Annotated in this window: 111 protein-coding genes and 1 pseudogene (2 of these 112 running past the window's edge); 66 read left to right on the top strand and 46 right to left on the bottom strand. The window is 63.4% G+C overall.

From position 1 onward, the window contains the following. Positions 1 to 229, top strand: the end of a protein-coding gene (gene pdxH / locus ACWGS8_RS16970; RefSeq protein ID WP_454582009.1) for a pyridoxamine 5'-phosphate oxidase. It extends 389 nt beyond the left edge of the window; only the last 229 of its 618 coding nucleotides appear in the window; its start codon lies off the left edge, out of view; it ends in the stop codon at positions 227 to 229. A 12-nt stretch (positions 230 to 241) separates the two neighbouring features. Here the strand turns inward: pdxH and ACWGS8_RS16965 are convergent, their stop codons facing one another. Continuing rightward, the gene (locus ACWGS8_RS16965; RefSeq protein ID WP_454582008.1) at positions 242 to 994 is read right to left on the bottom strand and encodes a crotonase/enoyl-CoA hydratase family protein; all 753 of its coding nucleotides are present in this window, start codon (positions 992 to 994) and stop codon (positions 242 to 244) included. Positions 995 to 1,025: 31 nt separating this feature from the next. After that, the gene (locus ACWGS8_RS16960) at positions 1,026 to 2,795 is read right to left on the bottom strand and encodes an acyl-CoA dehydrogenase family protein (RefSeq protein ID WP_454582007.1); all 1,770 of its coding nucleotides are present in this window, start codon (positions 2,793 to 2,795) and stop codon (positions 1,026 to 1,028) included. Between the two features lie 216 nt (positions 2,796 to 3,011). On the opposite strand from ACWGS8_RS16960, the gene ACWGS8_RS16955 reads away from it, so the two are divergent. Continuing rightward, a complete protein-coding gene (locus ACWGS8_RS16955; protein ID WP_454582006.1) occupies positions 3,012 to 3,248 on the top strand; it encodes a hypothetical protein in 237 nt (78 codons plus the stop codon). 132 nt (positions 3,249 to 3,380) lie between these two features. Further along, positions 3,381 to 4,493 carry a glycoside hydrolase family 25 protein gene (locus ACWGS8_RS16950; protein ID WP_454582207.1) on the top strand — a complete coding sequence of 371 codons (1,113 nt, stop codon included), beginning with the start codon at positions 3,381 to 3,383 and terminating at the stop codon, positions 4,491 to 4,493. 17 nt (positions 4,494 to 4,510) lie between these two features. On the opposite strand, the gene purD is transcribed toward ACWGS8_RS16950, so the two are convergent. Next, the gene (purD, locus tag ACWGS8_RS16945) at positions 4,511 to 5,788 is read right to left on the bottom strand and encodes a phosphoribosylamine--glycine ligase (RefSeq protein WP_454582005.1); all 1,278 of its coding nucleotides are present in this window, start codon (positions 5,786 to 5,788) and stop codon (positions 4,511 to 4,513) included. A 278-nt stretch (positions 5,789 to 6,066) separates the two neighbouring features. Beyond that, positions 6,067 to 6,888 carry a phytanoyl-CoA dioxygenase family protein gene (locus ACWGS8_RS16940; protein WP_454582004.1) on the bottom strand — a complete coding sequence of 274 codons (822 nt, stop codon included), beginning with the start codon at positions 6,886 to 6,888 and terminating at the stop codon, positions 6,067 to 6,069. Between the two features lie 91 nt (positions 6,889 to 6,979). Between ACWGS8_RS16940 and ACWGS8_RS16935 the strand changes: the two genes are divergently transcribed. Both ACWGS8_RS16935 and ubiA read left to right on the top strand, forming a co-directional pair. Further along, positions 6,980 to 7,891, top strand: a complete 912-nt coding sequence (locus tag ACWGS8_RS16935) for a LysR substrate-binding domain-containing protein (RefSeq protein WP_454582003.1) — start codon at positions 6,980 to 6,982, stop codon at positions 7,889 to 7,891. 68 nt (positions 7,892 to 7,959) lie between these two features. Continuing rightward, positions 7,960 to 8,943 carry a 4-hydroxybenzoate octaprenyltransferase gene (gene ubiA / locus ACWGS8_RS16930; protein WP_454582206.1) on the top strand — a complete coding sequence of 328 codons (984 nt, stop codon included), beginning with the start codon at positions 7,960 to 7,962 and terminating at the stop codon, positions 8,941 to 8,943. A gap of 108 nt (positions 8,944 to 9,051) precedes the next feature. On the opposite strand, the gene ACWGS8_RS16925 is transcribed toward ubiA, so the two are convergent. The 3 genes from ACWGS8_RS16925 to ACWGS8_RS16915 form a co-directional block, all read right to left on the bottom strand. Beyond that, positions 9,052 to 9,624, bottom strand: a complete 573-nt coding sequence (locus ACWGS8_RS16925; RefSeq protein ID WP_454582002.1) for a DUF6101 family protein — start codon at positions 9,622 to 9,624, stop codon at positions 9,052 to 9,054. A 184-nt stretch (positions 9,625 to 9,808) separates the two neighbouring features. Further along, on the bottom strand, positions 9,809 to 11,239 hold the full coding sequence (locus ACWGS8_RS16920) for an FAD-binding oxidoreductase (protein WP_454582001.1): 1,431 nt from the start codon (positions 11,237 to 11,239) through the stop codon (positions 9,809 to 9,811). Between the two features lie 9 nt (positions 11,240 to 11,248). Continuing rightward, on the bottom strand, positions 11,249 to 12,223 hold the full coding sequence (locus ACWGS8_RS16915) for an L-threonylcarbamoyladenylate synthase (protein ID WP_454582000.1): 975 nt from the start codon (positions 12,221 to 12,223) through the stop codon (positions 11,249 to 11,251). A 161-nt stretch (positions 12,224 to 12,384) separates the two neighbouring features. On the opposite strand from ACWGS8_RS16915, the gene ACWGS8_RS16910 reads away from it, so the two are divergent. Further along, positions 12,385 to 12,825, top strand: coding sequence for a hypothetical protein (locus ACWGS8_RS16910; protein WP_454581999.1), 441 nt, complete (start codon positions 12,385 to 12,387; stop codon positions 12,823 to 12,825). A gap of 177 nt (positions 12,826 to 13,002) precedes the next feature. After that, complete coding sequence (locus ACWGS8_RS16905; RefSeq protein WP_454581998.1) at positions 13,003 to 13,392, top strand: hypothetical protein; 390 nt, start codon at positions 13,003 to 13,005, stop codon at positions 13,390 to 13,392. A gap of 72 nt (positions 13,393 to 13,464) precedes the next feature. Here the strand turns inward: ACWGS8_RS16905 and ACWGS8_RS16900 are convergent, their stop codons facing one another. The 4 genes from ACWGS8_RS16900 to ACWGS8_RS16885 all read right to left on the bottom strand — a co-directional run bounded on the left by ACWGS8_RS16900 (position 13,465) and on the right by ACWGS8_RS16885 (position 17,668). After that, positions 13,465 to 13,803, bottom strand: a complete 339-nt coding sequence (locus ACWGS8_RS16900) for an ATPase (RefSeq protein ID WP_454581997.1) — start codon at positions 13,801 to 13,803, stop codon at positions 13,465 to 13,467. 110 nt (positions 13,804 to 13,913) lie between these two features. After that, on the bottom strand, positions 13,914 to 16,070 hold the full coding sequence (glyS, locus tag ACWGS8_RS16895; protein ID WP_454581996.1) for a glycine--tRNA ligase subunit beta: 2,157 nt from the start codon (positions 16,068 to 16,070) through the stop codon (positions 13,914 to 13,916). 74 nt (positions 16,071 to 16,144) lie between these two features. Next, complete coding sequence (locus ACWGS8_RS16890) at positions 16,145 to 16,669, bottom strand: endonuclease domain-containing protein (protein ID WP_454581995.1); 525 nt, start codon at positions 16,667 to 16,669, stop codon at positions 16,145 to 16,147. Between the two features lie 54 nt (positions 16,670 to 16,723). Beyond that, positions 16,724 to 17,668: a glycine--tRNA ligase subunit alpha gene (locus tag ACWGS8_RS16885; RefSeq protein WP_064989496.1), complete on the bottom strand. Its 945-nt coding sequence runs from the start codon at positions 17,666 to 17,668 to the stop codon at positions 16,724 to 16,726. Between the two features lie 265 nt (positions 17,669 to 17,933). On the opposite strand from ACWGS8_RS16885, the gene ACWGS8_RS16880 reads away from it, so the two are divergent. Then, positions 17,934 to 18,395 (top strand): N-acetyltransferase family protein, encoded by a 462-nt coding sequence (locus ACWGS8_RS16880; protein ID WP_454581994.1) that lies wholly within the window; start codon positions 17,934 to 17,936, stop codon positions 18,393 to 18,395. A 66-nt stretch (positions 18,396 to 18,461) separates the two neighbouring features. Here the strand turns inward: ACWGS8_RS16880 and ACWGS8_RS16875 are convergent, their stop codons facing one another. From ACWGS8_RS16875 to ACWGS8_RS16855, 5 genes are all read right to left on the bottom strand, one after another. After that, entirely contained in the window at positions 18,462 to 20,237 is a 1,776-nt protein-coding gene (locus ACWGS8_RS16875; RefSeq protein ID WP_454581993.1) for a tetratricopeptide repeat protein, read from the bottom strand. Between the two features lie 182 nt (positions 20,238 to 20,419). Continuing rightward, the gene (locus ACWGS8_RS16870) at positions 20,420 to 20,857 is read right to left on the bottom strand and encodes a DUF1284 domain-containing protein (protein WP_454581992.1); all 438 of its coding nucleotides are present in this window, start codon (positions 20,855 to 20,857) and stop codon (positions 20,420 to 20,422) included. Continuing rightward, a complete protein-coding gene (locus tag ACWGS8_RS16865) occupies positions 20,854 to 21,447 on the bottom strand; it encodes a biotin transporter BioY (protein WP_454581991.1) in 594 nt (197 codons plus the stop codon). Before ACWGS8_RS16865 ends, ACWGS8_RS16870 begins: the two co-directional genes overlap by 4 nt. Positions 21,448 to 21,636: 189 nt before the next feature. After that, entirely contained in the window at positions 21,637 to 22,305 is a 669-nt protein-coding gene (locus tag ACWGS8_RS16860) for a GntR family transcriptional regulator (RefSeq protein ID WP_454581990.1), read from the bottom strand. A 109-nt stretch (positions 22,306 to 22,414) separates the two neighbouring features. After that, on the bottom strand, positions 22,415 to 23,431 hold the full coding sequence (locus tag ACWGS8_RS16855; protein WP_019856937.1) for a polyprenyl synthetase family protein: 1,017 nt from the start codon (positions 23,429 to 23,431) through the stop codon (positions 22,415 to 22,417). A gap of 203 nt (positions 23,432 to 23,634) precedes the next feature. Here ACWGS8_RS16855 and ACWGS8_RS16850 point away from each other — a divergent pair, with 203 nt between their 5' ends. The 6 genes from ACWGS8_RS16850 to moaB all read left to right on the top strand — a co-directional run bounded on the left by ACWGS8_RS16850 (position 23,635) and on the right by moaB (position 27,386). Next, positions 23,635 to 23,859, top strand: a complete 225-nt coding sequence (locus ACWGS8_RS16850) for a putative signal transducing protein (RefSeq protein WP_140888033.1) — start codon at positions 23,635 to 23,637, stop codon at positions 23,857 to 23,859. Beyond that, positions 23,859 to 24,659, top strand: a complete 801-nt coding sequence (locus ACWGS8_RS16845; protein ID WP_454581989.1) for a tRNA1(Val) (adenine(37)-N6)-methyltransferase — start codon at positions 23,859 to 23,861, stop codon at positions 24,657 to 24,659. The genes ACWGS8_RS16850 and ACWGS8_RS16845 overlap by 1 nt, the downstream gene beginning before the upstream one ends. A gap of 79 nt (positions 24,660 to 24,738) precedes the next feature. After that, positions 24,739 to 25,599, top strand: a complete 861-nt coding sequence (locus tag ACWGS8_RS16840; protein WP_454581988.1) for a S49 family peptidase — start codon at positions 24,739 to 24,741, stop codon at positions 25,597 to 25,599. Positions 25,600 to 25,739: 140 nt separating this feature from the next. Continuing rightward, positions 25,740 to 25,925 (top strand): hypothetical protein, encoded by a 186-nt coding sequence (locus ACWGS8_RS16835; RefSeq protein ID WP_454581987.1) that lies wholly within the window; start codon positions 25,740 to 25,742, stop codon positions 25,923 to 25,925. Between the two features lie 26 nt (positions 25,926 to 25,951). Continuing rightward, on the top strand, positions 25,952 to 26,839 hold the full coding sequence (locus ACWGS8_RS16830; protein ID WP_454581986.1) for a 4-(cytidine 5'-diphospho)-2-C-methyl-D-erythritol kinase: 888 nt from the start codon (positions 25,952 to 25,954) through the stop codon (positions 26,837 to 26,839). A 1-nt stretch (position 26,840) separates the two neighbouring features. Further along, the gene (moaB, locus tag ACWGS8_RS16825; protein WP_032929345.1) at positions 26,841 to 27,386 is read left to right on the top strand and encodes a molybdenum cofactor biosynthesis protein B; all 546 of its coding nucleotides are present in this window, start codon (positions 26,841 to 26,843) and stop codon (positions 27,384 to 27,386) included. A 30-nt stretch (positions 27,387 to 27,416) separates the two neighbouring features. Here moaB and ACWGS8_RS16820 read toward each other — a convergent pair. Both ACWGS8_RS16820 and ACWGS8_RS16815 read right to left on the bottom strand, forming a co-directional pair. Beyond that, positions 27,417 to 28,392, bottom strand: a pseudogene (locus ACWGS8_RS16820) (hypothetical protein). Between the two features lie 145 nt (positions 28,393 to 28,537). Then, positions 28,538 to 29,062 carry a glycosyltransferase gene (locus ACWGS8_RS16815; RefSeq protein WP_454581985.1) on the bottom strand — a complete coding sequence of 175 codons (525 nt, stop codon included), beginning with the start codon at positions 29,060 to 29,062 and terminating at the stop codon, positions 28,538 to 28,540. A gap of 150 nt (positions 29,063 to 29,212) precedes the next feature. Here ACWGS8_RS16815 and ACWGS8_RS16810 point away from each other — a divergent pair, with 150 nt between their 5' ends. Further along, on the top strand, positions 29,213 to 30,367 hold the full coding sequence (locus ACWGS8_RS16810) for a PA0069 family radical SAM protein (RefSeq protein WP_454582205.1): 1,155 nt from the start codon (positions 29,213 to 29,215) through the stop codon (positions 30,365 to 30,367). Between the two features lie 153 nt (positions 30,368 to 30,520). Next, positions 30,521 to 31,216, top strand: coding sequence for a ribonuclease HII (locus tag ACWGS8_RS16805; RefSeq protein ID WP_454581984.1), 696 nt, complete (start codon positions 30,521 to 30,523; stop codon positions 31,214 to 31,216). A gap of 256 nt (positions 31,217 to 31,472) precedes the next feature. Here ACWGS8_RS16805 and ACWGS8_RS16800 read toward each other — a convergent pair whose 3' ends face one another. The 7 genes from ACWGS8_RS16800 to ACWGS8_RS16770 all read right to left on the bottom strand — a co-directional run bounded on the left by ACWGS8_RS16800 (position 31,473) and on the right by ACWGS8_RS16770 (position 37,037). Continuing rightward, positions 31,473 to 31,964 (bottom strand): F0F1 ATP synthase subunit B, encoded by a 492-nt coding sequence (locus ACWGS8_RS16800; protein ID WP_454581983.1) that lies wholly within the window; start codon positions 31,962 to 31,964, stop codon positions 31,473 to 31,475. A gap of 10 nt (positions 31,965 to 31,974) precedes the next feature. Further along, positions 31,975 to 32,556, bottom strand: coding sequence for a F0F1 ATP synthase subunit B (locus tag ACWGS8_RS16795; RefSeq protein WP_454581982.1), 582 nt, complete (start codon positions 32,554 to 32,556; stop codon positions 31,975 to 31,977). Between the two features lie 62 nt (positions 32,557 to 32,618). Next, entirely contained in the window at positions 32,619 to 32,843 is a 225-nt protein-coding gene (locus tag ACWGS8_RS16790) for a F0F1 ATP synthase subunit C (protein WP_010914827.1), read from the bottom strand. 64 nt (positions 32,844 to 32,907) lie between these two features. Beyond that, entirely contained in the window at positions 32,908 to 33,666 is a 759-nt protein-coding gene (locus ACWGS8_RS16785) for a F0F1 ATP synthase subunit A (protein WP_454581981.1), read from the bottom strand. 84 nt (positions 33,667 to 33,750) lie between these two features. After that, a complete protein-coding gene (locus ACWGS8_RS16780; RefSeq protein ID WP_454581980.1) occupies positions 33,751 to 34,158 on the bottom strand; it encodes an AtpZ/AtpI family protein in 408 nt (135 codons plus the stop codon). Between the two features lie 256 nt (positions 34,159 to 34,414). Further along, a complete protein-coding gene (locus ACWGS8_RS16775) occupies positions 34,415 to 35,599 on the bottom strand; it encodes a cell wall hydrolase (protein ID WP_454581979.1) in 1,185 nt (394 codons plus the stop codon). 145 nt (positions 35,600 to 35,744) lie between these two features. Then, positions 35,745 to 37,037 carry an MFS transporter gene (locus ACWGS8_RS16770; RefSeq protein WP_454581978.1) on the bottom strand — a complete coding sequence of 431 codons (1,293 nt, stop codon included), beginning with the start codon at positions 37,035 to 37,037 and terminating at the stop codon, positions 35,745 to 35,747. A gap of 120 nt (positions 37,038 to 37,157) precedes the next feature. On the opposite strand from ACWGS8_RS16770, the gene ACWGS8_RS16765 reads away from it, so the two are divergent. Further along, the gene (locus ACWGS8_RS16765) at positions 37,158 to 38,075 is read left to right on the top strand and encodes a LysR substrate-binding domain-containing protein (RefSeq protein ID WP_454581977.1); all 918 of its coding nucleotides are present in this window, start codon (positions 37,158 to 37,160) and stop codon (positions 38,073 to 38,075) included. Between the two features lie 18 nt (positions 38,076 to 38,093). Here ACWGS8_RS16765 and der read toward each other — a convergent pair whose 3' ends face one another. Next, positions 38,094 to 39,533 (bottom strand): ribosome biogenesis GTPase Der, encoded by a 1,440-nt coding sequence (gene der / locus ACWGS8_RS16760; protein ID WP_454581976.1) that lies wholly within the window; start codon positions 39,531 to 39,533, stop codon positions 38,094 to 38,096. 63 nt (positions 39,534 to 39,596) lie between these two features. Beyond that, complete coding sequence (locus ACWGS8_RS16755) at positions 39,597 to 40,262, bottom strand: tetratricopeptide repeat protein (protein ID WP_019856919.1); 666 nt, start codon at positions 40,260 to 40,262, stop codon at positions 39,597 to 39,599. Positions 40,263 to 40,520: 258 nt separating this feature from the next. Between ACWGS8_RS16755 and ACWGS8_RS16750 the strand changes: the two genes are divergently transcribed. Continuing rightward, positions 40,521 to 41,528, top strand: a complete 1,008-nt coding sequence (locus ACWGS8_RS16750; RefSeq protein WP_454581975.1) for a polysaccharide deacetylase family protein — start codon at positions 40,521 to 40,523, stop codon at positions 41,526 to 41,528. Positions 41,529 to 41,558: 30 nt separating this feature from the next. Here the strand turns inward: ACWGS8_RS16750 and sbmA are convergent, their stop codons facing one another. The 3 genes from sbmA to ACWGS8_RS16735 form a co-directional block, all read right to left on the bottom strand. Beyond that, on the bottom strand, positions 41,559 to 42,818 hold the full coding sequence (gene sbmA, locus ACWGS8_RS16745; RefSeq protein WP_454581974.1) for a peptide antibiotic transporter SbmA: 1,260 nt from the start codon (positions 42,816 to 42,818) through the stop codon (positions 41,559 to 41,561). Positions 42,819 to 42,931: 113 nt separating this feature from the next. Then, entirely contained in the window at positions 42,932 to 44,089 is a 1,158-nt protein-coding gene (locus ACWGS8_RS16740) for a YbfB/YjiJ family MFS transporter (protein ID WP_454581973.1), read from the bottom strand. A gap of 114 nt (positions 44,090 to 44,203) precedes the next feature. Beyond that, complete coding sequence (locus tag ACWGS8_RS16735; RefSeq protein WP_454581972.1) at positions 44,204 to 44,428, bottom strand: hypothetical protein; 225 nt, start codon at positions 44,426 to 44,428, stop codon at positions 44,204 to 44,206. Between the two features lie 97 nt (positions 44,429 to 44,525). Between ACWGS8_RS16735 and ACWGS8_RS16730 the strand changes: the two genes are divergently transcribed. From ACWGS8_RS16730 to ACWGS8_RS16720, 3 genes are all read left to right on the top strand, one after another. Then, positions 44,526 to 45,440 carry a LysR substrate-binding domain-containing protein gene (locus tag ACWGS8_RS16730; protein WP_454581971.1) on the top strand — a complete coding sequence of 305 codons (915 nt, stop codon included), beginning with the start codon at positions 44,526 to 44,528 and terminating at the stop codon, positions 45,438 to 45,440. A gap of 85 nt (positions 45,441 to 45,525) precedes the next feature. After that, positions 45,526 to 46,782, top strand: a complete 1,257-nt coding sequence (locus ACWGS8_RS16725; protein WP_454581970.1) for an aminopeptidase — start codon at positions 45,526 to 45,528, stop codon at positions 46,780 to 46,782. Positions 46,783 to 46,805: 23 nt separating this feature from the next. Further along, entirely contained in the window at positions 46,806 to 47,162 is a 357-nt protein-coding gene (locus tag ACWGS8_RS16720) for a DUF488 domain-containing protein (RefSeq protein ID WP_454581969.1), read from the top strand. Positions 47,163 to 47,263: 101 nt separating this feature from the next. Here ACWGS8_RS16720 and ACWGS8_RS16715 read toward each other — a convergent pair whose 3' ends face one another. After that, complete coding sequence (locus ACWGS8_RS16715; RefSeq protein WP_454581968.1) at positions 47,264 to 47,611, bottom strand: ArsC family reductase; 348 nt, start codon at positions 47,609 to 47,611, stop codon at positions 47,264 to 47,266. Positions 47,612 to 47,872: 261 nt separating this feature from the next. Next, a complete protein-coding gene (locus tag ACWGS8_RS16710) occupies positions 47,873 to 48,226 on the bottom strand; it encodes a SnoaL-like domain-containing protein (protein ID WP_454581967.1) in 354 nt (117 codons plus the stop codon). Positions 48,227 to 48,413: 187 nt separating this feature from the next. Between ACWGS8_RS16710 and ACWGS8_RS16705 the strand changes: the two genes are divergently transcribed. After that, positions 48,414 to 49,118: an SOS response-associated peptidase gene (locus tag ACWGS8_RS16705; protein WP_454581966.1), complete on the top strand. Its 705-nt coding sequence runs from the start codon at positions 48,414 to 48,416 to the stop codon at positions 49,116 to 49,118. Between the two features lie 15 nt (positions 49,119 to 49,133). Here ACWGS8_RS16705 and ACWGS8_RS16700 read toward each other — a convergent pair whose 3' ends face one another. The 7 genes from ACWGS8_RS16700 to ACWGS8_RS16670 all read right to left on the bottom strand — a co-directional run bounded on the left by ACWGS8_RS16700 (position 49,134) and on the right by ACWGS8_RS16670 (position 55,425). After that, positions 49,134 to 49,448: a hypothetical protein gene (locus ACWGS8_RS16700; protein WP_454581965.1), complete on the bottom strand. Its 315-nt coding sequence runs from the start codon at positions 49,446 to 49,448 to the stop codon at positions 49,134 to 49,136. Positions 49,449 to 49,573: 125 nt separating this feature from the next. Next, entirely contained in the window at positions 49,574 to 50,659 is a 1,086-nt protein-coding gene (locus tag ACWGS8_RS16695) for an ABC transporter ATP-binding protein (RefSeq protein ID WP_454581964.1), read from the bottom strand. Then, positions 50,649 to 51,257 (bottom strand): cupin domain-containing protein, encoded by a 609-nt coding sequence (locus ACWGS8_RS16690; RefSeq protein ID WP_454581963.1) that lies wholly within the window; start codon positions 51,255 to 51,257, stop codon positions 50,649 to 50,651. Before ACWGS8_RS16690 ends, ACWGS8_RS16695 begins: the two co-directional genes overlap by 11 nt. 268 nt (positions 51,258 to 51,525) lie before the next feature. Then, positions 51,526 to 52,593 (bottom strand): ABC transporter substrate-binding protein, encoded by a 1,068-nt coding sequence (locus ACWGS8_RS16685; RefSeq protein ID WP_454581962.1) that lies wholly within the window; start codon positions 52,591 to 52,593, stop codon positions 51,526 to 51,528. A gap of 25 nt (positions 52,594 to 52,618) precedes the next feature. Further along, the gene (locus ACWGS8_RS16680) at positions 52,619 to 53,440 is read right to left on the bottom strand and encodes an ABC transporter permease (protein ID WP_454581961.1); all 822 of its coding nucleotides are present in this window, start codon (positions 53,438 to 53,440) and stop codon (positions 52,619 to 52,621) included. Beyond that, positions 53,437 to 54,321: an ABC transporter permease gene (locus ACWGS8_RS16675; RefSeq protein ID WP_454581960.1), complete on the bottom strand. Its 885-nt coding sequence runs from the start codon at positions 54,319 to 54,321 to the stop codon at positions 53,437 to 53,439. Before ACWGS8_RS16675 ends, ACWGS8_RS16680 begins: the two co-directional genes overlap by 4 nt. A 198-nt stretch (positions 54,322 to 54,519) precedes the next feature. Beyond that, positions 54,520 to 55,425, bottom strand: a complete 906-nt coding sequence (locus ACWGS8_RS16670) for an SMP-30/gluconolactonase/LRE family protein (protein WP_454581959.1) — start codon at positions 55,423 to 55,425, stop codon at positions 54,520 to 54,522. A gap of 103 nt (positions 55,426 to 55,528) precedes the next feature. On the opposite strand from ACWGS8_RS16670, the gene ACWGS8_RS16665 reads away from it, so the two are divergent. From ACWGS8_RS16665 to ACWGS8_RS16610, 12 genes are all read left to right on the top strand, one after another. After that, positions 55,529 to 56,242, top strand: a complete 714-nt coding sequence (locus ACWGS8_RS16665; RefSeq protein WP_454581958.1) for a FadR/GntR family transcriptional regulator — start codon at positions 55,529 to 55,531, stop codon at positions 56,240 to 56,242. Beyond that, entirely contained in the window at positions 56,239 to 57,441 is a 1,203-nt protein-coding gene (locus ACWGS8_RS16660) for a mandelate racemase/muconate lactonizing enzyme family protein (RefSeq protein ID WP_454581957.1), read from the top strand. The genes ACWGS8_RS16665 and ACWGS8_RS16660 overlap by 4 nt, the downstream gene beginning before the upstream one ends. 25 nt (positions 57,442 to 57,466) lie before the next feature. Next, complete coding sequence (locus ACWGS8_RS16655) at positions 57,467 to 58,444, top strand: substrate-binding domain-containing protein (protein WP_454581956.1); 978 nt, start codon at positions 57,467 to 57,469, stop codon at positions 58,442 to 58,444. Positions 58,445 to 58,522: 78 nt separating this feature from the next. Beyond that, positions 58,523 to 59,500 (top strand): ABC transporter permease, encoded by a 978-nt coding sequence (locus ACWGS8_RS16650; RefSeq protein WP_454581955.1) that lies wholly within the window; start codon positions 58,523 to 58,525, stop codon positions 59,498 to 59,500. A gap of 3 nt (positions 59,501 to 59,503) precedes the next feature. After that, entirely contained in the window at positions 59,504 to 60,235 is a 732-nt protein-coding gene (locus ACWGS8_RS16645) for an ATP-binding cassette domain-containing protein (protein WP_454581954.1), read from the top strand. Positions 60,236 to 60,250: 15 nt separating this feature from the next. After that, entirely contained in the window at positions 60,251 to 61,006 is a 756-nt protein-coding gene (locus ACWGS8_RS16640) for an SDR family oxidoreductase (RefSeq protein ID WP_454581953.1), read from the top strand. Then, positions 60,993 to 61,847 (top strand): aldose 1-epimerase, encoded by an 855-nt coding sequence (locus tag ACWGS8_RS16635; protein ID WP_454581952.1) that lies wholly within the window; start codon positions 60,993 to 60,995, stop codon positions 61,845 to 61,847. Before ACWGS8_RS16640 ends, ACWGS8_RS16635 begins: the two co-directional genes overlap by 14 nt. Positions 61,848 to 62,002: 155 nt before the next feature. Next, entirely contained in the window at positions 62,003 to 63,160 is a 1,158-nt protein-coding gene (locus ACWGS8_RS16630; protein WP_454581951.1) for a fumarylacetoacetate hydrolase family protein, read from the top strand. Positions 63,161 to 63,547: 387 nt separating this feature from the next. After that, positions 63,548 to 64,483 (top strand): substrate-binding domain-containing protein, encoded by a 936-nt coding sequence (locus ACWGS8_RS16625; protein ID WP_454581950.1) that lies wholly within the window; start codon positions 63,548 to 63,550, stop codon positions 64,481 to 64,483. 118 nt (positions 64,484 to 64,601) lie between these two features. After that, complete coding sequence (locus ACWGS8_RS16620; RefSeq protein ID WP_454581949.1) at positions 64,602 to 65,588, top strand: ABC transporter permease; 987 nt, start codon at positions 64,602 to 64,604, stop codon at positions 65,586 to 65,588. Between the two features lie 3 nt (positions 65,589 to 65,591). Next, on the top strand, positions 65,592 to 66,383 hold the full coding sequence (locus tag ACWGS8_RS16615; protein ID WP_454581948.1) for an ATP-binding cassette domain-containing protein: 792 nt from the start codon (positions 65,592 to 65,594) through the stop codon (positions 66,381 to 66,383). Between the two features lie 137 nt (positions 66,384 to 66,520). Further along, positions 66,521 to 67,543: a LacI family DNA-binding transcriptional regulator gene (locus ACWGS8_RS16610; protein ID WP_454581947.1), complete on the top strand. Its 1,023-nt coding sequence runs from the start codon at positions 66,521 to 66,523 to the stop codon at positions 67,541 to 67,543. Between the two features lie 434 nt (positions 67,544 to 67,977). Here the strand turns inward: ACWGS8_RS16610 and ACWGS8_RS16605 are convergent, their stop codons facing one another. Further along, positions 67,978 to 68,568 carry a TetR/AcrR family transcriptional regulator gene (locus tag ACWGS8_RS16605; RefSeq protein WP_454581946.1) on the bottom strand — a complete coding sequence of 197 codons (591 nt, stop codon included), beginning with the start codon at positions 68,566 to 68,568 and terminating at the stop codon, positions 67,978 to 67,980. 244 nt (positions 68,569 to 68,812) lie between these two features. On the opposite strand from ACWGS8_RS16605, the gene ACWGS8_RS16600 reads away from it, so the two are divergent. The 10 genes from ACWGS8_RS16600 to ACWGS8_RS16555 all read left to right on the top strand — a co-directional run bounded on the left by ACWGS8_RS16600 (position 68,813) and on the right by ACWGS8_RS16555 (position 82,558). Further along, positions 68,813 to 69,064, top strand: coding sequence for a hypothetical protein (locus tag ACWGS8_RS16600; RefSeq protein WP_454581945.1), 252 nt, complete (start codon positions 68,813 to 68,815; stop codon positions 69,062 to 69,064). Beyond that, a complete protein-coding gene (locus tag ACWGS8_RS16595; protein WP_454581944.1) occupies positions 69,058 to 72,234 on the top strand; it encodes an efflux RND transporter permease subunit in 3,177 nt (1,058 codons plus the stop codon). The genes ACWGS8_RS16600 and ACWGS8_RS16595 overlap by 7 nt, the downstream gene beginning before the upstream one ends. A gap of 15 nt (positions 72,235 to 72,249) precedes the next feature. Continuing rightward, positions 72,250 to 73,404 (top strand): efflux RND transporter periplasmic adaptor subunit, encoded by a 1,155-nt coding sequence (locus tag ACWGS8_RS16590; RefSeq protein WP_454581943.1) that lies wholly within the window; start codon positions 72,250 to 72,252, stop codon positions 73,402 to 73,404. Positions 73,405 to 73,673: 269 nt separating this feature from the next. After that, on the top strand, positions 73,674 to 74,366 hold the full coding sequence (locus ACWGS8_RS16585) for a GntR family transcriptional regulator (protein ID WP_454581942.1): 693 nt from the start codon (positions 73,674 to 73,676) through the stop codon (positions 74,364 to 74,366). A gap of 36 nt (positions 74,367 to 74,402) precedes the next feature. Next, positions 74,403 to 75,506, top strand: a complete 1,104-nt coding sequence (locus ACWGS8_RS16580) for a mandelate racemase/muconate lactonizing enzyme family protein (protein ID WP_454581941.1) — start codon at positions 74,403 to 74,405, stop codon at positions 75,504 to 75,506. 1 nt (position 75,507) lies between these two features. Continuing rightward, complete coding sequence (locus ACWGS8_RS16575) at positions 75,508 to 76,692, top strand: mandelate racemase/muconate lactonizing enzyme family protein (protein ID WP_454581940.1); 1,185 nt, start codon at positions 75,508 to 75,510, stop codon at positions 76,690 to 76,692. A gap of 265 nt (positions 76,693 to 76,957) precedes the next feature. Next, positions 76,958 to 78,622 (top strand): ABC transporter substrate-binding protein, encoded by a 1,665-nt coding sequence (locus tag ACWGS8_RS16570; protein WP_454581939.1) that lies wholly within the window; start codon positions 76,958 to 76,960, stop codon positions 78,620 to 78,622. A gap of 72 nt (positions 78,623 to 78,694) precedes the next feature. After that, positions 78,695 to 79,648 carry an ABC transporter permease gene (locus ACWGS8_RS16565; protein ID WP_454582204.1) on the top strand — a complete coding sequence of 318 codons (954 nt, stop codon included), beginning with the start codon at positions 78,695 to 78,697 and terminating at the stop codon, positions 79,646 to 79,648. Continuing rightward, positions 79,645 to 80,523 (top strand): ABC transporter permease, encoded by an 879-nt coding sequence (locus ACWGS8_RS16560; protein WP_454581938.1) that lies wholly within the window; start codon positions 79,645 to 79,647, stop codon positions 80,521 to 80,523. The genes ACWGS8_RS16565 and ACWGS8_RS16560 overlap by 4 nt, the downstream gene beginning before the upstream one ends. Further along, positions 80,516 to 82,558: an ABC transporter ATP-binding protein gene (locus tag ACWGS8_RS16555; RefSeq protein WP_454581937.1), complete on the top strand. Its 2,043-nt coding sequence runs from the start codon at positions 80,516 to 80,518 to the stop codon at positions 82,556 to 82,558. The genes ACWGS8_RS16560 and ACWGS8_RS16555 overlap by 8 nt, the downstream gene beginning before the upstream one ends. Positions 82,559 to 82,576: 18 nt before the next feature. On the opposite strand, the gene ACWGS8_RS16550 is transcribed toward ACWGS8_RS16555, so the two are convergent. Then, entirely contained in the window at positions 82,577 to 83,479 is a 903-nt protein-coding gene (locus ACWGS8_RS16550; RefSeq protein WP_454581936.1) for a LysR family transcriptional regulator, read from the bottom strand. Between the two features lie 116 nt (positions 83,480 to 83,595). Between ACWGS8_RS16550 and ACWGS8_RS16545 the strand changes: the two genes are divergently transcribed. The 6 genes from ACWGS8_RS16545 to ACWGS8_RS16520 all read left to right on the top strand — a co-directional run bounded on the left by ACWGS8_RS16545 (position 83,596) and on the right by ACWGS8_RS16520 (position 91,677). Next, positions 83,596 to 85,251 (top strand): ABC transporter substrate-binding protein, encoded by a 1,656-nt coding sequence (locus tag ACWGS8_RS16545; RefSeq protein ID WP_454581935.1) that lies wholly within the window; start codon positions 83,596 to 83,598, stop codon positions 85,249 to 85,251. Positions 85,252 to 85,424: 173 nt separating this feature from the next. Then, entirely contained in the window at positions 85,425 to 86,294 is an 870-nt protein-coding gene (locus ACWGS8_RS16540; RefSeq protein WP_454581934.1) for a DUF427 domain-containing protein, read from the top strand. Positions 86,295 to 86,383: 89 nt separating this feature from the next. Continuing rightward, entirely contained in the window at positions 86,384 to 87,148 is a 765-nt protein-coding gene (locus ACWGS8_RS16535) for an SDR family oxidoreductase (RefSeq protein WP_454581933.1), read from the top strand. 421 nt (positions 87,149 to 87,569) lie between these two features. Continuing rightward, complete coding sequence (locus ACWGS8_RS16530; protein WP_454581932.1) at positions 87,570 to 88,544, top strand: ABC transporter substrate-binding protein; 975 nt, start codon at positions 87,570 to 87,572, stop codon at positions 88,542 to 88,544. Between the two features lie 77 nt (positions 88,545 to 88,621). Continuing rightward, the gene (locus ACWGS8_RS16525; protein WP_454581931.1) at positions 88,622 to 89,701 is read left to right on the top strand and encodes a quaternary amine ABC transporter ATP-binding protein; all 1,080 of its coding nucleotides are present in this window, start codon (positions 88,622 to 88,624) and stop codon (positions 89,699 to 89,701) included. Next, positions 89,698 to 91,677: an ABC transporter permease gene (locus ACWGS8_RS16520; RefSeq protein ID WP_454581930.1), complete on the top strand. Its 1,980-nt coding sequence runs from the start codon at positions 89,698 to 89,700 to the stop codon at positions 91,675 to 91,677. Before ACWGS8_RS16525 ends, ACWGS8_RS16520 begins: the two co-directional genes overlap by 4 nt. 18 nt (positions 91,678 to 91,695) lie before the next feature. On the opposite strand, the gene ACWGS8_RS16515 is transcribed toward ACWGS8_RS16520, so the two are convergent. Then, positions 91,696 to 93,054, bottom strand: a complete 1,359-nt coding sequence (locus ACWGS8_RS16515) for an NAD(P)-binding domain-containing protein (protein WP_454581929.1) — start codon at positions 93,052 to 93,054, stop codon at positions 91,696 to 91,698. A gap of 262 nt (positions 93,055 to 93,316) precedes the next feature. On the opposite strand from ACWGS8_RS16515, the gene ACWGS8_RS16510 reads away from it, so the two are divergent. Then, entirely contained in the window at positions 93,317 to 94,030 is a 714-nt protein-coding gene (locus ACWGS8_RS16510) for a helix-turn-helix domain-containing protein (RefSeq protein WP_064983208.1), read from the top strand. 51 nt (positions 94,031 to 94,081) lie between these two features. Here ACWGS8_RS16510 and ACWGS8_RS16505 read toward each other — a convergent pair whose 3' ends face one another. Genes ACWGS8_RS16505 through ACWGS8_RS16490 form a run of 4 tightly spaced genes read right to left on the bottom strand, consistent with a single transcriptional unit; the run spans position 94,082 to position 97,865 of the window. Next, complete coding sequence (locus ACWGS8_RS16505; RefSeq protein WP_454581928.1) at positions 94,082 to 95,122, bottom strand: heme-dependent oxidative N-demethylase family protein; 1,041 nt, start codon at positions 95,120 to 95,122, stop codon at positions 94,082 to 94,084. A 9-nt stretch (positions 95,123 to 95,131) separates the two neighbouring features. Beyond that, the gene (locus ACWGS8_RS16500; RefSeq protein ID WP_454581927.1) at positions 95,132 to 96,097 is read right to left on the bottom strand and encodes a PDR/VanB family oxidoreductase; all 966 of its coding nucleotides are present in this window, start codon (positions 96,095 to 96,097) and stop codon (positions 95,132 to 95,134) included. Next, positions 96,094 to 96,690 (bottom strand): dimethylamine monooxygenase subunit DmmA family protein, encoded by a 597-nt coding sequence (locus tag ACWGS8_RS16495; protein WP_454581926.1) that lies wholly within the window; start codon positions 96,688 to 96,690, stop codon positions 96,094 to 96,096. The genes ACWGS8_RS16500 and ACWGS8_RS16495 overlap by 4 nt, the downstream gene beginning before the upstream one ends. A gap of 41 nt (positions 96,691 to 96,731) precedes the next feature. Continuing rightward, entirely contained in the window at positions 96,732 to 97,865 is a 1,134-nt protein-coding gene (locus ACWGS8_RS16490; RefSeq protein WP_454581925.1) for an aminomethyltransferase family protein, read from the bottom strand. A gap of 286 nt (positions 97,866 to 98,151) precedes the next feature. Here ACWGS8_RS16490 and ACWGS8_RS16485 point away from each other — a divergent pair, with 286 nt between their 5' ends. The 15 genes from ACWGS8_RS16485 to ACWGS8_RS16415 all read left to right on the top strand — a co-directional run. Next, the gene (locus tag ACWGS8_RS16485; protein WP_032929298.1) at positions 98,152 to 98,439 is read left to right on the top strand and encodes a hypothetical protein; all 288 of its coding nucleotides are present in this window, start codon (positions 98,152 to 98,154) and stop codon (positions 98,437 to 98,439) included. 11 nt (positions 98,440 to 98,450) lie between these two features. Beyond that, entirely contained in the window at positions 98,451 to 98,828 is a 378-nt protein-coding gene (locus ACWGS8_RS16480) for a hypothetical protein (RefSeq protein WP_454581924.1), read from the top strand. Positions 98,829 to 98,860: 32 nt separating this feature from the next. Next, positions 98,861 to 99,022 (top strand): hypothetical protein, encoded by a 162-nt coding sequence (locus ACWGS8_RS16475; RefSeq protein WP_010914756.1) that lies wholly within the window; start codon positions 98,861 to 98,863, stop codon positions 99,020 to 99,022. Positions 99,023 to 99,034: 12 nt separating this feature from the next. Further along, positions 99,035 to 100,441 carry an APC family permease gene (locus ACWGS8_RS16470; protein WP_454581923.1) on the top strand — a complete coding sequence of 469 codons (1,407 nt, stop codon included), beginning with the start codon at positions 99,035 to 99,037 and terminating at the stop codon, positions 100,439 to 100,441. A gap of 45 nt (positions 100,442 to 100,486) precedes the next feature. Next, on the top strand, positions 100,487 to 101,176 hold the full coding sequence (locus ACWGS8_RS16465; protein WP_454581922.1) for a hypothetical protein: 690 nt from the start codon (positions 100,487 to 100,489) through the stop codon (positions 101,174 to 101,176). Next, positions 101,173 to 101,502 carry a hypothetical protein gene (locus ACWGS8_RS16460; protein WP_454581921.1) on the top strand — a complete coding sequence of 110 codons (330 nt, stop codon included), beginning with the start codon at positions 101,173 to 101,175 and terminating at the stop codon, positions 101,500 to 101,502. Before ACWGS8_RS16465 ends, ACWGS8_RS16460 begins: the two co-directional genes overlap by 4 nt. Before the next feature lie 85 nt (positions 101,503 to 101,587). Then, positions 101,588 to 102,484, top strand: a complete 897-nt coding sequence (locus ACWGS8_RS16455) for a class II glutamine amidotransferase (protein WP_454581920.1) — start codon at positions 101,588 to 101,590, stop codon at positions 102,482 to 102,484. Between the two features lie 4 nt (positions 102,485 to 102,488). Further along, entirely contained in the window at positions 102,489 to 103,220 is a 732-nt protein-coding gene (locus ACWGS8_RS16450) for a GltB/FmdC/FwdC-like GXGXG domain-containing protein (RefSeq protein ID WP_454581919.1), read from the top strand. Between the two features lie 6 nt (positions 103,221 to 103,226). Further along, positions 103,227 to 104,555, top strand: a complete 1,329-nt coding sequence (locus ACWGS8_RS16445) for an FMN-binding glutamate synthase family protein (protein WP_010914750.1) — start codon at positions 103,227 to 103,229, stop codon at positions 104,553 to 104,555. A 64-nt stretch (positions 104,556 to 104,619) separates the two neighbouring features. Next, a complete protein-coding gene (glnT, locus tag ACWGS8_RS16440; RefSeq protein WP_454581918.1) occupies positions 104,620 to 105,927 on the top strand; it encodes a type III glutamate--ammonia ligase in 1,308 nt (435 codons plus the stop codon). Positions 105,928 to 106,018: 91 nt separating this feature from the next. Next, positions 106,019 to 107,272 carry a sarcosine oxidase subunit beta family protein gene (locus ACWGS8_RS16435; RefSeq protein ID WP_454581917.1) on the top strand — a complete coding sequence of 418 codons (1,254 nt, stop codon included), beginning with the start codon at positions 106,019 to 106,021 and terminating at the stop codon, positions 107,270 to 107,272. A gap of 16 nt (positions 107,273 to 107,288) precedes the next feature. Continuing rightward, positions 107,289 to 107,564, top strand: a complete 276-nt coding sequence (locus ACWGS8_RS16430; protein ID WP_454581916.1) for a sarcosine oxidase subunit delta family protein — start codon at positions 107,289 to 107,291, stop codon at positions 107,562 to 107,564. Further along, entirely contained in the window at positions 107,564 to 110,545 is a 2,982-nt protein-coding gene (locus ACWGS8_RS16425) for a sarcosine oxidase subunit alpha (protein ID WP_454581915.1), read from the top strand. The genes ACWGS8_RS16430 and ACWGS8_RS16425 overlap by 1 nt, the downstream gene beginning before the upstream one ends. Beyond that, on the top strand, positions 110,538 to 111,161 hold the full coding sequence (locus ACWGS8_RS16420) for a sarcosine oxidase subunit gamma (protein WP_454581914.1): 624 nt from the start codon (positions 110,538 to 110,540) through the stop codon (positions 111,159 to 111,161). The genes ACWGS8_RS16425 and ACWGS8_RS16420 overlap by 8 nt, the downstream gene beginning before the upstream one ends. Before the next feature lie 301 nt (positions 111,162 to 111,462). Continuing rightward, on the top strand, positions 111,463 to 111,802 hold the 5' end (the start) of the coding sequence (locus ACWGS8_RS16415) for a DUF1989 domain-containing protein (RefSeq protein WP_454581913.1). It continues 2,030 nt past the right edge of the window; 340 of the gene's 2,370 nt are visible here — the first part of the coding sequence; it begins with the start codon at positions 111,463 to 111,465; its stop codon lies off the right edge, out of view.

Raw genomic sequence — 111,802 nt, 5'->3', positions numbered from 1 at the left:
GAAGCAGTCGCGGCCGCTGGAAAGCCGCTTCGCACTGGAGAAAGCTGTCGCCGAATACACGGCGCGCTACGCCATCGGCGAGATTCCGCGGCCGAAGCACTGGTCGGGTTTCCGCATCGTGCCGAACACGATCGAGTTTTGGCACGACCGTCCGTTCCGGCTGCATAACCGGGTGGTTTTTTCCCGCAACGCCAAAGGCGGCTGGGACAAGACGCGGCTTTATCCCTGAAAGGGCAAGGGCTCAGCTCTTCTTCCTGGTCATGAACGCGGTGAGCGCGGCGCGCGCCTCGTCCGACTTCAGCCGCTCGCGAAAATGCTGGCTTTCCTCGCCGATGCGGGCGACGAGGTCGTCGCGCGAGCCGCGCATGAGGTCGCGCGCAATCTTCAGCGCCTGCGGCGGCTTGGCGGCGATCTGGCCGGCGGCCGCAAGGACCGAGGCCTCCAGCGCGGCCTCCTCGACCACATCGTAGATCAGGCCGGCGGCCTTCGCGCGCTCGGCGGAAAAACCTTCGCCAAGGCCGAGCAGCGCGAAAGCGCCTTGCTGGCCCAGGATGCGGGGCGCCAGCAGACTGGAGCCGGCCTCGGGCACCAGGCCAAGATCGACGAAAGGCGTCCTGAAGACGGTGCGCGGCGTGGCGAAGGTCAGGTCGCAATGCAGGTTGATCGTCGTGCCGATGCCGACCGCGATGCCGTCGACGCCGGAGACGATGGGTTTTTCGACCCCAGCCAGCGCCATCAGGAAATCCCAGACTTCCGTGCCGCCGTCACCACCGGTGGCGACAACCATGAAATCGGCGAGGTCGTTGCCGGAGGAGAAGGCGCCGGGCACCCCGAGGAAGACATGGACGCGGATCGCCGGATCGGCGTCACCCTCGGCAAGCGCCGCCGACATCTTTGCATACATGGCGCGCGTCAGCGCGTTCTTCTTGTCCGGGCGGTTCATGCGGATGATCTGGATGGCGCCCTGGCGCTCGACGAGGATATGGTCTGTCACGGTCTTTTTCCCTGATGAGCGCTGTGAGAATTCAAGCTGATATCAGCGTCTTGCCGGCGGCAGCGAGGCTCTCCGCGCCGTCGATGACGCGTTCGTTCAAGGCGCGTGCCTCGCCGAGCAGGTTTTCGGCGAAGAAGCGGCACAGCGCGACGCGGCCCTGATCGGCGAGCGCACCGCGCGCCAGATAGGCGCCGCCGGCGGCAAGCGAGATCAGCTTGAGATACGGCGTCGCCCCTGCCAGCGCCTCTTCCATCCGGCCATCGGCCGACAGTTTCTGCAGGAAACGGGTCGCTTGCGTCAGGTCGCCAAGGGCAGCATCAACCGCATCGGCGGTGCGGCCGAAACCCTGCAGGTTCGAGGTCCGCACGGCATTGGCGACCGCGGCCAGTTCGCCGATGAAGCCATGCACATGTTCGCCGCCGTCGAGCGGCAGCTTGCGGGTGACCAGATCGATCGCCTGGATGCCGTTGGTGCCCTCGTAGATCGGCGCGATGCGCGCGTCGCGGTAGAAGGCCGCGGCACCCGTTTCCTCGATGAAGCCCATGCCGCCATGCACCTGCACGCCGAGCGAAGCGACCTCGACGCCGACATCGGTCGAAAACGCCTTGGCCAGCGGCGTGAGCAGGTTGGCGCGATCACGCCAATGCGCCGCCTGATCACCGTCCGAGACGCGCGCCATATCGATGGCGTGGGCGCAGGAATAGCTGATCGCCCGCGCCATTTGCGTCAGCGCCTTCATGGTCAGGAGATTGCGCTGCACGTCGGGGTGATGGACGATCGGCGCCATGCCGGCGCCGGCATAGTCCGCCGCCTTGCCCTGACGCCGCTCATTGGCATAGGCGATCGCTTTTTGGGTGGCGGCTTCCGCGACCGCGACACCCTGCATGCCGACGGCCAGGCGGGCATTGTTCATCATGGTGAACATGCAGGCGAGACCCTTGTTTTCCTCGCCGATCAGCCAGCCGATGGCGCCCGGCCCGGCGCCCTGGAAACCGTCGCCATAAATCATGGTGCAGGTCGGCGAAGCATGGATGCCGAGCTTGTGCTCGAGGCCGGAACAGAAGACGTCGTTGCGCGCGCCAAGTGAGCCATCGTCGTTGACGAAAAACTTCGGCACCAGGAACAACGAGATGCCGCGCGTGCCGGCGGGTGCATCCGGCAGCCGCGCCAGCACCAGATGGATGATGTTGTCGGTGAAATCGTGCTCGCCATAGGTGATGAAGATCTTCTGGCCGAAGATGCGGTAGGTGCCGTCGCCGGCGGGCTCGGCGCGGGAGCGCAAGGCGGCAAGATCGGAGCCTGCCTGCGGCTCGGTCAGGTTCATCGTGCCCATCCATTCGCCCGACACGAGCTTGGTGAGATACTTTGCCTTGAGCGCTTCGGAAGCGTGCTTGTCGAGCGCTTCGACCGCGCCCATGGTCAGCGTCGGGCCGATGCCGAAGGCCATGGCGGCCGAGTTCCACATTTCGAGCGCCGCGACGCCCAGCATGGTCGGCAGCGCCTGGCCGCCATAGTCTTCGGGCCCCGACAGCGCGTTCCAGCCGCCATCGATCCAGCGGCGATAAAGCTCCTTCCAGCCGGGCGGCATGGTGACGGCGGCATCCCTGAGCACCGCACCGTGTTGGTCGCCGATCGTGTAGAGCGGTGCCACCTCCTCGGTGGCGAAACGGCCGGCCTCGCCAAGGACGGCGTCGACGAGATCCTCGCCGAGATCGCCGAACTTACCGGCATCAAGGGCGGATTTCATGCCGGCAACATGCTTCAGTGTGAATGCGATATCCTCGACCGGTGCCCGATACATGCCGCTCGATCCTCCTGACGCATCGGCCTCGCCGACCCTAGAGCCGGTGCCGCCGCAAAACCATCCGCCCTTTGGGCGGTCTCCCTGTTTCTTTTTACGTAAACGTCAAACTTTGTCACGCGGATTTTGCAATCGCGCCGGCCTGTATTAAATTCGATGGACGCCGCATCGAGCCGACCCGGCGACCGACCAGAACCAGCCGACCGGAACCAGCCCATGCTCGCCAGACCCGACGCCTACCGCTGCATCGAATGCGGCTTGCCCTACCGTGCAACGGGGTTCTGGCATCATGGCGGCCAGTTGGGACATGGCGCCGCCTACTGGTCGGATCGCGGCCTATTGTGCTCGCCCCAATGTTCGCTCACCCATCACCGCAAGCGTGCCGCCGAAGGCACACTACGGCAAGAGCCCGCGCCAGACCCGTTTGAATTTCAGCCATTCAGCCGGCGCTAGCTTCGCCGGGCTCCAGCGTCGAGAAGCATTCCTTAACCATAGCGGTTCACCATCGGTGTTTGAACAACGGGGACCCCCTGTTTGAAAACGCCGGCGCATCTTCTTCGCCGCTCAGCGATCGCTCTTGCGGCGATGATGGCGCTGATACCGGCAGCAAAGGCTTCGGATTTCTCCGAGCCGTGGAAGAGTACCGACCGCGCTTTGGTCGTCGACGCCTACGAGTACAACTCCATCGACTGGGCGCAACTGGCCACCGACAAGCGCATCGCCGCCTTTATCAACAAGGCCTCCGACGGCATGCCGCCGCCCTATTTCTGTTTCGGCAGCGACACCGACGTCAAGCTTTGCAAGGCGTTGTGGAAACGCCATGCGGTGACGCGCGAACTGTTCCAGACGCGCCGCGTCGTGGCCAAGGCACTCGGCATGAAATGGGGCGCCTATCATCTCGCCCGCCCCGGCAACCCGGTCGAGCAGGCCAACAATTTCCTCGATTTCGCCGACCCGGCGCCGGACGATCTCATGGCGCTCGACATAGAGGGCATCGATCCCTCGCAATGGATGTCGCTCGACGATGCCGAGGAGTTCGTGCGCCAAGTGCATCGGCGCATCGGCCGTTTTCCGGTGCTCTACAGCAACGGCAAGACCGCGCAGTATATCGCCGACAACCGCTACAAATACCGGCTGCTGTCGCGGCTGCCACTTTGGTACGCGCGCTACAAGCCTGACATCGATGTGCATTTCCCGATGGGCAACTGGCAGGGCTACGCGCTCTGGCAATTCTCGGCTCAGGCCAATTGCGGCCGCTTCCGCTGCCCCTACAGGGTGGCCGGCACGCCCAATAATATCGACGTCAACGTCGTGCCGACGGACGCCGCCACGCTGCGCCAGCAATGGCCCTTTGGCGGGCTGATCGACGTGCCATCCGACTACCTTGCCAGCGTGCCGGTACCGCTCTCGCGCGAAGCAGCACTCGCCGGCAAGACCACCCTCATCTATGCGGATGTGGCAACGCCGCCGACCTTCGAGGAAATGGTCGCAGTGCTCGGTTCGCGCTGGTCCAAATTCCGCGACGGCTTCCGCATGCCCGTGGTGAAGACGGTGCCGCGACGGCCAGGCTTCGGCATCATCCAATATGTCGCCTGGAAGCGGGCCGGGCAACGTTCGCCCGAGCAGCTCGATGCCGCCTTTGCCGCGGCCGACCCGGTCAGCACCGGTTCGACCGAAATCGATCGCGGCCGGCCGTAAGCCGCCGCTCCGAAATCTCAGCTCGCCCGCTCGCGCGCCACAGCCTGCCAGCCGATGTCGCGGCGGCAGAATCCGTCTGGCCATTCGATCCGGTCGAGCGCGGCATAGGCTCGGCTTTGCGCCTCGCCAACCGTGGCGCCGGTGGCCGTGACATTGAGGACGCGGCCGCCATTGGCGACCAGCGCGCCGCCATTGATGGCGGTGCCGGCGTGGAAGATCTGGACGCCTTCGCCCGCCGCGTCCTCGACGCCGCGGATGACCGAGCCTTTTTCCGGTGTGCCGGGATAGCCCCGCGCCGCCATCACCACGGTGAGCGCCGCCTCGTCGCGCCAGCGTATGGAGGTGTGGGCCAGTTGACCGTCGACAGCGGCATTGAGCAGCACCAGCAGGTCGTCCTTAAGCCGCATCATCAGCACCTGGCATTCCGGGTCGCCGAAGCGGGTGTTGTATTCGATCAGCTTCGGCCCCTTGTTCGTGATCATCAGCCCGGCGAAGAGAATACCGGCGAAGGGCGCGCCAAGCTCGGCCATGCCGCGCATCGTCGGCTCGATGATCTCGCGCATGGTGCGCTCGACCATCTCAGGCGTCATCACCGGGGCCGGTGAATAGGCGCCCATGCCGCCGGTGTTGGGGCCGGTGTCGCCATCGCCGACACGCTTGTGGTCCTGCGCCGTGCCGAAGGGCAGCGCGGTCGTACCGTCGCAGAGGCAGAAGAAGCTCGCCTCCTCGCCAGTCATGAATTCCTCGACCACCACCTCCGCTCCGGCAGCGCCGAAGGATCCTTCAAAGCAGGCATCGAGGGCCGCCCGCGCCTCGTCCAGGGTCATGGCGACGGTGACACCCTTGCCGGCGGCGAGCCCATCGGCCTTGATGACGATCGGCGCGCCCGTTTTTTCGACATAGTCTTTGGCCGAAGCCAGATCGTTGAAACGGCCATAGGCGGCGGTAGGGATGTCGTATCGGGCGCAGAGGTCCTTGGTGAAACCCTTCGAACCCTCCAGCCGCGCGGCGGCCTTCGACGGCCCGAAGACGCGGATGCTTTCGGCGCGTAGGTCATCCGCAATGCCGGCGACCAGCGGCCCCTCCGGACCGACGACCACGAGGTCGATTTTCCTCTCACGGCAGAAGGCGGCTACGGTGGTGTGATCGGTGATATCCAGCTTCACCAGTTCAGCCTCAGCACCGATGCCCGGATTACCGGGGGCCGCGTAAAGCTTGGTCAGCAGCGGCGAAGCGGCGATCTTCCAGGCAAGCGCATGTTCGCGGCCGCCGGAGCCTAGAAGAAGAACGTTCATGGCCACCTCTTGATGCCGAAATTCTACTCTGGCGGCCATCTGATGGTGTTTTCTGCGCTTCCGTTGCTCACGGACCAGATGTCCGCTGCGCTACGGTTCTCGCAACCACCACCATATGACTCGCCAGAGCGAATTTCGAAACAGTCTCTTGGAGCACCCGCTATTGCTCTCCGGGCGACGGGTCAAGGCATCAGGGTGTTTTGATCGAAATTGCGCACGGGAACGTTATCCCAGCCGAAAATCGGCATCGGCCATCGCCGCCGATTTTCTGGCCCGATTTAGGCGGGAAAGACCACCGGGAACCAGTCCTCGCGCAATTTCTGGCCGGGCTGCATGCCATGGCCGTGATAGGGCGGCGAGGTGCGGCCCGGCCGCTCGACATAATGGGCATCGTCGCCGACCCAGCGCAGCGATAGCGCCCGGCGCCGTGCCGCTGTCAAATTGCCGCGCGCGCCATGCGCTGTGCGGAAGTCGAACAGGATGGCGTCACCAGGCTCCATCTCCCATTCGAGCACCTTCATCGACAGGTCCTTGTCGGGATCCGGCATCGGCAGATAGTCGCCCTCGCCGGCATAAAAATTGCTGTCGTCGAGCCAGCGCACGGGCAGGATCATCTTGTCCCATTTGTGCGAGCCGGCGATCAGGCGCAGCGTTGCCTCCTTCACCGGGTCGATGGGGATCCAGAAGCTGACCGTCTGCCGGCCATCGACGAAGTAATAGGGGATGTCCTGATGCCAGGGCGTCGGCTTCTGCGTGCCGGGCTCCTTGACCAGAACGTGATCGTGGAAGAACTGCGCGGTGCGCGACTGCATCACCGCCGCCGCCAGTTCGGCGGCCGGCGATTTCCGTACCACCTCGACGAATTCGGGAATGCGCTCCCAGTTGCAGTAATCGTCGAAGAAACTGCCTCGACCATTGGCGATGTCGGACGCGGTGGCGCTGCGGTTCTGCATGTTGCGCTCGATGCCGGCGGCAATCGTATCGACCCAACCCTTGAAGGCGCCGCGGATGCAGACCGCGCCGTCACGCTGGTAGTCGGCAATCGTCTCCGCATCGATCAGGTTGGCGTCGATGGCGCGGGCTGCAGTCTGGGGAGCCATGGTTGTCCTCCTTTCAGGATCGAGACGACTATCGCAATCCGCATTCATTCAGTAAAATAATAACTTCTCATCTGACACATAGAACAACCCTATGAGCCTAACCTTCACGCAGTTGCGTTATCTGGTTGCTGTCGCCCGCCATACCAGCGTCACCGGTGCGGCCAGGGCACTGAACATTTCCCAGCCCTCGATTTCGGTGGCGATCGACGCGGTCGAAAGGGATTTCGGCCAGAAACTGTTCGTGCGCCAGCGCGGCAGCGGCGTTTCGCTGACCTCCTTCGGCCGTGTCGTCGTGGCCAAGGCAAAACAGGTTCTTGCCGAGACGGACGAACTGATGAGCCTGGGTTCGGGCAATTCAGCCGTCGGCGGCGAGCTGGTGCTTGGATGTTTCGAGGATCTGGCGCCCTATTTCGCGCCGGGTCTGATCCGCGCCTTTTCCGAACGCCATCAAGACGTCGCGGTGATTGTTCGCGACGAGACGTTCGAAACGCTTGGGCGGCGTCTGGCGAACGCCGCCATCGATCTCGGCCTCAGCTATGATCTCGGCCTGCCCACCCACTTCGCCCGCATCCTGCTGCATGAGCTGCGGCCGCATGCGTTGCTGCCGGCAGGCCATGCACTGGCGGACCACGCCGAGGTCAGCCTGGCGGATCTGGCCGCCTATCCGCTGATCACGACGGACCAGCCGCACAGCTGGCAGCACCTGCTCGACCTGTTCCGCGGCCGTGGTCTGTCGCCGGTGGCCGACAGGGCGACAAGCTCCTTCGAACTTCAGCGCAGCATGGTGGCGAACGGTTTCGGCGTCGCCGTAAGCTACACCCGCCCGCAAGGGGATCGCAGCTATGACGGCCTGCCCCTGATTTGCAAGCCGCTGTCGGATCCGCTGCCGATGCAGCGCATCATCCTCACCTATGACACGCATCAGCGCGTGTCGAATGCGGCACTCGCATTCGTCGAGACGGCGAAAGCCTGGTTTTCCACGCGCGACATCTTCGCCTCGTGACGGGCTGACGGCCGCTGCTCATCCGCTTGCCGCTTGACGGTTTCCGCGGCTGCTGCCACTCCATGGACATGGAACCTATCCAGTCGAAAGCGGCCCAGGGCCGTGTTGCCGATGCGCCGAACGGCCATTGGGTCTATCGGGTACTGCCGCGCTCGGTTTGGCCCTATGCACAGCTTGCACGATGGGACAGGCCGATCGGCTGGCAATTGCTTTTGTGGCCGTGCTGGTGGTCGGCGGCGCTCGCGGCAAGCGCCTATCCGCGCCCCGGCGACCCGCTGCTGTCACTGCTGCCGGCACCATTGTATCTCGTGCTGTTCCTGGTCGGCGCCATCGCCATGCGCGGCGCCGGCTGCACCTATAACGACATCGTCGACGAAGGCATTGACAACCAGGTCGAGCGCACCCGCTCGCGGCCGCTGCCGTCAGGCCAGACCACGCGCCGGCGGGCCTGGCTGTTTCTCGTGCTGCAGGCCCTGGTCGGCCTTGTCGTGCTCCTGCAATTCAACAGCTTCGCCATTCTGCTCGGCATCTGCTCGCTGGTGATCGTCGCCATCTATCCATTCATGAAGCGGATAACCAACTGGCCGCAACTGTTTCTCGGCCTTGCCTTTTCCTGGGGCGCGCTGATGGGATGGGCGGTCGAGTTCGGCGATCTCGATGGCCCCGCCATCATGCTCTATATTGGCTCGATCCTGTGGGTGATCGGCTACGACACGATCTATGCGCACCAGGACAAGGAAGACGACGCCATTGTCGGCGTGCGCTCGACGGCGCGGCTATTCGGCGACAACACCAAGGCGTGGCTGGCCGGGCTTTACGGCGGCACGCTGATCTGCTTCGCCATCGCCTTCGCCTCGGCGCAGGCGCCGGTGGTGGCGCTCGCCGGATTGATCGCCGCCGGCGCCCATATGGCGCGGCAGATCGCGGTTCTGGATATCCACGATCCGGATCAATGTTTGCGGCTGTTCCGGTCGAACAACCAGGTCGGCTGGCTGATCTTCCTCGGCCTGATCGGCGGCGCATTGTGGGTGGCGCTGAAGCCGCTGGTGTAGCGGCTTTTCCACGCCCCGGCCCTTCGCAGGCTCCCAGCCCTTCGGGCGTTCGCTCCCCTTAAAAGGTCCACTGGACCTTTTTATTCCGCCCGAAGGCGGACCGGGTTCTCACCGTTCGAAGCTCGAAATGATTTCCTGGCCGTCGATGACCAGCCTGAGACCGAGGTTGCCGGCCCTGCGGCGGGCGAGGAAGCGCGGGCGACGTGTGTTGGAAACGCGGCCCTTGCGGCGATCCTGCGGCGGCAGCGTCTTGATGGCGGCGCCGAGTGATTCTTCCAGGGTGCGGGCGACACCGTCCGATTCGATCAACAGCATCGGCAGGCGGTAGGCATCGGCCCACGCGCGCCAGTCGGCTGCGACATCGTCGAGGTCATCGGCCACCAGCAGCGGCACCGACAGCATCGGATCATTGTGCAGGAGTTCCAGGGTCACCGTGACATTGCCTTCCGGATCCTCCATCGCGCGGGCGGCGACGCCGCGGAACGCATTGGCCGGCAGGGCGATGATCGCCGGCACGCCGCTCATCTCGAGCATGCGGCGGATCACGGCGCCACGGTGGTCGATAGTGAACGTCACGTCGCCATAGTCGTCGCGCGTGGCGTAGCTGACCATCTGGGGCAGTCGGAATGGGTCGAGGCGCATGTTGCGTCCCGCCCAGACTGGCTTCAGTCCGGTGTTCATAGAGTGCCTTCCTGTCTGTCTCCTGAGAGCCGGTGTCCGGTTCTCTCCGGGCCAGTTTTCCCGGCCTCGTTATGGGGAAACAGTAGCGCGGGCTCCTTACCGCCGCGCTTAAGAAAGTCGGTTAAATTTTGCTGATCTCAGGGATGGTTATCGGAATGCCACCGACCACAAGATGTTGAAAGGATCAGATAACCTTACCGGGATTCATGATGCCGGCCGGATCGAAGGCGGCTTTTATCAGGCGCATCAGATCGATGGCCATCGGCGGCGCCGTGGCGATCAGTTCGTCGCGCTTCAACTGGCCGATGCCATGCTCGGCCGAGATCGAACCATGGAAGGAGCGCACGACATCGTGCACGGCCTTGTTCATGGGATGGTAGAGGGCGAGAAACGCCTCATCGTCGCCATCGACGGGCCGCGAGATGTTGTAGTGAAGATTGCCATCGCCCATATGGCCGAAGCAGACCACGCGGGCGCCGGCACTGACCGACGCCACCGCGCCGGCGGCCTCTGCGATGAAGCGCGGGATCGATACGATCGGCACCGATATATCGTGCTTGATCGAGGCTCCCTCCGGCTTCTGGCATTCGGGCAGCGTCTCGCGGAAATTCCAGAAGGCGTCGCCCTGGGCAAGGCTTGCCGCGACCACCGCATCGCCAACGATGCCTTGCTCGAGACCATCCGCCAGCACCTCCTCGATCAGCGCCCGGCCATCGGCTTCCGAGCGGCCGGAAGAAACCTGCATCAAGACATACCAGGGCCAATCATCGGCCAGCGGCCGCACGACACCTTGACCATGCCTGAGCGTAAAATCGTAAGGTCTCTTGCCAATCAATTCGAAGGCCGTGAGCGAAGCGCCGGCGCGGTCCATCGCCAGGCTGAACAGCAACAGTGCCGATTCCGGCGACGACAGGCCGACGAATGCGACCTCACGCCCCTTCGGTTTCGGGAACAGCTTCAGCACGGCGGCGGTGATGATGCCGAGCGTGCCTTCGGCGCCGACGAACAGGTCCTTCAGATCGTAGCCAGTGTTGTCCTTCTTCAATTTGCGCAGATCGTCGAAGACCTCACCTGTCGGCAGCACCACTTCGACGCCGAGACAGAGTTCGCGTGCATTGCCATAGGCCAGCACGCCGGTGCCGCCGGCATTGGAAGAAAGATTGCCGCCGATCTGGCAGGAGCCTTGCGCGGCGAGCGACAGCGGGAACAGCCGGTCGGCGGCATCGGCGGCCTCCTGCAACGCCTGCAGGACGACGCCGGCCTCGACGGTTACCGTGTTGGACAGGACGTCGATCTCGCGGATGCGGTTCAGCCGCGACAGCGACAGGATGATCTCGCGGCCGGATTTGTCCGGCACCTGGGCGCCGACCAGCCCGGTGTTGCCGCTTTGCGGCACGATGGGCGTTCCCGTCTCGGTCGCCAGCCGCATGATGCGGCTGACCTCGTCAACGCTGCCCGGCCGCAGCACCAGCGACGTCGCGCCGTGCCAGAGCCCGCGCCGCTCGATGAGGTAAGGCGCGATGTCCTGCTCGTCGCGCAGCGCGTATTTGTCGCCGACGATCGCCGCGAAACGGTCGATGAGAGCTGGATCGAGTTTTTGCGAAATGTCGGTCATGCGGGAAAACTATGTTGCGGGCTGCAGATTGTCACGAGGGGCGGCGGCACGCGAGAGCCGGTCGTTGATGGCCTCGCCAAGACCATCAAAGGGAATCGTCTCCACCGCGATAGTGCGCGCGCCGCTGCGATCGAGTTCCTGCATATAGGCGAAAAGATTGCTTGCCGCTTCGCGCAGGTCACCGGACGCTGACAGGTTGAGAAAGGCCACTGCATGGCGCCAGCCTTCGGCTCGCTGATCACCGAAGGCAAGCAGCGCCTCGCCCTCGCCAACCGTTCCGGCATTGAGCCGCATGGCAGCACCTGGCGCATAATGCGAGGCGAGCATGCCTGGCGCCTCGACGCCTCCCCCTCCGCCGCGCAACAGCCCCATGCCGATGGCCGCCTCGATCTCCCCGGCGGCGATGCCGCCGGGCCGGAGCAGGCGCACTCCCGCCCCTTCGGCCTTGACGATGGTCGATTCCAGCCCGACCGGCGTCGCGCCTCCATCGACCACCAGCTTGATGCGCGCGCCGAGATCGGCGGCCACCGCCTGTGCCGTGGTCGCGCTGATCTTGCCGGACGAATTGGCGCTGGGCGCGGCAAGCGGCCGGCCGAGCTTTGCGATGAGGTCGCCGCCAAAGCCCCTCGGCATGCGCAAGGCGATCGTGTCGAGCCCGGCCGTGACCAACGGATGGATGCCGTTGCCAGGCCGCTGCGGCAGCACCAGCGTCAGCGGACCCGGCCAGAACGCCTGCGCGAGTTTCTTCGACAGCGGATCGAACACGGCGATGCGCTCGGCCATCGCCATGTCGGCGACATGGGCGATCAGCGGATTGAAGCGCGGCCGACCCTTGGCTTCGAAGATGCGCGCCACCCCGATGCCGTTGGTGGCGTCGCCGGCAAGCCCGTAGACGGTTTCCGTCGGGATGGCGACGACATCGCCGCCCTCAAGCAACGCCAGCGCCCGCTCCAACGCCTCGCCGACGGCAAGTATCTCAGCCACTCTCGTCACCTCGCAGATGCCGGCTGCGTAGTACGATGGCGGCTGTTGGGCAAGAGAGGGTCTTGGCGATTTATCAATCCCTAAAATGCTATGTTTGTGCGAAAGCCGGCATCAATTCCGGCCTGCTATTGAGCAGCTTCTGGGCAAGGGGAGCTATATCAGTGTCTGTGCGCGTATTGCTGGGAATAACTCTGGCCACACTGGCCGGTGGAGCTCAGGCCTCGTCGCTGGTCTTTCCCGACGCGCCTACCGCGACGCCCTCTATCCTGACCCTGAAGGCCGCCGATATCAAGGCAAGCGATGTGGTTTCCGTCGTCGCGCTGGGCGAGCCCGACGTCACCTATGAGAAGGTGGCGGCGATCCCCAACGCGCCCGAGGCACGGCACGGCTTCATGCCAAGCCCGATGATCATCCGCGGCGGCATCCTCGGCGGCGATTTCTCGACACCGGCGCAAGCCAAGGCACCTGTCGCGACCACCAGCGCTGCTCCCGCTCCGGCCCAGGCGACCGCGTCGGCGGCTCCGGCGTCGGGCACGCAGAAGAAGCCGGCCGCACCGGCAGCCGCATCCAAGCCCGTTCCCGGGGTCGGCAAGGTCAAGTAGGGGCCACGAATTGCTGGACTGGCCAGCTCGTTGACAGCTTGACGGCGCCCTGCGCACCATTGCCGCGCGAGGTCGTGCCGGCATATCTTGCCGCTCGAAGCCGCCGCCTGAATTAGGTCGAGCGATTCAGGAAAAGGCGGCTCTGGCAGCCGGGTTTTGTTTCAAAGGGGGTTGATCATGAGACTATCCAAGACCGTTACCGTGGCCGGGCTTCTGCTGGCATCGCTGCTGGGCGCCAGTGCAGCGCAAGCCGATGACATGCTGGGATCCTATGTCGCGCGCATTTCCGATCGCGATCATCAGGCGAGCGACGGTTATGCGCTGGACAGCGCCGCGCAGATGGTGCGGCAGGACCGCGCCAACTGGCACAAATTCCATCGCCGCGACAGTGACGATGAGGGTGATGCCTGGTTCAGGACCAACGACCAGCGCGCCGATCTGCAGCGCATGCTGGAGCGTCCCGGCGCAATGAGTTCGTCGACCAAGCGCGCCATCGTCAATGGCGAACCGCTGATCCAGGTCGACGTCTACGAGGACAGCGTGCGCGTCAGCATCCTGTCGAACTGACAAGCACCCGGGAACAAAAAAGGGCGGCGCCGATGCGCCGCCCCTTCTTCTCGACAGAGCCGGATTGAAGTCTCAGGCCGCTTCTTCCTTATCGTCGTCGTCCTCTTCGGACTCGCCGTCTTCGGATTCTTCTTCGTCTTCGGTGTCATCGCCTTCCGCCTTCACGGCGTCTTCTTCGTCCTCGTCTTCGTCGTCATCGCCCGAGAGCGTGGCGACTTCAGCGCCGTCTTCGTCAGACACTTCGCCGTCTTCGTCGTCACCTTCTTCTTCCTCGCCATCCTCGTCGTCAGCGTGATCGTCAGCGTCGACCGTGGCAGCAGCGGCATGATCGAGGGCGGTTTGGGAAGCGGATTCAAGCGCCTCGGCGGCCGAGGTTTCTTCAGACACTTCGATGTCGTGATCGGAATTCATGGAAGCCTCCGTTGGGTTGGGGAACATGTCCCTTTTGCCACGGAGAGATTATCGTCATATGACTGTAAGCCGGCTCGAACGGCCGGCTCGCGGATATTTTTCTCAGGCGGTCAACCACCGATTTTCGCGAAGTCCGCAACCTGACCAGTGGCCGCACGGATGCGAGCGAGCAGCGCCAGACGATTGGCGCGTACGGCCAGGTCTTCATCATTCACGAGAACACCTTCAAAGAATGAATCAACGGGTTCGCGCAACGCGCTAAGCGCCAGCATGGCAGCGGAAAAGTCTTCGTTTTGAATCGCTTCGCCGGCTTGCTTCTCGGCCTGATTCACCGCCGCAAACAGCAATTTCTCGGCATTCTCCTTGAACAGAGCCGGCTCAACGGTCTGGGCGACCGCCGTTTTCTTCTTCTCCTCGGCGGCCAGGATGTTGGCCGCGCGCTTGGTGCCGGCGAGCAGGTTCTTGCCGTCCTCGTTGTCGAGGAAGGAGCCGAGTGCCTCGACGCGGCGGACGATCTGCAGGAGATCGTCGGACTGCGGCGTGATGACGGCGTCGATGAGATCGTGGCGTGCGCCCTGGTCGCGGAGGTAGACCTTGAGGCGGTCGTGGAAGAAGGCGAGCAGGTCTCGTATCTGGTCCGCACCACTGCCCGCGTAACGCGCGCCGGCGCTCGCGAAGATGGAAGACAGCCGCAATTGAATTCGGTCTTCAACCAGGATTCTCACCACGCCCAACGCGGCACGGCGCAGAGCATACGGATCCTTCGACCCCGTCGGCTTTTCATCGATCGCCCAGAAGCCGACCAGCGTGTCGAGCTTGTCGGCAAGCGCGACGGCGACCGACACCGGATCGCTCGGCACATAGTCGGACGGGCCTTGCGGCTTGTAGTGTTCCTCTATGGCCGCGGCCACGGACGGGTGCTCGCCCTGGAGCAAAGCGTATTTGCGACCCATGGCGCCCTGCAATTCTGGGAACTCGCCGACGACTTCCGTGGTGAGATCGGCCTTGGCGAGAACCGCCGCGCGAGCGGCGGGCGCCGGGGCAGCACCGACAGTCGGCGCCAGTTCCTCGGCGAGCCGCCTGATCCGCTCCACCCGTTCGCCTTGCGTGCCGAGCTTGGCATGGAAGGTGACGCCGAGATGGTCGAGGCGAGCCATGCGCTGGTCGAGCGGCTTCTTCAGATCGAGCCCGAACTTTTTCGCCGATGCTTCGAGCTGGCCGAGGTCAGGCAGATCGCCCTGGTCGGTCGTCCAGAAATAGAGCGCGTCGGAGAGGCGGGCGCGCACCACCTTGCCGTTGCCGTGCGCGATCTCCTTGCCGCTGTCCCTGGCCTCGATGTTGGCGGTGAGGATGAAGCGGTCGGACAGCGCCTCGCCTTCACCTTGCGGTCGGGTGACAAAGCACTTCTGGTTGGCGCGGATGGTCAGCCGGATCACCTCGGCCGGAATGGCGAGGAAATCGTGCTCGAACTCGCCCATCAGCACGACAGGCCATTCGACGAGACCGGATACTTCCTCCAACAGCCCTTCATCCTCGACCAGGTCGAGCCCATTGGCGAAGGCAAGGTTGCGGGCGTCGGCAAGGATAATCTCCTTGCGCCGGTCGGCGTCGAGCACGACCTTTGCCGCTTCCAGCTTGCTCACATAATCGTCGAAGCGGCGCACGGTGATCTCGCCCGGCGCCAGGAAGCGGTGACCGTAGGTGATGTTGCCGGAGCGGATTCCGTCGATCTCGAAATCGACCACGACAGGCTCCTCGGTTTCCGGGCCGAAGGTACAAAGGATCGATTGCAGCGGCCGCACCCAGCGCAGCGACCCTGGCTTGGCCGAGGCCGGTCCCCAGCGCATCGATTTCGGCCAGGGGAAATTGCGGATAATGCCTGGCACCAATTCGGCGATGATCTCTTCGGCCACCCTCCCCGGCTTCGAAATGTGGGCGACATAGAAGTCGCCCTTCTTCGGATCGGAATGGACATGCGCCTCGGCGACCGAGGACAGCCCTGCCTTGCGCAGGAACCCCTGGACAGCCTGCTCAGGCGCCGTCGTCGACGGCCCCTTGATCTCTTCACGAATGTCCTTCGAGCGCGCCGTCAGGCCCCTGATGTCGAGCGTCAGGCGCCGCGGCGTCCAGTATTCGCGCGCCGCCTCATAGGTCAGCCCCGCCTCGACCAGACCGTCCGTCAGCAGCTTCCGCAGATCACCGGCCGCCTTGCGCTGCATGCGGGCGGGGATTTCCTCGGAGCGAAGTTCTAGAAGCAGGTCAGGCATGTTAGCTCCTCACCCTCCCCTTGATGGGGAGGGTCGGCGCATTAGCGCCGGGGTGGGGTGGCGGCGTCTCGGTCTCAAGCGCCTTCGGCGTCTCGCGGGCCATGGTGGGATTTTCGTTCTTCCACCGCCGCATAAATCGTATCGAGCACGGAATCCAGTTCGTTTTTGATTTCATGGTTCCAGAAGCGGATGACGCGATAACCCGGGCTTTCAAACCATTTTGTTCGACGCTCGTCATGGCGCTGCTGGTCATCGAAGCTGTGATGGGCACCGTCCACCTCGATGATCAACTTCAGCCGATGTGAGATGAAATCGGGGACATAGCAACTCGGCTGGCCGCTGTCACCCTTTCCAGAAATTTTGGCTGCCCTGTCGGGACGCGGCACCCCAGTCCGTCCTTGGATCAAAGATTTCCATGAACCGAACGCAGCGCTGAAGCGACCCACGCTCAGGCAGGAAACTATTGGCTGAACGACTATGAAAACGGCATCCAGACTTCTGCAGATCCTCGCGCTCAGCGCCTGCTTCACCGCGCAGGTCCATGGCGCCTTCTCGATGCCAGGTGTGAGGCAGGCGTTAAGGACGATCGACGGTGCCATCGGTCAGAACATGCCGCCGATTAGCGCTTCCGCCGCCCCATCGAAAGCAACCTGCTAGGCCGCCAAACCACCCGCCTGCGTCTTCAAAAACGCCTCGCCGCAGGCCTTCGCCAGATTGCGCACCCGCAGGATGTAGCTCTGCCGCTCGGTGACCGAGATCACGCCGCGCGCATCGAGCAGGTTGAAGACGTGGCTTGCCTTGATGCACTGGTCGTAGGCCGGGAAGACCATCTTGTGCATCGGCAGATTGTCGTTCGACGCCGGCGCTCCGGCCTCGAGCAGCGCCTTGCATTCGGCCTCGGCGTCTTCGAAATGCCTGAGCAGCATCGCCGTGTTGGCGTATTCGAAATTGTGGCGCGAATATTCCTGCTCGGCCTGCAGGAAGACGTCGCCATAGGTCACCTTGTCCGCGCCCTCGCGACCGTTGAAGTTGAGGTCATAGACATTGTCGACGCCCTGCACATACATGGCCAGCCGCTCCAGCCCGTAGGTCAGTTCGCCCGCCACCGGCGCGCATTCGATGCCGCAGACCTGCTGGAAATAGGTGAACTGCGAGACTTCCATGCCGTCGCACCAGCATTCCCAGCCAAGTCCCCAGGCGCCCAGCGTCGGGCTTTCCCAGTCGTCCTCGACAAAGCGGATGTCGTGCAGTAACGGATCGACGCCGATCGCCGCCAGCGAACCGAGATAGAGTTCCTGCAGGTTCGGCGGGTTCGGCTTCAGGATCACCTGGTACTGGTAGTAGTGCTGCAGCCGGTTCGGGTTCTCGCCATAGCGGCCATCCTTGGGGCGGCGCGAGGGCTGGACATAGGCTGCGTTCCAGCGCCGGGGACCGAGCGCGCGCAGCGTCGTTGCCGGATGAAACGTGCCGGCGCCGACCTCCATGTCGTAGGGCTGCAGGATGACGCAACCATAGGCCGCCCAGTAATTGTGCAAGGTCAAGATCAGCCCCTGGAACGAGCGGCTGGGGTGCATGTGGGCAGGGATTTCAATCGTCACGGGTGGCCTCGACATCAAAGGCTAGAGCCTGTCCTCGAGCACGATCTTTTCCGAAAACCGGTACCCACTTTTCGGGATCATGCTCTTGCCGGCCCGTCCTAGAGACACGGCGGCGAAGCGTCAAGCAAGGGGCGCGCCGGATGCGAGCCGCCATGAGTGCCTCACCCTGTTGAAGACTTTGCCGGAGACTGGCTCATTGCCGGCCTCGGGAACCTGGGGTTTGTTTCGTCCCCTACAGCCCACATCAACGACGACAGGTCCAGCCATGCCCAGTTCCATCATCGTCCGCCCGGTCACGCGGCAGGATTTCGGCCGGTGGCTGCCGCTGTGGGACGGCTACAACGCATTTTATGGCCGCTCCGGCGAGACGGCGCTGGCGAGTGAGATCACGGCGATGACATGGTCGCGTTTCTTCGATGCCTATGAACCGGTCCATGCGCTGGTGGCCGAAAGTGAGGGACAGCTCCTCGGCCTCGTGCACTATCTCTTTCACCGCAGCACGACGGCGATCGCCCCGAACTGTTATCTGCAGGATCTTTTCACCACGCAGGCTTCGCGTGGCAAAGGCATCGGCCGGGCGCTGATCGAAGGCGTCTATGAACGCGCCCAGGCCGCCGGCTTGGGCCGGGTGTACTGGCTGACGCACGAAACCAACCAAACCGCGATGAAGCTCTACGACAAGGTCGGCGAACGCTCGGGGTTCGTCGTCTACCGGAAGCTGTTTTGAGGGCCGCGCGCCTCCAAACGAAAACGGGGCTCCCAAGAAGCCCCGTTCCCATTCAAATAGCCGATCTCAGCCCTTCGGAGTGGGCACCGGCTCCGGCTTGACCTTGGGGGTCTCCTGCGCCGTGTTGGATTCGATCGGCGGCAGGCCCTTCATCAGCTTCTGCTGCAAGGTGGCCAGCACATCGGGATCAGGCTTCAGGTCGCGCGCCTGATTCCACTGGAAGGTGGCTTCCAGCTTGCGGCCGACACGCCAGTAGGCGTCACCGAGATGGTCGTTGAGAACCGGGTCCTCCGGCTTCAGCGACACGGCACGTTCCATCTCGCGTACCGCGTCATCGAAGCGGCCGAGGCGGAAATAGGCCCAACCCAGGGAGTCCACGATGTAACCGTCGCTCGGCCTGAGGTCGACGGCCTTCTGGATCATCGCCAGGCCTTCCTTCAGGTTGGTGTTCATGTCGACCCAGGAATAGCCGAGATAGTTCAGCACCTGCGGCTGGTCCGGCTGCAGTTCCAGCGCCTTGCGGAAATTCGGCTCGGCCTTCGGCCATTCCTTCAGCCGCTCATAGGCGATGCCGCGCTGATAGAAGATGTTCCAGTTGGCAGCGGTCGGCGTCTTCAGCGCCTCGACGGCTTTGTCGTATAGGTTGGCGGCCGAGCGGAAATCGTCCTTGGAGGAATAGACCCCGCCAAGCGCCAGATAGGCGCGCATGTCGTTGGGATGGGCGTCGACGAAAGCCTTCAGATGGGTGATCGCCTCGTCATGGCGGTCGAGATCGGCAAGGTTGAGGCCAAGCTGCAGGTCCGAAATCTCCTTCAGCGGCGAAGAATCGGGGATCCGCCGATAGAGGGCGATGGCGCCCTCGCCGTCCTTCAGCTGTTCGGCGACGGCGGCGAGTTGCACGAGACCCGCGTCGCTCTCAGGCCGCAGGGCGAGCGCATATTGCAGGTAAAGGCGAACGAACGGCTCGCCGCCGCCCCGGTTGAGCGCGGTGGCAAGGTCGAGCAGGATTTCGGAAGCACCGTCGGACGGACCGGAAACGAAGGGTGCGATCTTGTCGCCCTTGCTGATCCTGTCGCGCAAGGCGACGATTTCGAGCTTGCCCGGCGAAAATGCCTCGGCCTGGTCGAGAACCGACAGTGCCTTGGCCTTGTCGCCCTTGCGGGCCAGGAACGAGGCATAGGCCTGCGCGTTGCGCATCCAGGTCTCGGGAGCCGCACCGCCGGCGGCGGTATCCTGCATCGTCGCGGCGTAGATCGCCTCGGCCTTTTCGGGCATGTTGGAGGCGTCGGCGATCAGGGCGCGGTGGAAGGATTTGAACAGGCCGAACCAGTCCGGGCCCTGAAGCTTGTCGATCGAAGCCATTGCGTCGCCGGCTTGGCCAGCACCCTGTTCGGCCCAGCCGGACATGACGCCGGAGATCAGCCGGTCAAGGTCGGATTCCAGTGACAGCTTCAGCCAGTACTGTGCTTTGGCGAAATCCTTCTTGTGGAAAGAATCGACGGCCAGCGCTAGGCGCGAGAAGCGCTCGACATCGGGCACTTCCTTGAGCTTGTCGGCATAGACCAGGGATTCGTCGAAGCGGCCTTGCGCGATCAGCGACAGCATCAGGCTCTGCTGCAGGCCGGTGTCGCTCGGATCGAAGGCCAGGGCCTGCTTGTAGTAGGCGATGGCGCTGTCGAGGTCGTTGTCGCCTTCGGCGATCCGGGCTGCCAGATAGGCGCCCGAGAACGACGAGATCTTGACCGGTTCGGTGGATTGCTTGGCATAGGCCGGCAAAGCCGAAATTGCCATGCCCGTCACAATTGCCAGCCTTGTCAGCCAGCGCGCACGTCCTTGCTGCATCGTATCCCTTTCAGCCAGGCGCCATCTCCGCGTCAGCGGGATCGACGTAGACTCGATCTTTCCGGGCAAAGCATGGCCTTTTTGGGGTCGCTCTTCAATCCGCCTGAAATTCACAATCGGGTCAGCCGATTAACAAACCATGGCTGAAGGGGATTTTCGGCCGCGGAAAAGCCGGCGTCAAGTCAGTCTTGCACGATGGACCGCCGCACCTTCGTATCGCAAAAACCCTCGGCCGCAATCACGCCGCACAGTTCGTTCCATTCGCAGCCGTCGCAAGCCTTGCGCACGCCACCAACGGAGAACGCCTGTCGCATCCGGGCCAGGATTGCCGCATCGAGATCGAGGCGGGCGCCAGGTTGGATTGGCAGGGCCAGAAGATCCTCGACATCGTGTGCGGCAAGCAGGTCCCGTTCGACGACGCTCTCGTTGAGACAATGCGGCTCCAGCCCGTCGAGCAAAGGCGCGCAGACATCGTCAGGGCCGGAAACGAGGAGGATGTCCTCGCCCCGGCTCAGGCGCTCCGCGATCGCGTCATAATTGGCGGTGAAGGCGGGGCTGTATCCCTTGCCCACATAGGTGAGCAGGCAAAGGAGGTGGTGGGCGCGCAGCCTGATCGTCACGGATTGGCCGGCTTCGCCTTGCCGCCGCGAAGCGCCATCAGAGCCGCCGCACCAAGCGCCGACTTCAGCAAGCCGCCGACAATGAAGGGCAGGAAGCCGAAGGTGATGGCCTTCTCAGTGCCGATCATGACGGCAAGCCATGCCGTTCCAAGCACCAGGCAGGCAAGATTGCCGAGCAGCATGGCGGCGAAGGCAAGCACCACCCTGTTGCCGTTCCAGCCGCGTTCGGCCAGCCAGCCGACAAGGGCGCCGGTGATCGGGAACGCGAACAGATAGCCGCCGGTCGGCCCGACGAAATGCGCGACGCCGGCAGCGCCTCCAGCCAGCACCGGAAAGCCGGCAGCACCCTCGACCAGCCATGCCGCGATGGTGACCGCGCCAAGCCGCCAGCCATAGAGCGCGCCGATCAGCGTCACCGCGAAGGTCTGCATGGTCACGGGAACGGGGACCATCGGCACTTCGATGTAGGAAGACAGCGCCAGGAACAGCGTGCCGAGCACGACGGCTCCGACTTGCCAGGCCAGCGAGCGGTCTTGAAGCCGAAGCGGGCTGAAGGACGGCTTGCTGGAAGTGAATGCGATGTCTGTCATGAGGGTCCCTTCGGTCGATTTGAAATTATAGATAATTTTTGTTTTCGATCTATTATCGAATCCACATTTCTCGCGACATAGCAAGCCTTCCCACGACAGACACCGTCTGAACTGCGTCGCGACGCAGTTCAGATCACTGCTTTATGGATGTCGCCCCCATAATAGGGGGGCACTTCTGGGTGACAGGCATCAACCAACGATCGCGAAAGCCTCGCGCGTCGCGCCGGAGGCCGTCCGGACCGGCTTGCGGCCAATCCACTGGACATGCCGACCCAGCGTCGCCGCGGCCGATTCGGTGTTTCCTTGCCGCAGGGCGGTCAGGATCGCCCGATGGTCCTGGTCGGTGCGCGCCTCCCACTCCGACCGCCATGCCGCGAACAGGAAGCGGGCGCTGGCCGCATGCAGATCGTCGATGGTGGCGAGCAGGCGGGGCATGCCGCATGGCGCCAGGAGCAGCCGGTGGAAGGCGCGGTTGGCTTCCTCCCAGGACCGGACGTCGCGGGATTTGTCGCCGGCCTTGGTAGCTTCCTCGGCGAGATCGAGAATAGCTGACGTCAGATGCGGCGCAGCATGGCGCAGCGCCAACACTTCGAGGGCGGCCCGCATTTCGGCGACTTCCTTGACCTCGCCGAGATCAAAAGCCGCGACGCGCACGCCGCGGCGCGGCTCGCTGACGGCCAGGCCTTGCGCCTCCAAACGGCGGAAGGCCTCGCGCACCGGAACATGGCTGGTGTTGAATTCCTCGGCGACATGATCCTGCCGCAGCCGCGCCCCAGGCTCGATCGCGCCCGAGATGATGCGGTCCGCCAGCGCCTTGCTGATGCGCACCGCGATGGTGTCTTCCGTGCCCTTTGCCATGTTTTATAGATAATTTGCCGTGGGGCAGCTTGTCGAGACGGCGAGACCGTATTCGCCGACGTTCTCCCCAGCACAGAGCCAAGGGAAACTCCGGAGAAAACCGGCCTTTTCAGTTCACCCGGCTGATGCAGAAATCGATAACGTCGATCAGTGCCGATTTCTGCGGCGTTTCTTCCAGCGGCGCCAGCGCGTCGCGGGCGATCTCGCCGAAATGGCGGGCGCGGCCGATCGTGTCGGCGATGGCGCCGTGACGGGTCATCAGGCCGATCGCCTTTTCCAGGCCCGCATCGTCGACGACATTGTCCTCGATGGCGCGCTTCCAGAAGGTGCGCTCGGCCTTGGTGCCGCGCCGGTAGGCGAGGATGACCGGCAAGGTCACTTTGCCCTCGCGGAAATCGTCGCCGACGTTCTTGCCCAGATCCTTGCTGGTGCCGCCATAATCCAGCGCATCATCGATGAGCTGGAAGGCAAGCCCGAGATTCATGCCGTAGGAGCGTAGTGCGGCGCGATCATTGCGGGTCGCCTGGGCGATGACGGGGCCGACTTCGGCGGCAGCCGAAAACAGCGCGGCGGTCTTGGCCTTGATGACGGCGAAATGCTCGTCCTCGGTGGTTTCGAGGTTCTTGGCGGCGGCGAGCTGCATGACCTCGCCCTCGGCGATGATCGAGGCGGCGCTCGACAGGATGTCGAGCGCTTCGAGCGAGCCGACATCGACCATCATGCGGAAGGCCTGGCCGAGCAGGAAATCGCCAACCAGCACGCTCGCCTGGTTGCCCCAGATCATGCGGGCAGTTTTCTTACCGCGGCGCATGCCGCTTTCGTCGACGACGTCGTCGTGGAGAAGCGTCGCGGTGTGCATGAACTCGACCGAGGTGGCGAGCTTGACATGGCCCTCGCCGGCATAGCCGAACATCTGCGCGGCGGCGAGCGTCAGCATCGGCCTCAGTCGCTTGCCGCCTGACGAGATCAGGTGGTTGGCGACCTCCGGAATCATCTCGACGTCGGAGCCGGCCTTGGACAGGATCAATTCGTTGACGCGTCCCATATCGGCGGCCGTCAGATCGATCAGATCCTTGATGGAGGCGGGCTCCCGCTTCCCGTTTTCGATGTTGAGAACGACACCCACGACAACCACTCCCGTCTTGTTATAACGCGTGCGACGGCACCCTTAATCCCGATCCAGACTCTAGGGCGGCGGACACAGCCACGGCAAGTGGCGAATTGGCGCGGCGTCGGCGACAGCCTGTCAACAGGCATGGGAGGGAGTGAGGCTCTGCCACAGAATCCCCGCCCGTTTACATCAATGGCGCAAACTGCGAGTTTCATACGATGATAGAACTTGTCCGCACCAACGATGCCGTGATCATCTCCTTCGTCGAATCGCTGATGCGCGACGCCGGTATCGCCTGCTTTGTCGCCGATCAGAATATGAGCATTCTCGAAGGGTCGATCGGGCTTTTGCAGAAGCGCGTCATGGTCGATGCCGACCAGGCCGATGTCGCTCGTCGTATCCTCAGGGATGCCGGCATCGCCAACGAGATCCGCACAAAATAATGTCGGCCGCGCCAGCCGCCCTCGCCTCGGACACGCCGGCCCATACGGTCGATGCCTTCCATCGCGGCCGGTTCTGGCTGGTGCAGCCCAAGCATGGCGGCCATCGCGCCGGCATGGATGCCATGATGCTGGCGGCGTCGGTGCCGTCCGTCTTTGGCGGACGTCTCGCCGATTTCGGCGCCGGCGCCGGCGCTGCCGGCCTGGCGGTGCTGTCGCGCTGCCCGGCTGCCCAAGCAGTTCTGGTCGAACGCGCACCGGAAATGGCCGCCTTCGCATCGGCCACCCTTGCTCACCCCGGCAATGCCCATCTCAGCGATCGCGCATCCGTGCTCGTCGCCGACGTCACGGTTTCAGGCCAGGCCCGGGTAGCGGCAGGTCTGGCCGACAACGACTTCGACTACGTCATCATGAACCCGCCCTTCAACGCAGCCAGGGACCGCGCCACGCCGGACCGGCTGCGAAAGGAAGCCCATGTCATGAAGGACGGGCTGTTCGAAAGCTGGATCCGCAGTGCGGCGGCGGTGGTCAGGCCGCGCGGCGGGCTTGCCGTCATCGCGCGTCCCGAACAGCTGGGCGCCATTCTCGACGCGATGTCAGGCCGTTTCGGCGATGCCGAGATGCTCGCCGTGCACCCTCGCCCCGACGCAGCGGCGATCCGCATCATCGTGCGGGCAGCACTCGGCGCGCGCGGAAAGCTCGCCATCCGTCCACCTTTGATGCTTCACCCGCAATCGGGCAACGGCCCCGACGAGCGCAGCGAAATGATTGCCAACGGTCTCGCCTCGCTGTTTGGAGATTGAGCTATTCCTCGCCGCCACATTGCCGTTGGCCGGGAAATCCCTACATGCCTGCAACCCATCGACCGGAGACCACGCTCTCGTGAAACGCTTTTTCAACCGCCTGCTGCCGAAATCCTGGCGCTCCACCGTCGTCACCATTCCGGTCATCCGGCTGCACGGCACGATCATGGCCGGCGGGCAGTTCCGGCAGAATCTGTCGCTGGCCTCGACAGCCGGCCTCATCGAAAAGGCATTTTCCTTCGATGCACCGGCGGTTGCCATCTCGATCAATTCGCCCGGCGGCTCGCCGGTGCAGTCGCGGCTGATCTTCAGGCGCATCCGCGACCTGGCGGTTGAGAAGAACAAAGAGGTGCTGGTCTTCGTCGAGGATGTCGCGGCCTCGGGCGGCTACATGATCGCGGTCGCGGGCGACGAGATTTTTGCCGATCCCTCCTCCATCGTCGGCTCCATCGGCGTGGTCTCGGCCTCGTTCGGCTTTCCCGAACTGATGAAGAAGATCGGCGTCGAGCGCCGCGTCCACACCGCAGGCCAGAACAAGGCGGTGCTCGATCCGTTCAAGCCCGAGAAGAAGGAGGACATCGAGCGGCTGAAAGCGCTGCAGCTCGAGGTGCACGAAACCTTCATCGATCTGGTCAAGGAGCGGCGGGGCACGAAGCTGAAGGACAATCCGGATCTGTTCACTGGCCTGTTCTGGACCGGCAAGAGAGGTCTGGAGCTCGGCCTCGTCGATGCGCTCGGCGACATGCGTACCGTGCTGAAGACCCGGTTTGGCGCGAAGACCCAGCTCAGGCTGATCACCGCGCCGCGCGGTTTCCTCGGCCGTTTCGGCCTCTTCGGATCGAGCAAAGGCTTTTCAGCGCCCGATATCGCCGCCGCTGCCGCCAGCGGCGTCATCGATGCGGCGGAAGAGCGCGCATTGTGGGCTCGCTTCGGGCTTTGAAAACCGCGCAAAACCGTCTAGCATGAAGGCTTGAAGTCCTATGCATGCCGTTTTCCCAAAACCGGACACAGTTTTGGGCTCCATGCATGAACCGACCCGACCGGCCGCCTTCGCCGGCCCAGCGTGGTAGGAGTTGTGACATGCCGCAGATCATCTTCTTCGCCGTCATTGGCGTTGCCGCCTATTTCGGCTACCGCACTTTCATCCGGGAAGCGGAGCGCGTGACGGCCAAGGTGCGGCGCACCGAAAAGCAGGCGGCCAATGGCGCGATGGGAACGCTGGTCAAGGACCCGAAGACCGGCGAATACCGGCTGGCCAAGGACTGAGCATCATCCCCCATACGACTGACGCCGTGGACACCGAGATCGGTTCGCGCACCTGGCACGCGCACGCCAAGATCAATCTGGCGTTGCATGTCACCGGCAGGCGTGCTGACGGTTATCACCTGATCGAAAGCCTGGCGGTGTTCACGCGCTTTGGCGACAGGGTCGAGATCGCGCTCGCCGACAGCGACGATTTCACCGTGTCCGGCCGTTATGCTCCGGCGGTTCCGCTCGACGCCGGCAATCTCGTGCTGAAGGCGCGCGATGCCTTGCGGCGGGAGGCTGGTTCCGAGCGCACCCCCGCCGTCTCCATAAAACTGGAGAAGAACCTGCCGGTCGCCTCCGGCGTCGGCGGCGGATCGAGCGACGCGGCGGCCGTGCTGCGCGGACTGGCGCGGACATGGGCCCTGGACATGGACGACGCCGGGCTGGCGCGGATCGGCCTCTCGCTTGGCGCCGACGTGCCGATGTGCCTGGCGGCCAAGCCGCTGGTGGCGCGCGGCATTGGTGATGAGCTGTCGGTGGTGCCGGACTTTTCTGCGTTGGGACTGGTGCTGGTCAATCCGGGCACGCCGGTCTCGACGGCGGATGTCTTCGCGGCCCTGTCCCGCCGCGACAACGAGCCCCTGCCGCCGCTGCCGAACAGCATCGATTTCCACAGCCTGCGCAACTGGCTGGAGGTCACCCGCAATGATCTGGAGCCGGCAGCCCTTGCGCTGCAGCCCGCAATAGGCCGCGCGCTGTCATGGCTTGATAAGGCCGGATCGGGATTTTCACGCATGTCCGGATCGGGCGCGACCTGTTTCGGCCTGTTCGAGACCGGCAACGTCGCCAAGCGCGCGGCGGCCGAGATCCGCAGCCGCCAGCCGGACTGGTTCGTCGCGGCGACACGCAGCATGGCATCGGAGGCTGAGTGACATGGCTGGGATCAACGAGAGCCGTTCCTTCGTTCCGGTCCGTATCGCGGTGCTGACGGTTTCCGACACGCGCAGCCTTGCCGACGACAAATCCGGACAGACACTGGCCGACCGCATCACCGAGGCCGGCCACATCCTGGCCGCCCGCGATATCGTCACCGATGATCGCGACAAGATCCGCGATACTGTGCTGGCGTGGTCGCGCGACAAGGCCATCGATGTCGTCATCACCACCGGCGGCACCGGCTTCACCGGGCGCGACGTGACGCCGGAGGCGCTGGAGCCGATCTTCGAAAAGCGCATGGACGGCTTTTCGGAAGTGTTCCACCGCATTTCCTACGACAAGATCGGCACGTCGACAATCCAGAGCCGGGCGACCGGCGGCGTCGTCAACGCCACCTTCGTCTTCGTGCTGCCGGGCTCGCCCGGCGCCTGCAAGGACGCCTGGGACGGCATCCTCAAGGCGCAGCTCGACTACCGCCACATGCCCTGCAACTTCGTCGAGATCATGCCGCGCCTGGACGAGCATTTGCGGCGCGGGAAGTAACACGAAGACTGCGCTTCCAACAGTCCGCCTTCAGCGGATCACCGGTTCGCCATGAAAGCGCCGGCGCGAGGGGCGCGAAACGCCGAAGCCGACTTCCATCATCAGCCGCGGCGTGCGCGCCGGCACGGTGCCCATATGGAAGCCGAACGGATCCTCGACGAAGCCGAGGCCGGCTTCGCCCGTCAGCGTCACCGGGCTGTGCTCGCCATAGACGTCCAGCACCTCTTGGGCGGGATGGCCGACCAACAGGGTGAGCTGGTGCTTGATGGCGCGGCGCCTGTGGCTGCCCCTGACATAGACATGCGGACCGGTGTCGGCATCGACGGGCTTGAGGTAGAAGAAGAACTTCAGCATGCGCCAGTCGTCGAGGTCGAAGTGATACTTGCCGAGCGAGGCAAGGTTCTTGTCGGCGTCGGAGGCTTCGCCGGTCGGAAAGCTCCACCAGACGCGTGTCGTGATCAGTTTCGCCTGAGCGCCGAGATAGTGCGCGGCAATGTCGAGAAGCAGCGGATCGCGCTGTATGGCGAGTGCCGCCGGGCAGTCGAGGATGCGCTCGAAATAGTGCCCGCTGAGCAGTGAGCGGCCGAGGCGTTTTTCGGCTTGCGCATGGTCGCCCGGCATGAATTCGAGACGCCGGTCGAAATTGCCGAAGCAAGGCGTGCGCCCCGCGAAATCCGCGATCTCTTCATGGATCTCCGAAGGCAGGACGAGACCTGAAAACAGGCCGTCGGAACGCAGCGCATCGACCACCGCCGCCCGCGCGACACCGGAAAACATCGTATCCTCGACATTGTCGGCTGGATGGGCGCGCTTTGCACCCAGCCAATGCATCCGGCGCCCAGGCAGGGTGCGCGCCAGCATGAACATCGGCAACCAAGGCGGGGTTTTCACGCAGGTCCGTGAGATAGGTCGGAATGCGCACGGCGATGCGCCGCAGCAAGCTGCCGTTGCGCGCGATGGCCTCGAGACTAGCGGCTCCGGATTCGTCAGGCGTTGAAAGGGTCATCGGGTCCTCTTCCATGAGGGTGAGACCCGATGCCGCATCGGTGCCTACCACTCGCATGACCCAAACCCAATTCACCCACCTCGGGGAAGGCTAACCTCGCGTCAGATTTTGTGCAATGCACAATGGACTGAGCACATGCAAAAAATCACTTCGGCGCCCGATGCTGCTTGGGCGGCGCCACCCAGATCTCGGCGTCGAGCTTCTTTGTCGCGAGGCCACGCGCCAGCGCCTCGGCGCTGGCGGCGTTTTTCGACAGGGACGCCGCCTGGCGCTTGCTGATCACCAGCCCGTCGGCGAGCGCGCGGTTTCCCGAAAAGACCCGGGCCAGGAACGGCGTGCGGCTGCCGCGCGCGCGCGAAAACCGCGCGGCCATGGTTTGCCTCGCCGTGTGGGCGACGACAGCTTCGATCCAGCCCTCCACCAAACGCGCGCCGGGCTCCAGCAACAGCAGCCAATCACCCTTGGCCTGCCTGATCCCGGCGGCGATGCCGCCGCTCGCCACATAGTGGCAGCCGGCATGCTCGGCGACATGATGCGTCTGGTCGGTGGAGCCGGTGTCGCAGACGATGACGTCGCGCACCACGCCCTCCACCGCGCCGCCAATCAGCGAGCCGAGCGTGCGGGCGAGAGCCTCCTCGTCATTGCGGGTTTCGATGAGAACACTGAGCATATTTAGCCGAATAGCGGAAAGCCGCGAACAGCGCCAGTTTTTGCGGCGCAGCATAAAAAGTTCTTGCTTTGTTCTCTTTGGCTAAATAGGAATAATTTCATGAGCAGAGCGATTCGACACAACATGGACAGTCCCTGGGAGCGGGCCAAGATGGAACCGATCGTGCGCGCCGACATTGCAGCCTTCGGGGCAGGACGAGCCGAAATGGCCAATGCGATGATCGAGCAGAGTGGCATGCGTATCCGTCCGGACCGCAACCGCGGCCGGTCGGCGGGCATCAATCCGTCCGGCCGCTTCGAACCGGTGAGCCGGCACATCTTCGATGATGGCTGGAGTTCGCTGGAGGAGCTGCCGCCGTTCAAGACCGAGGTGCAGGTGGAAAAGCCGCGCACCATCATCACCCGCAACGAATCGCCCGACATCTCCTTCGACCGGTCGATCAACCCGTATCGCGGCTGCGAACATGGCTGTGTCTATTGCTTCGCACGGCCGACGCACGCTTTCATGGGCCTGTCGCCGGGGCTGGATTTCGAATCCAAGCTGTTCGCCAAGCCGGATGCGGCGCGGCTGCTCGACAAGGAACTGTCCAAGGACGGCTACCAGCCGCGCACGATCGCCATCGGCACCAACACCGATCCCTACCAGCCCATCGAGAAGCAGTACCGGATCATGCGCGAGATCCTTGAGGTGCTGGAAGCGCGCGGCCATCCGGTCGGCATCGTCACCAAGTCCGCCCTGGTGACGCGCGACATCGACATATTGTCGCGCATGGCCGAACGCGGACTGGCCAAGGTGGCGCTGTCGGTGACGACGATGGACCGCATGCTGGCCAGAACGATGGAGCCCCGCGCATCGACGCCGACCAAGCGGCTGGAAGCGATCCGACAGCTTTCGGATGCCGGCATTCCGACTTCGGTCATGGTGGCGCCGATCATCCCTGGCCTCACCGACCAGGAGATGGAGCGGATCCTCGATTCCGCCTACGCTGCCGGTGCGCGCGAGGCGGGTTACGTCGTGCTGCGCCTGCCGCTGGAGGTCAGCCCGATCTTCAAGGACTGGCTGCTGCGCCACTATCCGGACCGCTATCGCCACGTGATGTCGCTGATCCGCTCGATGCGTGACGGCAAGGACTATGATTCGGAATGGGGCAAGCGCATGAAGGGCGCCGGACCCTATGCCTGGCAGATCGGCCGCCGCTTCGAAATCACCGCCAAGCGGCTTGGCCTCAACACCGAACGGCGCACGTTGCGCACCGACCAGTTCGTCGCCGCCGGAAAAGACCAGGAACAGCTGAGGCTGCTCTAAGACTGCAATTCGCCGTGGCGGTTTGAGCTGCCACGGCGCACAAAATCCCGTCCGGCCTGCCCCGGCCTGCAGACGGTGCCCTCCCGGTCCGGCGCCCCACCCGACCCGGAGGGACTTGCGGAGAATCGGAGCCGATGCGAACCTCGCCGCAACATGGCTCGCGCGCGTTCCGATTCTCCGCTTCTCTTCGAAATCGTCGAGAAGCCCGATTTCTCCTTCGAGACGAAGGCGATGGCTGATGGGCTTTGGCCAGTCGCGGGGATGGACGAGGCTGGCCGCGGTCCTCTGGCCGGGCCGGTGGTCGCCGCGGCTGTGGTGCTCGATCCTGCCAACATCCCCGAAGGCCTCGACGATTCCAAACGGCTCAGCCATTTGCAGCGCGAAGCACTGTTCCTGCGCATCCTCGGCTCAGCGCAAGCGGTCTCGATGGCCTCGATCAGCGCAGAGGGCATCGACGGCAGCAATATCCTCAAGGCCAGTCTCGAGGCGATGCGCCGCGCTTTGGTCGGGCTGTCGGTTCGACCGAAGCTCGCGCTTGCCGACGGACGCGACGTGCCGCCTGGATTGCCCTGCGACGGCCGCGCGCTGATCAAGGGCGACCAGCGTTCGCAGTCGATCGCCGCCGCTTCCATCGTCGCCAAGGTGATGCGGGACCGCATGATGTGCGGCTGCGGCAGCCACCACGACCGCTACGGCTTCGAGGTTCACATGGGGTACGCCACGGCCCGCCACCGCACGGCGATCGAGACGCATGGCCCGGTGGCACGGCTGCATCGCGTGTCCTTCGCGCCGTTCAGGCTGGGCGGGGCCGAGGTGGTTGAAGAAGAGAGCTTGGTCGGGCTGGATTGAGATGCGCGAGCGATCTCCCCCCTTGAGGGGATGATGTCGCCGTAGGCGACAGTGGGGGTCGCTTCGACCGGGCGCGACGCCCCTTTGATGGACGAAAGATGAGGCCAGCGCTTCACGCCCGGCGACCCCCCTCTGGCCTGCCGGCCATCTTCCCCTCAAGGGGGGAGATACCGCTCCGCCGCTTTCGCTAATCTCCATCCCAACAAAAAAGCCGCCTGGTTGCCCGGGCGGCTTTCTGATTCCAAAGGCTGTCAGCTCAGTTCAGCTTGGCCTTCACATCCGCGAGCGACGCCTTGAACAGGTCTGCTCCGGCCTTGACGTCGACCTTGGCGGCGAGCAGCGCGCGGGCAGCCTCGACAGCGATGTCGACGGCGCTGGCGCGCACTTCGGCGACCGCGTCACGCTCGGCCTGGCCGATCTTCTGTTCGGCAAGCGCGGTGCGCCGGGCCACATAATCCTCGGTCTTCTTGTGCGCTTCGGTGGCGAGCATTTCGGCTTCGCGCTTGGCGGCAGCGACGATGTCGGCAGCCTCCTGCTCGGCTTCCTTGCGCTTCTTCTTGTACTGGCCGAGCAGTTGCTGGGCCTCGTCGCGCAGCTTGCGTGCCTCGTCGAGCTCGCTGCTGATCCTGGCGGCGCGGGCGTCAAGCGCCTTGGCGATCAGTCCAGGCACCTTGACGTAGATGGCGACGCCCAGGAAGATGATCAGGGCAATAGTGGCCCAAAGCGTTGCGAGAGATGTAGCGTCCATGATGCGCTCCTCACCGGGCCACGGATTTGACCGCGGCCGCGATCTCGGCCTTGCTGGCCTTGCCGCCGACCAGGGCCTCGACGATCGCCGAAGCGGTGTCCTCGGCGATGCTGCCGACTTCCTTCATGGCGTTGGCCTTGATGGAAGAAATGCGCGCCTCGGCTTCGCCAAGCTTCTCGTCGAGAGCGGACTCGATCTTCTTGCGTGCGGTCTCGGCTTCCGCCTTGGCCGCATCAGCGGCCTGCTGGCCGATCGAGCTGGCGTTCTTCTTGGCCTCCGCCAGTTCCTGCTCGTAAGCAGCAACGGCGGCGTCGGCCTCGCCCTTCAGCTTGCTCGCCTGATCGAGGTCCTGGCTGATGCGATCGTTGCGGACATCGATGATGCCACCGATGCGCGGCATCGCTACCTTCTTCAAGAAGAGGTAGAACAGCGCGAAGGTGATCGCCAGCCACAGAAGCTGCGACGGAAACGTCGCAGGATCGAATGGCGGGAACGTGCCGTGCGCTTCGGCAGGCACGCCTGTGCCGGAATGCGTGTCGCCTCCCGTCCCGATGGGCGCGGTCTCTTCCGCAAAGGCAGATGTCACGAACATCTCATTCCCCTGTCCATAAGGTAAGGTCGCACCATGCGCCCCCCTTCGTCAGCCTGTGTTTCTTACTTGAACACCAGGAGGAGCGCGATCAGGAGCGAGAAGATGCCCAGAGCTTCGGTCACGGCGAAGCCGAAAATCAGGCGGCCGAACTGGCCATCGGCAGCCGACGGATTGCGCAGCGCGCCCGAGAGATAGCTGCCGAAGATGTTGCCCAGGCCGATGCCCGCGCCACCCATGCCCAGGCAAGCGATGCCGGCGCCGATTGCAGCTGCTGCGTTTACTTCCATGTCAAACTCCTTGTGGTTCCGTTTGTCGTTGCAGATTGTAGTTGGCGTCATGCGCCGGTGGAATTTAGTGGCTGGGGTGTAGGGCGTCGTTGAGGTACATGCAGGTCAACACCGCAAAGACGTAGGCTTGCAGGAAGGCAACGAGCAGTTCCAGCGCTGTCAGCGCCACCGCCATGGCCAGCGGCAGGATCGATCCCGCGACGCCGACCGCGCCCAGCGCTGAGAGGCTGACCACGAAGCCAGAAAACACCTTCAGCGTGATGTGGCCGGCCAACATGTTGGCGAACAGACGAACCGAGAGGCTGATCGGGCGCGAGACGAAGGAAATCACCTCGATCGGAACGACAAGCACCATCATCACGAGAGGCACACCCTTCGGCACAAACAGCTTCAGGAAGCCAAGTCCATGCTTCATGAAACCGTAGACGATGACGGTGCCAATCACCAGAATGGCCAGACCGAAAGTGACGATGATGTGGCTGGTGACGGTGAAGAAGTAGGGAAACAGGCCGAGCAGATTGGCGACCAGCACGAACATGAACAGCGAGAACACAAGCGGGAAGAACTTCATGCCCTGCGTGCCGGCGGCGTCACGCAACATGTTTGCGACGAATTCGTAAGCCATCTCTGAGACCGACTGCAGCCGGCCGGGAACCAGGCTGCGGCTCGATGTCGTCAGGAACAGGAACGCGGCGGCGACCACGACGGTCGCGACCATGAACAGTGCCGAATTTGTGAAGGACAGGTCGTAGCCGCCGATGTTAATCGGAATCAGCTTGATGATATGGAACTGGTGGATCGGATCGACCTTGTCAGCTGCCACGTTCTAACCCCGTCAATGCCGCGTACGGCCAAATTACCATTGCCGCACGAGGGCGGCTATTTCCAAATGCCGCCTGAAGGGCGGTCATTTGCTGTCGTCACGGCCAGAGCGCGATTTATCGCCCTGTCCGAATTCTGCCACAACGCCTGCCGAACGCATGACATTGAGCACGCCGGCGCCAAAACCAAGCAGCAGGAAAACGATCAGGCCCCACGGCGATGTCCCCGCCATACGGTCGATGATCCAGCCGATGCCCGCGCCCACCACCACGCCAGCGATAAATTCACTGGAGAGTTTGACCGCCTGGCCATATCCGGCCGCACTGCCCGCTTTCGCGTCGTCTTTCCCCTCGAGCCGGTTCGGCAGCCTTGTCGCAAGCGATGCTTCAAGTTCACGCCGACGTCGCTCAAGATCGTCGTCGCGGATGCCGGTTTCATGCTGCTTGCCGCGGCCGGTTTCTCCGGTTCCGTCTGGCCTGCTTTTATCGGCCATCGCAACCCCCCTGCCCGGTCAGACCGTCACCGTCCGTCCGCTTCTAAAGTCGCCGGCAACATAGTTAGAGGGTTTGCGCCCGTCAAGCCACGGGCGGAAGTTCATTGTCATGTATTTTAGGCAATGAAATCAATAAATTAGAGAGGTGCGACATCGTGCCCGCCGCGATGATGAGGATGTGCCGCACGAATCCTCCCTGCAATGGCTGCCTGATCGAGCCTGTGGCCGGTGGAAAAGACCATCGGCCGGCGAGCCCTCAGCTCCAGCCGCCGCCATAGGTGCGGTAGAAGATATGCAGGCCGATCTTGGTCATCTTCTGCATGGTGCGCGCCCAGCCCGGATGGACATATTGGGCGTAGTAGTGGGTCGACGACCCGACCTCAGGAATGAAGATCTTGCCGGCGGTGACGGCCATGGCGATGTCCTGCGCGGTCTTGTAGGCAGCCGGGCTGTCGATGCGCTTCTTCCGACCGTCGCAAGCGAAGGAGAACTGGCAACGGTTGAACCAGCTGTCGTTCTGGTAGACGACGCCGCAGATCGAATTCGGATAGGCCGGATTGCGCACGCGGTTGAGGATGACCTGGGCAACGGCGGCCTGGCCGCGCACGGATTCGCTCCGCGCCTCGAAATAGATGCCATTGGCCAGGCACTTTTGCTCTGGCTTGGAGAAGACGCTGGCCGGCAGCGGGTTCTGGATCCACCAATGGTCGCCCTTGGCCATCGGCGGAATGAAGCGGCCGCTGTTGAGCTGCTCATCCTGCAGCAGGGCTTCGAAGGGCGAGGCCTTGGCATAGTCCGGCTCGGATTGCGCATAGGCCGTCGCCAGAACATCGGGATGATCGTTGTTGACCAAAGCGGCGAGCATGGCCGGCACGCCGGGATCCGGCTTCTTGTCCTCACGCGCATGGAATTCCGCGGCGATCTGGATTTCCTTGCCTTTGATCTGCGGCTTGGCAAAGGCCATTTTCAGGCCGCCGTCCATGCTCGGCCGCATCAAGGAGGAGGTCCGCTGGAAGATCGAACCAGCGTTGAAGTTCTTCGGCGGCGCGACGGGAGACACCTGCACGATGCGGCCCTTCTTGTCGGCGCGCACCACGCGATCTTCGTCCGGCGAGCCGCTGACCTTGCCCCCCTTGCCGCGAAACGACACGTTGCCGACGCCAGCCAAGTGGATACCCGATCCCGAGATCGAGCCGGTGACGTCGGAGTCGACGAAAGGCATCTCGGCGGCATGGGTCGAACCGGCGACGGATCTCTCGACATACGAATTCCAGCGCGCGGTCGGCGATTCGAGGCCGGACACCAGGCTGGTCATGTCCTGGTAGGCGGCGACGGTCGGGAAGCCGATCCAGATGCCGAGGCCGATGATGAAAGGAGACACAAAATTGCGTTTCTTCTCACCGGCGGCGGCAACAAGCCGCTTCAAGACGCGTCGATGCACGGAACTCTCTCCAGGAACGCTACTGACCCCACTGGAGAGCAAAATGATGCATTAACCTTGATGGGACGTTAACGGGATCGATCGGGTTTTCTCAGTCGGCTCAAGGTCGTGGTTTGAAAGTCGGGCGGTTTTGCGGCGGGTGCGGTCAGGCCCGCCGCAGGAAGATCGGCCAGGCGATCAGCGCGCAGATGGCGGCCGACAGCCAGACCCCAGACCAGGACCAGAGATGCAGCAGCCCCGGAATGGCCACCGGCACCAGGAAGAAGCCAACAAAGACAAAGGTGTTGGCCAGGCTGAGCGCGGTTCCGACATGGCCGGCGCCGGCAAGCGTGGCAAGCTCGGTATAGGCGACGCCGTGCCAGGCCGAGACCGAGATGCCCGCGACAATCAGCACCAAGGGAAGGACAGCGACCAGAAAGGACTGCCCGCCCGGCACTGCGGGGCTGGCCAGGACCATCAGCCAAAGCGCAGAGAAGGCCAACCCACTGAGTGCACTGCACGAGCGCAGAAACTGGCGGCGGTTGCCATGGCGGTCGGTGAAGCGGCCGCTCCAGACGCGCATGGCCATCGCGCCAATCTGCACTGCGGCGAGGCTCGCGCTGATCGCCGCCGTTCCCAGCCCGGCGAAGTCGTGCAGGAACACCGATGCGAAGGTGAGCACGGCCACCTGCGGGAAGCAGAGCAAGCCGATGGCGGTCGCGATGCGCCAGACCTCGATGTTGCGCAGCGGCGCCGGTCCGGCAGCGGCGGACGCAACGACGTGACCCGCCGTCGGCGGCTCGTGCAGCCAGCGCCAGGCAAACAGCGCGGAGACAGCGGAGGCGCCGGCCAGCAGCCCGAACACCGCGGAAAAGCCGAAAGCAAGCGCAAGCGACGGCAGGACAAGCGCGCCGAGGCCGCCGCCGAGCGGCACCGCCGTCTGCCTTATGCTCATGGCGAAGCCGCGCTCGTTTTCCCGGAACCAGCCCATGATGGCGCGGCCGCTCGAGCCATTGACGCTGCCGCCAAGCAGGCCGGTGAGGAGCAGGCTTGCCGACAGGAGCATGACATCGGGAACGCCCGACCTCGTCGGCACGACGAGCATGGCCATGGCGAGGAGCCAGGCCGCCGTCGCGCCAAGCCCGATCAGCAGCACGCGGCGATCGCCCCAGCGATCCGTGAGCAAGCCCCAGGGCAATTCGCTGAGCGCAACCCCCAGGCCGAGGACGCCGAGCGCCAGACCAAGTTCGGCATTGCTCAGGTGGTAGCCCTGACGCAGCACGACTGCTGTTGCCGGTATGCCGGAGAAGGTGGCCGAGAAGCTGGCGTTTGCGGCGACGCCAATGCCCAGGACCTTCCAGCGATGGCCTGGGCTGAACACCCTTGCGGCCGGGCCCGCAGCCCTGTCTTTCAGGATTTGTGTTGGCTGTTGGTCGGTGCAGTCGACAATGGCGGACATGGCTTCATTCCCGTGGTGGTCCAGTCACCTGGACCTTGACGACATTTCTCTACCGCCATAAGTTCGTCCTTAAAATCAGGAAGTTTGTGACTATTAATCCTGAAAATATGGACGTTCTGCATGCGGCGCGTAACCTTCGACCTCGATGTTCTCCGCAGCTTCGTCACCGGCATGGAACTGGGCAGCTTTGCCAAGGCTGCCGACCGGCTGGGCCGGTCGACCTCGGCGGTCAGCGCGCAATTGAAGAAACTGGAGGAGCAGGCGGCGACGCCGATCTTCCGCAAATCGGGGCGTGGGCTGGCCTTGACGGAGGCCGGCGAGACAATGCTCGGCTATGCGCGGCGGCTGCTCGAGCTGAATGACGAGGCGGCGGCGGCCATCCATGACGTCGAGCTTGAAGGCTGGGTCCGGCTCGGCCTGCAGGAGGACTTTGGCGAGGCCGTGCTGCCGGACGTGCTCGGCCGCTTCGCCCGTGCCCACCCCAAGGTCAAGATCGAGGCCAGGATCGCGCGCAGCCATGAGCTGGCCGAAAGGGTGATGTCAGGCAGCCTCGACATCGCGCTCGCCTGGCACAGCGGCCAGACGCTGCCCTACAGCGAGCATGTCGCCGATGTTCCCATGCGCTGGATCGGCCCGGCAAAGCGCATCGAGACCAGCCTGCGCGACGGAGAACCGCTGCCGCTGGTGGCGCTCGAGGCGCCATGCCTGTTGCGCACGGTGGCGACGGAAACGCTCGACCGCGCCGGGCTGCCCTGGCGCATGGCCTTCTCCAGCCCGAGCCTTGGTGGCATATGGGCGGCCGTGGCGGCGGGGCTTGGGCTGACGATCCGCACCGACATCGGCCTGCCGGCCAGCGTCAGCGCGATGGCGCCGGAGATCGCCGGTCTGCCGGCGCTGCCCAAGATGGCGTTGTTCCTGCATCGCCGGGACGCCGAACCTGAGCCGGTGGCGGCCCGCCTCGGAGACATATTGCTGGAGACGGCACGGCAGGCCTTGCCGGGCAATGCGCGGACAGCCGGCTTGCGTGCGGTCGCCTGACCGGACGAGTACTGACGCTCAGCCGCGCTTCTTGGCCCGGCCGGCGAATGGATTGTCGGAGGTGCGCAGCGCGATGCGGATCGGCACGCCCGGCATGTCGAAGGCTTCGCGCAGGCTGTTGGAAAGGTAGCGCACATAGGATTGCGGCATCGCATCCGGCCGCGAGCACTGGACCACGAAACCCGGCGGCCGCGTCTTGGCCTGGGTGACGTACTTGACCTTCAGCCGGCGCCCGGCAACGGCGGGCGGCGGATGATGCGCCAGTATGGCTTCCAGCCAGCGGTTGAGCTTGCCGGTCGAGACGCGACTGTTCCAGACCTTATGGGTCTTGAGCACCGCATCCATCAGCTTGTCGAGGCCGCGCCCGGTCTCGGCCGAGACCGGCACCGCCTGGATGCCGCGCACCTGCGGCAGCAGCCGCTCGGTCTTCTCGCGCAATTCCGCCAGCAGTTCCTGCGGATGATCGATCAGGTCCCATTTGTTGAAGGCGATCACCGGCGCTCTGCCCTCACGGATGATCAAATCGGCGATCTGCAGATCCTGTTTCTCGAAAGGAATGGTGGCGTCGAGCACGATGATGACGATCTCGGCGAAGCGTATGGCGCGCAAGCCGTCCTGCACCGACATCACTTCCAGCTTCTCGTGGATCCTGGCCTTGCGGCGCATGCCGGCCGTGTCGAACAGTTTCAGCCGGCGGCCATGCCAATCCCAGTCGACGGAGATCGAATCGCGGGTGATGCCGGCTTCCGGTCCGGTCAGAAGCCGCTCCTCGCCAATCAGCGCGTTGATCAGCGTCGACTTGCCGGCGTTCGGGCGGCCGACGACGGCGATGCGCATCGGCTTGGTGTCGTCGTAAGTGTGGGCATCCTCGGCGTCAGGGTCGGCGATGTCCTCGCCAATCAGCACCTCGGTGGCGGCGATCTCGTCGTCCTCGGCCTCTTCGTCTTCGCCGAAGGCGCGCGCCTCGCCGAGCGCAGCGATCACCGCATCACGCAGATCGGGCATGCCCTGGCCATGTTCGGCCGAAACCGGGATCGGCTCGCCGAGTCCAAGCTCCCAAGCCTCCAGCATGCCGCCCTGCGCGCCCCTGGCCTCGGCCTTGTTGGCGACCAGCACGACCGGCTTGCCGGACTTGCGCACGATCTCGGCGAAGGTCCTGTCGTCCGGCAGCAGGCCGGACTTGGCGTCGATGGTGAAGAAGATCAGGTCGGCTTCGTGGATGGCGATCTCGGTCTGCGCGCGCATGCGGCCGGGCAAGGTCGAGGCGCCGGCGTCCTCGAAACCGGCAGTGTCGATGACATCGAAATGCAAATCGTAGAGCTTGGCGGCATGGACACGACGGTCGCGGGTCACGCCCGGCGTGTCGTCGACAAGCGCCAGCTTCCTTCCCACCAGCCGATTGAAAAGGGTCGATTTGCCGACGTTAGGTCTGCCGATGATGGCGACTTTGAAGGTCATACGGTCCTACAATCATGCATGTCGTTATCCCAAAACCGCTGCACACTTTTGGGCGACATGCATTTACGAGGCATTGCCCGAGCCGCGGATCAGCTCGGACATCAGCGTTGCCCGCTCGCGGGTGTTGCGCGGGGCGCCGTCATCGGCGGCGATCTGATCGAACAGTTTCAACGCGTCCTGGGTCTTGCCTTCCTTCCAGGCGGCAAGGCCGAGCGCCTCGCGCGCCGTGTGGCGCAGCGTGTTGGTGTCCGACGTCAGCGCCTCGACGCGGCTGGACACGTCGGCGAAGGAGCCGTGATCGACGAGCAGGAGCGCTGCCCTGAGCCGCGCCATGTCGCGAATGCCCTGCGGGATAGCGGTGTCGGCGGCGACATCGTCGAAATCCTTGACGGCGGCGGCGGTGTCGCCCTTGCTCGCCTTGACGGTGGCGGCACGCATGCGGGCGAGCAGCGGATAGGCGCCGTAACCGTCCTTCTCGAGCTGGTCGAGCGCGGCAAGCGCCTCGTCGTTCTTGCCGTCATTGGCCAGCTTCAGCGCCTGCGAGAAGGCATCGCCGGAGCGGTTGGCGCGCGTCTCGTCCCAATAGCGATAGCCGACGAAGGCGGCGGTGCCGAGCACCACGAGGATCGCGATGACGAGCAAAGCCGGGCCGAAACGGTCCCACAGCTTCTGCGCCTGCTCGCGACGCATCTCGTCGTTGACTTCACGGATAAAACTGTCGTCGGACATCAATCAAAACCACTTTTGCCCCGGGCCAGGGCGGTTCATGAGCCCGCGTTTTAGCGAAATTTTGTCGGCATGGAAGGGGTTCGGCCGGAAAATCGCCTCTTCCCCAGGGGCAAACGGATGTTTGCGCGGGGGAAACAGATGTTTGCCCAGGGCAAACCGATGTTTGCCCAGGGCAAACCGGCAAAAAACCCGATCGCACCCGCGCCACATTTCGGGGATAGCCGGCTTGCTGACCGCCCGGAGCCTGTAAATTTGCCGATGCCTTGTTTGTCCCGCGTTGCCGCGTTTTCGCTTGTCTCGCTCGCCACCGCCGGCATGGCCCTGGCCGATCCGCCCGCGCCGCCAATGCCGCCAACGCCGAAGCAAGTCGTCATCATCTCCTTCGACAGCGCCCGCGACATCTCGCAGTGGAAGCGCAGCCGCGCTCTGGCGCGGCGCACTGGCGCGCATTTCACCTATTTTCTCTCCTGCGTCTTCCTGCTGTCGCCGGAGACACGCAAGGAATACACCCCACCGGGCAAAACATCAGGCAAATCCAATATCGGCTTTGCCGCTTCCAAACAGGAGGTGGCCGAGCGGCTAGAGCAGATCGGTCTCGCCGCGCATGAAGGCCACGACATCGCCAGCCATGCCTGCGGCCATTTCGACGGCAAGGACTGGAGCAAGGCCGACTGGCTGACCGAATTCGGCTCGTTCGAGCACATTTTCGAGAACGCCTATGCGATCAACGGCATCGCGCCCGAACCCGCAGGCTGGCGCGATTTCGCCCGGCATGCGGTTGTCGGTTTTCGCGCGCCCTATCTGTCGGCCAGCAAGGCGCTTTACGAGGCGCTGCCCGCTGCCGGCTACCAGTTCGACGCCAGCGGCGTCTCGCAAGGTCCCGCCCAGCCGCCGACCGTCGGCGGCATCACGCGCTTTTCGCTGCCGCAGATCCCGGAAGGCCCGAATTCCAGGCCGGTGATCGCCATGGATTACAATCTCTATGTCAGGCATTCCGGCGGTTTCGAACGGCCGAGCAAGGCCGGCGAGTTCGCCGACCGGACCTATCAGGCCTTTCGCGCCGCCTTCGACACGCAGTATCGGGGCAAGCGCATTCCGCTGGAACTCGGCTTCCACTTCACGCTGATGAATGACGGCGCCTACTGGAACGCGCTGGAGCGCTTCACCGGCGAGGTCTGTGTGAAGGCCGACGTCGAATGTATCAGTTTTCGTGACTACCTATCGCGGCAGGATGGCGGCCAAAAGCAGGCCTCGGTTGGCGGCTGAGCCGCCAACCCGTTTTACATCAAACCCTTGCTACGCCGGATCTTCGGCGCCCTGCCTTGCCAGATAGCGCTGATCGATATCGGGCAACGGCTCGCCCAGCAGCGTCGCCTCGAAGGCACGCAGGCGCTTGTGGACCGATTGCAGTTCGACAATGGTCGACCAGGAGGTGAGCAGGAACTGCAGCGAACCCGTCACCTTGCCGAAGGCGTTCGAGATCTGGTTCAGCGCACCGAACGTTATCTTATGCGCGACCAGCGACGGTCCGAGGATCAGCAGCGAGAAGATGTTGTCGGCCTGCAGGTAGGTGTACCGGACGACGTTGAAATAGATGTAGTGGAAATAGAGCCTGAAATAATTGTGGCGGACATTGGCAAACAGCTCGGCCGTGGTGGCGGGTTGCGCCCTGTCCGCATGATCCTCGCCGTAAACCAGTTCCTTGCGGTAGGCGGCCTCGACGCGCTGGTTGCGGAACTGCAGCCCCGGAAGCTTCAGGCCGGCAATCATTACCGAGATCGTGCCGAACAGACACCAGGCAAGTGCTGCGACCACCAGGGGCTGCGGGATCGCGCCGATGATCGGCAATTCGCTGATATGGGCCTGCAACTGGATCATCACCGGCAGGAAGGCGATCAAGGTCATGATCGATTGGACGAAGCTGGAACCGAGATCCTCCATGATCTGCGAGAACCGCATCGTGTCTTCCTGGATACGCTGCGAAGCACCCTCGATGTGGCGCAGCCTGGCCCAGTTCTCGATGAAATAGTTGTTCATCGCCGTGCGCCAGCGGAAGATCCAATGGCTGACGATAAAGGCATTGACCACCTGCACGTTCATGCCGACCAGCGCGAGCCAGGAAAAATCGGCCAGCCCGGTGTAGAATTCAACGTTGGTCGATTTTCCGGTCCCTGACATCAGGCCTTGCACATAGTCGAAGAAGGGCCCGTACCAGGCATTGACGGCGACGCTGACCTGCACATTGAAATAGATGAAGAACAGGATGACCGCCGTCATCAGGATCGACCAGCGCTGCCACGGATGCGGTGAATACCAGCTCCAGAATGCGTAGAAGATGGCCACGCAGGCGACGAAGTAGATGTAGAACCAGAGGAACGGCTTCGACACCAGCACAGCGATGCCGATGATGGGCGGCGCGTCGGCGGCGGCTGCCGGCAGGCCGAAAACGGCGCCCAGTTGCTCACCACCGAAAAACCAGAACAGGATCGCCGCAAGGCTCCAGATGGCGGCCGAAGAGAAAAAGAGCTTCGGCTGCGGGAAGAAGGATACGAACACTGTGGCGAATTCCTTGCTTGATGGGCAAATCAGCTGAGTTGGCGGGCATAAAGTCACACATTAGGAGGAAAGAAAATGCCTGCCCGGTGCCCGGCGCAGAGCAAGACCACAAATCATGGCGATTTTGGCGCGGCCGACCATATGACGACGCCGGAGACCACCAGCATGGCCGCGGCAGCGATCGAAGCGAGGAAGAAATCGCCTGAGATCTGCGCCAAAAAGCCGGCGGCGATCGGGCCGACGATCTGGCCAAGGCCGAACGATGCCGTCATCAGGGCAAATGTGCGCCGGGGCGCCTGTGGCGCCTGCCGCCGCGCGGCCTGCAGGCCAAGCGCGGTGATGGCGATGAAGGTGGCGCCGAGCAGCAGACCACCAAGCAGTGGCCCTGAATATCCGCCGAGCGCCACGCTGGCGGTGACGCCGATCACTTCTATGAAACATGCCAGCGCGTAGGCCGCGTGGAGACCGACCCGCCCGGCGATCTTTTGCCAGAGCCAGGTCGAGGGAAAACCGGCAAGGCCGGCGACCATCCACACCATGGCCTCGAAAACGCGGCTACCGCCACCCTGGCGGACGATGGCGACCAGGAACGTCGCCGTCACCACATAGCCGAACCCGAACAGGCCGTAGGCGACGATGATCTTCATCAGCGACCGGTCTTTCGGCAGGGCCGGCTCACGGATGGCTTGGCCGTTGGCGAGCGGGCCTTCGTTGGCCAGCAGCGCCACCACCACGAAGCCGCAAGCCGAAATTGCCGCCGACCACAACCAGCCCGCCGCCCAGCCGGCGCGCTCGGTCACCAGCACCGCCATCATCACCGCGGAGATCGCGATGCCGAGCCCGACACCGCCGAAATGCCAGGCCTGCAGGTCGCCACGACCGGCGGCATTGATATGGCTGAAAACGATGCTGGCCATGAAGACCATGACGAAGGCGCTGGCCAGACCGGCCAGAAAGCGGATGACGAGAAAGGCGGCCATGGCGTCGGTCAGCCCCATCAGCGCGGCAAGGATGGTGCTGGCGCCAAGACCGCCAAGCATCAGCAGGCGCTCGCGGCCATGCGCCCAGCCGCCCGCCGCCACAAAAGCCCCGACGAGGTAGCCGAGATAGTTGGCCGAGGCGATCCATCCGGCATTGGCCGGCGACAGATGCAGTTCTTCCATCATGCCGGGCAGGATCGGCGTGTAGACGAAGCGGCCGATGCCCATGGCCACCGCCATCGCAATCATGCCGGCAACGGCGAAGCGCAGAGTTGTTGAGGCCGATGACATTGCAGCGCACAATAAAGGCGGGGATCGCCGAAACAATCCGCCATCTGTTGGGCCAGTGCGCACGTGGGGCGCAACCGGTTCGACTTCCAGTTAAGCTGAAGGCGCGTCCCCGGCTCAGCAGCGCCCACCGAAACCGGCATGCAATGAAGCGGTCTCGTGCACCGTCCGCCGCGCCGTCAGCCTGAACGGCACGTCGCCCAATTCACGCTCCGACATGGTGTTCAGCATGGGATGCGACAGCGGATCGATCAGCCATCTCTGCGTGTCGCTCTGCACGCGCGACGCGGACGGCGTGCCAATGGCGAACAGAAGCTTCAGCGATGACAACAGCCTTAACATTTTTCGGCTCCTCGGATCTGGCTTCCACCGATAAAGTCTGCCGTTCCCTCGCGTCTTTCAATTGAGATTTCAGCCGGATCGGTTTAGAAAATCTCAAATGGCCATGCTCAATCGCGTCCATCTCAACGGCCTTCGCGCCGTCGAAACCGTTGCCCGTCTCGGCTCGCTTGCAGCGGCCGCCGGCGAGCTCAACGTTTCGGTCAGTGCGGTCAGCCAGCAGATAAGCCGCACCGAAAAGCAGCTCGGCCAGGCGCTGTTCGAGCGCACGGCAAGCGGTCTGGTGCTGACCGCGTTCGGCGCCGCCTTCGCGACCCGCCTCGGCACCGGATTTCGCGAGCTTGCCCAGGCCGTGGCGCTGGCTGACGAAGCGAGCCAATGCACATTGGTCGTCTCGGTGGCACCGGCCCTCGCTTCGAAATGGCTGCTGCCCAGACTGTCACGTCACTTCGACCGGCACCCCAATGTGCTGCTGCGCATCGACGCGTCGGTGCGGCTGGCCAATCTCGACCATTCCGACGTCGACATCGCCATCCGGCTTGGCGACGGCAAATGGTCCGGCGGGCAAGCGGAGCTGCTCCTGGCACAGGAAATCTTCCCGGTCTGCGCGCCTGACATCGCCAGAAAACTGAAATCGATCGGGGACCTTGCCCAGACCTGCGCCATCACCGACGAGCGGGCGATGATCAACTGGGACAGCTGGTTCGCGGCGGCCGGCGTTCCACCCGTCACCTTCCAGAAAGGCGCGCGCTTCACCGACCCGATGCTGTGTCTGGAATCGGCGATTGCCGGCCATGGCGTGATGCTGGGCTGGCAGTTGCTGACGGCGGATGCGCTGGCCGACGGGCGGCTGGTGGCGCCGTTCGGGATCCGCGCCCAGAGCGGGCTCGGCTACTGGCTGGTAACTGCGTCGGCCGAGACGGAGAGCCGCAAGGTCCGGGACTTCAAGGCCTGGATCAAGGAAGAGATCGCGGCGACGATGGCGCAGTTCCGGACGCTCGACAGCGCCGCTTAGGCTTGGCCCATCGCATACCTGGTGGAAAGGATCGTGGCAGCGGTCTATGTATGGGTCAGACCCCAACATTACGGCAGGCAGGATCATGACCACACATTCGCGCGGCGTTTCCGCAACGATCGACCCGGTGAAGCTCGACAGGCTGGCGGAGGTCGCCATCAAGGTCGGCGTGCAATTGCAGCCCGGCCAGGATCTTGTACTGACCTCGTCAATCGCGGCCCTGCCGCTGACCAGGCGCATCGTCGAGCACGCCTACAAGGCCGGTGCCGGTCTGGTGACGCCGATCTTCAACGATGACGAGATGACGCTGGCGCGCTACCGCTTCGGCGCCGACGCCAGCTTCGACCGCGCCGCCGGCTGGCTCTATGAAGGCATGGCGAAAGCCTTCTCGAACAACGCCGCTCGGCTCGCCGTGCGCGGCGAAGATCCGTCGCTCCTGTCGGCGCAGGACCCGGCAAAAGTGGCGCGCGCCAACAAGGCCAATTCCATGGCCTACCAGCCGGCGCTGGAAAAGATCACCGGCTTCGACATCAACTGGAACATCGTCGCCTACCCTGACCTGGCCTGGGCCAAGCAGGTGTTTCCCGATGACGCCGATGATGTCGCGGTGGCGAAGCTCGCCGACGCTATCTTCGCGGCGTCGCGGGTCGACGTGGAAGACCCTATCGGCAACTGGAAGGCGCACAATGCCGCACTGCGCGGCCGCACCGAATGGCTGAACGGCCTTAATTTCCACGCGCTGCATTTCACCGGACCGGGTACCGACCTGACGGTCGGGCTGGCGGACGGCCATGAATGGATGGGCGGCGCCTCGACCGCCAAGAACGGCATCACCTGCAATCCCAACATCCCGACCGAAGAGGTCTTCACCACGCCGCACGCCAGGCGCGTCGAGGGCCATGTCTCCTCGACCAAGCCGCTGTCCTACCAGGGCACGCTGATCGACGAGATTTCGGTGCGTTTCGACGAAGGCCGGATCGTCGAGGCCAAGGCTTCGAAGGGCGAGGATGTGCTGAAGAAGGTGCTCGACACCGACGAAGGCTCACGGCGCCTCGGAGAAGTGGCGCTGGTGCCGCATTCATCGCCGATCTCGGCCAGCGGCCTCTTGTTCTTCAACACGCTGTTCGACGAAAACGCCGCCTGCCACATCGCGCTCGGCCAGTGTTATTCCAAGTGCTTCGTCGACGGCGCCTCGCTCAGCCAGGACGAGATCGCCGCGCGCGGTGGCAACAAGAGCTTCATCCACATCGACTGGATGATCGGCTCGGACAAGATCGACATCGACGGCGTCCACAAGGACGGCAGCCGCGTGCCGGTGATGCGCAAGGGCGAGTGGGCCTGAGGGTTTCGGCGTAGGGAGGTTGAATGGCTCTCGACCTGATGGTCAAGCGGATCTACGAGCCGCCCGCTGCCGATGATGGGCAGCGGGTGCTGGTCGATCGCATCTGGCCGCGCGGCGTCAGCAAGGAGCATGCCGCGCTGGCGCTGTGGCTGAAGGAGATCGCGCCGAGCGAGGATCTGCGAAAGTGGTTCGGGCACGAGCCGCAGCGCTGGGCGGAGTTTCGGAAGCGGTACGGGGCTGAACTGGACGGGAATGGTGAGGCGGTGACGCGACTGCGCAACCTGCTCCGCCACGGCAAGGTGACGCTGCTCTACGGCGCGCATGATGAAGCGCACAACAATGCAGTGGCGCTGGCGGGGTATATTACGCGGGAGGGCTGAGGCGGCCAACCTCCGAGGCCGGCGGGACAGCGCCCCCCTCTGTCCTGCCGGACATCTCCCCCACGAGGGGGGAGATTGGCATCTTCAACAGCTTCGCTTACTCACTTCACCGTCTGCTCATAAACCTCCGGCTTGAAGCCGACCAGAACCTGATCGCCGACCTCCAGCACCGGCCGCTTGACCATCGTCGGCTTGGCCAGCATCAGCGCCTTGGCCTTCTTCTCGTCGAGACCTTGCTTGTCGGTGTCCGTCAGTTCGCGGAATGTGGTGCTGCCCTTGTTGAGCAGCTTTTCCCAGCCGACCTTGCCGACCCAGCCATCCAGCCGCTTCGCATCCAGCCCCTCCGCACGGAAATCGTGAAAGCGATAGGCCACGTGATGGCTCTCCAGCCAGACGCGCGCCTTCTTGACCGTGTCGCAGGTGGTGATGCCGTAGATCGTGATCGTCAAAGCGCGCTTCCCTTGGGCTGGCAGTCGAATCCGACCCACAGCCTAGAACCGCCCTTCCTGCTTTGCCAGCACCCAGGCCCGCAGCTGCGGAATTTTCGGGCTGGCGAGAAGCTTCTTCAATGGCTGGGGCACTGTGGCCGACCAGCTTGCGAAGTATGTGAAGACGATTTGAACCTCTCGCATGGCGGCCAGGACACCGTCCCGGCCGCCATGCTTGTTTCTCGTGGCGAAGAGCAGGCTCCGAAGTCGGAGCTTCCGGCCTCAGTAGTAGAAGCGCTCTTCGGTAATCTTGCCGTTCTTGACCGTGTACAGGCCAACCTCGTCCATCGTGACACGCTCGCCGGTGGCCTTGGGCGTGACGTCAAACTTGAAGCGCAGCGCGAACTGGTCGCCGTTGACATAGGGCCCTTCGACCGAGCCGCCGTGCACTTCATGGTTTTCCTGCCACCACTGGCCCTTCTGCCTGAGGGCCTCCTTGCCATGGCTGACGGCCATCGGCCCCTCCATGGCTTCGTAGCTGGCGATATCATCGGCATTGTACTTTTCAGCAGCACCGACATTGTCACCCTGCTTGAGGAGCTCGGTGAAATCCTTGGCAATTTCCGCGATGGTCATTTTGTATTCCTCCTGTTCAGACGCACTCGAAGTAGGGAAGCGCTTGCCAGCCCGCCACCTTTGCCCGCATGACAGCTGACAAGCGGTGTCAGGACGATTGATAGCGCGGCTGTGTGACGAGGATTTGCAGGCAGCGCCGGCAGCGGCCTCGGTTGCAGACACAAGCCAATTCCGCAATGCTGGGTGCATGTGCAACCTCTACAATATCACCACGACGCAAGAGGCGGTCCGCCAATGGACGCGTGCATTACGCGATATCAGCGGCAACCTTGAACCTTCCGTTGACATCTATCCCAATCAGCCAGGCCCGGTCGTTCGCAACACGGCAGATGGGAAGCGTGAGCTGGCGAAACTGCTTTGGGGATTGCCGACGCCTCCAGAGCGTATGAAAGGTAAGGCCGACTACGGCACGACCAACGTTCGCAATCCACAATACCCGCACTGGCAACAGTTTGTCGGGGTCGAGCAACGATGCGTCGTGCCGGTCACCAGTTTTGCCGAACCCAGCCCGACACCGAGCGACAAGGACCCAGAAACGTGCATCCAGCGTAACTACTGGTTCGCCCGCGACGAAGGCCGGCCGCTGTTCTTCTTCGCTGGTTTCTGGACCCGTTGGCAGGGCGTGCGAAAGGTCAAGGACGGGCCCGGAGACTTTGAGTTATTTGCCTTCCTGACAACCAAGCCTAACGCTCTCATCGCGCCGATCCATGAGAAGGCTATGCCAGTAATCCTGACCACGTCGGAGGAGACCGAGGCCTGGCTGACAGCACCCTGGGCAGAAGCACGGCATTTGCAGCGAACAGCGCCAGACAACGCGTTGGTGATCGTTGAGAAGCCAGCTACACAAATCAAGTTTCCGCAGCAGTCTCCGGCCCAAGGGTCTCTGTTCTAGACTGAAGGGATAGCCTCACTCCTCGTCTCGCCATATCACACGGCGAACCATGCGGATTTCGACAAGGCGTCTGACACGAATTTTCAAGCGGTCAGCAGCACTCGGCAAAATGATGTCGGCATCAAGCTCGCGAAGCTTGCAGCGCTCGCACCGCATATGCCGTTCGACATCCCAAAAGGGAATGTCACCGACAAGCTTCGCGAGATCGCCGGGCAGATAGTGCCGGGTGATGTTGCAGTGCCGGCATCGGACACGAATGAGTTGCCCCACTTCGTGCGCGAGGCACAGGGTTTGCACATTTCGGCGCGGTCGGGTGCTCAATTCCGGCATCAACTAATTTAGGAATGTCTTCCTAGATTAGTCAATTCCTACTTAATTCCATGGTCGTTTGTTCACACGTCGATCAGACCTGCCCCGCCCGCAGCGTGCAGCAACCCCGCGAAGGTGGGTGAGGCTTAACTCGGCAGCATGGGGCAGTTGGCGCCACGGCGCAGGCTGACATACGCAACGTCGCCGACGCTGAATTGGAACCCCTCGGCCTGGCGCGGCGCATCGATTACCACCGGCAACCCCTGCCCCAGTTCGGCATGCAGCCGCAAGGTACGGCCGTGGAAGACGATGCTGTTCACCCGCGCCGGCGCGGTTCCTTCTGTCGGCTCGGTGGCGGCGAGCAAATCCTCCGGACGCACGCCAATGGTGCGCACCTCGCCTTCGCCGGGTGACTGGCCGGTTTCGGAAGTAGCCTCCAGCGGCAGAGCACCGGCAGCGAAGCGCAAACGATCGCCATCGCGGCCGACAAAGCGCGACTGCAGCAGGTTCATGGTGCCGATGAAGCTCGCCACGAACTTTGTGTCAGGCCGGTCATAGAGCGTCGCCGGCGGCGCGATCTGCTCAATGCGGCCCTTGTTCATGACGACGATGCGATCGGAGATCGACAGCGCCTCGGTCTGGTCGTGGGTGACCATGACGAAGGTGGTGCCGAGCCGCGACTGCAGCCGCTTCAACTCGACCTGCATCTGTTCGCGCAGATGCGCGTCGAGCGCCGATAGCGGTTCGTCGAGCAAGAGCACTCGCGGCTCGCAGACGATGGCGCGGGCGAGTGCCACGCGCTGGCGCTGGCCGCCCGAGAGTTCGAAGACACGGGCGCGAAGCTTGTCGGCGAGACCGACCATTTCGAGGGCTTCACCGACCCGCTTTGCCTGCTCGGTACCCGACAGTTTTCGCAGCGACAGGCCGAAGCCTACATTATCGGCGACGTCCATATGCGGAAACAGCGCGTAATCCTGGAACACGGTGTTGACAGGCCGGTCGAAGGGTCGAAGTGCGGTAATGTCGCGGCCGTCGAGCAAGACCTTGCCGCTCGACGGGCTTTCGAAGCCGGCGATGACGCGCAGGCTGGTGGTCTTGCCGCAGCCCGAAGGTCCAAGCAGCGTGATGAACTCGCCGCTGACAATGTCGAGATCGACGGCATCGAGCCCGACGATGCCGCCTGGAAAAACCTTGGAGACCGCCTGCAGCCGGACAAGTGGATCAGGCGCCATCGCGAACCTCGGAGGGTTTTGTGGTGTTGACCCACAGGATCTGGCATTGCTCGGCGCCGGGATTGCGGAAAGCGTGCAACAGCGTGCTCTTGAAGGCGAAGCTGTCGCCGGTCTTCAGCCCGTATCTTGTCGAGTCCACCACCAGTTCGACCTCGCCTGAAAGCACAAGGCCGAATTCATGGCCGGCATGGGCGTAGGCTTCGGCGGTGCCGCCACCGGCCTCCACCGTTACCAGCATGCCGGTAAGCGTCGCGCCCGGCGGCGACAGCAGCGCCTTGGCGATGCCTTCCGACTTCACCGGAATGGAGCGCCGCTTGTCGGCACGCACGCAATAGAGATCGTTGACGGCCTCGTTGCCATCGGCAATCAGCGCCGAAGGCTCGATGTCGAGTGCGGCGGCGAGCGGCCAGATCACCTTGACGCGCAGCGAGGACATGCCGCGCTCGATCTGGCTCAGCGCACCGATCGACACGCCGGCTTTTGCCGCCAGTTCGGCCAGCGACAGGCGCCGCTCCAGCCGCAGCGCGCGCACGCGCCGGCCGACGCGCACATCGGCATCGTCCCTGGTTTTTTCGGCGGCTTCGTCAAGCATGTCCATGCATTCGTCCTCGTTTGCTTCTTCCTTCTCCCCTTGTGGGGTGAGAAACGGTTCGCGCAGCGAACGAAAAGCCAATTGCTTGGCTTTTCGAGTTTCGAACGCCCTGGGCCTGCGAAGGGCCGGGCGCGGTAGCCGATCTACCCTGCCGGGTCCCCGCTGCTTCGCGGCGTCCCGGCGTTCGTCGGCCTTTCATCGTGCCACTGGCACGATGAATTCGCTTACGCGAACCGGCTGCTCACCCCACAGGGGGAGAAGGGAGGGCCGCAGCTTACCCGCCAGCCTTCACTTTCTCGAACATCTTCGCCATATCGTCGTTCTGCTTCATCGGCCCGGTGAAGATTGTGCTCTTCAGCATCACCTCGGGATCGGACGGCAGTTGCAGCTTCTCAAGCTCATCCTTCGACACGCCGGCGAAGGCGGTACTGAGCGAACTGCCATAGCCGTAGGACTGGATCAGGAATTTGCCCGAATCGGCGTCGAGCCGGCTGTTGATGAAGTCATAGGCGAGATCGACATTCTTGGCGTCCTTCAGCATGACGAAGCCGCAAGCCCAGGTCAGCATGCCTTCCTTGGGCTTCATGAACTCGACCGGCACGCCCTGTTTCTTCAGCGAGGTGGCCGACGCGTTCCAGGTCATGGCGGCGACCAGCTGGCCGCTGGCCAGCGCCTGTTCGACCGAGGTCATGTCCGTGGTGTAGCTCGACAGCAACGGGCGCTGTTCGCGCAGTTTTGCCGCGACCTTGTCCATCTGTTCCGCGGTCATGTCGAAGGGGTTCACGCCGGCCAGAAGTGCTGCGACGATCGGCGTGTCGTGCACGGCGTCGATCGTCGCCATGCGTCCGGCATATTGCTTGTCCCAAAGCAGGTTCCAGCTGGCTTCCGGGTTCTTCACGAGATCGGTGCGGTAGAGGATCGAGGTATTGCCCCAGTCCCACGGCACCATCCACACCTTGCCGTCGCCGGCCTGCAGGTCGGGCAGGTTCTTGAAAACCGGGAAAATCGAATCCCAATTCTTGATGCGCTTGGTGTCGATCGGCTGCAGCAGGCCTTCCTTGTTCCAGCGCGCCACCTTGTCGTAGCAGGGATGCGCGATGTCAGGGCGGAAGCCGGCCTTGACCTTGGTGAACGCATCGTCGTCATCGCCGAAGATCGAGGCCTCGACGCCATCAGGGTGGGCGGCGAGGAAGCTCTTGTTGAAGTCGGGCAGTTCGTAGCCCGACCAGGTGAAATACTGCAGCTTCTCAGTGGCCAGCGCCACGGTCGAAGACAGTGCGAGCGCCAATGCGGCGAGGCCGGCGCGGGCGTTGTGTCCGGTTACCGATTTCAGAAATGCCATTTTCGTTCTCCTCTCATTGTTATGGTCAGGCTCTATTGCGGCGCGTGGCGCCGAGCCCGCGATGGCGCAGGATCTCGGCGGTGCCGGCGATGACGAAGGATGCGCCCAGGATCACCGTCCCCAGCGCCATCACCGTCGGCAGCGAGCGGGGGAAGCGCAGCTGACTCCAGATGTAGAGCGGCAGGGTCGGATCGGTGCCGGCGAGAAAGAAGACGACGATGAATTCGTCGAAGGAGATCAGGAAGGCCAGCATGAAGGCCGACAGCACGGCGGGTAGGCTGAGCGGCAGCATGACCCGCCGGAACGTCGTCCAGTCGGAGGCGCCGAGGTCGAGCGCCGCCTCGCGAACCGTCCTGGGGATGGCGGCGAAACGGCTCCGCATGACGACCACGGTCGTCGGCAATGCCACCAGTATGTGGCCGAGCACGATGGCGACCCGCGATGGCCCGAGGCCGATGAGGTTGACCAGGATCAGCAGCGATATGCCGACGATGACGCCGGGAATGAGGATCGGCAGCCGAGCGATTGCGCTTATGGTGGCGGCAAGCGGCGAGCGGCCGTAGAGGTCCATATAGGACACGGTGATGCCGCACAGTGTTGCACCGGAAGCGGCAACAGTGGCGATGACGAGGCTGTTCGCGAGCGCGCCCGACAGCGCCGGATTGCCGTAGAGCGTCTGGTACCATTGCAGCGTGAAACCTTGCAGTGGAAACGCCGCCTGGATGGAATCGTTGAAGGAAAACAGCGGGATCAGCAGGACCGGCAGGTAAAGAAACACCAGATAGGCAAGCACGTAGAGGCCGAGCCAGCGGCCATCGCGTTTCGTGCCGGCGCGTTCTACCTTCATGTGCGGCTGCCAAATCTGCGGTCGGCGCCGCGCGCGGCCAGCACCACGAGGAGGATGACCAGCATGACGCAGACCGAAAGTGCTGCGCCGAACGGCCAGTCATTGGCCTTGCCGAACTGCGACTGGATCAGCGTGCCGATCATGGTGCTGGCCGGGCCGCCGACCATGGCCGGCGTGACATAGTCGCCAACCGTCGGCACGAAGACGACGAGCGCGGCGGCCAATACACCCGGCATGGAGTTCGGCAGCACGACGCGGCGGAACGCGGTGAACGGCCGCGCACCGAGGTCGGAGGCAGCCTCGAGCAGCGATTTCGGAATGGTATCCAGCGCCACATAGATCGGCAGGATGGCGAAGGGCGCGTAAGCGTGTGCGAGCGTGACGACCACGGCCGCCGGCGTGTTGAGGAAGGCCAATGTCGGCTCCGACCAGATTCCGCTTTCGATCAGCGCCGAGTTCAGGACGCCGTTGTAGGCCAGCACGATCTTCCAGGCGAAGACGCGCAGGAGATAGCTGGTCCAGAACGGCAGCGTCACCAGGAACAAGAGCAGGCCGCGCCGCCGCCCGGCGTGGAAGGCGAGGTAGTAGGCGACGGGATAGGCGGTGACGACGGTTGCCAATGTCACCAGGCCGGCAATGACCAGCGAGCGCAGCGTCACCGTCCAGTAGAGCGGATCGGTAGCCACGGTGACGAAATTATCGACGGTCAGCCCAACGCCGAGCAGGGAGCCGTCATTGCCGCGAAAGGCGAGGAACAGCACCAGGCCGAGCGCGAACAGGATCAGCAGGAATGTGACCAGCGCCCCCGGCAACAGCATGGCGAGCCGGAAGCCCGATGAAGACCGGGCGTCTGGCGCTTGTGCTGCAAATAAGGCCGACATCGACCTGCCCACCAAATTTGAAATTGGCTAACAGTTTTTCATATTCGTGAAACTGTCAAGCAGAATCCGGCTTTCGTGAATTGGTCGCCATCAACGTTCCAGCGATTGCCGGAACGCTTGGGCTTTGCCCGGAATGGTCGAAAAGGCGGTAGCCGACCTGGCAAGCCTGCCGTTCTCGGCCGCCTCAGTCAGGTCATCTCATCCGAACCGTTTGGTCGGTGTGCCTCGAACGCCTGGGCGCACCGCGAACAACCCGCCCTCTTGCGGGCTTGCCCGCAAATGTCCCTCGCTCATGGTAAACCGCGCCGAAGTGACGAAGAGGATATCGAAATTCTCGCCGCCGAAGGTACAGCTCGTGGGCCAGCTGCAGGGCAACTCCACCACTTTGTCCAGAACTCCGTCAGGTGAAATACGGACCAGGCAGCCGCCCCCCGCAACGCGACAGTTCCAGACATAGCCCTCCGCATCCATGCACGACCCGTCCGGCAGGCCGCGAGGAAAATCCGAAAAGAAAGGGCGCCTGTCGGTTATTCGCGACTGCACCTTGTCCCAGTGATAGCGAAAGATCCGGTTCCTGGTCGTGTCTGCCGTGATGAAGGCATTATCCGCTGTCCAGACCATCGTGTTGGTGATGCCGAAGCGATCGGCACTGAGCGCCTCGACAATGCCGGCTGTGTCGACGCGATAGATCCGCCCCGCATCTCGCGAAATATCGCGTGGATGATCGTCGGGGTCGATGTTGTTTTCCATAGTGCCGACCCAGAACGAGCCGTCCGGGGCGACCACGCCCTCATTCAACCGTGTGTCAGGGCTGTCCGGTTCGATCGTCGCGATCGTCGTGAAGGCTTCTCCGAAATCCCACAGAGCCACATCCTTTCGGAGCCCGACGATCGCGCCACCGTCTCTGCGCAGGCCAATCGAGGTTGCGAGGTCCGGTGTCTGCCAACTCTGGTGATCGCGAGTAACCGGATCGAGCTGATGGATGCGTCGCCCGATGATATCCACCCAGATCAGTGTCTTCCTGTTCTCGTCCCAGAGCAGGCTCTCACCGACGATATCCTGGGCATCAAACACGAAGCCTGGTTGTTTTTCTTCGCTATCCACTACCCTTCCCCTCCCAACTGTCGCGCAGTCAGCCGCTATTGACAGACAAGATCTCACAGAGATATACACATTTCAAGAAAACTTGTCATACAGGTTTGGGCAAATGGTAAGCGATGGCGACATAGAGACAAATCCCGGGCTGGTGAGTGCCGCCATTCAGGCCATCACCCAACACATCCGCGTTGAAGGCCTTGGCCCTGGCGATCTCTTACCCAGTGAAGCCGACATGACCCGCAAGCTCAGTGTCTCGCGGACGGTGGTGCGCGAGGCGTTTCGGTCGCTGTCGGCGATGCGCCTCATCGACATGAGCGCTGGTCGGCGCGCCAGCGTTGCCAAGCTCGACATTGGCGCCATGTCGATGGTGATCGAGCACGGCGTCACGACCGAACAGATCAGCGTCCAGCAGGTTTATGATGTGCGCCGTACCATCGAAATGCGCACGGTGGCGCTCGCTGCACTCCGGCGGACCGACGCAGAGGCGGCTGAAATACAGAAATGCGCCCAGCTGATGCGCGAGAATTACCGTGCGCCCGAAATCGTCATGGAACACGACATCGCATTCCATGAAGCGATCGCGCGGGCCTCTCACAACCCGGTGTTTTCGTTGATCATCAACGCTTTCAGCGGCGTCACTCGACGCACCTGGGTGATCGGCTGGCGTACGCGTGCAACCGAGGAAGAGCAGATCAAGATGATCGAGGGGCACACAGATATTGCTCGGGCAATCATCGCGGGGAACCCGCAACTCGCCGCCGAACATATGGCCGCGCATTTCGACAAAAGCGTCAAGGCATTGGTCGATGCGGGGATCGCATGAAAATCCGCTCGCTTGAGACCATTCGTATCGAAGAGCGGCCCAATCTGCTCTGGATCAAGGTGCATACCGACGAGGGCATCACCGGCCTTGGCGAAACCTTCTTCATGGCCCGCACGGTCGAGGAATATGTCCATGAATATGTCGCGCCACGCGTAATCGGCCGCGATCCACTGCAGATCGATCTACTTTCCGCGGACCTGGTTGGCTATCTCGGGTTCCGCTCAAGCGGAGTCGAAGTCCGCGGCAATTCCGCCTTCGACATCGCGCTCTGGGATATTTTCGGCAAGGCTATGAACCAGCCGGTTGCGCAGCTCCTGGGAGGCTTTTCGCGCCAGTCCATCCGCACCTACAACACCTGCGCCGGCACCGAATACATCAAGGACGGCAAGGGACAGACCACCGCGAATTATGGTCTCGGCACAAGGCAAGGGTACGACGACCTGAACGGGTTTCTCCACCGCGCCGACGAATTGGCGGCGGAGTTGCTTCAGGACGGCATCACGGCCATGAAGATCTGGCCGTTCGACCAGGCCGCCGAGAAAAGCCGGGGGCAAGACGTCACTGCCACCGACCTCAAAGCCGCGCTGCAGCCTTTCGAGAAGATCCGCAAAGCTGTCGGCGACAAGATCGACATCATGGTCGAATTCCACTCCATGTGGCAGCTGTTGCCAGCGATCAAGATCGCCAAGGCGCTCGGACCTTATGGCACGTACTGGCATGAGGATCCCATCCGCATGGACAGCCTCGCCGATCTCAAGCGCTATGAGGCCGCGAGCCCGGCACCGATCTCGGCGTCGGAAACCTTGGGCAGTCGCTGGGCATTCCGAGACCTTCTGGAGACCGGCGCCGCAGGCATCGTCATGCTGGACATTTCCTGGTGCGGCGGGCTTTCCGAAGCACGCAAGATCGCTGCGATGGCGGAGGCCTGGCATTTGCCGGTCGCGCCGCACGACTGCACCGGGCCGGTGGTTCTGGCGGCATCCACGCATTTGTCCCTCAACGCGCCCAATGCACTCGTCCAGGAGAGTGTGCGGGCATTTTACAGGACCTGGTACCGCGACCTCGTGACCGCGCTACCGGAAGTCAAGGACGGCATGATCACCGTGCCGCCTGGCCCCGGCCTCGGGCTGGAACTCAATCCCGACCTCGGCCGAGCCTACACCGTCCATCGCCGCGTCTCCGACAAGGCGGACATCTGAAGGACACTCAACGGGAGGATTAGTAATGAAACGACTGACTGCAACGCTTTTGCTCGCCACAACGCTGCTTGCCGGGCCTTCCGTCGCCAGTGCCGACGGGCTCAACATCGTCTTTACGCACCATTCGTCGGCCTCGAATACCTTCTGGCAGGCGGTGAAGAAGGGCTTTGACGATGCCTGCGGCAAGGTCGAGGCCAAGTGCAACATGATTTTCACCCAGACCGAAGGCTCGGTCGAGCAGCAACTCGCCAACATGCGCGCCGCGCTTGCGGCCAAGCCGGATGCCCTGCTGACCTCGATTGTCGACAACAAGGCGTTCGACGACGTCATCAAGGAGGCGCGAGATGCCGGTGTGTTGGTGATTGCCGTCAATGTCGATGACACCGAAGGCGCCAAGGGCAATGCACGGCAGGCCTTCATTGGGCAAGGTTTCAAGCCGGCGGGCCATTCGCTCGGCAAGGCGATTTCCGAGAGCTTCCCGAAAGAGGGGCCAATCAAGGTTCTGGTCGGCATTTCCGCACCCGGCCAGAACTGGTCCGAAAGCCGCGGCGCAGGCGTGATGCAGTTCCTGGAAGAGTACAAGGCGGGCCACCCCGACCGTCAGGTCTCATGGGAGCGGATCGACAGCGGAACGGACCTTGCGATCACGTCCGATCGTGTCGGCGCCTATCTCAATGCGCATCCCGACACCACAGCCTATTTCGACACCGGCTTCTGGTGCGCGGGCGTTGCGCGGTCGCTGCAGGACCGCGGCGTCACGCCGGGCAAGGTCCTCCTTGGCGGTTTCGATCTGGTGCCGGAAGTCCTGCAGCAGATGCAGAAGGGCTACGTCCAGGCTTTGGTGGACCAACAGCCCTACATGCAGGGCTTCATGCCTGTCATGGAAGCCTACCTGAACAAGAAGGTAGGCCTGGCACCCTCCGACATCGATACGGGTCAAGGCATCGTACGCCCCGATCAGGCCGACGCGATCATGACGCTTTCCGCGCAAGGTTTGCGTTAAGCCCACGCGCGCCACGTGTTCACCCGGCGGTGTTCGCACTGCCGGGTGGTCCCTTGCCTCGAATTCCTGGAGCCTGCCTTGAAACGCCTCTTCAAGACCTATCTGGAAAAGCCGGAACTGGCGGGACTGATCCTGTTGGTGCTTCTGGTGGTGATTTTCGAGATCCGCTCGAACGGCGTGTTCCTCAACCAGGATAACCTTCGCGGCATCCTCGGCATTCTGCCGGAAACGGGCCTCGTCGCGATCGGCGTCACGATCCTGATGATCAGCGGCGAATTCGACCTGTCGGTTGGATCGGTGTTTGCACTGATGCCGATGTGCATGGCGGTCCTCATGGTCGAAGGGATGCCTTTCCCACTTGCCTTGCTGGCCGGGCTTGTCGTTTGCGCGCTGATCGGATTTATCAACGGCTATGTAACGATCTGGTTCGAGATCCCGAGCTTCATCACCACGCTCGGCATGCTTTTCATCGCCCGGTCACTGACGATCGTCGTCTCAGGTGGGTTTCCACCCTTGCTTCCCGCCGATCTTCCGAACTGGCTGTTCACCTCGTTCGTCGGCCCCGGAAACATGTTCCGCATGTCGTTCCTGTGGTTTGCGGGAATTGCCCTGCTGACGTCATTGATGCTTTCCAGAACCAATTTCGGCAACTGGATAAAGGCCACCGGCGGCTTCCACCCGGCTGCCGCCTCGATGGGCATTCCGACAGCGAGAGTAAAACTCGCATGCTTCGTGCTTTGCTCGACGCTGTCGGGTTTCGCCGGCATGTTGCAAGTGCTAAGGCTGGGCTCTCCTTTGCCTTCCATCGGCGAAGGCCTGGAACTCCAGGCGGTGGCCTCGGCGGTTATCGGCGGCGCTTCGCTCGCAGGCGGCATCGGTACTGTCGCTGGCGGCATCATCGGCACAATCCTCATCCGCATCATCGACAACGGGCTGGTGCTCTCCAATGTCGACGCGAACTGGTTCAAATTCGCGATCGGCTTCCTGACCATTTTCGCCGTTGTCGCCAATGCCTGGATGCGCAAGCGCGCCAAGGCGATCAAGATGGAGGGCTGAGTCATGGAAGATGCAATCATCTCCGTCCGCAATCTTCACAAATGGTATTCCGGCGTCCATGCGTTGAAGGGCGTGAGCCTCGACCTGAAGCGCGGCGAGGCACTTGGGCTGGTCGGTGACAACGGTGCCGGCAAATCGACGCTTATCAACATTCTGTCAGGCGTCCATACCGCCGACGAGGGCGAGATCCTGGTCGACGGCAAACCGGTGCGGATCGCCAGGCCGCGCGACGCGATGAACCTTGGTATCGAGACCATCTACCAGTACAATTCGATGGTCCCCACCATGTCGATCGCCAGGAACCTGTTTATCGGCCGCGAACCGACGCTGTTCTCCGTATTCGGCGTCGGCGTCCTGGATCAAAAGAAGATGGGCAGCGAAAGCATCAAGGCGATCGCCAATGTCGACCTGCATCTGCGCTCGCCCGACGCACTGGTCGGTGAACTGTCAGGCGGCCAGCGGCAGGGCGTCGCCATCGCGCGCGCCATGCATTTCAAATCGAAGGTGATGATCCTCGACGAGCCGACCAATCACCTTTCGGTCAAGGAGACCAGCAAGGTCATCGGCTTTGTACGTGGATTGAAGGCGCAAGGGGTGACCGGCGTTTTCATCAGCCACAACATGCATCACGTTTTCGATTGCTGTGATCGCGTGGTCGCGATGGCGCGCGGCGAGGTCGTGCTCGACAAGCGCATCGAGGAAACCTCCATCGATGAAGTTCACAACGTGCTTTGAGGAGCGGGAACGGTGATGGCGAACCTTTCCGGTAAAGTTGTGCTCCTGACCGGCGGTCTGGGCTCGCTCGGCCGCGCCCAGGCTGCCGCGCTTGCTCGCGCTGGCGCGCGCGTGCTTTTGCTTGACCGACCGGAGAATGCAGAAGGCCCCGGAATCGCAGCGGAACTGGCGGCGGCAAGCAAGGGTACGATCGTCTATGTCGGTTGCGACTTGAACCAGTTGGCTGAAGCCGAGGCAACGGCCAAGGCGCTCGCCGACGAAGAAGGCACGATCGACATTCTGATCAACAACGCGGCGCTCATCATCAACCGTCCGTTCGAGGATTTCTCACTTGGCGAGTACGAGGACCAGATCCGTGTGAATTCATCAGCCGCCTTCGCGCTGGCGCGTGCCTGCGCCCCTGGCATGAAGAAGAAGGGCCAGGGCAGGATCGTCAATTTCTGCTCGGTGACGCTGAACGGCCGCTGGGACGGCTACGTGCCCTATGTGGCCTCGAAGGGAGCCATGCTGGGACTCACCAAGTCACTGGCGCGGGAATTGGGACCACACGGCATCACCGTGAACGCGGTATCGCCAGGCGCCGTCGTTTCCGAGGCAGAGGAGCGCGTCTTCGGAGAACGGCTCAAGGAATACAATGACTGGATCCTTACCAACCAAAGCCTGAAGCGACGCATCGAGCCGCAGCATATCGCCGATCTCGTGCTGTTCCTCGTCTCCCCGGCCTCGGCCATGATCAGCGGTCAGAACATCAGCATCGATGGCGGATGGTAGCCGTAGCGGCTTTTCGATGACCAATGGCGATGAGATCGAACTTGCCGATGGGCGTGCAAGCCTTGTGGTGCGCCTCTGCGAGGGCGCTGCCATCCTGCGCTACGACGCGCTCCGCCCCGGCCGAACACCCACGCCTCTGCTTGAGCCGTCGAGGGGGCTGCTGAAGTTCGGGTCTCAATTGTTGCTTCCCTGGTCAAGCCGCGTTTCCGGTGGAGGCTTCGAGTTCGACGGGCGCTTCCACGCGATAGAGCCCCATGTCGAAGGCGAGCCGAAGCGAACCGGCACTGAATTGGAGCTGGCTTTAGAGGATGGGGCGATCGGACCCTATCGCTACCGTGCGAGCGTCCGCTATGCATTGGAGGAAGGCACGCTATCCGCCGTGCTGGCCGTCGAGAACCGAGCCGCCATACGCCTGCCCTACGGGCTCGGTTTCCACCCCTGGTTTCCGCGCCGCCCGCGCACGCTGCTCCAAGCATCGGCGCACCGTGTCTGGTTGGAGGACGAACGACACCTGCCGACGGGGGTGGTGCCGCTAGCCTCCCGGCCGGACTGGGACTTTTCGCAAGCCGCGCCGCTTCCCGATGCCTGGGTCAACAATGCCTTCGAAGGCTGGAACGGGCACGCCTCGATCATCCAGCCGGATGACGCTATCGTCGTCACGGTCGAGGCATCGCCCTCGCTGAATGTCTTCATCCTCTACTCACCGGCACGAGACGCTGAGTTCTTCTGCTTCGAACCCGTTTCACATGCGGTGGACGCCCATCACGGCAGCGGCCTGACCACGCTGGAAAAAGGCGGATCGACAAGCGCGCATTTGCGGTTACGTTGGGATGAGCTGTAGCGCCAAATCGGAACTCGCGAAGCGGTGCAGTGACATGGTGGCAAAGGCCCTTTCCGTTGATCGTCTGTCGCCCGGCCCATGCTGCTTCAGGGCGTGTCGACTTGAAGAGGCCATGCGCATAACAGTGAACCATCCTGCGTAATGACGAGAGTGCAATGACAAACAAGACGTTTCTGCCTGACGATGGTGTCTTTCTCGGCCGCGCTCGATCACCTGATGTGCCCCATCCCCTGGTCGTCGCGGTTCGCGACGGCACCGTGTTCGACATCACGTCGAGCGCGGCACCGACCGTGCGGGACATCTGCGAGATGGCCGATCCGGCGGGGCATGTGCGCTCGGCTAAAGGCAAGCCGATTGGCTCGCTCGACGACATCGCGGCCAACAGTTTCGAGGTGACGCGCGATCCGGCAAAGCCCTGTCTCCTCTCCCCGGTCGACCTGCAGGCGGTCAAGGCGTCGGGCGTCACCTTCGTCGTCAGCCTGCTCGAACGGGTGATCGAGGAACAGGCGCGCGGCTCGGCGGAAAAGGCCGACGCCATTCGCGCCGACATTGCCGGGCTGATCGGCCATGATTTGTCGAAGCTCAAGCCCGGTTCGCCGGAAGCGATGGAGATCAAGGCCAAGCTGATCGCGCGCGGCGCCTGGTCGCAATATCTGGAAGTCGGCATCGGCCCCGATGCCGAGATCTTCACCAAGTGCCAGCCGATGGCCTCGGTCGGCTTCGGTGCCGATGTCGGCCTGCACCCGGTGTCGACGTGGAACAATCCGGAGCCAGAGATCGCCATGATCGCCGCCTCAAGCGGCAGGATCGTCGGCGCCACCATCGGCAACGACGTCAATCTGCGCGACGTCGAAGGGCGCTCCGCGCTGCTGCTCGGCAAGGCCAAGGACAACAATGCTTCGGCGTCACTTGGACCCTTCATCCGCCTGTTCGACGACACCTTCTCGATCGACGACGTGAAGCGCGCCGTGGTGCGCCTCAAGGTCGAGGGCGAGGATGGCTTCTCGCTGGAGGGCGCAAGCTCGATGGCCGAGATCAGCCGTTCGCCGGAAGAGCTGGTTGCCGCCGCCATGGGTCCGCACCACCAATATCCGGACGGACTGGCGCTCTATCTCGGCACCATGTTCGTGCCATCGAAGGACCGCGGCGAAAAGGGCAAGGGATTTACCCACAAGGTCGGCGACATCGTCACCATCTCGTCGGAAAAATTCGGCGCGCTGGTCAACCGGGTGCGGCTGTCGCCCGACTGTCCGCACTGGACCTACGGCGCCAGCCATCTCATGCGCGACCTGGCGAAGGCCGATCTTATCTAAGAACCTGTCCAAAACGCCATAACCTTGCTTGGCGTGGATGCCATCTGGGCCGCCTTCACCACCAGTGCCCTGGTCGTGCTTGCGTTGGCGATCGACCGACTAATCCGACTGCGGCGCCACTGGCAGCCCGGACACATCGGGGACAATCGGCTCGGCTGAGCCTCGCCACCAATCATCCGGCCGCCCCCGGAAAAAATCACCCCGACTGATGCAATCTGATGGGACCGTTGATGGCGCCGCGTCAGACGCCAACTACATCTGCAGATGGAGGCTTGCCATCCGTCGAAAAAGGGAATGCTCTGAGGCATCCGGGCGGCGCTGGCAACGACGCAAATCCGGCTGAAGCCGGAACAAGAGACGGATCATCTTCAACCGGGAGGAAATCAAATGCTGACAAGACTGAGACTTGTGCTTTACGGCCTGCTGGTCGCGCTGACGCTCATTCCGGCAGCCGCGCAGGCCAAGACCTTCTACTGGATTTCGCATGGCGGCCCGGCCGACCCGGTCTGGACCTACTTCCTGGCCGGCGCCAAGCAATGGGCCAAGGATACCGGCAACACCGTCAACACCTCGTTCCACAATGGCGACGTCGCTTCCCAGCAGGAAGCGGTTCGCGCCGCCCTGTCAGCCAAGGCCGACGGCATCGTCACCACCAGCCCCGATCCGGGCAGCCTCGTCGAGATCGTAAAGGAAGCCCGCGCGGCCAACATCCCGATCATCAACTTCAACACGCCCGATCCAAAGGCCAATTTCAATGCCTATGTCGGCGGCGACAACGTCACCTTCGGCAAGCACTGGGCGCAGTATCTGGTCGACAAGGGCCTGGTGAAGAAGGGCGACTTCGTCTGGATGCCGGTCGAGGTCCCCGGCGCCACCTATGGCGTCCAGGAAGAGGAGGGCATCAAGAGCGTGTTCGGGCCGCTCGGCATCACCTATGAAGTGACCGAGGCGACGCTCGACCAGGCCGAGGTGATCAACCGCATGGTCGACTACCTCACCGCCCACAAGGGCAAGGTCAACGCCATCATCGGCCTGGGCGACCTCGTCACCGGCTCGATCAAGCGGGTGTTCGACCAGGTCGGCGTCAAGCCGGGCGAAATCCCTGTTGTCGGCTGGGGCAACTCGCTCGACACCACCCAGGAAGTGCTGAACGGCTACGTCAATGCCGGCCAGTGGCAGGACCCGCAGGCGACCAGCTATGTCGCGCTGTCGCTCGCCAACATGGCAGCGTCAGGCATTCCTCCGGGCTTCAACGTCATCACCGGCGCGCTCTACGAGAAGGACACCGCCGGCGTCTACGACAAGATCCTGTCCGGCAAATAAACCGCGATCCCTGGCGCCGCGCGCAGTTGGCACGCAGCGCCAGATATCTCCTGCGCCGCGACCATCCATCCGAGGCGGTGGAGATCGCGGCCCGTTCCAACCATGTCGCGGGTTCCCAGTGGAAAATCATTCGCTTGTCCAACGCCTGATTGCGCGGCCTGAATTCGGTCCCTTCGTGCTGCTCGTCGTCGAGATCGGCGTTTTCTGGGGCTTCAACCACGACTTCCTGTCGCCGCAGAACATCTCCAACACGCTGGCCTTCACGGTCGAGCTCGGCCTGATCGCGCTGGCGATGACGCTGCTGATGACATCAGGCGAATTCGATCTGTCCGTCGGATCCCTGTTCGGCTTCTCGCCCGTGCTGATGTGGACGCTGTTCAACAGCGGCGTCACCTCGCTGGAGATGGGCTTCATTGCCGCGCTGGTGGTTGCCGCTCTGATCGGCCTGGTCAATGGCTGGTTCGTCACGCAGCTCAAGATTCCGTCCTTCCTGGTGACGCTCGGCATGCTGCTCGTGGTGCGCGGCAGTGCGCTTTTCATCACCGACGGTTTTCCGCAGCGCACCTGGAGCGCCGAGGGCAGCTGGCTGGCGCAGGCGCTGGTCGGCGACTTCTTCGTCGGGCCGTTCCGCATCTACATGTCGCTGTTCTGGTTCATCGCCGCGGCGATCGCGCTCGGCTACGTGCTGACGCAAAGCCGGACCGGCAACTGGATCCAGGCGGCGGGCGGCAATCCCAACGCGGCGCGCGCCCGCGGCGTCAATGTCAACCGCGTCAAGATCGGCCTGTTCGTGCTGTCGTCGCTCATGGCTTCGCTGGCCGGCGTCATCTCATCGCTGCGCACGTCGGCCGCCAATCCCAACAGCGGCACCGGCTACGAGCTCGAAGTCATCGCCATGGTGGTGATCGGCGGCACGGCGTTGACCGGCGGACGCGGCACCATCATCGGCACCGTGCTCGGCATTCTGATCCTGCGTGTGATGCGCAACGGCATCGTGCTGATCGGCGTGCCCGGCCTTGCCTACAACATCTTCATCGGCGCGATCATCCTTGGCATGATGGCGCTCCATTCATGGCTGGAACGCCGGCACCAGGCAGGGACTTGAACGATGGCCGAGCCATTGATCCGCATGCAGAACATCCGCAAGTCCTATGGCCGCGTGCAGGCGCTCGAGGATGCCAATTTCCATGTCAACGAGCGCGAGATCGTCGGCCTGCTCGGCGACAACGGCGCCGGCAAGTCGACGCTGATCAAGGTCTTGTCGGGCGCGGTGCCGCTGACCAGCGGCGACATCTTCATCCGCGGCAAGAAGGTCACCTTGCGCAGCACCAGTGACGCCATCGCGCAGGGCATCGAGACGATCTACCAGGACTCGGCTCTGGTCACGCAATTGTCGATCGCCCGCAATTTGTTCCTCGGGCGCGAGCCGATCAAGCCGCCGCGTTTCCTCAACCGCATGGACCAGGAGGCGATGAACAACGTCGCCCGCGACCTGCTCAAACAGGTCGGCATTTCGAAGAACATTCCGCCGACAACGCCGATCGGCTCGCTTTCCGGCGGCGAGCGCCAGGCGGTGGCCATCGCGCGCGCCATGCATTTCGACAGCGACCTCATCATCCTCGACGAGCCGACCAACAATCTCGGCGTCGCCGAGACACAAGGCGTTCTGAGCTTCGTGCGCAGCGCCCGCGATTCCGGTCATTCCTGCATCTTCATCGCGCACAACATCCATCACGTCTTCCAGGTGGTCGACCGCATCGTCGTCATGCGCCGGGGCAAGGTGGTCGCCGACGACATTGACCCGAAGAAGACAACCGTGACGGAAGTCGAACGGATCATCACCGGCATGTCGGACAAGGAAATCCGCGACGCCATCGCCGACGGCAAGCCGTCGCACTGAGGGCGGGCGGAAGCCGCCTCGTCGAAGCCGCCAAACGCGCATCGCGGTGATGGGTGTCGATCACCCGTCCCCCGGATCGCATTGCCTGCGAAATTGCTTGTCTGGCGCACGATCGCATCGGCGCATAGGGTTGCGGCATGAAGGCCACCGTCTCCGACATCGCCAGGAATTGCGGGCTCTCGACCGCGACGGTCGACAGGGTGCTCAACAACAGGCCGGGCGCCAGCGCCGCCAACCGGCAGCGCGTCATGGAAGCCGCCAAGCAACTCGGCTATCTGCCGGTCGCCGACCAGGTGACGCTTCCCTCGAGGCCCGCGAACCTCGAATTCTTCCTGCCGATCGGCAGCAACGCCTTCATGCAGGATCTGGCAAGGCACATCGAGGACTATGCATCGCGCCTGCCACTGGTCGCTTCGTGCCGGATCCACAACCTCGCCGGCATCTCGCCAAACGCTTTGCAGAGCGCGGTGGAAAACCTGTCGCTGAGGGCCAATGGCGTCGGTGTCATCGCCATCGACCATCCGCGAACCCGCAACATCCTGCGCGACATTGTCGAAGCCGGCATCCGCCTGGTGACGCTGGTGTCCGATATTCCGGCCGCTCCCCGCTCGGCCTATGTCGGCATAGACAACCGGGTGGCAGGCCGGACGGCGGCGCTTTTGATGGGGCGCTTCCTCGGCGGCCGCGAGGGCCATCTGGCGATGGTCGTCGGTTCGCGTTCCTATCGCGGTCATGAGGAGCGTGAAATGGGCTTTCGCTCCGTGCTTGGCGAAGAGTTTCCCAACCTCACCGTGACCAGTGCCGTCGAGGTCAATGACGAGCCGGATGCCAGTTACGCCGAGACCATGAAGGCGCTGCAGAACGAACCGGAGTTGCTCGGCATCTATTGCATCGGGGCCGGACGCTCAGGCGTTGCGAAAGCGATCCGGGAAGCGCGGCCCAACCGCAAGCCAGTGTTCATCTGCCATGACCTGACGAAGGAGACGCGCGGCTACCTCGTCGATGACCTCGCCGACGTCGTCATCGACCAGAACGCCAGGCTGATCGCCGAACAGTCGGTCATCCGCCTGCTCGGCTCCATCGCCTCATCGGCGCCCTATCTCACTCGGAAATTCATCGAGCCGCGCCTGATCTTCAGGGAAAACGTGCCGGTGCAGTAAGGCGGGCGCCTCGGAAAAGCCGGTTTCCTGGATTTGTCTGATAATTGACACGGCAAATCTGCACAGCTGCTATGCACAATTCATTGTTGCCGAATCATTGGGCAATTCGTAAGTTCTGGTCGTCGGCCATCTACTCCTCCCAGATGCGATGCCGACGCTGAATGGGGCGCACCTCCTCCCGCGCCACATTCGAAATCGAGCCCGCTGCCACCTCCTCCCGGCAGCGGGCTTTTTTCGTTCAGCCATCGGAAATTGCTGTGCCGCCCGCACTAGAGCGTTTCACCGTTTCATGGAAGCGGCGAACCGCTCTAACTCTTTGTTTTGACGCAATTCCTGACGGAAAACCGCTCACACTTTTCCTGGAATTGCTCTAAAGAGCTCCAAGCGTCGCCTCGGCCATACGACCGGCAAATCGCCAACAGTCGCGGCGGATTTCAACCGGCGGCGGCGCCCCGGAAGGAAACGATCAGCCCTTCGGCCATGCGCACGAACTGCGTGCTAGGCCCTTCGGTGCCCACGGTCTGCACGCTGACACGCGCGCCCTCGAACAGCAGCGACAGCGTATCGGCAAGCAGTTCGGCCTGACCGATGCCCGCACCTCGGCATAGCGCCACAAGGCGCTCGCGCTGGGCTTCCTTGAGTTCCTTGATCACCAGCCTCGCCGGATGGTCCGGCTCGGTCAGTTCAGCGGCGGCATTGGCCATGTCGCAGCCGCGGCCGTCGGCATTGAGCATGGCAGCCGCCTTGCGAACCCAGGCATGCAGTTGCGCGAGCTTGTCGCCGGGGAACTCGGCTTCGAAGGCGTCCCACATGGCGCCGGCCTTGGCCGCATTGGCGCGCAGGCACTCGACGATCAGTTCGTCCTTCGACTCGAAATGACGGTAGAGCGTCATCTTGTTCGTGCCGGCGGCCTCGGTGATGGCGTCGACACCGACGCCCTTGATGCCGTGCCTGTGGAACATGTCGCGTGCCGTCTCCAGGATCCGATCCCGCGGACGAGATCGCTCCACGACGCCGTCTGTCATCATGATCTCCTTTTCGTTTCCAAAAAACCTCGGCCACCTCTTGACTAGGGTGTTACCGGTCTGTAACTTCCAGAATGTTACTTACTGGTAACACCTATGTCGCCCGTCGTCAATAACAAGGCCGTGAACTGGTCCTGCCAGATGAGACGGACGAGAAACTGCCAATCATGCGGCTCCGGCCGGTGAGGAAATGAAAAACGGTTCGCGAGCATGCGCTGCGAATCGACAGATAAGGAGCCGGCCAATGCCACAGCGCCGCGATCTTACCATAGATGAGGCCGTCCGGGATCCGATGATCCGGCTGGTCATGAAGGCAGATGGGGTCGACCCCCGCGCCTTCGAGAAGATGCTTCGCTCGCTTGCCGATGGTCAGCGCCGCGACGTGCCGTTGCTGCGTTCGCGGGATGCCTCCCGTGACGGGCACGGCCAGTTGTCGAGACTTGCCAGCGCCTTCGGGCGGGCAAGAGCAGCCGGCGAGGCATGTGTGTCATGGTGAACTTCTTCATCCACCGTCCGATCTTCGCCTCAGCGATCGCCATCATCATGGTGCTAGCCGGGACGATTTGTTATTTCCTGCTGCCGGTCTCGCAGTTTCCCGATATCACGCCGCCCCAGGTCGTGGTCAGCGCTCATTACCCGGGCGCCAGCGCGCAAGTCGTAGCCGATACGGTGACGACGCCGCTGGAGCAGCAGATCAATGGCGTGCAGGGCATGACCTACATGTCGTCGACGAGCTCCAATGACGGCTCCTCGACCATCACCATCACCTTCGATGTCGGCTATTCGCTCAGCACCGCCGCCGTCGACGTCCAGAACCGCGTCTCGCAGGCGGCCTCCTCGCTGCCGGCGATCGTCAATCAGGGCGGCGTGACGATCAAGAAGCAGAACCCGAACTTCGTGCTCATCGTCAACCTCACCTCGCCCGACAAGTCAGTCGATCCGGTGGCGCTGTCGAACCTCGCCTATTTGCAGGTCGTCGATCCGCTGAAGCGCCTGCAAGGCGTCGGCGACGTGCAGATCTTCGGCGAGCGGCGCTATTCGATGCGCGTCTGGCTCGATCCGGACAAGCTTGCCAATCTCGGCATCACCGCAGTCGACGTGCAAAACGCCATCGCCGAGCAGAACGTCCAGGTGGCGGCCGGCAAGATCGGCCAATCACCGGCGCCTGCCGGCACCGCCTTCGAGATGCAGGTCAACGCCGTCGGACGCCTGAGCGACCCGAAGGAATTCGGCGACATCGTCGTGCGCGCCAACACCGGCACCGGCTCGCTGGTGCGGCTGCGCGACGTTGCGCGCATCGAACTCGGCGCGCTGCAATATTCGTCGTCGGCCTTCTTCGGCAAGGACCCAACGGTCGTGCTCGCCGTCTACCAGATGCCCGGCTCCAACGCGCTCGACCTCCAGCAGCGCGTCAAGGACAAGATGAAGGAGTTGTCGGCCCGTTTCCCCAAGGGCGTCTCCTATGCCATGCATTACGACACGACGCGCTTCGTCTCGGCGTCGATGCATGACGTGCTGATCACGCTCGGCGAAGCGCTGGTGCTGGTCGTCGCCGTGGTGTTCATCTTCCTGCAGAGCTGGCGCACGACCATCATCCCGACCATCGCCATTCCGGTGTCGCTGGTGGCGACGCTGGTCGTCATGGAAATGCTGGGCTTCTCGCTCAACATGCTCTCCCTGCTCGGCATGGTGCTGGCGATCGGCCTTGTCGTCGACGACGCCATCGTGGTGGTCGAGAATGTCGAACGACAATTGGAGGCCGGGCTGAAACCATTGGCTGCGACCAAAGCCGCCATGGCAGAAGTCACCGGTCCGATCATTGCCACCACCGCGGTGCTGATGGCCGTGTTCGTGCCGGTCGCCTTCATTCCGGGCGTTTCGGGGCGACTCTATAACCAGTTCGCGCTGACGGTGGCGATTTCGGTCGGCATCTCGGCCTTCAATTCGCTGACGCTGAGCCCTGCGCTCAGTGCCGCCTTCCTGCGCCATCGCCATGGGCCGCAGTTCTTCCTGTTCCGCTGGTTCAACACCGGCTTCGACAGACTGTCGCATGCCTACGCCCATGGTGTGCGCTTCCTCATCCGCCTGCGCTGGATCATGCTCGGCCTGTTCGCGGCCGGGTTGGTCGCCACTTATTTTGTCTGGCAGAAGCTGCCCTCGACCTTTCTTCCGGTCGAGGACCAGGGCTATTTCTTCGTCGTCATCCAGTTGCCCGACGGTGCCTCGCTTGAGCGCACCGACGCAGTGGCCCAGAAGGCGCGCGACATCCTGCAGGCGACGCCTGGCGTCGACATTGTCGGCTCGATCAGCGGCCTGAACTTCCTGACCAGTGCGGCGCAGTCGAACTCGGCGGTCGAGTTCGCCATCCTGAAGCCATGGGAAGAGCGTGGCCCCGACCAGAGTGCATCGAAGCTCGTCGCCGACGTGCGCGGCAAGCTGATGCAGATTCCGGAAGCTTTCGCGCTCTCCTTCGATCCGCCTTCGATCCCGGGCATCGGCACCACCGGCGGCTTCGAATTCGTCGTCGAGGATCTCACCGGCCGCGGCAGCACGGCCCTCAACGAGGCGACGCAAGCCGTGATCGCCGAGGCGCGCAAGCAGCCGGAAATCAATCCGCAGCAGCTGTTCTCGCCGTTCTCGACCTCGACGCCGCAGTTCAACTACGACCTCGACCGCAGCAAGGCCAAGCTTCTCGGCCTCAACCTGCCCGATGTCTTCAACACGCTGCAGATCTATCTCGGCTCGCTCTACGTGAATGACTTCAACCTGTTCGGCCGCACCTTCCGTGTGACCATCCAGGCCGATAAGGATGCACGTGCGGGCGCCGCCGACATATCACGGCTCTATGTGCGCAACGCGTCCGGCGGCATGGTGCCACTCAGCACGCTGGGCAGACTGGTGCCCTTCGTCGGGCCGGAAACCGTGCCGCACTACAACAACAACGCGTCGGCCTCGATCAATGGCGGCGCCGCGCCGGGCTTTTCCTCGGGCCAGGCGGTCGCAGCCATGGAACGGGCGGCGGCCACCGCTCTCCCCAGGGATTTCGGTTTCGAATGGACCGGCATCACCTTCCAGGAGCTCAAGGCAGGATCGATCGCGTCCGTCGTCTTCGGCCTCGCCATCGTCTTCGTCTTCCTGATCCTGGCGGCGCAGTATGAAAGCTGGGCGATGCCGTTCATGGTGCTGCTGGCGGTGCCATTGGCCTTGTTCGGCGCGTTCGCGGCGCTGTTGATGCGTGGCATGCAGATCGACGTCTACTCGCAGATCGGCTTCGTCATGCTGATCGGCCTGGCGGCCAAGAACGCGATCCTGATCGTCGAGTTCGCCAGGCGGCGACGCGAGGAGGGTCTCAGCATCGTCGAGGCCGCGATGGAAGCCGCGCGGCTGAGACTCCGGCCGATCCTGATGACGGCCTTCGCTTTCATCCTCGGCGTGCTGCCGCTGATGTTCGCGACCGGCGCCGGGGCCGCAAGCCGCCAGTCGATAGGCACCACCGTCTTTGGCGGCATGGTCGCCGCGACCATCCTGTCGCTGGTGTTCGTGCCGGTCTTCTACGCGGTCATCGAACAGTTGCGGGAGCGCCGCGAAAGCGGCGAACCCGCCTCCAAGCATACTGAACCAACTGCCGAACCCGCCTTCCCTCCCTTGGCGGAAGCGGCCGAATAAGATTGGAGAAATATTATGCGTAAATGGAAAATCGCTTTGGGAACGGCCGTCGCGCTGGGCGCGATCTCGGTGGCCAGCGTCCACCTGCTCGATATGGGCAATCTCAGGCTGAGCAACGGCACGGCCGGTGCGGCAACGCCCGCTCCGGCGGCATTCGTCATGCCGGTGCCAGTCGCAAATGTCGTCAAGAAGACGATCCCGATCTATCTCGACTATGCCGCCCGCATCGAGCCTATCCGCAGCATCACGCTGCAGGCACGCGTGCCCGGCTATTTGCAGGAACAGACGGCGCAAGACGGCGCGGATGTGCGGCAAGGCGACCTTCTCTATAAGATCTCGCCTGACGACTTCCAGGCCGCGCTCGACCAGGCGAAAGCGCAGGTCCAGCGCGATACGGCGACGCTCGACTATGCCCAGTCCAACCTCGGCCGCGGCACCGAGCTCGCCAAGAGCGGCTATCTGGCCAAGGACAGCTTCGACCAGCGCACCAGCACCTTGCGCGAAGCGCAGGCATCGCTGGCGCTCAATCAAGCCGCGGTGCGCACGGCGGAACTCAATCTGAGTTACTCGCAAATCCATGCTCCGTTCACCGGCCGCCTGGGCCGCAACCAGGCTTCGGTCGGAACGCTGGTCAGCGTCGCCGGCACGGTGCTCAACACGCTGGTGCAGCTCGACCCGATCTATGTCACCTTCAATCCGAGCGAGACGGATCTGGCCGAGATCGAGCAGGCCCGCGCGGCCGGCCCGGTTGATGTCGAAGTCCTGCTGCCGGGTCAGACCGAGACCAGCCAGAGGGGCGAACTCACCTTCATCGACAACACGGTCGACCACTCGACCGGCACCATCACCGCACGCGCCACCATCGGCAATGCGAAATTCACGCTCATACCTGGCCAGTATGTCCGCGTGCGGCTGCATATCAGGCAACAGCCCGACGCGCTGATGGTGCCGCAGACGGCGTTGGGTTCGAGCCAGCTCGGCAAATATCTCTACGTCGTCGGCAAGGGAAATACGGTCGACCAGCGGCTGGTTTCGCTCGGCCCGACCAGCGGCGACCTTGTAGCTATCTTGAGCGGTGTCTCCGAAGGCGACCAGGTCATAACAGGCAATCTGCAGAAGATCGGACCGGGAATGCCGATCTCGCCACTGCCACAGAAACCGGCTACCTGACACCCCCGCAGGCCCGGTTTCCGCGCGGCGCCCTCGACCTACCCACGGGTCGTGGGCGCCGTATTCACAAGCAGGCCGACAAGAGCGGCGACATCGGCGCGGTCGGCCTTGGCCGGCGGCATGAAGGCGCAATATGGATGACCGAGGCGCACCGGGACCGATGACAGCGCGATCAGGCGCCGGTGGCGATGAAAAATCCGAAAATGCCGTCTTGTTAGATTGTCGACAATCTGATTGTCTTGGCTAACGTACTCGCTGGAGTGGGCCGGATGGTGACGACGGATTTCAGCCCGATTGCAGATACGACGCGTCGCGCCGAAATCGTCGCGCTGCTGCGGCGCGCCATCCTGACCGGGCAGCTGCAACCAGGCCAGAAACTCAACGAGCTCAGAATCTCCGAACAGATGCGGGTCAGCCGCGCGCCGCTGCGCGAGGCGATGCGCGAGCTGGTGCAGGAAGGCATCCTGACCAGCATTCCCTATGCCGGCACCTTCGTCATCGACGTCACCGCCAAGGACATCGACGACGCCTATTCGCTCAACCAGGTGCTGGACGAGTTCGCCATCGAGCGGACATGGCCACAACGCGACAAGCGTTTCTTCGATGAACTTGACCGGCGCCACGAAGCGGTGAAGCAGGCGACGCGGGCTATCGACACCACGCGTCAGATCGAGACCGCGCTGCAGCTGCACGGACTGATCTACGAATGGGCCGACAATTCAGTGCTGCTGGAAACCTGGCAGCGGCTGACCAGCCGGCTGCAAATGTATTTCGCGCTGCACCAGCATGCGCGCAACGAGCCGGTGCCGGCTGAAGACGTCCATGAGACCTACGTGCAACTGATGAAGGGGGCCGATATGCGCGCTGCCCAGCGTCATGCACGCGAACATATCAATCTCGACTTCGAGCAGTTGCTCGCCTATGCGCGCAGCCTCGAACAGCGCCCGTCCAAGGGCGCCTGACCAATTCCCAGACATCGCAGCCAGCGGACAGACAGAGTGCAGATCAAATCCATCAAAGCCTACCATGTCGTACAGCCCTTCGTGGACGGCCCCTACCGCATGTCCAAGGGACGCCAGGCCGACGCCTTCGACGCGGTGATCGTCGCCATCACGGCCGACAGCGGCCTGACCGGCTGGGGCGAGATGGCGCCGCTCGGCAATTTCTACTCGGCGGCGTTTCCGGCGGGAACGCGCGCGGGTGTGCCGGAAATCGCTCCGCATCTCATCGGCCACGATCCGCGCGGCCTGGCCAGTATTGGCCGGCTGATGGACACGGTATTCAAGGGCCATCCCTACATCAAGTCGGCGCTCGACATGGCCTGCTGGGACCTCGCCGCGCGTGCCGCCGACGTGCCGCTGGTGACGCTGCTCGGCGGCCGCGAGAGCGATATGGCGGAGACCTACCGGGTCGTCACCCACGGCACGCTCGATCAGATGGCGGCGCTGGCAAAAAGGATCATCGCGGAGGGCTGTCGCCGCCTGCAGGTCAAGGTCGGCGGCAATGTGTACGACGACATCGAGCGGGTAACGACAGTCGCCTCGGCCGTGCCGAAAGGTACGGTGATTTTCTGCGACGCCAATGCCGGCTGGACACCCTATCAGGCACGGCAGTTCGCCGATGCCACGCGCGGCATCGACTACACGTTCGAGCAGCCCTGCACGACGATCGAGGAGAACATGTCGGTGCGCCGCATGCTCGACAAGCCGATGGTGCTCGACGAATCCGTCACCTCGCTGGAAGAGATGCTGGAGATTCACCGCCTGGGCGCGGCCGACGGGCTGACGCTGAAGATCTCGCGGCTGGGCGGCGTGACCAGGACCCGGCAGATCCGCGACGTTGCCGTCGACCTTGGCTTCATGATCACTGTCGAAGACACGGGCGGCGCAGAAATCGACACAGCGGCGATGGCGCATCTGTCGCTGTCCACGCCGCAAGAGCGGCGATTGCATGCCATTGCCTTCCATGAATGGGTGACGGTGCGCACGGCCTTCAACGCCCCGCCTGTCACCGGCAGCCATATGGGCATTCCGGACGGACCCGGCCTCGGCATCGACGTGGACCCGAGCCTGCTCGGCCAGCCTTTCTTCGAGATCGGCTGAGATGAAGATCCGCGCCATCATGGCCACGCCGATCAATCTTCGTCTCGAAGCGCCCTATGGGTGGGTGTTCGGCGAGCTCGACGGGTTTTCGCAGACCATTGTCGAGGTCGAGACCGAGGATGGGCTGATCGGCCTTGGCGAAGCGCCGACGCCGGCGGCGGCCGCGATCATCAATGATGTGTTGGCGGCGCGCCTGGTCGGGCGCGATGCCTTCGACATCGCCGGCGCCGAGCATGTCTGCCTGCCCTACTGGACCGGCGTGCAGTCGATCAACGACCGCACCCGCATCATGGCCTTCGGCGCGATCGAGATGGCGCTGTGGGACCTGCGCGGCAAGGCGTGGAAGCAGCCGCTCTACCAGTTGCTCGGCGGTGCGGTGCGCAAGGACATCCCGTTCACCGACTATTTTTCACTGCGCGGCGACGGGCCCAAGGTGAAGGGCGAGACGACGCCGGAAGAAGTCGCCGACTATTGCGTCGAACTGCACGAGACGCATGGCACGACCTTCTTCGAAGGCAAATTTTCGACCGAAGACCCGAAAGTCTCGCTCAGAATGGTCGAGCTGATCCGCGAAAGGCTCGGCGACAAGGCGATGATCCGCATCGATTCCAACCAGGCCTATTCGCTGGCGACGGCGCGGCGGCTGGCGCGGCCACTGGAAGAGCTCGGCGTGCGCAACTGGGAGGATCCGGTGGCGACGATCGAGGAGATGCGGCAGTTGCGGCGGCATTGCTCGATCCCGTTCTCGACCCACAACATCGACATTGCGCGCGCCATGGACCTCAAGGTTCCCGATGCCTTCGTCGGCAATCCGACGACGCACGGCGGCATCGGCCGCCTGCTGCGTTTCGTCGGCGCCTGCGAGCACGCGGGTGTCGATTTCTGGTGCTACAGCGGCGACAGCGGCATCGGCAGCGCGGCCTATCTGCATCTTTGCGCGGCGCTCGGCTGGATCCGGGAGCCGAACCAGTCGCTGTTTCGCATGCAGCCCATGGACATCACCGAGGAAGGGCCATTCTCGCCGAAGAACAACGTCGTGCGCGTGCCGGAAGGGCCCGGCCTCGGCGTCACCTTGTCGCGGAAAAACCTCGCGGCCTGCCATCGCGATTTCGCCGAGAACGGCCCGTGCAACAAATATCATGATCCGGCGAAGCCCGGAACATATCGCCGCCTGCCGCTGAACTAGGAGAACCGGAAGGAAAGGAGACTAGCCAACAACGTGGGTCCGCCGCAGCAATTTGGATCGCCACGGCAAGACCTGACGGGTGAAAGCGTGGCCTCAAGAAAATCTGAACCCTGCGTCGCACGGATCGGATGGACCAGAAAAGGCAGCATGCTACAGTCCGGTCGAACGACTTCGTTGACGGCCGGGACAAGGAGAACTCCTCGGAATTACGTCAACTCGAAGTGCATTCTTCAGCCATAAGAAACAAGGGGAAAGGGTTAAACCCATGAGCAAGAATTACCGCATTCTCGATCTGATCCGGCGCAATCGCTCGCCGCTCGAAAACCATCTCATCGACGGTCTCGTCGACGGCCGTGTCAGCCGCCGTGACTTCATTCGCCACGGCAGCCTGCTCGGCCTGTCGCTGCCGCTTCTGGGCGGCATCACCACGGCCGCCGGCTTCGGTGGCATGCCGTCGCTCGCCCGCGCCCAGGGCGCGCCCGGCGCGACCATCCGCGTCGGCAGCAGCGTGCCGGCGGCAACCATCGACCCGGTCACCATCGCCGATGCCGGCGGCCTGCTGATCATGCAGCAGGTTGCCGAATTCCTCTGCGTCGACGGCCCCGACCTGGTGCTCAAGCCGGCACTGGCCGAAAGCTGGAAGCCGAACGACAACGGCACGGTGTGGACCTTCAAGCTGCGCAAGGGCGTGAAATTCCACTCCGGCGGCGAGATGAAGGCCGACGACGTCGTCGCCAGCATTGACCGCCTCGCCGACCCGGCAAACTCGTCCAACGCGCTGTCGGTGTTCACCGGCATCCTGCAGAAGGGCGCCACCAAGAAGGTCGACGACTATACGGTGGAATTCCATCTCGACGCGCCGAACGGCAACTTCCCCTACATGGTGTCGTCGGACAACTACAACGCCGTCATCATCCCGGCGAGCTACAAGGGCGATTACGAGAAAAGCTTCGACGGCACCGGGGCGTTCAAGATCGAAAAATACACGGCCAAGGTCGGCGCCTCATTCGTCCGCAACGAGGACTATTGGGGCGAAAAGGCGCTGCCGGAGCGCACCGAGTTTACCTTCTTCGCCGACATGCAGCCGCAGATCCTGGCGCTGCAGGGCGGACAGATCGACATCATCAACCAGATGCCGGTGCTCGCGGGCGTCGCGCTCCTCAATGATCCGAGCGTCGACATCATCAGTCTGAAATCGGTCGCGCACCAGCAATTGCATCTGCGCTGCGATTCCGATCCGTTCAAGGACCCACGCGTGCGCCGCGCCATCGCGCTCAGCCTCGATCGCGACAAGCTGGTCGCCGGCCTGATGAAGGGCCGCGCTTCGGCCGGCAATGACAGCCCGTTCGCGCCTGCCTATCCTTCGACCGATGCGAGCGTGCCACAGCGCAAGCAGGACATCGCGCAGGCCAAGCAGTTGATGGAGGCGGCCGGCGCCGGCAAGGGTTTCAAGGTGACGCTGACCACCGAGCGCTACCTGGAAATTCCCGAATACGCCCAGCTGATCCAGAACTGGGTCAAGGAGATCGGCATCGAGCTAGAGCTCAACATCCTCGACCAGGGCGCCTATTACGGCGACGCGGTGTTCGGCAAATCGAACTGGCTGGATTCGGTGATGGGCATCACCGATTACGGCCACCGCGGCGTGCCGAATGTCTATCTCGCCGCCCCGCTGAAGAGCGACGGCACCTGGAACGCCGCGCACTTCAAGAACAAGGACTACGACACGCTGGCGAACAGCTATATCGCCGCGCTCGACCTCGAGGCGCAAAAGGCAACGGCGGGCAAGATCCAGAAGCTGCTGCTCGAGGAAACGCCCGTCATCTTCGGCTACTTCTACGACTACCTGACGGCGACAGCGAAAGGCGTGGCCGGCGTGCAGCCGACCGCCATGTCGCAGCTGTTCCTCGAAAAGGCATCGAAGGCCTAAAACGAAAAGGGAAAGCCAATCCTCTAACAGCCAGCTCCCGCGCGGGAGCTGGCTCCACAAGGAGTCTTAGCCATTCTCTCCTTCTTTGCACGGCGTGTGTCGCTGTCGCTGGTTACATTGTTCCTGCTCAGCATCATGGTGTTCCTGGGCGGCCAGGTGCTGCCCGGCAATGTCGGGCGCGCGATCTTGGGGCCGTTTGCCGACCAGCGCGCCGTCGACGCGCTCAATCATACGCTGGGCGTCGATCGCCCGCTGCTCACCCAGTATGCGACGTGGATCTGGAGTTTTGTCCGCGGCGACATGGGCACGTCCTACATTTTCCGCTCGCCGGTGGCGCCGTTTGTCATCGATGCCTTGGGCAATTCGATGAAGCTGGCCACAGTCGCCTTCGTGCTAGTGGTGCCGATCGGCATTCTGGGCGGAGTCGTGGCGGCACTCAACCTCAATCGCCCGCTCGATCGCATCATCAGCCTTGGCGGCCTGTCGGTGACGGTGCTGCCGGAGTTCGTCACCGGCATCATCCTGATCCTGATCTTCGGCGTGTGGCTGCGCTGGCTGCCGATATCGGCGGCATGGCCGAAGAACGCCGGCTTCTTTACCCAGCTCTACTATCTGATCCTGCCGTCGCTGCCGCTGTTCCTGGTGCTGTTCGGCTATATAGCGCGCATGGCGCGCTCCGGCATGATCGAGGCGCTCGATTCCGATTATACTCGAACGGCGGTGCTCAAGGGCCTGCCCTGGCGCACGGTGATCTGGCGCCATGTGCTGCGCAATGCGCTGCTGCCGACCATCACCGTCATCGCCACCCAGACCGGCTATCTCATCGGCGGCCTGGTGGTGATCGAGACGCTGTTTCGCTACCAGGGCATTGGCTCGCTGATCTTCACCGCCGCGCGCGGCAAGGACTTTCCGATGCTGGAATCCGGCATCCTCACCATCGGCATCGTCTATGCCGTGGCGACATTGATCGCTGACTTCCTCTATTCCGTGCTCAATCCGCGCATCCGGCTGGGGTCAGACCAATGAGCGCCCTCCAGACCACCTCTCCCCCGCAGGACGATACACGCCGGCGCAGTCCCCTGGCGGAAGTCTTCTTCTCGCTCATGCGCTCGCGGACCTTCCTTGTCGGTCTGTTCATCGTGTTGTTCTGGGTCGCCTGCGCGCTGTTCGGCGAGCACTTCGCACCCTACGATCCACTCGCCGATGACATCATCAACGCGCTGGCCCCGCCTTCGTCCGAACACTGGTTCGGCACCGACCAGATCGGCCGCGACGTCTTCTCGCGCGTCATCGTCGGCTCCCGCGATATCCTCACCGTCGCCCCGCTGGCAACCTTGCTGGCGACGGTTGCCGGCACGGCACTCGGCCTGCTCACCGGTTATTTCCGCGGCATCGTCGACGACGTCGTCAGCCGCATCCTCGAAGCCTTCATGGCCATCCCCGTGGTCATCGTCGCGCTGCTCGCCATCGTCGCGCTCGGCACATCCAAGGCCACCGTCATCGTCGTCATCGGCTTGAGCTTCGCGCCGATCATTGCGCGCACCGTGCGCTCGGCGGTGCTGGCCGAACGCGAACTCGATTATGTCGCCGCCGCGCAGCTGAGGCATGAGAGCGCCTTCCACACGATGTTCGTCGAGATCCTGCCCAACGTCATCCCGCCGATCCTGGTCGAGACCACCGTGCGGCTGGGCTACGCCATCTTCGCGGTCGCCACGCTCTCCTTCATGGGCTTCGGCATCCAGCCGCCCTCACCCGACTGGGGGCTATCGATCTCCTCGAATTACGGCATGATCGGGGGCGGCTTCTGGTGGACGGTGCTCTTCGACGCGCTCGCCATCGCCTCGCTGGTGATCGGTGTCAACCTTGTGGCCGACGGCGTTCATGGAGCGCTCAATGACTAGTTCCGCAAAAGCTGAAAACGCCCTCGAACTCACCGATCTGTCGGTCGCCTACAGGGTGGCCGGACGCAACCGCGCCGTGCTGCGCAACCTCAGCCTCAACATCAGGCAGGGCGAGGCCTATGGGCTGGTCGGCGAATCCGGCTGCGGCAAATCCACCGTGGCGCTCACCGTCGTGCGCTATCTGCCAAGGAACGGCTCGATATCGGGCGGCGCGATCTCGCTCGACGGCCAGGACGTCATGAAGCTCGATGCCGAGGCCTTGCGGCGCGCCCGCGCCGAAAGCGTCTCGATGGTCTATCAGGACCCCGGCAAGGCGCTGAACCCGTCGATCCGCATCCGCCGGCAACTGACCGAAATCTTCGAGCTTGGCGGCGTAACGGGCCAAGCGGCGACCGATCGCGCCATCGCCATGCTCAACCGCGTGCGCATCTCCGATCCGCCAAGCGTCATGCAGCGCTATCCGCACCAGCTCTCAGGCGGCATGCAGCAGCGCGTGGCGATCGCCATGGCGCTGGCCAACGATCCTTCGATGCTGATCCTCGACGAGCCGACCACCGGGCTCGATGCAACGGTCGAAGCCGAGGTGCTCGACCTGATCGCGCAGCTCAGGCAAGAGCTCTCGGCCTCGATCCTGTTCATCAGCCACAACCTCGCCGTCGTCTCCAACATGTGCGACCGCGTCGGCGTGCTTTATGCCGGCATGCTGGTCGAGGAAGGCCCGACGGATGTCGTCTTCAACGATCCGCGCCATCCCTATACGGTCGCGCTCCTGCGCTGCCTGCCACGCGGCGGCCAGCGCAAGGACCAGGGCCGGCTCGACACCATCCCGGGCTTCCTGCCCGGCATAGGTGCCGACATCAAGGGTTGTGCCTTTGCCGACCGCTGTGCGCTTGCCGACAATCGCTGCCGCACCGAATTGCCGCCGCTCTATGATCTGAGCGACGAGCGCGGCAGGCGCCTGTCGCGCTGCTTCCATCACGACAAAGCGCAGGCCCTGCCGCGCGCCACACCAAGCGATGTTGCGACGGCGCCCAAGCCGGCAACCGCCCCAGTGCTGCGCGTCGCCGGGCTGAACAAGACCTATGCCAGCCACGGCCATCCGTTGCGTGCCGTCAAGGATGTCTCGCTTGATCTCAGGCCCGGCGAGACGCTGGGGCTGGTCGGCGAATCCGGCAGCGGCAAGACCACCTTCGCCAGGCTGCTGCTCGGCCTGGTGCCGCCCGATGACGGCGGCACCATCGAACTCGAGGGCAAGGCGCTGGCGCCGAAGCTGGAGAACCGTGGCGACGACCAGGTCAAGGCGATGCAGATCGTCTTCCAGAACCCGGACTCCGCGCTCAACCGCTCGCATTCGATCCGCCACATTCTCGGCCGCGCCTTGAAGCGGCTGGCCGGCCTCTCCGGCAAGGCGCAGGAGGCGCGCCTCGACGACCTCGTCCGCTCGGTGCGCCTCACCGACCGGCATCTGGCCGTCAAGCCGCGCCAGCTGTCAGGCGGCCTGAGGCAGCGCGTCGCCATTGCGCGCGCCTTCGCCGGCGATCCGCGCATCGTCGTCTGCGACGAGCCGACCTCGGCGCTCGACGTCTCCGTGCAGGCGGCGATCCTCAACCTGCTCGCCGACCTGCAATCCAAGGAGGACGTCAGCTACATCTTCATCTCGCACGACCTAGGCGTGGTGCGTTACCTCTCCGACAAGATCGCCGTGCTCTATCTCGGCTGCATCATGGAGATCGGGCCGTCGGAGGAAGTCTTCTCCGGTCCGCATCATCCCTATACAGAAGCACTACTGTCGGCCGTGCCCAAGCTCGACCAGACCGAGACGGAGCGCATCCGGCTCGACGGCGAGATCCCCAGCGCCACCAACCCGCCCCCGGGCTGCGTCTTCAACACACGCTGCCCGCGCAAGATCGGCCCGATCTGCGAGCAGCAGGAGCCGCTGCTGGCCGAGGCGCAGCCCGGCCATTCGATCCGCTGCCATATCCCCTACCCGGAACTTGCCAGGCTGCAGAAGGCAGCCGTGACCGAACCGGCATAGCAAGGCATCGCCGGCCGGCTACCTCAGGCCGGCCATGCCCAGGGACCGGTCACCTTCCGTAAAACCCTGATCGCTGGTCCAGTTCCGGGCCAGCGAGCGCAAGCCCGTCAGCGCGACGTCGAGCACATCCGACGAGACGGGATTCGAGGGATAGGCGAGATAGATCGGCCGCTGGAACACCGGCGTGTTGTCGATGCGCCGCATCTCACCACGCTCGATATAGCCGCTGACGGCGCTGAGGGGCAGATAGGCGGCCGCCTGCCGCGACAGCACGTGCTGCAGGCCGATGAAGACCAGCCCGGCCGAAATCGCCGGCTTGACCATGCCGGCGAAGGCGCGGTCGTGCTCGATGCGGAATTCGAGCCCCCAATCCATCAGTATGTAGTTTTCGGTCCACGGCTTGGTCTGCGCCGCGTGCTGGACGAGCACGATTTGATCGACGGCCAGCGTCTCATAGACGATGCCGGGATGCGGGCGCGGCAGATAGAGGACGCAGATGTCGAGCAGGCCTTCCGCCAGCTGGTCGATGGCCAGATCCGGAAAACTGCCTTCCAGCCGCAGCGCCACGTTCGGCCGCCTGGCGCGCATCCACTCGACCCATGGCGAGGTGATACGGTCCCACAAATAGGCGGGAGCGGTCAGCCGCAGCAGGCTTTCATAGCCATCGGGAACGGCGATGTCCTGCCTCGATTGCTCCCAGGTGCGGGTGATGGAGGAGGCGTGCGGCAGGAACTGCCGGCCGGCCGGCGTCAGCGTGACGCCGTCACGGTCACGCACGAAAAGCCGGCGCCCCAACTGCTCCTCCAGCCCCCTGATCCGCGCGCTGACGGTGGATTGCGCGAGGTTGAGCCGGCTGGCCGCGACGGTGAAGCTGCCATGTTCGGCGACCTCCAGGAAACTGCGCAGGTTCTCGGTATCCATGCCATCGCTCCCGCATCGAAAATTTCGATGACCTCTATCAAAAAATATCGCTTTCCGGTCGCGGTCAACAATGACCTAAATGGCCAATCCCCAAAGGGCAAGCGAGGAATGCAGCCATGCCAAGGCCTTTCGTGACGATCGACACCGCTCGCAAAAACCTGACGGCAATCGAAAATTCCGCTGTCGACGAATTGCTGGCCGGCCGGCTCCACCGCCGCGATTTCCTGCGCCATGGCAGCATGCTCGGTCTTTCGCTGCCGTTCCTGGGCAGCCTTGTCGCCGCCGCCGGCCTTGGCACGCAGAAGGCCCGCGCCGGAGGCAAGCCGGGCGGCACGGTGCGCGCCGGCGTTGCCACGCCAGGCGGCGCCATCGATCCCGTCACTTATTATGACAGCGGCAGCTACCAGCTGGTTTTCCAGACCGCCGAATTTCTCTGCATCACGCAACCGGATCTCACCCTGAAGCCGGTGCTGGCGGAAAGCTGGTCGCCAAACGCTGACGGCAGCGTGTGGACCTTCAAGCTGCGCAAGGGCGTGAAATTCCACAATGGCGAGGATTTCAAGGCCGACGACGTCGTCGCGACCTTCGATCGGCTCGCCGACCCCAACGGCTCGTCCAACGCGCTGTCGGTGTTCAAGGGCCTGCTGTCGAAGGGCGGCACGCAGAAGGTCGACGACCACACCGTCGCCTTCCATCTCGATGCGCCGAACGGCAGCTTTCCCTACTCGGTGTCGATCGACAATTACAACGCCGTCATCCTGCCGGCGAGCTACAAGGGCGACTACGAAAAGACCTTTGAAGGCACCGGACCGTTCCGGCTGGAGAGCTACACGCCGAAGGTCGGCGCCACCTTCGTGCGCAACGAGGCCTATTGGGGCGAGAAGGCGCTGCCCGACCGGCTCGAGTTCAAATTCTACGGCGACGTGCAGCCGCGTATCCTGGCACTGCAGGCGGGCGAGGTCGACATCCTCGACGCCGTGCCGCTCGACGTCAGCCAGGTGGTGCTGAACAGCCCTGACATCACTGTGCTGCGCGTCGCCTCGACCGCGCATCGCCAGCTGCACATGCGCTGCGACACCGGCCCGTTCACCGACAAGCGCGTGCGCCAGGCGCTGGCGCTCAGCATCGACCGCTCCAAGCTGGTCGACGGCCTGTGCCGCGGCATGGCGGCGACAGGCAATGACAGCCCGTTCGCGCCGGCCTTTCCCGCCACCGACAAGTCTGTGCCGCAGCGTGTCCAGGACATCGCCAAGGCCAAGCAGCTCATGGAGGCCGCGGGCCTCAGCAGCGGCTTCGACATGACCCTGACGACGCTGCGCTATTCGGATATTCCAGGCTACGCGCAACTGTTCCAGAATTTCGCCAAGGAGATCGGCGCCCGCATCGCGCTCAACATCGAGGACCAGGACAAATATTACGGCAAGGCGGTGTTCGGCCAGTCGGACTGGCTGGACAGCCCGTTGGGGATCACCGACTACGCGCATCGCAGCGTGCCGAACGTCTTCCTCAAGAGCCCGCTGGTCAGCGACGGCCCGTGGAACGCGGCGCATTTCAAAAACCCTGCCTATGACGGCATGGTCACTTCCTATCTCAAGGCGCTCGACATCGGCGCGCAGCGCGCGGCGGCCTCCGACATCCAGAAACTGCTGCTCGACGAAACGCCGGTCATTTTCAGCTACTTCCCGGACCTGCTCGTGCCGGTGCGCAAGAATGTCAGCGGCCTGCCGCCGATCGCCGCCGGTCTGCTGCTTGATCGCGTGTCGCTGGGATAGAGGCTGGATTTGGACAATTCCGCTTTCGGGCGGCGAGGCTATCCGCTGGCAGGCCGCGAAGGGCGATGGGGGCCATCGTTCGAGCGGCTCGATGCCAGGGAAACCCGCCGCCCGGAAACCCCCTCCGGCAACACAGTTCAATCCAGGTTCATCTCGCTGTGCGCCAACGCTCCATGACAAAAGACAAGAAACGGGAGACTACCATTCGCAAGCCTCATTTGCGCGGTCGCGGACCGCATTTCCCCCTGCTCGACACCATCGTGCAATATGAGTTCGAGCCGGGCTATGTCGCCTTCACCATGCCAATGCAGAAGCGCCTGCGCGTGCAGGTAGGATCGATGATCGTCGCCGATACGACCAAGGCGCTGGTGCTCTACGAATCTGACCATCTGCCCGTCTACTATTTCCCCATGAGCGACGTGCGCGAGGAATTCCTGCTGCCGAGCAGGACGACGACCGAGAGCCCGTTCAAGGGCGTCGCCACGCATTATTCGCTGAATACCGGCATCACGCTGGTCGAGGATGCCGCCTGGCGCTATCTCGATCCGGTCAAGGGATCGCCTGACCTGTCGGACTACATGTCCTTCTATTGGCCCAAGATGACGCACTGGTACGAGGAGGACGAAGAGATCTTCGTCCACGCCCGCGACCCGTTCCGCCGGGTCGATTGCCTGCCCTCCTCGCGGCGGGTGCAGGTCATCCTCGACGGCGAGCAGGTCGCCGATTCACGCCGTGGCGTGTTCCTGTTCGAGACCGGCCATCCGGTGCGTCATTATCTGCCGATCTCGGACACGCGGCTCGATATGTTCGCGCCCAGCCGCTACATTTCGCGCTGCCCCTACAAGGGCATTTCCAACTACTATCACGTGACGACGCCCAAGAAGCGGCACGAGAACCTCGTCTGGTACTATCCCGAGCCGGTGCACGAGGCCGAGCGCATCAAGGGACTGGTCTGCTTCCACCACGAACTGGTCGACAAGATCCTGGTCGACGGGGTGGAGATCCCGAAAGAGGCCACGGCGGCATCGGACGGCTATTTTTAGACATCGCCGCCCCAGCCGGCTTGCGCATTGAGCGCTTGATCGAAACATGGCCCAGCGCATACCTTTCCCTGAAACGGGGAGGGCTATCGATGGATCTTTTCAAGCTGGACGGAGATGTCGCGCTGGTCACCGGTGCCGGCAGCGGCATTGGCCAGGCAATCGCAATTGGATTGGCTGAGGCAGGAGCCGACGTCGCGTGTTTCGGTCATGCATCGAAGGGCGGGCTGGAAGAAACCGCGCAGCAAATCACGGCACTCGGGCGCAAGGCTTTGGTGCTGACCGGCACGGTCACCTCGCAGAGCGACCTGGCGGCGGCAATCGACCGCGTCGAGGCCGAACTCGGTGCGCTGACCGTCGCCGTCAATAATGCCGGCATCGCCGGTTCGGAGCCGGCCGAGACCTTGTCGCTGGAGACATGGCAGAAGGTGCACGAGGTCAACGTCGCCGGCGTGTTCCTGTCCTGCCAGGCCGAAGCCCGCAAGATGCTGGCGCGTCGCAAAGGCTCGATCATCAACATCGCCTCGATGTCCGGCACCATCGTCAATCGCGGATTGACGCAGGCGCACTACAACTCCTCGAAGGCCGCCGTCATCCACATGTCGAAGAGCCTCGCCATGGAGTGGGCCGATCGCGGACTGCGCGTCAATGTCGTCAGTCCCGGCTACACGCTGACGCCGATGAACAAGCGGCCCGAGGTGGCGGAGGAGATCAAGATCTTCAAGCGCGACACGCCGATGGGCCGCATGGCCGCGCCGGAGGAAATGGTCGGGCCGACGGTGTTCCTGGCCAGCCGCGCGTCGAGCTTCGTCACCGGCCTCGACCTGATCGTCGATGGCGGCTACGTCTGCTGGTAGGACGGCATCTCGCAGAACTTCGCCCGCGGCCTGAATTTGTGCATCCGCGAAGCGTTAGTCGTTGCGCGACATGAATGTTGGTATATATAATTTCATCCTATGAAACGGCTTGGCGAGACGGGGCTTGCCATGCAGACAGCCGAGATCATGGGACTTTGATGGCTTGCACCTTTCAGGGCGCCGCAAGACTGATAATTGATCCGCGGATGGTCGCTCCACCTGCGGTCTGTTGGCAGCCATGACGCGGACGGCATATTCCATCATCACGAGAATTGAGCACCATCTTGCCTGCGCTGGCCAAAGCCAGGGCGACAATTTTGGCGCCGACGGCCTTGCGCAGCGAACCGCCTTTCCAACACAATCAAAAAAAGCCGCAAGAAGGGAACGACCGATAACCGTCACAGCTTGAAGGAGAACAAGCATGTCATTTCGCAGTCGAGTTTCGAAACTATCGATGGGCGCCGTCGCGCTCGCAACGCTAAGTCTGCTGACACCTTCCGCCCAAGCCGCCGCACCGGAATCCAATGACCCGATCAAGATCGCGCTGTTCGACTGGACCAGCGTCAATCTGAACGCCAAGATCCTCGGCGGCATCCTGGAAAAGCTCGGCTATACCGTCGAATACCCGACCGCCGACTACCTCTCCAGCCTGACCACCGGCCTCACCAATGGCGACCTCGATGTCGGGCTGGAATTCTGGGACACGACTGCCGGCGAAGCGATGAAGGCCTCCGATGCGACCGGCCAGACCGAGCGGCTGGGCAAGCTTGGACCGAAGGCCAAGGAAGAATGGTGGTTCCCCGAATATATGAAGGAGAAATGCCCGACCTTGCCGGATTGGCATGCCTTGCTCGACCCGACATGCGCCGCCTCGTTCTCGACGGCGGAGACCGCACCGAAGGGGCGCTATCTCGGCGGCCCGGTAACATGGGAAGGTTTTGACGACGAGCGCGTCGCGGCGCTGAAACTGCCCTTCACCGTCATCCATGCCGGCACCGATGCGGCGATGTTCGCCGAACTCGATTCCGCCTATCAGCGCAAGGCGCCGATCATGCTGTGGATCTATTCGCCGCACTGGGCGCCGGCCAAGTACAAGGGCGAATGGGTGCAATTCCCCGAATACACGCCCGAATGCTACAACGATCCGAAATGGGGCGTGAACCCCGACGCCAAATATGACTGCGGCAAGCCGCATGGCGAGATCTGGAAATATGCGTGGAACGGCATGAAGGACAAATGGCCGGTCGCCTACAAGGTGGCCAAGGCCTTTGCGATCGATACCGACGAGCTCAACAAGATGAGCGGAGAGATCGACCTTGACGGCAAGAAGCCGGAAGAGGTCGCCGCCGCCTGGATCGCCGCGCATGAGGCAGACTGGAAAGCCTGGGCGCAGTGATCGTTCCGACTGGAAAAGCGGGATCCGGCCGTCGGTCGGCCGGGTCCCAAGTCTTGATGTTCCAGAAGGACGATTGGATGACGGACGGGACTGAACTGGGATCGACGCGACCGGGCACGGACAGCCGCCCGGTAAAACTTGCCTGCCGCAATGTGTGGAAGCTGTTCGGCGCGAACGCGGCCAGTTTCATCCGCGAGCGCGACGGCAAGGCCAGCATGGCCGATGTCACTGCTGCCGGACTGGTCGGCGCCGTGCGCGCGGTCGATCTCGAAATCCGCCAAAGCGAGATCTTCATCATCATGGGCCTGTCGGGCTCCGGGAAATCCACATTGGTGCGCTGCATGTCGCGGCTGGTCGAACCGAGCCACGGCAAGATCGAATTCGAAGGCAAGGACCTGCTCAAGATTTCCGATGCGGCGCTCATCGAATTGCGCCGCCACCGCATGGGCATGGTGTTCCAGAATTTCGCGCTGCTGCCGCATCTCAATGTGCTCGACAACATCGCCTTTCCGCTCAGCATCCAGGGGCAGGACCGGGCGACGCGCGAGGCACGCGCCCGCGAGGTCATCGAACTTGTCGGCTTGCGCGGCCGCGAGCATTTCTATCCGCGCGAATTGTCCGGCGGGCAGCAGCAGCGTGTCGGCATCGCCCGCAGCCTAGCGACCAAGCCGGAGATCTGGTTTCTCGACGAGCCGTTTTCCGCGCTCGATCCGCTGATCCGCCGCGAGATGCAGGACGAGCTGATGCGGCTGCAGACCATGCTGCACAAGACCATCGTCTTCATTACCCATGATTTCGACGAAGCGATCCGGCTGGCCGACCGCATCGCCATCATGAAGGACGGCGAGGTCATCCAGATCGGCACGCCGGAGGAACTGGTGGTCAACCCGTCGACCGATTATGTCGCCGAGTTCACCCGCAACGTGGACCGCGCCAAGGTGATCTCGGCGCGCAGCCTGATGCGCGCCTGCGATGGTTCGGAGCATGGCGGCACGGTTTCGCCGGATGCCAAGATCGCCAGTTTCTCGGCCAGCATCGTCTCAGCCGGCAAGCCGTTCGCCGTGGTCAACGGCACCGGCAAGCCGATCGGCGAAGTGACGCCGCAAGCGGTGATCGATCTGCTGGCCGGCGTCGAGCACGCGAGAGCCGACGCATGACGGTGACGGCAAGCGCCAGCGAGGTCAGGCCGCCGCTTCGGCGGTGGCTGCTCGTCTGGGCGCTTGCCCTTGCCGCCGTGCTCGTGGTGTTCCTGCTGCAAGACATCGCTCCCTGGGCCGTCAACTATCCGGCGAGCGCCGTCGTGCCTGTCGCCGACTGGGTCAGCGCGCTGATGGGCTGGATCAAGTCGAACCTGTCGTGGCTGACGCGCTCGATCACCGCGGTTCTCGGCGTGCCGCTCGATTTCGCGCTCAATCTCTTGGCCAAGAATTTCAAGATCGGCCATGGCGCGGACGCCTATGTCCTGCCGTGCCTCTCCTGGGTTGGCGTCTGCGCCGTCGCCTTCATCGCCGGACATGCCGTAGGCGGCCGGAAACTCAGCCTGCTGGTCGGCGGCTGCTTCCTCTACATCGCGCTATTCGGCCAATGGACCAGCGCCATGCTGACGCTGGCGCTGATCTCGATCGCCGTGCCGTTCTGCATCGTCACCGGCCTGTTCGCCGGCATCTGGGCCTGGCGTAAGCCGTGGGCGGAAAGGCTCATCGTCTCCCCTGCCCTCGACCTGATGCAGACGATCCCGACCTTCGCCTATCTCATCCCAATGCTGCTCCTGTTCGGCAACAGCCCGGTATCGGCGATGATCGCCACCGCCATCTTCGCCACGCCGCCGATGGTGCGGGCGACGATGCTCGGCCTGTCGCGGGTGCCGCTGGAGATCGGCGAATTCAGCGACATGGCCGGCTGCACGGCGCGGCAGAAACTGTGGCGGGTGCTGCTGCCCTCGGCGCGGCCGACGCTGATGGTCGGCGTCAACCAGGTGATCATGCTGGCGCTCAACATGGTCATCATCGCCTCGATGATCGGCGCCGGCGGCCTCGGCTACGACGTGCTCTTGGCGCTTCGCGCGCTGAAAGTCGGCGAGGCGATGGAAGCCGGTCTCGCCATCGTGGCGCTGGCGATCGCGCTCGACCGGCTGAGCCAGGCGATCGCGCACAAACAGGCAAAGGGCCATGTCCATCAGGTGGTGAGCCCGAGTTTCCGGCGGCGCTACCCCAACCTGACGCTGGCCATCGCCATCCTTGCCGTCACCACGCTGCTCGGACTGTTCGTGCCGGCCTTCGCTGCGGTACCGAAGGCGATCACCTTCACCACCGCGCCGCTGTGGAAGGCGGCGGTGAACTGGGTGACGATCAACTTCTTCGACGCGATCGAAGCCTTTCGCGTGGCGCTGATCCTCAATGTGCTCAACCCGGTGCGCGCCTTTTGCGAAGGCTTTCCCTGGCTCGGCGCGGTTTTTTTGCTCGGCCTTGCCGGCTATCAGCTTTCGGGCCCGCGTCTGGCTGCCCTGGTCGCCGCATTGACCGCCTTCTGCGCCATCACCGGCCTGTGGGAAAAGACCATGGCGACGGTCTATCTCTGCGGCATCTCGGCCTTCATCGCTTGCCTGATCGGCATTCCGATCGGGCTCGCGGCCTCACGCAGCGACCGCTTCGAGAAGCTCGTCACGCCCATCATCGACACGCTGCAGGTACTGCCGTCCTTCTGCTTCATCATCCCGGTGGTGATGCTATTCAGGGTCGGCGACGTGACCGCCATGATCGCAACGATCGCCTTCGCCGTGGTGCCGGCGATCCGCTACACCAATCACGGCATAAGACAGGTGCCGCCGGCGCTGATCGAGGCGGCCAAGGTGTCGGGCTGCACGCCGCGCCAGACCTTCTTTCGCGTGCAATTGCCGCTGGCGCTGCCGGAGATCATGCTCGGCGTCAACCAGACCATCCTGATGGCGCTGGCGATGATCATCATCTGCGCCATGGTCGGCACGCGCGATCTCGGCCAGGAGGTGTTCATCGCGCTGTCCAAGGCCGACTCGGGCCGCGGCATCGTCGCCGGCCTCGCCATCGCCTTCATCGGCATCGTCGCCGACCGGCTGTTCAACGCCTGGACGGCGAAGGCACGGGCAAGGTTGGGATAGACGGAAGATGCGCCGCGGCTATTCCGCCGCGACGCCCTTCACCTCGAGATAGCTCTCCATGGAATCATCCAGCGCCTGCAGCCAGGGCGTGTGATGCAGCGGCGCCATGGTGCCGGTCATCAGCGAGCGGTAGGCGTGGTCGCGGAAGCCCATAATGTCTTCCGCCTTATGGTGTTCCCACTCCATGAAGGTCTGGTTGACCGCTTCGACATCGAAGCCGGGATAGTCGGTCTGGTCCATCAATTCCTTGGTGTAGTCGCCCTGGAACCAGATCATCTGCTCGGCATCTTCCAGCGTTTCCTCGCGGGCGCGCCACTTGGCGCTGTGTTCGGCCATCGCCTTGGGAGAGGGAAGCTTGATGCGGCCCATGATGACATCGCGCGCGAACCAGGCCTGCGCGTCGAACATGTTGAAGGTGTAGAACTGGTCCTGCATGCCGATATAGGACAGCTTCGGATTCTTCTCCCACACCACGCCTTCATAGAGGTCGAGCGGCCACATGCGGTTAGCCGTCTTGAGCTTGAGGTCGTCGGTCAGGAAGGGGAAGGAATGCAGATAACCGGTGCACAGGATGATGGCGTCGACATCCTTGGTGGTGCCGTCCTTGAAGTGCGCCGTCTTGCCGACGACTTTCTGCAGCAACGGCACCTCTTTCCAGTTCTCCGGCCATTTGAAGCCCATCGGCTTGGAGCGATAGCTGGAGGTGATGGATTTGGCGCCGTATTTGTAGCATTGCGACCCGATATCCTCGGCCGAATAGGAGCGGCCGATGATCAATATGTCCTTGCCCTTGAATTCCATCGCGTCGCGGAAGTCATGGCTGTGCAGGATGCGGCCGTTGAAGGTGGCAAAACCCTCGAAATAGGGAACGTTGGGGACGGAGAAATGGCCTGAGGCGACGACGACGTTGTCGAACTCTTCGGAATAGGTGACGTCGTTGGTGCGGTCATGCGCGGTGACGGTGAATTTCTGGGTCTCGTCCGAGAAGGTCACCATGCGCACCGGGCTGTTGAAGCGCACCCATTTGCGCAGGCCCGATTTTTCGACGCGGCCCTTGATATAGTCCCACAGTACCGCACGCGGCGGATAGGAGGCGATCGGCCGGCCGAAATGTTCCTCGAAAGTGTAGTCGGCGAATTCCAGGCATTCCTTCGGGCCGTTCGACCAGAGGTAGCGGTACATCGAGCCATGCACGGGATCGCCATGCTCGTCGAGGCCGGTGCGCCAGGTGTAGTTCCACAGACCGCCCCAGTCCGACTGCTTTTCGAAGCAGACGATTTCAGGGATATCGGCGCCCTTGTCTTCAGCCGACTTGAAGGCCCTGAGCTGTGCCAGGCCGGACGGTCCGGCGCCGATGACGGCAACACGAGTTTTCATTTCCAGGGCCTCCTCATTTTTGATTTCCCCAGCGAAACAAATTTCACTGACAGTGACACTAATTGGCCCTTCGGTGCTGTCAACAGACATCTGTGGGAACGGCGTTTGCCCGGATGGAATTCCTGGCGAAAAACCTTCGCTGGCAGAAACCATAGGATCGGCGCGTGAGACTTAAGACCGCTTGCCGACACCGCCGCGCTGCTGTATCGCCACCTCTGATGTTCACCTTGAGTGAAATAAATCCGCGAAGTCCGGGGGCGACATGGCGAAAGACAGTTCCAAGGCCGGGCTTGCCGGCGCCAAGCCGAAGCCCCAGCCAAAGGTCTCGGCCGACGGCAAGACCATCCGCGCACCGCTGACGCAGAACCCGCACGCCATCCGTGATACACGCGAGAAGGTGCTGGAGGTGGCAATCGGCCGCGAGGTGCGGGCGTTCCGCAAGAAGCTCGGCATCACCGTCGCCGATCTCGCCGTAGCCACCGACATTTCGCTGGGCATGCTGTCGAAGATCGAGAACGGCATAACCTCGCCGTCGCTGACCACGCTGCAGGCGCTGTCGCGGGCGCTCGGCGTTCCCGTCACCGCCTTCTTCCGCCGCTTCGAGGAGGAGCGCAGTGCTGTCTTCGTCAAGGCCGGCGAAGGCCTGGATGTCGAGCGCCGCGGCACACGTGCCGGTCACCAGTACAATCTGCTCGGCCATATCGGCTCCAACACCAGCGGCGTCGTCGTCGAACCCTACCTGATCACGCTGACCGAAGATTCGGACGTGTTCCCAACTTTCCAGCATGAGGGCATGGAGTTTCTCTACATGCTCGAAGGCGAGGTCGTTTACCGGCACGGCAGCAACCTCTACCCGATGAAGCCGGGCGACAGCCTGTTCTTCGACGCCGACGCACCGCACGGACCGGAGCAGCTGACGAAGCTGCCGATGCGGTATCTGTCGATCATCTGCTATCCGCAGAACAGCGCGGGGTGAGATTGGCAATCTCCCGCCTTCTGGAGGAGATCGGCAGCTTCGGCAGCAGCTCTAATCCGGCCCAAACCCCGGTGACGTCGCGCTCCCATCATCAAGCTTCGACAGCCACTCGACCAGCGTCGGCCGGTACCGTGTCAGGCCCTTGTAGGTGGCGAGTTCCTCGGGCAGGTCGCGGATGACGCGGTGCAGGCGGCGCGCCCATTTCGGCTGCGTCACGAGTTCGTCCATCTTGATCAGGTAGCAGCGGATCGGGAAGACAATGCCGTTGGAGCGCGGCAGCCGCCAGAAGCTTTGCAGTTCGACGCGCAGATGCACCTTGTCGCCGACATTCTCGGGCGTCACGGTCGTCCGGTCCGGACCCCATTTGTGATAATTCTCCGGGCTGGTATCGAGCCGCGGATTGATGGTCATCGTCCAGTTGAGCCGCCGCGCCGGCTTGCCCTGCTGGATGTTGGTGAGGAATTTCAGCGCGCGGGTGAAAATGCCCTTCTCATGCGCCAGCGGCACCGGCGCGTGCCACTCGAAAAAATTCATGCCGATGTCGAAATCGAGCGACCAGTCGGCCTGGGTGGTGACCATGCCGGCATCCATCCACAGATTGCCGTCGCGCTGGTCGAGGATGCAGAAATCGCCCTGGCTCTGGCGGGTGATGTATTCCATCGGACCATAAGGCAGGGTCGAGGTGTCGCCGAAGGTGAAGGTGTCGTCGATGCCGAGCGGCCGGTTGACCCAGCGCCAGCGGTCGCCGTCCCGCGTCAGCGTGAAATGCTCGGGATAGCCCAGCGCCTGCTGTTCCATCAGCAGTTCGAGCAGATCCCAGCCGGCCAGCGTCATGTGCGGCAGCGACTGGCAGCGTAGCGGGTCCTCGGCGAGCACCAAAGCGCGGTCCTGCATCTCGGCGACATAGTGCTCGTCGACGTCGATCAGGTTCTCCAGCACGCTGCCCTTCGGCCCGACGACATGCGGCTCGATGTTGACCGCATACATGTAGGCGTCTTCATGGAACGGGAACGGGAACCGCCTGATGTGCTCCGGGCTGTTCCTGAAGGTGAAATCGTCGCGGAAGGTTTCCTTGCGAAAGGTGATGCCCAATCTCGCCTCCTATCTTTCCAGCACCAGCGACCGGCCCTCGAAGCGCGACACGCACGGCATGATCTTGCAGCCGGAGCGATGGTCTTCCTCGCTCAGCCAGTGGTCGTTGTGGATGAACCTGCCATCGTAAGAGATGACGTTGGTTTCGCACTGGCCACAGACGCCGCCGCGGCAGAGATAGGGCGGATCGACGCCGGCCGCCTCGATCGCTTCCAGCAGGCTCTGCTGTTCATCGACGCGGATCGTCTTGCCGCTGACTGCCAGGGTCACGTCAAAAGGCAGGCCGGGCTGGGGTGCCGCGAAATGCTCGAAATGCACGGCTTCCGATGGCCAGCCAAAGGCGGCCGCGCGGTCGCGCACCCAGTTGATCATGCCGGCGGGGCCGCAGATATAGAGATGCGTGCCGAGCGGCTGCGTCGACAGCAGCCGGTCGAGATCGACGCGCTCGTCACGGTCGTCATGGTAGAGCCTGATGCGCCTGTCGTAGCGCTCCCGCAGCACATCGGCATATGTGCCGAGCGAGGCAGTGCGGCAGGTATAGTGCAGTTCGAAATTGCCGCCCTCGCCCGCCAGCTGCGCGGTCTGCGCCATGAACGGCGTGATGCCGATGCCGCCGGCCAGCATCAGATGTTTTTTTGCGCGCAGGTCGAGCGAGAACAGATTGACGGGATAGCTGATCACCATCTCCAGGCCCGGCTTGACGGACCGGTGCATGAACAGCGAGCCGCCGCGACCGACGTCGTCGCGGCGCACCGAGATGGTGTATTCGCGTGTGTCGAGCGGCGAACCCATCAGCGAATAGGGATTGAGCCGGGTGCGGTCGCCGTCGCGCATCTCGACCACGACATGGGCACCGCCGGAAAAGGTCGGCAACAGCTCGCCGTCGCGCCGGCGGAAATGGAAGCGGGTGACCAGTTCGTTGACCGGGACGACATCACTGACGACGACATCGAGTTTTGTGGTGCCGGTGCTCATGGGAAGGCCTCCTCGATTGGAGGAATCTCCGAGCGATCCTCGGCGTTGATGCAGACGCCCTGGAAAGCCGCCAGCCGCCTGGAATAGTGATCGCGCACAAGAAGCAGCAGGCCGCAATGCGAACAGGTGGCGGGCTGCGTCGTCACGTTCTCGGTGATGCCCTTGCAGTGCACGCACTGCATCCGCCTCGCCAGCGAGCCGCGATGCTCCGTCTGCATGGACGTGTGGTCGATGCCGGCTTCGAGCGCCACCTGCATGGCCTGGCCGATCAACCCTTCGGTGCCGGCGAGGTAGACACGCAGGCCCATATGCGCATTGCTCAACGTCTGTTTCAGTCGTGGCACCAGGCTGGCAAAGGACGGCGCTTGATGGAACTGCGCCGGCTTCAGCGCTTCGAGGGCGGCGACATGTTTGCCGTCGGGGCCCGGAATGAATACGATTTCGGCGCCGTCGAAAAACCCGGTCGGCGCTCGTGCGGCCATGTCTGAAATAGCGAGCGCACCTTCGGCATCGGCGATGAACAGATGATGCTTGCCGGGCTGCGGAGAGAGCGTTCCGTAGACCGGCCGGCTGATAATGCTTTTGGCTGCCATTTAAGTCTTCGTGCCTCGAACCCCTCGCTGTTGATTATGCCTCAGCCTTTCGCCGTGCGCTTGGTCTTCTTGGGATCGTCGAACGGCAGTGGCTGCGCCATCGCCTTGATCGCTCCGCTCTTGTTGCGGACTTCGAGCTTGGTGTCGTTGACCGCGCAGTCAACGTCGAGACGGGCGATGCCCATCGATTTCTTGACCAGCGGCGAGTACATGGCGCAGGTCACCACGCCGACCTTTTTGCCGTCGCGATAGACCGGCGCCCCCTCGTCGGCCGGCTCCTTGCCGTCGAGCAGCACGCCAAAAATCTTGAAGCGCTCCTTGCCCTTCAGGCGGTAATGTTCCTCGGCCCCACGGAAGCCGGTCTTGCCCGGGCTGACAGTGAAGTCGAGGCCTAGCTCCCACAGCGTGTCGCCGGGGCCTTCATTCTCGAAGGGATACTTTTGCGAGTTGTCGTAGGGATAGAACAGCAGGTAGCTTTCGACACGCAGCATATCGAGTGTGGTGAAGCGGCACGGAATGATCCCGACGCTCTTGCCCTCGTCGAGAATCCTGTCCCAGATCGTGCCGGCATCCTGGCCGCGGCAGAAGATTTCGTAGCCGCGCTCGCCGGTATAGCCGGTGCGCGAGATCATCACCGGGAAACCGAAGAGCTGCGTCTGCATGTGATGGAAATAGTTGAGATCGCGAATCCCCGGCACATGCTTGGCCAGATAGTCGACCGCCGACGGTCCCTGCAGCGACAGATCGTGCAGATTGTCGTCGAAGCGTAGCGAGACATCGCGGCCCATCGCGGCGCGCTGCAATTCCTCATGACCGGTGCCCGAGCCATGCACGACCATCCAGCTGTTCGGGCCGGTGCGGTAGAGAATGCAGTCGTCGGTGAATTTTCCCGCCTCGTTCAGCATGCAGGCATAGGCCGATTTGCCGGGGTAGATCTTTTCCACGTCGCGGGTGGTTGCGAGATCGATGAGATGCGACGCGTGCGGCCCTGTGATGTGCACCTTCTTCAGGCCCGACACATCCATCAGCCCGGCCTTGGTGCGGATGGCCATGTACTCTTCGTCAGCATCCTTGTTGTAGGTCCAGGCGGTGCCCATGCCGCTCCAGTCTTCGAGCTTCGAACCCAGCGCGCGATGGCGATCCGCCAGGGTCGAAAATCTCCAGGATGCCGTCATCCGCTCGTCCTCCGTTCAAAAATCCACTGTTCCCTGCTCCTTGGCGCGATGGCCGGAGCTTTGGAGCGAATATTGACCGCAAACGCGAGAGGGCTGCAATCCCCTGAAAGCAAATAATTTCATTGTCAGGCAAAATTCACCGTCTCAAGCAAATGGTTAACTCAACGTAAATTCGTCTTGACAATTGCCGGAAACGGTCTGAATTTATGAAAAAAATTTCACTCTCTTGAAAGAGAGGGGCGCGTGGTGGATTCGGAACCGGGCGTCGAAAAAAGGGGACAAACCGATGTCAGACCTGCAGCAGCGCATCGAGGCGCTGTACCGTTCCGATTTGCGCGGATCCGCGCTGCTGATCATCTGCCTATGGGCGACGATCCTCTTCGTCCTCTTCATGACATGGCCCCACATCCCGCACGCCGGCATCAGGGCAGTCGTCGCGATTGCCGCCGCCGCCGTGCTGATCTTCAACACGGCGGCGATCCTGGCGATGGTCAAACACTACAAGGAAGACAAGGACTTCATCTACGGCCTCGATATCAAGAACGCCGACGCATCCCGCAACCGCCAGTCCTGAGGTTAGAAGAAATGTCGCGCTATACGCCGCCGGAACAGAGCAAGGCCGGCCAGGTTTTCGATATCGTCGTCGTCGTGGTCGCCATTTTCGTGGCGCTGTGGCTGCCGCTGAAGCTCGGCCTTGCCGGAGCCGCCAAATCCATCGACGCGCTCGATGCCAAGACCTGGGAAGCGCTTGGCCAGAACCCGACCATGGCCGCGATCTGGGAAAGGCTCGGCTACACCCCCGAGACCGCGCACGACATCATCCAGAACCGCTTCCATTATGTCATCGACTGGCCGACGCTGATCATCATGGCGGCGGTGCTGATCGGTTATTTCGTCTTCCTGTTCCGCGCCTCCGACCGCGAATATCGCGACGTCATCAACGAAAAGTTCGACGACAAGTAAGAGTTCCGAAGACAAGAATCGGGAGACGTACCATGTGGATTTCACTCTCTTACGCATGCTGGAGCATCTCGATCGTGCTCGCTTTGTGGATGCTCTACGACTGGTTCAAAGTTGATACGACCTACTCCGAGGACGTTCTGACCTCGTCGCGCGAAGGCGAGCTTGAAGCCGTTTCCGAAAAGCACCGGATCTGAGTGGGGACTGACATGACGGCTGCGGTTGATACGGGACAAACGACGACAATCCACGGCGACAGGGTGTCGCTGCTTCGGGTGCTCGGCCCCGCCCATGTCTGGGCGCTCGGCGTCGGCATCGTTCTGGTCGGCGAATTCACCGGCTGGAATTTCGCCGCCGACAAGGGTGGCGCGCTTGCCGCGCTGATCGTCTGCTGGGTCGTCGGATTGCTCTACACCTCGGTCGCGATGATCGATTCCGAGGTGACATCGACGGTTGCCGCCGCCGGCGGCCAGTATGCGCAAGCAAAGCACATTGTCGGGCCGCTGATGGCGTTCAATGTCGCGCTGTTCCTGGTGTTTGCCTACACGATGCTCGAAGTGTCCGACGCCATCCTGCTTGGCGACACCATCGTCTCAAAGGCGGGCGTCGAAGGGCTCACCCACAATTCCTTCATCGCCGCCACCATCGTCGTGCTGGCCTGGCTCAACTATCGCGGCGTGCTGATGACGCTCAACGTCAACTTCGTCATCACCGCCATCGCCTATGTCTCGATCGTTATCCTGTTCTTCTCGGTCAGCCCGTGGACGCAGGGCGCCGTGCTGAAGCTCAATGAGCTGGTCACCCCCGAAAACGCCTTACCCTATGGCTGGATCGGCGTCATCGCCGCCTTCCAGTTCGGCATCTGGTACTATCTCGGCATCGAGGGCACCACGCAGGCGGCAGAGGAAGTGCGCTCGCCGGCCCGCTCCCTGCCCTACGGAACCATGGCCGGCATGATCACGCTTTTGATCGCCGCCGCCATGACCTGGTATGTCTGTGCCTCGCTGATGCCCTGGGAATATCTCGGCATCACCTATTATCCGCTGTGGGACGCCGGCAAGCTCACCGGCAGTCCGCTGCTCGAGAACCTCTTGTTCATCGCGACGCTGCTGGCGGCATTGGCATCGGCCAATGGCTGCATCAACGACGCGGCGCGCGCATGGTTCTCGCTCGGCCGCGACCGTTATCTGCCGAGCTGGTTCTCGGCGGTGCATCCGAAATACCGCACGCCTTACCGCTCCATCCTGTTCCTGCTGCCGATTGCGCTCGCCTTCGCCTTCATCGCCGACCTCAACCAGGCGATCACCTTCTCGATCCTGTCGGGCGTGCTGCAATACACCTTCATGAGCATCAACATCATGATGTTCCGCAAGAAGTGGCCGCTCGGCTCCATCCGCCGCGGCTACACGCACCCGTTCCATCCGCTGCCGGCGATCGTGCTGTTCTGCCTGTGCGTCGTGACCTTCTTCGCCATCTTCCTCGGTTTCGGCTCGCAGCTGATCGCAATGACCATCTTCTATTTCCTGATATCGCTGTGGTTCCATTTCTACCGCTACAAATTCGTGCGGCGCGGCGACCAGTTCACCATGCCGTGGCCGAAACCGCAGGGCTATTGATGGGAGACGGCCCGCCCCGATCCCTGGCGGGCCGGACATGACAAAATGTCCGAAGTGACATCAGCACTGCTCGCCGGGGCGATCGTCGTGGCTCTCGTCCTCCATCTTGCGTGGCTTGCGCGCCGAAGCCGCAACAGGGCATTGGCGGCGCTCGCCGCCGACGAGGCCAGCATCCGCATCGTCATCGCCGACGCCTCGGATGTTTCGGACGGCACCGCCGGCGTCATCACCTGGGAAGGCTCGTGGAACGGCCAACGCGTCCAGTTGCGCACCATCGTCGACACGCTGGCGACGCGAAAGCTGCCGGCGCGCTGGCTCAGCGTTTCGATCACCGAAAAGGTCGCCGTGCCAGCGGCGTTCGACATGATGATGCGGCCGGGCTCGCCGACGACCTTCTCCAATTTCGATCACCTCCAGCATACGCTGCCAAAGGCTCCGGGATTTCCGGCCGAGGCGGTGCTGCGAACCGACCGCCGCGGCACGCGCTTCCCGCAAGGCATCATCGCCGAACATCTGGAACCCTTTTCGGAAGGGCGCGCCAAGGAGCTGCTGATCACGCCAAACGGCGTGCGCATCGTCTGGCTGCTTGCCGAGGCCGAACGGGCGCGCTACGGCGTTTTCCGACAGGCCGCGTTCGCTGAGGCGCAAATCGATCCCGCACTGATCGAGCGGCTGCTCGCCTCGCTCTCGGCGCTGCGCGACGCCATCAACAAAAGCGAACGGCAGGCCGCATGACCAGTTCGAACACGCGGCCGGCGCCGGTAAGCCCTTATCTCGTCCTGGGCTCGGCAATCGTGCTGCCGGCAAGCGGCCATGTCATCCTGGGCGTGCCGGTGCGCGGACTGCAGTTTCTTTTCTTCATGGTGATCCTGGCCTGGGTGACCGCCAAAATCGCGCCGCCCGACGCCAGCTTCATCGGCCGTCATGCCGGAGGCTTCCTGATCTATGCGCTGTCGATTCTCGACGCCTACAAGCTCGCCCGCATCCGCCATGCCCAATGGGTTCACAACGCCGCGCAGGGCAGCGAGAATTCGCAAGGCGGCATCACGCCGCATACGTAACTACAGGAAAATTTTTTTCATATGATTGAATTCGAGCGCCGCATTCGGTACATCATCTCTTAGCTACAAACGCCGGGAGGCTGACATGTGTGGAATTGTCGGACTGTTTTTGAAAGACAAGTCGCTGGAGCCCAAGCTCGGCGCAATGTTGTCGGAAATGCTGGTCTCGCTCAGCGATCGCGGCCCCGACAGCGCAGGCATCGCCATCTATGGCGCGCCTTCCCGCAATGAAGCCAAGATCACCATCCAGTCGGCGAAGCCCGAGCGCGATTTTCGCGACCTCGATACCGAGCTTGCCAAGGCCATCGGCGCACCGGTGAGCATTGCGGTGAAGTCGACCCATGCCGTCGTCAGGACCGCCCCTGCCAAGAGCGACGAAGCGCGCGAGGCGATCCAGGCGCTGCGCCCCGACATCCGCATCATGGGCGCCGGCGACGTGGTCGAGATCTACAAGGAAGTCGGACTGCCGGAGGCGGTTGTCGATCGCTTCGACGTCCGCAAGATGACCGGCACGCATGGCATCGGCCACACCCGCATGGCGACGGAATCGGCGGTGACGACGATGGGCGCTCATCCCTTCTCGACCGGCGCCGACCAGTGCCTGGTGCACAACGGCTCGCTGTCGAACCACAACAATGTTCGCCGCGAACTGATCCGCGAGGGCATGAAATTCGAGACCGAGAACGACACCGAGGTCGCCGCCGCCTATCTCTCTTCCCAGATGGCACATGGCAAGAACCTCGGCGAAGCGCTGGAAGGCACGCTCTCGGACCTCGACGGCTTCTTCACCTTCGTCGTCGGCACCAAGAACGGTTTTGGCGTGGTGCGCGACCCGATCGCCTGCAAGCCCGCCGTCATGGCCGAAACCGACCAGTATGTCGCCTTCGGCTCGGAGTATCGCGCGCTGACCAAACTGCCCGGCATAGACAATGCGAGGGTCTGGGAACCGGAACCCGCAACCGTCTATTTCTGGGAGCATTGAGTTCATGCCGGCAACCAAACTTTCACAGGCCGCGACGCACGACCAGGCATCCCGGATCTTCGATCTCGATGTGTCGTCGCTGCGCGAGCTCAATCAGGCGCTGCACAATCTGACGCCCGGTTCCAACGAAACGGCGTGGGAAGTGCTGCACCCGAAGGGCAGCCATTCCGTCGCTGTCGGCGTCGACCAGCCCGTCACCATCGATGTGCGCGGCAGCGTCGGCTACTATTGCGGCGGCATGAATTCCGGCAGCACCATCACCGTGCATGGCTCGGCCGGACCTGGCGTCGGCGAAAACATGATGTCGGGTTCGATCATCGTGAAAGGCGACGCCAGCCAGTATGCCGGCGCCACCGGCAAGGGCGGCCTGCTGGTCATCGAAGGCAATGCCTCTTCGCGCTGCGGCATTTCGATGAAGGGCATCGATATCGTCGTGCACGGCAATATCGGCCACATGTCGGCCTTCATGGCGCAGTCCGGCAATCTGGTGGTGCTGGGCGATGCCGGCGACGCGCTGGGCGATTCCATCTACGAAGCGCGACTGTTCGTGCGCGGCAAGGTCGAGAGCCTCGGCGCCGACTGTATCGCCAAGGAGATGCGGCCCGAACACCTGGAACTGCTGCAGGGGCTGCTCGATCGCGCCGGCGTCACCGGCGTCCAGCCATCGGAGTTCAAGCGCTACGGCTCGGCGCGCACCCTCTACAATTTCAATATCGACAACGCCGACGCGTATTGAGGCAGCATGACCTATCGCAACCCGCCGACGACGCCGCGCAAATCCGCGACCTTCGACGACTACACGCTTTCCGAAATCCGCCGCGCCGCGGCCACCGGCATCTATGATATCCGGGGCGCCGGCGCCAAGCGCAAGCTGCCGCATTTCGACGACCTGCTGTTCCTCGGCGCCTCGATCTCGCGCTATCCGCTCGAAGGCTATCGTGAGCGCTGCGACACGTCAGTCGTGCTCGGCTCGCGCCATGCCAAAAAGCCGATCGAGCTGAAGATCCCGATCACCATTGCCGGCATGAGCTTTGGTTCGCTCTCCGGCCCGGCCAAGGAAGCGCTCGGACGCGGCGCGACGCTGTCGGGCACCTCGACCACCACGGGCGATGGCGGCATGACCGAGGAAGAGCGCGGCCATTCCAAGCAACTGGTCTACCAATATCTGCCGTCGCGCTATGGCATGAATTTGCGCGACCTGCGGCGTGCCGATGCGATCGAAGTCGTCGTCGGCCAGGGCGCCAAGCCGGGCGGCGGCGGCATGCTGCTTGGGCAGAAGATTTCCGACCGCGTCGCCGAGATGCGCACGCTGCCGAAAGGCATCGACCAGCGCTCCGCCTCGCGCCATCCCGACTGGACCGGCCCGGACGATCTCGAGATCAAGATCCTCGAACTGCGCGAGATCACCGACTGGGAAAAGCCGATCTACGTCAAGGTCGGCGGCGCCCGCCCCTACTACGACACCGCGCTTGCGGTGAAGGCCGGCGCCGATGTCGTCGTCGTCGACGGCATGCAGGGCGGCACGGCGGCAACGCAGGAAGTGTTCATCGAGAATGTCGGCCAGCCGACGCTCGCCTGCATCCGGCCGGCGGTACAGGCGCTGCAGGATCTCGGCATGCACCGCAAGGTGCAGTTGATCGTCTCCGGCGGCATCCGCAACGGCGCCGATGTCGCCAAAGCCTTGGCATTGGGCGTCGACGCGGTCTCCATCGGCACCGCAGCGCTGGTCGCGCTCGGCGACAATGACCCCCGCTGGGAGGCGGAGTATAACGAACTCGGCACCACGGCCGGCGCCTACGACGACTGGCACGAGGGTCGCGACCCGGCCGGCATCACCACGCAGGACCCGGAACTGATGAAGCGGGTCGACCCGGTCGCCGCCGGTCGCCGGCTGGCGAACTATTTGAAGGTGATGACGCTGGAAGCTCAGACCATCGCCCGCGCGTGCGGCAAGAACAGCCTGCACAATCTCGAACCCGAGGACCTCGTCGCCCTGACGATCGAGGCAGCGGCGATGGCCGGCGTGCCGCTGGCCGGCACCAACTGGATACCGGGAAAGAACGGCTTCTGATCAACGAAGGGCCGAAGCCCGCACGCTCTGGGGCCAACGATCGACAAAAAAATGGGGAACTTCCGTGACAGCTGATCTTGCAGAATTCGCAAGGGCGACAAACGTCAAATACTTCATGATCTCCTACACCGACCTGTTCGGTGGCCAGCGCGCCAAGCTGGTGCCGGCACAGGCGATATCAAACATGCAGAAGGACGGCGCCGGCTTTGCCGGCTTCGCCACCTGGCTTGATCTGACGCCGGCGCATCCCGACATGCTGGCGGTTCCGGATCCGGATTCCGTCATTCAGCTGCCGTGGAAACCTGAGGTCGCCTGGGTCGCTGCCAACTGTATCATGGACGACAAGGAGGTCGGCCAGACGCCGCGCAACACGTTGAGGCGGCTGATCGCGGAGGCGGCCGGCGACGGCATGCATGTCAAGACCGGCGTCGAGGCCGAGTTCTTCCTGATCTCGCCGGACGGCAGCGTTATATCAGACCAGTACGACACGGCCTCAAAGCCCTGCTACGACCAGCAGGCGGTGATGCGTCGCTACGACGTCATCGCCGAGATCTGCGACCATATGCTCGCGCTCGGCTGGGGCCCCTACCAGAACGACCATGAGGACGCCAACGGCCAGTTCGAGATGAACTGGGCCTTCGACGACGTGCTGGCCACCGCCGACAAGCACTCCTTCTTCAAATTCATGGTCAAGTCGGTGGCCGAGAAGCACGGCCTGCGTGCCACCTTCATGCCGAAGCCCTTCCAGGGCCTGACCGGCAATGGCTGCCATGCCCACATCTCGGTGTGGGACAAGGCGGGCAAGACCAATGTTTTCGCCGACAATTCGATGGAGCTCGGCCTGTCGGCCAAGGGCAAGAACTTCCTCGGCGGCATCATGAAGCATGCCTCGGCCTTGGCCGCGATCACCAATCCGACGGTCAACTCCTACAAGCGCATCAACGCCCCGCGCACGATTTCGGGCGCGACCTGGGCGCCGAACACGGTGACCTGGACCGGCAACAACCGCACCCACATGGTGCGCGTGCCCGGCCCCGGCCGCTTCGAACTGCGCCTGCCCGATGGCGCCGCCAACCCCTATTTGCTGCAGGCGGTGATCATTGCCGCCGGCCTCGACGGCATCCGCTCGAAGGCCGATCCCGGCAAGCGCTACGACATCGACATGTACCAGCACGGACACACGGTGAAGGGCGCGCCGAAACTGCCACTCAACCTGCTCGACGCGCTGCGCGAGTTCGACAAGGACAAATCGCTCAAGGCGGCGCTGGGTGAGGAATTCTCGTCGGCATACCTAAAGCTGAAGCACCAGGAATGGAATTCCTATGCGTCGCACTTCACGCAATGGGAGCGCGACCACACGCTGGATATCTAGAGCATCGGACCGAAAAGTGTGACGCGGTTGTCGGGAAAATCCTGTGCGGTAGCAAAAATGCTAGCGGTGCGAGCGACCTCGGAATGAACTGATGAAATACTCGATCTTCTCGCTCGCCCGTGCCGCCCTTTCCGGCCACAAGAACTGGCAGCGCACCTGGCGCGACGCCACGCCAAAGGACCGCTACGACGTGGTGATCATCGGCGGCGGCGGCCATGGCCTGGCCACCGCCTGGTTCCTCGCCAGCGAATACGGCATCAGAAATGTCGCCGTGCTGGAAAAGGGCTGGATCGGCTCCGGCAATGCCGGCCGCAACACCACCATCATCCGCTCCAATTACGGCCTGCCCGGCAATACCGGCTTCTACGAATTGTCGATGAAGCTGTGGGAGCGGATGGAGCAGGACCTCAACTACAATGCGATGGTCAGCCAGCGCGGCGTCATCAACCTCTACCATTCCGACGCGCAGCGCGACGCCTATGCGCGGCGCGGCAACACCATGCGTATCAACGGCATCGACGCCGAACTGCTCGACCTCGCGGCGGTCAAGAAGATGATGCCATTCCTGAACTTCGACAATGCGCGCTTTCCCGTCCAGGGCGGGCTGCTGCAGCGGCGCGGCGGCACGGCGCGGCACGACGCCGTGGTCTGGGGCTATGCCCATGCGGCGAGCGCGCTCGGCGTCGACATCATCCAGAATTGCGAAGTGACCGGCTTTGTCAGGGATGCCAATGGCAAGGTGACCGGTGTCGAGACCTCGCGCGGCAGGATCGGCGCCGGCAAGGTCGGCATGGCGGTCGCCGGCTCCTCGTCGCGGGTCGCTGATATGGCGGGCCTTCGCCTGCCGATCGAAAGCCACGTGCTGCAGGCCTTCGTCTCCGAGGCGATCAAGCCGTTGATCCCCAATGTCATGACCTTCGGCGCCGGCCATTTCTATGTCAGCCAGTCGGACAAGGGCGGCCTTGTCTTCGGCGGCGACATTGACGGCTACAATTCCTACGCCCAGCGCGGCAATCTGCCTGTCATGGAGGATGTCTGCGAGGGCGGCATGGCGCTGATGCCGATGATCGGCCGCGTGCGGCTTTTGCGCCAGTGGGGCGGCATTATGGACATGTCGATGGACGGCTCGCCGATCATCGACAAGACGCCGGTCGACGGACTCTATCTCAACGCCGGCTGGTGCTATGGCGGCTTCAAGGCGACGCCCGGCTCAGGCTTCGTCTTTGCTCATCTTTTGGCCCGCGACACGCCGCATGAGGAGGCCGCAAGGTTCCGCCTCGACCGCTTCCGGACTGGCGCCATGATCGACGAAAAGGGCCAGGGCGCCCAACCGAACCTGCACTGAGGACGGCCGGAAAATCATGCGCATTGTCTGTCCCTTCTGCGGCGAACGCGAACTCGGCGAGTTCACCTATCTCGGCGACGCCAAGCCGGTGCGGCCGGCGGCGGATGCCCGAGAGGAAGCTGTCTACGACTATGTCTATCTGCGCGACAATGTCGCCGGCGTGATGAGCGAGAACTGGTATCATGGCGGCGGTTGCCGGGCGTGGCTGAAGGTGACCCGCAACACACTGACGCATGAGATTTCGGCGATCGAACCGGCGGCCGGCGCCGGTGCGGCGAAGGTTGGCGCGTAGTGGCCGGCGCGCAGACAAACCGGCTCGACAAGGGCGGTCTCATCGACCGCTCGGCGCCACTGAATTTCCGCTTCGACGGCAAGAGCTTTTCCGGCTTCCAGGGCGACACGCTGGCGTCGGCGCTGGTTGCCAATGGCGTCAAGCTGGTCGGCCGCTCGTTCAAGTATCATCGCCCGCGCGGCATCCTGACCGCGGGCTCGGAAGAACCCAATGCGCTGGTCGAACTGCGCACCGGTGCCCGGCGCGAGCCGAACACCAAGGCGACGACGGCCGAGCTTTATGAAGGCCTTGAGGCCGCCAGCCAGAACCGTTGGCCATCGCTGCGCTTCGATGTGATGTCGGTCAACCAGTTGTTTGCGCCGATCTTCGTCGCCGGCTTCTACTACAAGACCTTCATGTGGCCGGCGAAATTCTGGGAGGCGATCTACGAGCCGGCGATCCGCCGCGCCGCCGGCCTTGGCCGCGCTGCGGGCGTCGCCGATCCCGATCACTACGACAAGGCCTGGGCGCATTGCGATGTGCTGATCGCCGGCTCTGGCCCGGCCGGCCTGGCGGCAGCATTGGCCGCTGGCCGCAGCGGCGCCCGCGTCATCCTGTGCGAAGAGGATTTTGCGTTCGGCGGGCGCCTGCTGTCGGACGGCGGCACGATCGACGGCCTGCCGGCCGCCGAATGGCTGTCGCGGACGCTGGCCGAGCTGGCGGCAATGCCCGGTGTCCGCATCATGAACCGCACGACGCTGTTCGGTGTCTATGACGGCGGCACCTATGGCGCGCTGGAGCGGGTCAACGACCATCTGCCCTCGCCGCCCGAACATCAGGTGCGCCAGCGGATGTGGCGCATCGTGGCCAAACGCTGTGTGGTCGCGGCCGGCGCCCTTGAGCGGCCGATCGTCTTTGCCGGCAACGACACGCCCGGCGTGATGATGGCTTCGTCGATGCGAACCTATGTCGGACGCTACGCCGCCGTTCCGGCGAAGCGCATCGCGCTGTTCACCAACAATGAGGATGGCTGGCGCACGATCGAGACCGCACTCGGTGCCGGGCTGCAGATCGCAGCGGTGATCGACGCGCGGCCAGACGTTTCGCCGGCACATCGCTCGCTGGCCTCCAAGAATGGCTTCACGGTGCTGCACGGTGCCGTCAGCGGCGTTGACGGCGGCAAGGACGGTGTTCGGAAAATCGCGGTGTCGCTCACGGGCGGCGCGCGCGCCGAAGTCGAGGCCGACGGGCTCGTGGTTTCCGGCGGCTGGAACCCGGCGGTCGGGCTCACCTCCTATCATCGCGGCCGGCCGAAATGGCGCGACGACATCGCTGCCTTCGTGCCCGACGGCGCGCCTCCCGGCATGGTCGCAGCCGGTGCCGCCAACGGCGACTTCGGCCTTAGCGCCTGCCTCGCCCAAGGGTTTGCCGCCGGCGCGGCAGCGGCACATGATGCCGGACACAATGGCAAGGCCGGCACCGCGCCTGTTGCCAACGACGAGGCATTCTCGCTGACGCCGCTCTGGCACGTCGCCGGCAAGGGCAAGGCTTTCGTCGACTACCAGCACGATGTCACCGCCTCCGACATCGAACTGGCGCAGCGCGAGGGTTTTGAATCGGTCGAGCATCTGAAGCGTTACACGACGCTTGGCATGGCAACCGACCAGGGCAAGACCTCTAATGTCGCCGGCCTCGCCATCATGGCTGCGGTGACCGGAAAATCCATTCCAGAGACCGGCACGACGATCTACCGGCCGCCTTACGTGCCGGTCGCCATCGGCGCCTTTGCTGGCCATCATCGCGATGAGACGTTCCATGCGACACGGCTGACGCCGTCGCATCACTGGGCCGCCGAACAAGGTGCCGTCTTCGTCGACACCGGCCTGTGGAAGCGCGCGCAATGGTATCCGCGTGCCGGTGAGAAAGACTGGCTGGAATCCGTCACCCGCGAGGTCAAGGCGGTGCGAAGCAGCGTCGGCTTCTGCGATGTCTCGACGCTCGGCAAGATAGACGTGCACGGCCCCGATGCCGGCGCCTTCCTCGACCGCGTCTACATCAACACCTTCTCCAACCTCGCCGTCGGCAAGGCGCGCTATGGGCTGATGCTGCGCGAGGACGGCATCGTCTATGATGACGGCACGACGTCGCGGCTGGCCGAGGACCATTATTTCCTGACCACCACCACGGCCAAGGCCGGGCTGGTGATGCAGCATCTCGAATTCTGCCGGCAGGTGCTGTTTCCCGGGCTCGATGTGCAACTGACCTCGGTCTCCGACCAGTGGGCGCAGTTCTCGATCGCCGGGCCAAAGACCCGCGATCTGCTGAAGGAGATCGTCGACCCGGCGGAGGATCTGTCCAATGAAGGCTTTCCGTTCATGGGCGCGCGGGAAGTCGCTTTGCGCGGCGGCATCACGGCAAGGCTGTTCCGCATCTCCTTCTCCGGCGAGATGGCCTTCGAGATTTCCGTTCCGGCGCGCTATGGCGAGGCGATGGCGCGCAATCTGATGCTGGCAGGCGCGCCATTCGGCGTCACGCCTTACGGCACCGAGGCGCTCGGTGTCATGCGCATCGAAAAGGGCCATATCGCCGGACCGGAACTGAGCGGCACGACGACGGCCGCCGATCTTGGCCTCGGTAAGATGATGTCGACCAAGAAGGACTTCATCGGCCGCGTCATGTCCGGCCGCGAGGCATTGGTCGCGCCCCACCGGCAGGTCGTGGTCGGCATCAAGCCGACGGACGGAGCGCGCCGCTTGCGCTCGGGTGCGCACATCATCCCGAAGGGGCAGACGCCCGGACCTGATAACGACCAGGGCTATGTCACCTCGGTCTGCTTCTCGCCGACGGCAGACCAGTGGATCGGGCTGGCGCTTGTCGAACGCGGACGCGAGCGCATCGGCGAGATCGTTCACGCGCATGACCCGATACGCGGCGAAGATTATGATGTCGAACTCTGCAATCCCGTCTTCTATGATCCGGACGGAGGGCGCCAGCGTGGCTGAGTTTTCCTGGGACATCCGCAGCCCGCTCGACCGTGCGCTCGCGGTGGGACGGTATGGTGCGCATGGCGATGCCGGCGTGACGCTGACCGAGATCCGTAATTTCGACCTCGTCCAGGTGATGGCGCGGCGCGGCAAGGCGGCTGACATGGCCAAGGCTGCGAAAGGCCGGCTTGGTGTTGCCGCCCCAGAAACGCCGAAGGCGGTCCCCACAGCTGACGCAACGCTGATCTGGTCGGGACCGGATCAGTTTTTCGTCCTGTCGAAGGGTGGCAGGCATGCGATTGGGGCGCTTGCGCCTGCCTTTGCTGAATCGGCATCGCTCTCCGACCAGTCGCACGCGCGGGCGCTGATCAGCGTCTCCGGCACCAAGGCGCGGGCGATGTTGGCCAAGCTGTCGTCGATCGATTTGTATGCCGATGCGTTCGCGATTGACGCGGCTGCCACGACCTCGATGGATCACACCAGCGTCACGCTCTGGCGGAGCGCTGATCGAGATGGATTGGCCGTATTCAACGTTCTGGTGTTCGCGACTTTCGCCGAAAGCCTGTGGCACACGATGCTGGATTCGGCTGCGGAGTATGGTGTGGTTATCGGGCATTCAGAAGATTTGGCGTAGCCCTTGCGCGCTTCTTCCCTTCTCCCTTGTGGAGAAGGTGGCCTCGCGAAGCGAGGTCGGATGAAGGAGTGCTCCAGCTTGGCAAAAACTGCGATCCGTCGCCCATCCCTCAACCGTCTCGGCGCTGCGCGCCGATCCACCGCTCGGGGGCGAGCCACGGGTCTCGCCCCGTCCTTCAGACCCCACAAGGGGAGAAGGAAGAAAGGGCAGCCCGCCTTGCCAAACGCAATCGCGCTGCTATTCTTGCTGCTAAAATAATTTTACACACAGGCAAACTTGTTTCTCGAACCGCAAGGCTGAGATGAGCCAGTCGCCCTACCCCGCCGTCCTATCCGGACCGCCGCGCCCGAGCCTCATCCTGAGGCCCGGCCAGATCGCGCTGCCGCCGGGCATGGAGCGGTATACGATCCAGGGCAATGGCGCGGTGCTGATTGAGGTCGAGGCCGGCGACACGATCACGGTGCGCAATGTCGAAGGCGGCCAGGCCTGCGAGTTGCTGGCCTGGGACAGCAACGGCGCCACCGACCCCGGCATCTTCGGCGAGACATCCAACAGCAATGCCGCCGGCATCAAGGCGCTACTCGCCGAGGGCGATGACAGTCTGGGCGCGTTGCGGCGTGGGCTGGCGCGTCGACAGGTGC

The sequence above is a fragment of the Mesorhizobium sp. 43Arga genome (genome assembly GCF_053714255.1).
The sequence above is the reverse complement of the archived record's forward strand: the minus strand, read 5'-3'. Positions and strand labels throughout refer to the sequence as shown.

What these genes read in the sequence shown, in the direction of transcription:
- ACWGS8_RS16960 (WP_454582007.1), bottom strand. Translation starts at nt 2,795, where the DNA reads ATGTATCGGGCACCGGTCGAGGATATCGCATTCACACTGAAGCATGTT.
- ACWGS8_RS16955 (WP_454582006.1), top strand. Translation starts at nt 3,012, where the DNA reads ATGCTCGCCAGACCCGACGCCTACCGCTGCATCGAATGCGGCTTGCCC.
- ACWGS8_RS16950 (WP_454582207.1), top strand. Translation starts at nt 3,381, where the DNA reads ATGATGGCGCTGATACCGGCAGCAAAGGCTTCGGATTTCTCCGAGCCG.
- purD (WP_454582005.1), bottom strand. Translation starts at nt 5,788, where the DNA reads ATGAACGTTCTTCTTCTAGGCTCCGGCGGCCGCGAACATGCGCTTGCC.
- ACWGS8_RS16940 (WP_454582004.1), bottom strand. Translation starts at nt 6,888, where the DNA reads ATGGCTCCCCAGACTGCAGCCCGCGCCATCGACGCCAACCTGATCGAT.
- ACWGS8_RS16935 (WP_454582003.1), top strand. Translation starts at nt 6,980, where the DNA reads ATGAGCCTAACCTTCACGCAGTTGCGTTATCTGGTTGCTGTCGCCCGC.
- ubiA (WP_454582206.1), top strand. Translation starts at nt 7,960, where the DNA reads ATGGAACCTATCCAGTCGAAAGCGGCCCAGGGCCGTGTTGCCGATGCG.
- ACWGS8_RS16925 (WP_454582002.1), bottom strand. Translation starts at nt 9,624, where the DNA reads ATGAACACCGGACTGAAGCCAGTCTGGGCGGGACGCAACATGCGCCTC.
- ACWGS8_RS16920 (WP_454582001.1), bottom strand. Translation starts at nt 11,239, where the DNA reads ATGACCGACATTTCGCAAAAACTCGATCCAGCTCTCATCGACCGTTTC.
- ACWGS8_RS16905 (WP_454581998.1), top strand. Translation starts at nt 13,003, where the DNA reads ATGAGACTATCCAAGACCGTTACCGTGGCCGGGCTTCTGCTGGCATCG.
- ACWGS8_RS16900 (WP_454581997.1), bottom strand. Translation starts at nt 13,803, where the DNA reads ATGAATTCCGATCACGACATCGAAGTGTCTGAAGAAACCTCGGCCGCC.
- glyS (WP_454581996.1), bottom strand. Translation starts at nt 16,070, where the DNA reads ATGCCTGACCTGCTTCTAGAACTTCGCTCCGAGGAAATCCCCGCCCGC.
- ACWGS8_RS16890 (WP_454581995.1), bottom strand. Translation starts at nt 16,669, where the DNA reads ATGGCACCGTCGATCGTCCTTAACGCCTGCCTCACACCTGGCATCGAG.
- ACWGS8_RS16880 (WP_454581994.1), top strand. Translation starts at nt 17,934, where the DNA reads ATGCCCAGTTCCATCATCGTCCGCCCGGTCACGCGGCAGGATTTCGGC.
- ACWGS8_RS16875 (WP_454581993.1), bottom strand. Translation starts at nt 20,237, where the DNA reads ATGCAGCAAGGACGTGCGCGCTGGCTGACAAGGCTGGCAATTGTGACG.
- ACWGS8_RS16865 (WP_454581991.1), bottom strand. Translation starts at nt 21,447, where the DNA reads ATGACAGACATCGCATTCACTTCCAGCAAGCCGTCCTTCAGCCCGCTT.
- ACWGS8_RS16860 (WP_454581990.1), bottom strand. Translation starts at nt 22,305, where the DNA reads ATGGCAAAGGGCACGGAAGACACCATCGCGGTGCGCATCAGCAAGGCG.
- ACWGS8_RS16850 (WP_140888033.1), top strand. Translation starts at nt 23,635, where the DNA reads ATGATAGAACTTGTCCGCACCAACGATGCCGTGATCATCTCCTTCGTC.
- ACWGS8_RS16845 (WP_454581989.1), top strand. Translation starts at nt 23,859, where the DNA reads ATGTCGGCCGCGCCAGCCGCCCTCGCCTCGGACACGCCGGCCCATACG.
- ACWGS8_RS16835 (WP_454581987.1), top strand. Translation starts at nt 25,740, where the DNA reads ATGCCGCAGATCATCTTCTTCGCCGTCATTGGCGTTGCCGCCTATTTC.
- moaB (WP_032929345.1), top strand. Translation starts at nt 26,841, where the DNA reads ATGGCTGGGATCAACGAGAGCCGTTCCTTCGTTCCGGTCCGTATCGCG.
- ACWGS8_RS16815 (WP_454581985.1), bottom strand. Translation starts at nt 29,062, where the DNA reads ATGCTCAGTGTTCTCATCGAAACCCGCAATGACGAGGAGGCTCTCGCC.
- ACWGS8_RS16810 (WP_454582205.1), top strand. Translation starts at nt 29,213, where the DNA reads ATGGAACCGATCGTGCGCGCCGACATTGCAGCCTTCGGGGCAGGACGA.
- ACWGS8_RS16805 (WP_454581984.1), top strand. Translation starts at nt 30,521, where the DNA reads ATGGCTCGCGCGCGTTCCGATTCTCCGCTTCTCTTCGAAATCGTCGAG.
- ACWGS8_RS16800 (WP_454581983.1), bottom strand. Translation starts at nt 31,964, where the DNA reads ATGGACGCTACATCTCTCGCAACGCTTTGGGCCACTATTGCCCTGATC.
- ACWGS8_RS16795 (WP_454581982.1), bottom strand. Translation starts at nt 32,556, where the DNA reads ATGTTCGTGACATCTGCCTTTGCGGAAGAGACCGCGCCCATCGGGACG.
- ACWGS8_RS16790 (WP_010914827.1), bottom strand. Translation starts at nt 32,843, where the DNA reads ATGGAAGTAAACGCAGCAGCTGCAATCGGCGCCGGCATCGCTTGCCTG.
- ACWGS8_RS16780 (WP_454581980.1), bottom strand. Translation starts at nt 34,158, where the DNA reads ATGGCCGATAAAAGCAGGCCAGACGGAACCGGAGAAACCGGCCGCGGC.
- ACWGS8_RS16770 (WP_454581978.1), bottom strand. Translation starts at nt 37,037, where the DNA reads ATGTCCGCCATTGTCGACTGCACCGACCAACAGCCAACACAAATCCTG.
- ACWGS8_RS16765 (WP_454581977.1), top strand. Translation starts at nt 37,158, where the DNA reads ATGCGGCGCGTAACCTTCGACCTCGATGTTCTCCGCAGCTTCGTCACC.
- der (WP_454581976.1), bottom strand. Translation starts at nt 39,533, where the DNA reads ATGACCTTCAAAGTCGCCATCATCGGCAGACCTAACGTCGGCAAATCG.
- ACWGS8_RS16755 (WP_019856919.1), bottom strand. Translation starts at nt 40,262, where the DNA reads ATGTCCGACGACAGTTTTATCCGTGAAGTCAACGACGAGATGCGTCGC.
- ACWGS8_RS16750 (WP_454581975.1), top strand. Translation starts at nt 40,521, where the DNA reads ATGCCTTGTTTGTCCCGCGTTGCCGCGTTTTCGCTTGTCTCGCTCGCC.
- ACWGS8_RS16740 (WP_454581973.1), bottom strand. Translation starts at nt 44,089, where the DNA reads ATGTCATCGGCCTCAACAACTCTGCGCTTCGCCGTTGCCGGCATGATT.
- ACWGS8_RS16735 (WP_454581972.1), bottom strand. Translation starts at nt 44,428, where the DNA reads ATGTTAAGGCTGTTGTCATCGCTGAAGCTTCTGTTCGCCATTGGCACG.
- ACWGS8_RS16730 (WP_454581971.1), top strand. Translation starts at nt 44,526, where the DNA reads ATGGCCATGCTCAATCGCGTCCATCTCAACGGCCTTCGCGCCGTCGAA.
- ACWGS8_RS16725 (WP_454581970.1), top strand. Translation starts at nt 45,526, where the DNA reads ATGACCACACATTCGCGCGGCGTTTCCGCAACGATCGACCCGGTGAAG.
- ACWGS8_RS16720 (WP_454581969.1), top strand. Translation starts at nt 46,806, where the DNA reads ATGGCTCTCGACCTGATGGTCAAGCGGATCTACGAGCCGCCCGCTGCC.
- ACWGS8_RS16710 (WP_454581967.1), bottom strand. Translation starts at nt 48,226, where the DNA reads ATGACCATCGCGGAAATTGCCAAGGATTTCACCGAGCTCCTCAAGCAG.
- ACWGS8_RS16705 (WP_454581966.1), top strand. Translation starts at nt 48,414, where the DNA reads ATGTGCAACCTCTACAATATCACCACGACGCAAGAGGCGGTCCGCCAA.
- ACWGS8_RS16700 (WP_454581965.1), bottom strand. Translation starts at nt 49,448, where the DNA reads ATGCCGGAATTGAGCACCCGACCGCGCCGAAATGTGCAAACCCTGTGC.
- ACWGS8_RS16695 (WP_454581964.1), bottom strand. Translation starts at nt 50,659, where the DNA reads ATGGCGCCTGATCCACTTGTCCGGCTGCAGGCGGTCTCCAAGGTTTTT.
- ACWGS8_RS16690 (WP_454581963.1), bottom strand. Translation starts at nt 51,257, where the DNA reads ATGGACATGCTTGACGAAGCCGCCGAAAAAACCAGGGACGATGCCGAT.
- ACWGS8_RS16685 (WP_454581962.1), bottom strand. Translation starts at nt 52,593, where the DNA reads ATGGCATTTCTGAAATCGGTAACCGGACACAACGCCCGCGCCGGCCTC.
- ACWGS8_RS16680 (WP_454581961.1), bottom strand. Translation starts at nt 53,440, where the DNA reads ATGAAGGTAGAACGCGCCGGCACGAAACGCGATGGCCGCTGGCTCGGC.
- ACWGS8_RS16675 (WP_454581960.1), bottom strand. Translation starts at nt 54,321, where the DNA reads ATGTCGGCCTTATTTGCAGCACAAGCGCCAGACGCCCGGTCTTCATCG.
- ACWGS8_RS16665 (WP_454581958.1), top strand. Translation starts at nt 55,529, where the DNA reads ATGGTAAGCGATGGCGACATAGAGACAAATCCCGGGCTGGTGAGTGCC.
- ACWGS8_RS16660 (WP_454581957.1), top strand. Translation starts at nt 56,239, where the DNA reads ATGAAAATCCGCTCGCTTGAGACCATTCGTATCGAAGAGCGGCCCAAT.
- ACWGS8_RS16655 (WP_454581956.1), top strand. Translation starts at nt 57,467, where the DNA reads ATGAAACGACTGACTGCAACGCTTTTGCTCGCCACAACGCTGCTTGCC.
- ACWGS8_RS16645 (WP_454581954.1), top strand. Translation starts at nt 59,504, where the DNA reads ATGGAAGATGCAATCATCTCCGTCCGCAATCTTCACAAATGGTATTCC.
- ACWGS8_RS16640 (WP_454581953.1), top strand. Translation starts at nt 60,251, where the DNA reads ATGGCGAACCTTTCCGGTAAAGTTGTGCTCCTGACCGGCGGTCTGGGC.
- ACWGS8_RS16635 (WP_454581952.1), top strand. Translation starts at nt 60,993, where the DNA reads ATGGCGGATGGTAGCCGTAGCGGCTTTTCGATGACCAATGGCGATGAG.
- ACWGS8_RS16630 (WP_454581951.1), top strand. Translation starts at nt 62,003, where the DNA reads ATGACAAACAAGACGTTTCTGCCTGACGATGGTGTCTTTCTCGGCCGC.
- ACWGS8_RS16625 (WP_454581950.1), top strand. Translation starts at nt 63,548, where the DNA reads ATGCTGACAAGACTGAGACTTGTGCTTTACGGCCTGCTGGTCGCGCTG.
- ACWGS8_RS16615 (WP_454581948.1), top strand. Translation starts at nt 65,592, where the DNA reads ATGGCCGAGCCATTGATCCGCATGCAGAACATCCGCAAGTCCTATGGC.
- ACWGS8_RS16610 (WP_454581947.1), top strand. Translation starts at nt 66,521, where the DNA reads ATGAAGGCCACCGTCTCCGACATCGCCAGGAATTGCGGGCTCTCGACC.
- ACWGS8_RS16605 (WP_454581946.1), bottom strand. Translation starts at nt 68,568, where the DNA reads ATGACAGACGGCGTCGTGGAGCGATCTCGTCCGCGGGATCGGATCCTG.
- ACWGS8_RS16600 (WP_454581945.1), top strand. Translation starts at nt 68,813, where the DNA reads ATGCCACAGCGCCGCGATCTTACCATAGATGAGGCCGTCCGGGATCCG.
- ACWGS8_RS16595 (WP_454581944.1), top strand. Translation starts at nt 69,058, where the DNA reads ATGGTGAACTTCTTCATCCACCGTCCGATCTTCGCCTCAGCGATCGCC.
- ACWGS8_RS16590 (WP_454581943.1), top strand. Translation starts at nt 72,250, where the DNA reads ATGCGTAAATGGAAAATCGCTTTGGGAACGGCCGTCGCGCTGGGCGCG.
- ACWGS8_RS16585 (WP_454581942.1), top strand. Translation starts at nt 73,674, where the DNA reads ATGGTGACGACGGATTTCAGCCCGATTGCAGATACGACGCGTCGCGCC.
- ACWGS8_RS16575 (WP_454581940.1), top strand. Translation starts at nt 75,508, where the DNA reads ATGAAGATCCGCGCCATCATGGCCACGCCGATCAATCTTCGTCTCGAA.
- ACWGS8_RS16570 (WP_454581939.1), top strand. Translation starts at nt 76,958, where the DNA reads ATGAGCAAGAATTACCGCATTCTCGATCTGATCCGGCGCAATCGCTCG.
- ACWGS8_RS16560 (WP_454581938.1), top strand. Translation starts at nt 79,645, where the DNA reads ATGAGCGCCCTCCAGACCACCTCTCCCCCGCAGGACGATACACGCCGG.
- ACWGS8_RS16555 (WP_454581937.1), top strand. Translation starts at nt 80,516, where the DNA reads ATGACTAGTTCCGCAAAAGCTGAAAACGCCCTCGAACTCACCGATCTG.
- ACWGS8_RS16550 (WP_454581936.1), bottom strand. Translation starts at nt 83,479, where the DNA reads ATGGATACCGAGAACCTGCGCAGTTTCCTGGAGGTCGCCGAACATGGC.
- ACWGS8_RS16545 (WP_454581935.1), top strand. Translation starts at nt 83,596, where the DNA reads ATGCCAAGGCCTTTCGTGACGATCGACACCGCTCGCAAAAACCTGACG.
- ACWGS8_RS16540 (WP_454581934.1), top strand. Translation starts at nt 85,425, where the DNA reads ATGACAAAAGACAAGAAACGGGAGACTACCATTCGCAAGCCTCATTTG.
- ACWGS8_RS16535 (WP_454581933.1), top strand. Translation starts at nt 86,384, where the DNA reads ATGGATCTTTTCAAGCTGGACGGAGATGTCGCGCTGGTCACCGGTGCC.
- ACWGS8_RS16530 (WP_454581932.1), top strand. Translation starts at nt 87,570, where the DNA reads ATGTCATTTCGCAGTCGAGTTTCGAAACTATCGATGGGCGCCGTCGCG.
- ACWGS8_RS16525 (WP_454581931.1), top strand. Translation starts at nt 88,622, where the DNA reads ATGACGGACGGGACTGAACTGGGATCGACGCGACCGGGCACGGACAGC.
- ACWGS8_RS16520 (WP_454581930.1), top strand. Translation starts at nt 89,698, where the DNA reads ATGACGGTGACGGCAAGCGCCAGCGAGGTCAGGCCGCCGCTTCGGCGG.
- ACWGS8_RS16515 (WP_454581929.1), bottom strand. Translation starts at nt 93,054, where the DNA reads ATGAAAACTCGTGTTGCCGTCATCGGCGCCGGACCGTCCGGCCTGGCA.
- ACWGS8_RS16510 (WP_064983208.1), top strand. Translation starts at nt 93,317, where the DNA reads ATGGCGAAAGACAGTTCCAAGGCCGGGCTTGCCGGCGCCAAGCCGAAG.
- ACWGS8_RS16500 (WP_454581927.1), bottom strand. Translation starts at nt 96,097, where the DNA reads ATGAGCACCGGCACCACAAAACTCGATGTCGTCGTCAGTGATGTCGTC.
- ACWGS8_RS16495 (WP_454581926.1), bottom strand. Translation starts at nt 96,690, where the DNA reads ATGGCAGCCAAAAGCATTATCAGCCGGCCGGTCTACGGAACGCTCTCT.
- ACWGS8_RS16490 (WP_454581925.1), bottom strand. Translation starts at nt 97,865, where the DNA reads ATGACGGCATCCTGGAGATTTTCGACCCTGGCGGATCGCCATCGCGCG.
- ACWGS8_RS16485 (WP_032929298.1), top strand. Translation starts at nt 98,152, where the DNA reads ATGTCAGACCTGCAGCAGCGCATCGAGGCGCTGTACCGTTCCGATTTG.
- ACWGS8_RS16480 (WP_454581924.1), top strand. Translation starts at nt 98,451, where the DNA reads ATGTCGCGCTATACGCCGCCGGAACAGAGCAAGGCCGGCCAGGTTTTC.
- ACWGS8_RS16475 (WP_010914756.1), top strand. Translation starts at nt 98,861, where the DNA reads ATGTGGATTTCACTCTCTTACGCATGCTGGAGCATCTCGATCGTGCTC.
- ACWGS8_RS16470 (WP_454581923.1), top strand. Translation starts at nt 99,035, where the DNA reads ATGACGGCTGCGGTTGATACGGGACAAACGACGACAATCCACGGCGAC.
- ACWGS8_RS16465 (WP_454581922.1), top strand. Translation starts at nt 100,487, where the DNA reads ATGTCCGAAGTGACATCAGCACTGCTCGCCGGGGCGATCGTCGTGGCT.
- ACWGS8_RS16460 (WP_454581921.1), top strand. Translation starts at nt 101,173, where the DNA reads ATGACCAGTTCGAACACGCGGCCGGCGCCGGTAAGCCCTTATCTCGTC.
- ACWGS8_RS16455 (WP_454581920.1), top strand. Translation starts at nt 101,588, where the DNA reads ATGTGTGGAATTGTCGGACTGTTTTTGAAAGACAAGTCGCTGGAGCCC.
- ACWGS8_RS16450 (WP_454581919.1), top strand. Translation starts at nt 102,489, where the DNA reads ATGCCGGCAACCAAACTTTCACAGGCCGCGACGCACGACCAGGCATCC.
- ACWGS8_RS16445 (WP_010914750.1), top strand. Translation starts at nt 103,227, where the DNA reads ATGACCTATCGCAACCCGCCGACGACGCCGCGCAAATCCGCGACCTTC.
- ACWGS8_RS16435 (WP_454581917.1), top strand. Translation starts at nt 106,019, where the DNA reads ATGAAATACTCGATCTTCTCGCTCGCCCGTGCCGCCCTTTCCGGCCAC.
- ACWGS8_RS16430 (WP_454581916.1), top strand. Translation starts at nt 107,289, where the DNA reads ATGCGCATTGTCTGTCCCTTCTGCGGCGAACGCGAACTCGGCGAGTTC.